93 protein-coding genes, 4 tRNA genes and 1 pseudogene (1 of these 98 running past the window's edge) are annotated in these 115343 nt (G+C 66.9%); 64 read left to right on the forward strand and 34 right to left on the reverse strand.

Annotated features, from left to right (window positions below; genetic code table 11):
• Nucleotides 1-447 precede the first annotated feature (447 nt).
• The 3 genes from IEX88_RS13155 (at nt 448) to IEX88_RS13165 (ending at nt 7034) form a co-directional block, all read left to right on the forward strand.
• Complete coding sequence (locus IEX88_RS13155) at nt 448-1068, forward strand: hypothetical protein (RefSeq protein ID WP_188851342.1); 621 nt, start codon at nt 448-450, stop codon at nt 1066-1068.
• 44 nt (nt 1069-1112) lie between these two features.
• A complete protein-coding gene (locus IEX88_RS13160; RefSeq protein ID WP_188851344.1) occupies nt 1113-3059 on the forward strand; it encodes an AAA family ATPase in 1947 nt (648 codons plus the stop codon).
• 186 nt (nt 3060-3245) lie between these two features.
• Nucleotides 3246-7034: an RNA-directed DNA polymerase gene (locus IEX88_RS13165; RefSeq protein WP_188851346.1), complete on the forward strand. Its 3789-nt coding sequence runs from the start codon at nt 3246-3248 to the stop codon at nt 7032-7034.
• A 167-nt stretch (nt 7035-7201) separates the two neighbouring features.
• Here IEX88_RS13165 and IEX88_RS13170 read toward each other — a convergent pair whose 3' ends face one another.
• Nucleotides 7202-11092 carry a vitamin B12-dependent ribonucleotide reductase gene (locus IEX88_RS13170; RefSeq protein ID WP_188851866.1) on the reverse strand — a complete coding sequence of 1297 codons (3891 nt, stop codon included), beginning with the start codon at nt 11090-11092 and terminating at the stop codon, nt 7202-7204.
• 531 nt (nt 11093-11623) lie between these two features.
• Here IEX88_RS13170 and IEX88_RS13175 point away from each other — a divergent pair.
• On the forward strand, nt 11624-12760 hold the full coding sequence (locus IEX88_RS13175; RefSeq protein WP_188851355.1) for an HWE histidine kinase domain-containing protein: 1137 nt from the start codon (nt 11624-11626) through the stop codon (nt 12758-12760).
• 155 nt (nt 12761-12915) lie between these two features.
• On the opposite strand, the gene gpt is transcribed toward IEX88_RS13175, so the two are convergent.
• A complete protein-coding gene (gene gpt, locus IEX88_RS13180) occupies nt 12916-13413 on the reverse strand; it encodes a xanthine phosphoribosyltransferase (RefSeq protein WP_188851357.1) in 498 nt (165 codons plus the stop codon).
• A 70-nt stretch (nt 13414-13483) separates the two neighbouring features.
• Nucleotides 13484-14230 carry a competence/damage-inducible protein A gene (locus tag IEX88_RS13185; protein ID WP_244640164.1) on the reverse strand — a complete coding sequence of 249 codons (747 nt, stop codon included), beginning with the start codon at nt 14228-14230 and terminating at the stop codon, nt 13484-13486.
• 244 nt (nt 14231-14474) lie between these two features.
• Between IEX88_RS13185 and wrbA the strand changes: the two genes are divergently transcribed.
• Nucleotides 14475-15074, forward strand: a complete 600-nt coding sequence (gene wrbA / locus IEX88_RS13190) for an NAD(P)H:quinone oxidoreductase (RefSeq protein ID WP_188851359.1) — start codon at nt 14475-14477, stop codon at nt 15072-15074.
• Between the two features lie 175 nt (nt 15075-15249).
• Here the strand turns inward: wrbA and IEX88_RS13195 are convergent, their stop codons facing one another.
• On the reverse strand, nt 15250-15477 hold the full coding sequence (locus tag IEX88_RS13195; protein WP_188851361.1) for a hypothetical protein: 228 nt from the start codon (nt 15475-15477) through the stop codon (nt 15250-15252).
• Between the two features lie 567 nt (nt 15478-16044).
• Nucleotides 16045-16129: transfer RNA gene (locus IEX88_RS13200), tRNA-Leu, on the reverse strand.
• A gap of 160 nt (nt 16130-16289) precedes the next feature.
• On the opposite strand from IEX88_RS13200, the gene ade reads away from it, so the two are divergent.
• From ade to ilvA, 3 genes are all read left to right on the forward strand, one after another.
• Nucleotides 16290-18092, forward strand: coding sequence for an adenine deaminase (gene ade / locus IEX88_RS13205; RefSeq protein WP_188851363.1), 1803 nt, complete (start codon nt 16290-16292; stop codon nt 18090-18092).
• Between the two features lie 81 nt (nt 18093-18173).
• Nucleotides 18174-18878, forward strand: a complete 705-nt coding sequence (locus tag IEX88_RS13210) for a hypothetical protein (protein ID WP_188851366.1) — start codon at nt 18174-18176, stop codon at nt 18876-18878.
• Nucleotides 18879-19218: 340 nt separating this feature from the next.
• Nucleotides 19219-20481: a threonine ammonia-lyase IlvA gene (ilvA, locus tag IEX88_RS13215; protein WP_188851368.1), complete on the forward strand. Its 1263-nt coding sequence runs from the start codon at nt 19219-19221 to the stop codon at nt 20479-20481.
• Between the two features lie 435 nt (nt 20482-20916).
• Here the strand turns inward: ilvA and IEX88_RS13220 are convergent, their stop codons facing one another.
• Nucleotides 20917-22332, reverse strand: a complete 1416-nt coding sequence (locus tag IEX88_RS13220) for an aminotransferase-like domain-containing protein (RefSeq protein WP_188851370.1) — start codon at nt 22330-22332, stop codon at nt 20917-20919.
• An 82-nt stretch (nt 22333-22414) separates the two neighbouring features.
• On the opposite strand from IEX88_RS13220, the gene IEX88_RS13225 reads away from it, so the two are divergent.
• Nucleotides 22415-22651, forward strand: a complete 237-nt coding sequence (locus IEX88_RS13225; RefSeq protein ID WP_188851372.1) for a YjiS-like domain-containing protein — start codon at nt 22415-22417, stop codon at nt 22649-22651.
• Between the two features lie 100 nt (nt 22652-22751).
• Here IEX88_RS13225 and IEX88_RS13230 read toward each other — a convergent pair whose 3' ends face one another.
• Nucleotides 22752-23747: an alpha/beta hydrolase gene (locus IEX88_RS13230; protein WP_244640166.1), complete on the reverse strand. Its 996-nt coding sequence runs from the start codon at nt 23745-23747 to the stop codon at nt 22752-22754.
• Between the two features lie 138 nt (nt 23748-23885).
• Between IEX88_RS13230 and ald the strand changes: the two genes are divergently transcribed.
• From ald to IEX88_RS13245, 3 genes are all read left to right on the forward strand, one after another.
• Nucleotides 23886-25001, forward strand: a complete 1116-nt coding sequence (ald, locus tag IEX88_RS13235; RefSeq protein ID WP_188851376.1) for an alanine dehydrogenase — start codon at nt 23886-23888, stop codon at nt 24999-25001.
• 82 nt (nt 25002-25083) lie between these two features.
• The gene (locus tag IEX88_RS13240) at nt 25084-26295 is read left to right on the forward strand and encodes an acyltransferase family protein (protein WP_244640168.1); all 1212 of its coding nucleotides are present in this window, start codon (nt 25084-25086) and stop codon (nt 26293-26295) included.
• 132 nt (nt 26296-26427) lie between these two features.
• A complete protein-coding gene (locus tag IEX88_RS13245) occupies nt 26428-27030 on the forward strand; it encodes a hypothetical protein (RefSeq protein WP_188851378.1) in 603 nt (200 codons plus the stop codon).
• 144 nt (nt 27031-27174) lie between these two features.
• On the opposite strand, the gene IEX88_RS13250 is transcribed toward IEX88_RS13245, so the two are convergent.
• Nucleotides 27175-27250, reverse strand: a tRNA-Asn gene (locus IEX88_RS13250).
• Between the two features lie 178 nt (nt 27251-27428).
• Here IEX88_RS13250 and IEX88_RS13255 point away from each other — a divergent pair.
• Nucleotides 27429-27770, forward strand: a complete 342-nt coding sequence (locus tag IEX88_RS13255; RefSeq protein ID WP_188851380.1) for a hypothetical protein — start codon at nt 27429-27431, stop codon at nt 27768-27770.
• A gap of 190 nt (nt 27771-27960) precedes the next feature.
• Nucleotides 27961-28326, forward strand: a complete 366-nt coding sequence (locus tag IEX88_RS13260) for an RcnB family protein (protein ID WP_188851382.1) — start codon at nt 27961-27963, stop codon at nt 28324-28326.
• A 230-nt stretch (nt 28327-28556) separates the two neighbouring features.
• Here IEX88_RS13260 and IEX88_RS13265 read toward each other — a convergent pair whose 3' ends face one another.
• A complete protein-coding gene (locus tag IEX88_RS13265; protein ID WP_188851384.1) occupies nt 28557-28736 on the reverse strand; it encodes a hypothetical protein in 180 nt (59 codons plus the stop codon).
• 231 nt (nt 28737-28967) lie between these two features.
• Between IEX88_RS13265 and IEX88_RS13270 the strand changes: the two genes are divergently transcribed.
• Nucleotides 28968-29041, forward strand: a tRNA-Cys gene (locus IEX88_RS13270).
• Nucleotides 29042-29302: 261 nt separating this feature from the next.
• Nucleotides 29303-30154: an Ntn hydrolase family protein gene (locus IEX88_RS13275; RefSeq protein ID WP_188851386.1), complete on the forward strand. Its 852-nt coding sequence runs from the start codon at nt 29303-29305 to the stop codon at nt 30152-30154.
• Nucleotides 30155-30570: 416 nt separating this feature from the next.
• Here IEX88_RS13275 and IEX88_RS13280 read toward each other — a convergent pair whose 3' ends face one another.
• The gene (locus tag IEX88_RS13280; RefSeq protein WP_188851388.1) at nt 30571-30873 is read right to left on the reverse strand and encodes a DUF982 domain-containing protein; all 303 of its coding nucleotides are present in this window, start codon (nt 30871-30873) and stop codon (nt 30571-30573) included.
• A gap of 373 nt (nt 30874-31246) precedes the next feature.
• Nucleotides 31247-31411 (reverse strand): hypothetical protein, encoded by a 165-nt coding sequence (locus IEX88_RS13285; protein WP_188851390.1) that lies wholly within the window; start codon nt 31409-31411, stop codon nt 31247-31249.
• 77 nt (nt 31412-31488) lie between these two features.
• On the opposite strand from IEX88_RS13285, the gene IEX88_RS13290 reads away from it, so the two are divergent.
• Both IEX88_RS13290 and IEX88_RS13295 read left to right on the forward strand, forming a co-directional pair.
• Complete coding sequence (locus IEX88_RS13290; protein WP_188851392.1) at nt 31489-31659, forward strand: hypothetical protein; 171 nt, start codon at nt 31489-31491, stop codon at nt 31657-31659.
• Between the two features lie 107 nt (nt 31660-31766).
• Nucleotides 31767-34007 (forward strand): putative bifunctional diguanylate cyclase/phosphodiesterase, encoded by a 2241-nt coding sequence (locus tag IEX88_RS13295; protein ID WP_210319277.1) that lies wholly within the window; start codon nt 31767-31769, stop codon nt 34005-34007.
• Between the two features lie 160 nt (nt 34008-34167).
• Here IEX88_RS13295 and IEX88_RS13300 read toward each other — a convergent pair whose 3' ends face one another.
• Nucleotides 34168-34323: a DUF1127 domain-containing protein gene (locus IEX88_RS13300; RefSeq protein WP_188851394.1), complete on the reverse strand. Its 156-nt coding sequence runs from the start codon at nt 34321-34323 to the stop codon at nt 34168-34170.
• A 243-nt stretch (nt 34324-34566) separates the two neighbouring features.
• On the opposite strand from IEX88_RS13300, the gene IEX88_RS13305 reads away from it, so the two are divergent.
• From IEX88_RS13305 to IEX88_RS13335, 7 genes are all read left to right on the forward strand, one after another.
• Nucleotides 34567-35217, forward strand: coding sequence for a protein-L-isoaspartate O-methyltransferase family protein (locus tag IEX88_RS13305; RefSeq protein WP_188851396.1), 651 nt, complete (start codon nt 34567-34569; stop codon nt 35215-35217).
• A gap of 251 nt (nt 35218-35468) precedes the next feature.
• The gene (locus tag IEX88_RS13310) at nt 35469-36818 is read left to right on the forward strand and encodes a TolC family outer membrane protein (RefSeq protein WP_188851874.1); all 1350 of its coding nucleotides are present in this window, start codon (nt 35469-35471) and stop codon (nt 36816-36818) included.
• A gap of 294 nt (nt 36819-37112) precedes the next feature.
• The gene (locus tag IEX88_RS13315) at nt 37113-38102 is read left to right on the forward strand and encodes a DUF2497 domain-containing protein (protein ID WP_188851398.1); all 990 of its coding nucleotides are present in this window, start codon (nt 37113-37115) and stop codon (nt 38100-38102) included.
• Nucleotides 38103-38265: 163 nt separating this feature from the next.
• A complete protein-coding gene (locus tag IEX88_RS13320) occupies nt 38266-41049 on the forward strand; it encodes a valine--tRNA ligase (protein WP_188851404.1) in 2784 nt (927 codons plus the stop codon).
• Between the two features lie 298 nt (nt 41050-41347).
• The gene (locus tag IEX88_RS13325; protein ID WP_188851406.1) at nt 41348-42652 is read left to right on the forward strand and encodes a long-chain fatty acid transporter; all 1305 of its coding nucleotides are present in this window, start codon (nt 41348-41350) and stop codon (nt 42650-42652) included.
• A 268-nt stretch (nt 42653-42920) separates the two neighbouring features.
• Nucleotides 42921-44636 (forward strand): dihydroxy-acid dehydratase, encoded by a 1716-nt coding sequence (gene ilvD, locus IEX88_RS13330; RefSeq protein WP_373289587.1) that lies wholly within the window; start codon nt 42921-42923, stop codon nt 44634-44636.
• Nucleotides 44623-45468 (forward strand): tetratricopeptide repeat protein, encoded by an 846-nt coding sequence (locus IEX88_RS13335; protein ID WP_188851410.1) that lies wholly within the window; start codon nt 44623-44625, stop codon nt 45466-45468. The genes ilvD and IEX88_RS13335 overlap by 14 nt, the downstream gene beginning before the upstream one ends.
• Before the next feature lie 79 nt (nt 45469-45547).
• On the opposite strand, the gene xth is transcribed toward IEX88_RS13335, so the two are convergent.
• Nucleotides 45548-46330: an exodeoxyribonuclease III gene (xth, locus tag IEX88_RS13340; RefSeq protein ID WP_188851412.1), complete on the reverse strand. Its 783-nt coding sequence runs from the start codon at nt 46328-46330 to the stop codon at nt 45548-45550.
• Nucleotides 46331-46338: 8 nt separating this feature from the next.
• A complete protein-coding gene (gene erpA / locus IEX88_RS13345; RefSeq protein WP_188851414.1) occupies nt 46339-46686 on the reverse strand; it encodes an iron-sulfur cluster insertion protein ErpA in 348 nt (115 codons plus the stop codon).
• A 166-nt stretch (nt 46687-46852) separates the two neighbouring features.
• Between erpA and IEX88_RS13350 the strand changes: the two genes are divergently transcribed.
• The 12 genes from IEX88_RS13350 (at nt 46853) to IEX88_RS13405 (ending at nt 59426) form a co-directional block, all read left to right on the forward strand.
• Nucleotides 46853-48067: a deoxyguanosinetriphosphate triphosphohydrolase gene (locus IEX88_RS13350; protein WP_188851416.1), complete on the forward strand. Its 1215-nt coding sequence runs from the start codon at nt 46853-46855 to the stop codon at nt 48065-48067.
• Nucleotides 48068-48171: 104 nt separating this feature from the next.
• On the forward strand, nt 48172-49926 hold the full coding sequence (gene argS, locus IEX88_RS13355) for an arginine--tRNA ligase (protein ID WP_188851418.1): 1755 nt from the start codon (nt 48172-48174) through the stop codon (nt 49924-49926).
• 90 nt (nt 49927-50016) lie between these two features.
• Nucleotides 50017-51720 (forward strand): SPOR domain-containing protein, encoded by a 1704-nt coding sequence (locus tag IEX88_RS13360; protein WP_188851420.1) that lies wholly within the window; start codon nt 50017-50019, stop codon nt 51718-51720.
• Nucleotides 51721-51830: 110 nt separating this feature from the next.
• Nucleotides 51831-52853, forward strand: a complete 1023-nt coding sequence (gene nagZ, locus IEX88_RS13365) for a beta-N-acetylhexosaminidase (protein WP_188851422.1) — start codon at nt 51831-51833, stop codon at nt 52851-52853.
• Nucleotides 52854-52985: 132 nt separating this feature from the next.
• Entirely contained in the window at nt 52986-53126 is a 141-nt protein-coding gene (locus tag IEX88_RS13370) for a hypothetical protein (RefSeq protein WP_188851423.1), read from the forward strand.
• A gap of 25 nt (nt 53127-53151) precedes the next feature.
• Nucleotides 53152-53391: a twin-arginine translocase TatA/TatE family subunit gene (locus tag IEX88_RS13375; protein ID WP_188851426.1), complete on the forward strand. Its 240-nt coding sequence runs from the start codon at nt 53152-53154 to the stop codon at nt 53389-53391.
• A 155-nt stretch (nt 53392-53546) separates the two neighbouring features.
• On the forward strand, nt 53547-54143 hold the full coding sequence (gene tatB, locus IEX88_RS13380; RefSeq protein WP_188851428.1) for a Sec-independent protein translocase protein TatB: 597 nt from the start codon (nt 53547-53549) through the stop codon (nt 54141-54143).
• Nucleotides 54140-54964 carry a twin-arginine translocase subunit TatC gene (gene tatC / locus IEX88_RS13385; RefSeq protein WP_188851430.1) on the forward strand — a complete coding sequence of 275 codons (825 nt, stop codon included), beginning with the start codon at nt 54140-54142 and terminating at the stop codon, nt 54962-54964. Before tatB ends, tatC begins: the two co-directional genes overlap by 4 nt.
• Nucleotides 54965-55008: 44 nt before the next feature.
• Nucleotides 55009-56292 (forward strand): serine--tRNA ligase, encoded by a 1284-nt coding sequence (gene serS, locus IEX88_RS13390; protein ID WP_188851433.1) that lies wholly within the window; start codon nt 55009-55011, stop codon nt 56290-56292.
• Complete coding sequence (gene surE, locus IEX88_RS13395; protein WP_188851435.1) at nt 56292-57047, forward strand: 5'/3'-nucleotidase SurE; 756 nt, start codon at nt 56292-56294, stop codon at nt 57045-57047. Before serS ends, surE begins: the two co-directional genes overlap by 1 nt.
• 34 nt (nt 57048-57081) lie before the next feature.
• Nucleotides 57082-57732 carry a protein-L-isoaspartate(D-aspartate) O-methyltransferase gene (locus IEX88_RS13400; protein WP_244640186.1) on the forward strand — a complete coding sequence of 217 codons (651 nt, stop codon included), beginning with the start codon at nt 57082-57084 and terminating at the stop codon, nt 57730-57732.
• 191 nt (nt 57733-57923) lie between these two features.
• A complete protein-coding gene (locus tag IEX88_RS13405; protein ID WP_188851439.1) occupies nt 57924-59426 on the forward strand; it encodes a peptidoglycan DD-metalloendopeptidase family protein in 1503 nt (500 codons plus the stop codon).
• Between the two features lie 62 nt (nt 59427-59488).
• On the opposite strand, the gene IEX88_RS13410 is transcribed toward IEX88_RS13405, so the two are convergent.
• Entirely contained in the window at nt 59489-60376 is an 888-nt protein-coding gene (locus tag IEX88_RS13410; RefSeq protein WP_188851441.1) for an ATP-binding protein, read from the reverse strand.
• A 138-nt stretch (nt 60377-60514) separates the two neighbouring features.
• Here IEX88_RS13410 and yajC point away from each other — a divergent pair, with 138 nt between their 5' ends.
• From yajC to IEX88_RS13430, 4 genes are read left to right on the forward strand one after another with little or no spacing between them, the layout of a single operon-like run.
• On the forward strand, nt 60515-60859 hold the full coding sequence (gene yajC / locus IEX88_RS13415; RefSeq protein WP_188851443.1) for a preprotein translocase subunit YajC: 345 nt from the start codon (nt 60515-60517) through the stop codon (nt 60857-60859).
• Nucleotides 60860-60914: 55 nt separating this feature from the next.
• Nucleotides 60915-61304: an Mth938-like domain-containing protein gene (locus IEX88_RS13420; RefSeq protein ID WP_188851445.1), complete on the forward strand. Its 390-nt coding sequence runs from the start codon at nt 60915-60917 to the stop codon at nt 61302-61304.
• A 25-nt stretch (nt 61305-61329) separates the two neighbouring features.
• Nucleotides 61330-62223: a phytoene/squalene synthase family protein gene (locus IEX88_RS13425; protein ID WP_188851447.1), complete on the forward strand. Its 894-nt coding sequence runs from the start codon at nt 61330-61332 to the stop codon at nt 62221-62223.
• A 48-nt stretch (nt 62224-62271) separates the two neighbouring features.
• On the forward strand, nt 62272-64083 hold the full coding sequence (locus IEX88_RS13430; RefSeq protein WP_188851449.1) for a DUF4153 domain-containing protein: 1812 nt from the start codon (nt 62272-62274) through the stop codon (nt 64081-64083).
• Here IEX88_RS13430 and trmFO read toward each other — a convergent pair.
• Together trmFO and IEX88_RS13440 are read right to left on the reverse strand one after the other, a co-directional pair.
• On the reverse strand, nt 64054-65472 hold the full coding sequence (gene trmFO, locus IEX88_RS13435; protein ID WP_188851451.1) for a methylenetetrahydrofolate--tRNA-(uracil(54)-C(5))-methyltransferase (FADH(2)-oxidizing) TrmFO: 1419 nt from the start codon (nt 65470-65472) through the stop codon (nt 64054-64056). The genes IEX88_RS13430 and trmFO overlap by 30 nt on opposite strands.
• Nucleotides 65473-65643: 171 nt before the next feature.
• A complete protein-coding gene (locus IEX88_RS13440) occupies nt 65644-65787 on the reverse strand; it encodes a DUF1127 domain-containing protein (protein WP_188851453.1) in 144 nt (47 codons plus the stop codon).
• Nucleotides 65788-66198: 411 nt separating this feature from the next.
• Between IEX88_RS13440 and IEX88_RS13445 the strand changes: the two genes are divergently transcribed.
• The 7 genes from IEX88_RS13445 to hbs all read left to right on the forward strand — a co-directional run bounded on the left by IEX88_RS13445 (nt 66199) and on the right by hbs (nt 75754).
• Nucleotides 66199-66283: transfer RNA gene (locus IEX88_RS13445), tRNA-Leu, on the forward strand.
• A gap of 81 nt (nt 66284-66364) precedes the next feature.
• Nucleotides 66365-67729, forward strand: a complete 1365-nt coding sequence (gene tig, locus IEX88_RS13450) for a trigger factor (protein WP_188851455.1) — start codon at nt 66365-66367, stop codon at nt 67727-67729.
• Between the two features lie 203 nt (nt 67730-67932).
• Nucleotides 67933-70299, forward strand: coding sequence for a mechanosensitive ion channel domain-containing protein (locus tag IEX88_RS13455; protein WP_188851457.1), 2367 nt, complete (start codon nt 67933-67935; stop codon nt 70297-70299).
• Between the two features lie 179 nt (nt 70300-70478).
• A complete protein-coding gene (locus tag IEX88_RS13460) occupies nt 70479-71111 on the forward strand; it encodes an ATP-dependent Clp protease proteolytic subunit (protein ID WP_188851459.1) in 633 nt (210 codons plus the stop codon).
• A gap of 279 nt (nt 71112-71390) precedes the next feature.
• The gene (gene clpX, locus IEX88_RS13465) at nt 71391-72659 is read left to right on the forward strand and encodes an ATP-dependent Clp protease ATP-binding subunit ClpX (protein ID WP_188851461.1); all 1269 of its coding nucleotides are present in this window, start codon (nt 71391-71393) and stop codon (nt 72657-72659) included.
• A gap of 239 nt (nt 72660-72898) precedes the next feature.
• Nucleotides 72899-75307 (forward strand): endopeptidase La, encoded by a 2409-nt coding sequence (lon, locus tag IEX88_RS13470; protein ID WP_188851463.1) that lies wholly within the window; start codon nt 72899-72901, stop codon nt 75305-75307.
• 171 nt (nt 75308-75478) lie between these two features.
• Nucleotides 75479-75754 carry a non-specific DNA-binding protein Hbs gene (gene hbs, locus IEX88_RS13475; protein ID WP_188851465.1) on the forward strand — a complete coding sequence of 92 codons (276 nt, stop codon included), beginning with the start codon at nt 75479-75481 and terminating at the stop codon, nt 75752-75754.
• Nucleotides 75755-76154: 400 nt separating this feature from the next.
• On the opposite strand, the gene IEX88_RS13480 is transcribed toward hbs, so the two are convergent.
• On the reverse strand, nt 76155-77645 hold the full coding sequence (locus IEX88_RS13480; protein ID WP_188851467.1) for an MDR family MFS transporter: 1491 nt from the start codon (nt 77643-77645) through the stop codon (nt 76155-76157).
• A 484-nt stretch (nt 77646-78129) separates the two neighbouring features.
• Between IEX88_RS13480 and IEX88_RS13485 the strand changes: the two genes are divergently transcribed.
• Genes IEX88_RS13485 through lhpI form a run of 3 tightly spaced genes read left to right on the forward strand, consistent with a single transcriptional unit; the run spans nt 78130 to nt 80125 of the window.
• On the forward strand, nt 78130-78909 hold the full coding sequence (locus tag IEX88_RS13485) for a Crp/Fnr family transcriptional regulator (protein WP_188851469.1): 780 nt from the start codon (nt 78130-78132) through the stop codon (nt 78907-78909).
• Nucleotides 78899-79159 carry a hypothetical protein gene (locus IEX88_RS13490; protein WP_188851471.1) on the forward strand — a complete coding sequence of 87 codons (261 nt, stop codon included), beginning with the start codon at nt 78899-78901 and terminating at the stop codon, nt 79157-79159. The genes IEX88_RS13485 and IEX88_RS13490 overlap by 11 nt, the downstream gene beginning before the upstream one ends.
• Nucleotides 79160-79165: 6 nt before the next feature.
• Nucleotides 79166-80125: a bifunctional Delta(1)-pyrroline-2-carboxylate/Delta(1)-piperideine-2-carboxylate reductase gene (lhpI, locus tag IEX88_RS13495; RefSeq protein ID WP_188851473.1), complete on the forward strand. Its 960-nt coding sequence runs from the start codon at nt 79166-79168 to the stop codon at nt 80123-80125.
• A 71-nt stretch (nt 80126-80196) separates the two neighbouring features.
• On the opposite strand, the gene IEX88_RS13500 is transcribed toward lhpI, so the two are convergent.
• The 7 genes and pseudogenes from IEX88_RS13500 to IEX88_RS13535 form a co-directional block, all read right to left on the reverse strand.
• Nucleotides 80197-81417, reverse strand: coding sequence for an MFS transporter (locus tag IEX88_RS13500; protein WP_188851475.1), 1221 nt, complete (start codon nt 81415-81417; stop codon nt 80197-80199).
• A 60-nt stretch (nt 81418-81477) separates the two neighbouring features.
• Nucleotides 81478-82503: a low-specificity L-threonine aldolase gene (gene ltaE / locus IEX88_RS13505; RefSeq protein ID WP_188851477.1), complete on the reverse strand. Its 1026-nt coding sequence runs from the start codon at nt 82501-82503 to the stop codon at nt 81478-81480.
• A 255-nt stretch (nt 82504-82758) separates the two neighbouring features.
• The gene (locus IEX88_RS13510) at nt 82759-84234 is read right to left on the reverse strand and encodes an ABC transporter substrate-binding protein (protein WP_373289593.1); all 1476 of its coding nucleotides are present in this window, start codon (nt 84232-84234) and stop codon (nt 82759-82761) included.
• A 164-nt stretch (nt 84235-84398) separates the two neighbouring features.
• Nucleotides 84399-86344: pseudogene (locus tag IEX88_RS27280) on the reverse strand (dipeptide ABC transporter ATP-binding protein); the annotation flags it as partial.
• Nucleotides 86341-87138 carry an ABC transporter permease gene (locus tag IEX88_RS13525; protein WP_188851876.1) on the reverse strand — a complete coding sequence of 266 codons (798 nt, stop codon included), beginning with the start codon at nt 87136-87138 and terminating at the stop codon, nt 86341-86343. The gene IEX88_RS13525 and the pseudogene IEX88_RS27280, both read right to left, overlap by 4 nt.
• Before the next feature lie 74 nt (nt 87139-87212).
• A complete protein-coding gene (locus IEX88_RS13530) occupies nt 87213-88151 on the reverse strand; it encodes an ABC transporter permease (RefSeq protein WP_188851485.1) in 939 nt (312 codons plus the stop codon).
• Nucleotides 88152-88217: 66 nt separating this feature from the next.
• Nucleotides 88218-89111, reverse strand: coding sequence for a proline iminopeptidase-family hydrolase (locus IEX88_RS13535; protein ID WP_188851487.1), 894 nt, complete (start codon nt 89109-89111; stop codon nt 88218-88220).
• A gap of 147 nt (nt 89112-89258) precedes the next feature.
• Between IEX88_RS13535 and IEX88_RS13540 the strand changes: the two genes are divergently transcribed.
• Entirely contained in the window at nt 89259-90020 is a 762-nt protein-coding gene (locus IEX88_RS13540; RefSeq protein WP_244640188.1) for a helix-turn-helix transcriptional regulator, read from the forward strand.
• Between the two features lie 82 nt (nt 90021-90102).
• On the opposite strand, the gene IEX88_RS13545 is transcribed toward IEX88_RS13540, so the two are convergent.
• The 5 genes from IEX88_RS13545 to IEX88_RS13565 are packed head-to-tail and all read right to left on the reverse strand — an operon-like array spanning nt 90103 to nt 93958.
• Nucleotides 90103-91371, reverse strand: a complete 1269-nt coding sequence (locus tag IEX88_RS13545) for an ABC transporter substrate-binding protein (protein ID WP_188851492.1) — start codon at nt 91369-91371, stop codon at nt 90103-90105.
• Nucleotides 91372-91385: 14 nt separating this feature from the next.
• A complete protein-coding gene (locus tag IEX88_RS13550; protein ID WP_188851494.1) occupies nt 91386-91862 on the reverse strand; it encodes a hypothetical protein in 477 nt (158 codons plus the stop codon).
• Nucleotides 91859-92908, reverse strand: coding sequence for an aldo/keto reductase (locus IEX88_RS13555; protein ID WP_188851496.1), 1050 nt, complete (start codon nt 92906-92908; stop codon nt 91859-91861). The genes IEX88_RS13550 and IEX88_RS13555 overlap by 4 nt, the downstream gene beginning before the upstream one ends.
• A gap of 1 nt (nt 92909) precedes the next feature.
• A complete protein-coding gene (locus IEX88_RS13560) occupies nt 92910-93269 on the reverse strand; it encodes a TIGR04076 family protein (RefSeq protein ID WP_188851498.1) in 360 nt (119 codons plus the stop codon).
• The gene (locus tag IEX88_RS13565; protein ID WP_244640171.1) at nt 93266-93958 is read right to left on the reverse strand and encodes a GntR family transcriptional regulator; all 693 of its coding nucleotides are present in this window, start codon (nt 93956-93958) and stop codon (nt 93266-93268) included. The genes IEX88_RS13560 and IEX88_RS13565 overlap by 4 nt, the downstream gene beginning before the upstream one ends.
• 439 nt (nt 93959-94397) lie before the next feature.
• On the opposite strand from IEX88_RS13565, the gene IEX88_RS13570 reads away from it, so the two are divergent.
• The 12 genes from IEX88_RS13570 to IEX88_RS13625 all read left to right on the forward strand — a co-directional run bounded on the left by IEX88_RS13570 (nt 94398) and on the right by IEX88_RS13625 (nt 105979).
• Complete coding sequence (locus tag IEX88_RS13570; protein ID WP_188851502.1) at nt 94398-95099, forward strand: ABC transporter ATP-binding protein; 702 nt, start codon at nt 94398-94400, stop codon at nt 95097-95099.
• Nucleotides 95096-95839: an ABC transporter ATP-binding protein gene (locus tag IEX88_RS13575; RefSeq protein WP_188851504.1), complete on the forward strand. Its 744-nt coding sequence runs from the start codon at nt 95096-95098 to the stop codon at nt 95837-95839. Before IEX88_RS13570 ends, IEX88_RS13575 begins: the two co-directional genes overlap by 4 nt.
• A complete protein-coding gene (locus IEX88_RS13580) occupies nt 95836-96750 on the forward strand; it encodes a branched-chain amino acid ABC transporter permease (protein WP_188851506.1) in 915 nt (304 codons plus the stop codon). The genes IEX88_RS13575 and IEX88_RS13580 overlap by 4 nt, the downstream gene beginning before the upstream one ends.
• A complete protein-coding gene (locus IEX88_RS13585) occupies nt 96747-97730 on the forward strand; it encodes a branched-chain amino acid ABC transporter permease (protein WP_188851508.1) in 984 nt (327 codons plus the stop codon). Before IEX88_RS13580 ends, IEX88_RS13585 begins: the two co-directional genes overlap by 4 nt.
• Nucleotides 97731-97732: 2 nt before the next feature.
• Complete coding sequence (gene kynU, locus IEX88_RS13590; protein WP_188851510.1) at nt 97733-98995, forward strand: kynureninase; 1263 nt, start codon at nt 97733-97735, stop codon at nt 98993-98995.
• Nucleotides 98992-99861 carry a tryptophan 2,3-dioxygenase gene (kynA, locus tag IEX88_RS13595; RefSeq protein WP_188851512.1) on the forward strand — a complete coding sequence of 290 codons (870 nt, stop codon included), beginning with the start codon at nt 98992-98994 and terminating at the stop codon, nt 99859-99861. The genes kynU and kynA overlap by 4 nt, the downstream gene beginning before the upstream one ends.
• A 68-nt stretch (nt 99862-99929) precedes the next feature.
• On the forward strand, nt 99930-101396 hold the full coding sequence (locus IEX88_RS13600) for an aldo/keto reductase (RefSeq protein ID WP_188851515.1): 1467 nt from the start codon (nt 99930-99932) through the stop codon (nt 101394-101396).
• A 160-nt stretch (nt 101397-101556) separates the two neighbouring features.
• Nucleotides 101557-102630, forward strand: coding sequence for an ABC transporter substrate-binding protein (locus IEX88_RS13605; RefSeq protein ID WP_244640172.1), 1074 nt, complete (start codon nt 101557-101559; stop codon nt 102628-102630).
• A gap of 31 nt (nt 102631-102661) precedes the next feature.
• Nucleotides 102662-103549 carry an ABC transporter permease gene (locus IEX88_RS13610; protein ID WP_188851880.1) on the forward strand — a complete coding sequence of 296 codons (888 nt, stop codon included), beginning with the start codon at nt 102662-102664 and terminating at the stop codon, nt 103547-103549.
• 9 nt (nt 103550-103558) lie between these two features.
• On the forward strand, nt 103559-104338 hold the full coding sequence (locus IEX88_RS13615) for an ABC transporter permease (protein ID WP_188851517.1): 780 nt from the start codon (nt 103559-103561) through the stop codon (nt 104336-104338).
• Complete coding sequence (locus IEX88_RS13620) at nt 104325-105386, forward strand: ABC transporter ATP-binding protein (protein ID WP_188851519.1); 1062 nt, start codon at nt 104325-104327, stop codon at nt 105384-105386. The genes IEX88_RS13615 and IEX88_RS13620 overlap by 14 nt, the downstream gene beginning before the upstream one ends.
• Nucleotides 105386-105979, forward strand: a complete 594-nt coding sequence (locus IEX88_RS13625) for a cysteine hydrolase family protein (protein ID WP_188851521.1) — start codon at nt 105386-105388, stop codon at nt 105977-105979. Before IEX88_RS13620 ends, IEX88_RS13625 begins: the two co-directional genes overlap by 1 nt.
• Nucleotides 105980-106177: 198 nt before the next feature.
• Here IEX88_RS13625 and IEX88_RS13630 read toward each other — a convergent pair whose 3' ends face one another.
• The 4 genes from IEX88_RS13630 to IEX88_RS13645 all read right to left on the reverse strand — a co-directional run.
• Nucleotides 106178-109018, reverse strand: coding sequence for a carbohydrate-binding protein (locus IEX88_RS13630; RefSeq protein ID WP_188851523.1), 2841 nt, complete (start codon nt 109016-109018; stop codon nt 106178-106180).
• Nucleotides 109015-111297 (reverse strand): MGH1-like glycoside hydrolase domain-containing protein, encoded by a 2283-nt coding sequence (locus tag IEX88_RS13635; RefSeq protein WP_188851526.1) that lies wholly within the window; start codon nt 111295-111297, stop codon nt 109015-109017. The genes IEX88_RS13630 and IEX88_RS13635 overlap by 4 nt, the downstream gene beginning before the upstream one ends.
• Before the next feature lie 123 nt (nt 111298-111420).
• Complete coding sequence (locus tag IEX88_RS13640) at nt 111421-114990, reverse strand: molybdopterin cofactor-binding domain-containing protein (RefSeq protein WP_188851528.1); 3570 nt, start codon at nt 114988-114990, stop codon at nt 111421-111423.
• Nucleotides 114990-115343, reverse strand: partial view of a (2Fe-2S)-binding protein gene (locus IEX88_RS13645; RefSeq protein ID WP_188851530.1) — the 3' portion only. It continues 141 nt past the right edge of the window; 354 of the gene's 495 nt are visible here — the last part of the coding sequence; its start codon lies beyond the right edge, outside the window; it ends in the stop codon at nt 114990-114992. The genes IEX88_RS13640 and IEX88_RS13645 overlap by 1 nt, the downstream gene beginning before the upstream one ends.

The raw sequence follows: 115343 nt of genomic DNA on the forward strand, positions 1-115343 counted from the left end.
ACAGGAAAGGGCCCGATCGGGCCCTTTCCTGTGTCGTGCCCTCTCGGACGCGTGGCCTGGTTTTACTCCGCCACACTGGCCTGGAATTGCTCCGCCGTTGACAAGGCGACGATATCGTGAGCCTCAACGTCTACCGGCTTTCCAGCGGGCACCTGCTCGTGAAGCCTTGCGAGATGTCCATTCGGAAGGTCGAGGAGTTCGTCTTGAACTTTCGATCCGATGGCACAGCTCCGGGAAACGGCGCCATCGATTGATCGTCCGCGATCGTCCTGGACATTATCGCTTGCATCGACGGCTTCGTGCCCCTTATGTTCTCATCATGTTCAAGCTTCGAATGAAAACGCCAGTAGCCGTGATGCGGCTAGAGACACGCCGGAGATAGAGGGTTCGACCCCGTCCTCCGGCGCCTGATGGCGTGCGGCCAATGTGGCCACCGGAGCGACGACGATGACGACCCCTCTCGACAACAATTCAACGCCAGATCAGCCGGGCGGCGCACACACCGCACCCGAACCCCCGCGTCGTTTTCATCCGCTCGGCACGGTCAGGTGCTATGGCCGCCCGGCCTTCCGGACTCAGCTGGCACGGGATCTCGGCCTCCTTCTGGATCTGGACGACGAGATCGAATCCTGGCGTTGCCAGGTGTCGGCAGACTTTCTCCACGACGACGGCGCGTTGCGTTCCCGCGTCGTCGACTTCCTGGTCGTCCATGAGGACGGCTCCGAGATCCTCATGGATGCGGCCGGGCCACTCGGCGTGCGTCTTGCGGACCCGGGAGCGGCCTACAGTTCAGTCGCCGAAGATGAAATCCGGATCGAGCCGGCACTGACCAATGCACGCGAGATGATGCGGTACGCTCGCTGGACAACCCCGCTCGGCGACCGCGTGCGGCTGCTCGCATGGCTCGATGATGTCGGTTCGGTACCGCTGATCGAAGCAGCTGCGGCGATGCGCGGATCGGGGGAGCCGGTCGGTATGGTGATGGCTTTGGTCCTGAAACGCTTCGTGACGATCGACTGGCGCAAGGCGCCTATCGGCCCCGAGACCCTGGTCAGCCTGAGAAGATGAGCCACGGTCGATATGAGAATCCCATACTACGGAGGCGAACCGAAATGACCGGCGCCGGATACAGAGACGAATACGCGGATACGGACGACGACGAAGAACTGGACGACGCAGCCGTCGAGGCACTGCTCCGTCTTCAGGCGAAGGCTGTGGGCAAGATCGTCGACAACCTCCGTCCGACCGCTCGCGCCCTGTTCCGGCAGCTGCTGCCGGCGTTCTCGCCACGGACCCGCAAGGCGCTTGCCGAACGTCGTCCTCAGCTGCTGATCCTCCGCCTCCCGTCAGAAAGGTGGCTCGAGGCCGCAACGAATGCGCTGGAGGCTGCACTGGCGACAATTTCCAACGGATCCGCACAGGTCGGGCAATTCGGATCGGCATCCTTTCCGAGAACTGCACGGCTCGGAGCCCTGAAGGTCGATCTGATCATGAAGGATCTCTATTCTCAGTCCGTCGTCTGTTTCGTGGACGGAACCGACCGCGTGCCGGAGCAGCTTGCCGCCTTCACGGATTTCGTGACGCAAGTTGGGCCGTTCACGGCGGAGATGCTCCAAGGCGCGCTGGCCCTGCGATATCCCGATCGGCCCGGTGAATGGCCGGCGGACGTGGACCCCGCGTCAGTTCATCCGGACACGCTGGATCTCGTCCTGCGCAAGGCCTCGGATTCCGACGAGGCTATCCGTCTGCTGCGCTCCTTCCAGGCTGGCGGGAATCTCGTTGCGGCATCCGGCGATCATCCGAGACTCGAGGATCTTCATGGCTACGGTGAAGCCGCGGAGTGGGGACTGCGGCTCGTTGCCGACCTTGAGTCCTTTCGATGCGGTCGTATCGGCTGGGCGGATGTGGACTCCGGCTGTCTGCTCGTCGGACCGCCGGGCGTCGGCAAGACGCTTTTCGCTTCGGCGCTCGCGTCGTCCGCCGGCTGTGCGTTCTTTCCGACGTCCTATGCCGCCTGGCAGTCCAGCAAGACAGGACATCTGGGAGATCTGCTGAAGAGCATGCGGGCGGTTTTCGAGGAGGCAGGCAGTCAGATGCCTTCGATCGTCTTCATCGACGAGATAGACACGCTCCAAGCTCGGGGGTCGGGTTCGCTCCATGACGACTGGTGGCGATCCGTCACGAACGGTTTGCTCGAATGCGTCGACGGCACCAGCAGGAGGGAAGGGATGGTGATCATCGCCGCCTGCAACGATGGGACGAATCTCGACCCGGCACTCGTCAGGTCGGGCCGGCTCGACCGGCGGTTCACGATACAGATGCCGGACGAGACGGCCCTGGTCGGAATGTTCCGCTCCCATCTGGGCGGGGCCATTCCCGACGATGTCGTCCAACCGATCGCCACGGCGATGGCAGGAGCGACATCGGGGGCCGACGTGGTGCGGATCTGCCGGGATGCACGACGACTGGCTCGCCAGGCCGATCGCCCGGTCACGGGTGCCGACCTGCTGTCGGTAGCTCTACCGCCTGAGACCAGGCCGCAAGCCGTCCTGCGAAGGGTCGCGATCCACGAGGCCGGCCATGCCGTCGTGCACATGTTGTACGGAGGCATGCCCGCGGCGCTCTCGATCGTCCGGAACGGGGCGTCGGGCGGCGGGGTCGTGTTCGAGATCGACGAGGATGCCGTGGAGGGCCTGCGAGGAGACATCGAGGCGCTCATCGTGCCTATTCTTGCGGGAAGGGTGGCAGAGCAGATAGTTTTGGGCTCGGTTTCCGCGGGTGCCGGTGGGGCCGATACGTCGGATCTTGCCCGTGCGACCTCCTGGCTGGTGCAGCTCGAAACCCGCTTGGGACTCGGCAGCCGTCTGTCGTTCGGCCAGCAGGCAGATGGCGACAACGTCGAGGTGCGGATAAGGCGTCTCTATGCGGAGGCCCTGATGCTGGTTTCCCGGCACCGTCAGGCGGTCGTCGCTCTGGCGGATCTCGCGCTGGAGCGTAGAGTGCTGGGAAGAGAGGCGCTCAAGCATTTCGCGATCATGCATATTGTCCAGATCGCATGACCAAATATATCAGCGCTCACAACACGCTCGACTATGCTGCGTGCTGAAGTTGGGGTGAGCATGTCGCCCAGACATGCTCACCCCTCACATTTGGCACACATTTTCCAATCGATCTGCTATGCTTTATAGGCCCTAGGTTCATTTCCGGCTGTCTGGAAATGTTTCAGAAGACGGATAATTCCACAAATGCTGCGCCTCCAGCCGATCCTTGAACACGCTACAGCAGACTATGTACTTATTCAGGCATGGAAGAAGACAGTCAATAACATCCGTGTCCATAATTGGTACTCCGATACGCTAGAACTCGACAGGGCGACAGCGAATCTTCCTGACTTCATTAAGAATTTAGCGACCGAAATGCGATCCCCACGCGAATGGCTGAGCATGCCTTTGCGCATTGTTCTGGCTCCGAAGTCTCAGCAGTGGATCGATGACAAGGGCGACTGGAAGCCGGCGCCGAAGGTCGAAGTTAAGCTGCGTCCGCTCGCACACTTGTCTCTTCGAGATCAGGTAGCTGCAACCTCGATCATGATGTGCATGGCGGATCCGGTCGAGTCTGCGCAGGGAGATCCTCGCGCCAAAGTCGATGACGAAACTTCACGGGCAAAGGTCTCCTCGTATGGAAACCGCCTGTTTTGCGATCCTGCAGCTGACGGCAAGCTTCAGCATCGGTGGGGATCCACCACTACCTATCGGGCCTACTTCCAAGATTACAGGTCATTTTTGGCGAGGCCGGAAGTTGTCGCTGCTCAAATCGACGCCACATCCCGGCAAGTCGCCATCGTTCAGACCGACCTTCGGCAGTTCTATGACCGGGTGCGTCCGAAGAGTCTTTATGCGACGATAGCGAAATTTATCGAGCCAAGCGGTCCTGACGCGGAATTCCTGCAGCTGACGCGCAACGTTCTGAACTGGAATTGGCATGGCGACGACCAAAAGCTGGCAGAAGGGTTCGCCTCGAAAGAAATGATCGAGGACTACGACAAGATCGCGTTGCCACAGGGTCTAATCTCCTCAGGCTTTTTCGCGAATGTCGCGCTACTCGATTTCGACGCCGCCATCCGCTCCAAAGTCGGACAGGACATCGGATCAGGTATCACACTTCACGACGCCATTCGCTACGTCGATGACATTCGGCTCGTCGTCACCTTCGATGCCGCTAGCGACCTGCGCACAATTGAAGATGAAATGGTGTCCCGTCTGTCGGAGTTGCTGGACGTCCATGCATCAGGGATGAAAATCTCGAGGGAAAAAACCAAAATAGCTCTCTTCCATGGAGAGAAGCGCCCCTTGATACGTCAGAGCCTACGAATGTCTCGGATCCAAGCCGCCGTATCCGGTGGCTTTGATGCATCTGGTGGAGAAGAAATAATCGATGCCGTCCAAGGCCTGATACGTACACAGCAGCGGCTTGCTGAACGTGAAGCCATCCGAGACAAAGAGTACACAAGCCCTCTGGTGGCAGTGCCGGATGTTGGCGACGGTACAGTTTCCCGTTTCGGCGCCGCTAGATTTCGGAGCACCTACAGGTCACTGCGACCGTTGTTGGCGGCAGCCAACCGGGCCCCTACCGACGAACCCGGTCAGGCCGAAGCCTATACGGGCGAAGCTGAAGAGGGTGAAGCAGATGATAACGTCGATAGCCTCGGACGTCTGGCTAGAACACAGGAAGAATTGGACGACGAGGCACGGTCTTTCGCGTTCGGCCTGATCGAAGCCTGGGTTGAAGATCCGTCCAACGTTCGTCTCCTCCGTATTGGTTTCGATATATGGCCAGCTGTCGAAATCTTGGATCACGTTCTTAGTTTGATCAAGGATTATACGGTAGGCAAGCATCGTGGTGATCGACGAATGGTCGCGCTCTATTGCCTTTCGCAGCTATTCAGCGCTGGAGCAACAGAGACTGGCTTCGTCCAAGATACTGATTGCATGCCGGCAAAAGTCGATATTGCCGCCTATCGTGAAAGACTTAAGGCTGAGGCCATACGGCTGCTTTCAACGTCGAGCAGCTTGCCGTGGTATCTAAAGCAGCAGGCGTACCTGTTCCTTGCCGTCTACGCGCCTGAGGCGGCGCCCGTTTCGATGGCCGGTAATGTTGCGGAAACCAAGGACTATCGCGAACTGATACGCTTCCTGAGGGGAGACGAGCCCCGAGGGAATTCGACTGAGTTCGCAACGCTGGCTATTGTAGCGAGACGTTCGATCCTAGACGCCGCATCTGCCTTGGCTTTGGTTGCCCCTCAATTGAACGACCTGCGGCTCGCACAGATCGCCATGCGTGATCCAGCCTTCGCAGCAGAGATCGTAATCGCCGATGTTCGTAACGATCTATCTCTTCCGTCTCATATCGCCGACGATCTATGCCTTGGAAGGCGTCTGCAAAAACCCGACTTCAAGTCGTTGTCTGACGTCGTTCTGATGGAGACAGAAAGTCCGCTGAGGAACGAAATCGGCATCGCGAGTTTCCTCTGCGCTTTGACCAAGGCCTTGTCGACGTTATCTGAACCGATCGACGTTTTGACGCCAATGAACGTCCTCCTCAAAACAAGCGTGAAAAGAGGCTTCACGGTGGTCGAAGAGGTCGAACTGGCATCTTCGGAGCGGAACCACGACGAGCAGTCCATCTATCGTCCACCCTCTTGGGCAGATTCAAAAAACAGATGGCGGTTCCAGGTTGGCTACCTCCTACGTTTTATTCTGACAGGGCGGCGAGACTTTACCGAGATCGTCCGACCTCCTTCATGGCGAGACGGGAACGCGATCTACAGGGCCACCAGGAGCCATTGGTATCAACGACTGCACGGCCTCTACAATGGCCACGAAGCCTTCGGCGACGACTGGCTGCCGGTGTCCGATGCAGTTGAACAAATCCTGTTCGAACTGCTCTTGTGGCCAGGGTGCCGCGGCACATCGACAAATAGATTCGTCGATCGGGAAGTTGACGAGGCACTGAATGTATTCGCTCGATTTTTGACTGCGGCCTGGAACGAGGTTGGTGATGCGTCGGGTTTGCTCTTTCTGGCGCTTCCTCCTCCCAAGTTATCGTCGTATTTTCCAAAAGGGGGAGATAGGCCGCTGCGCGGATGCGTCGTGCAGCTCGCGATGCCCAGCGAAAAGCAGGTTGAAGACGATCTGACCCTCTCTGGATCAAAGCTACGTCGGAAGCACCGGAATCATTTGTCCAGGGCTCTCGCCGCAGTCAGGGCGGCGATAGATCTGCGGGAAACTCATAAGCCGCAAGATGGTCGTCTCGATTGGCTTCTGCTTCCCGAGCTGTCAGTCCATCCGGACGATGTCCGAACGCATCTGATTCCCTTCTCCCGTCGATATAAGGCGATGATCTTTGCGGGCATGGCCTATGAAGAAATCGAGCCCGGGAAGCCGTTGGTCAATTCGGCCAAGTGGATCATTCCCTCGTTAAGCCCGACCGGCGGTCTGCAGATGATCGTTCGGCGCCAAGGAAAGAAAAATCTCGCCCACCTGGAGCACAAGTTCAACGATCCGGTCGAGAGGATCAGAGGATTTCGGCCCTGCCAGTGGCTAGTTCCATACCCATATAAGAAAGATAGTAATTCTGAGAAGTTGTGGTTAAGCGGTTCAATCTGCTATGATGCGACAGATATGGCCGTCCCGACAGATCTTAGGGACAAATCAGACATTTATGCAATCAGCGCGCTAAACATCGATGTCGGTACCTTTGACCACATGGCGATGGCCCTCCATTATCACATGTACCAAATGGTGGTAATAGCCAACAACGGCTTGTTTGGTGGAAGCAATGCTTACCTTCCAAAAAAGGACGGGTTTCGGAAGCAGGTTTTTCACTCGCATGGGCAGCCGCAGGCATCCGTTTCGTTCTTCGAGATAGACAGTCCCGAGGAAATGCGGTGGCGTGTGGAAATCGGCAAGGGAACCCTTAGTCCGGACGGCGGAGACAAATGGAAGTACCCTCCTGCTGGTGTGAAAGGACGATAGTAGCTCCCGCCGTCTCGATACATTGGATCAAATAAATAAAGGCCCGGTGATCAAGCACCGGGCCTTTATTCTGCCTAATCCGGTATCATTTTACCGGAAAGTTCGAGCTATGTGTCGTTTGGCGATACATTGTGTCGCGTCACAGACCAAGCGAACAACCGGAACAATCATGAGCACCCGGAAGTACTCCCGCAGGTGTCGCACTTCAGGCAGGTGCCGTTGCGCACCATGGTGAAGTTGGCGCATTCCGAGCAGCTTTCGCCGGTGTAGCCCTTCATCATCGCCTCGGCGCGGCGTTCGTTGGCGCTGGGGCGCGGGGCGGCTTCGACCTGGGCCTTGTCGCGCTCCGTGGCGGGGAAGGCGAGGGGGCTGTCGAACAGGCCCTGCGCCGGCGAGACGTCGGCGACCGGGGCGGGCTCGGCCAGGGGCTCGAAGTCGCGCTTGAAGGCCGTCGCCAGCTTGCCAGAGGCGGCCGAGCCCGCGCCGCTGCGCGCCGACAGCGCGGTGACGTTGGCCGCCGGTGCCGAAGGCGCTGGCGATGCCGCGGCCACGGCGGGCGCCGGGGATGCCGCCACTGGCGCGGCCGAAGGCCCGCGCAGGATGGTGGCGCTGGCCGGCGTCGCGCCCTTCGGCGCGGTCGTGCCGAGCGAGCCGGCCGGCTCGGCGGTGGCCACGAGACGGAATTTCGCCGTCTGGCCGCGGACCATGCCGTGGCTCACCGGCGAAGGCTTGTCGCCCTCGACGCCTCGGCCGATGCTCGAAGTGCCGAAATCTTCCGGCTGGACATGGGCGAGATCGTGCCGGCCGAGATAGGAGACGGCGAGCTCGCGGAAGACGTAGTCGAGGATCGACGTGGCGTTCTTGATCGCCTCATTGCCCTGGACGATGCCGGCGGGCTCGAAGCGCGTGAAGGTGAAGGCCTCGACATATTCCTCGAGCGGCACGCCGAACTGCAGGCCGAGCGAGATGGCGATGGCGAAATTGTTCATCATCGCGCGGAAGGCGGCGCCTTCCTTGTGCATGTCGATGAAGATCTCGCCGATGCGGCCGTCGTCGTATTCGCCGGTGCGCAGATACACCTTGTGGCCGCCGACGATCGCCTTCTGGGTATAGCCCTTGCGGCGGTTCGGCAGTTTTTCGCGGTCGCGGATGACCTTCTCGACGATGCGCTCGACGATGCGCTCGGCGACTTCCGCGGCGCGCGCCGCGGCCGGGGCGGCGATCAGCATCTCGGTCGCGGTGGCGACGAGATCCTCCTCCTCGTCGACATCGTCGGCGATGAGCGAGGAGTTGAGCGGCTGCGAGAGCTTCGAGCCGTCGCGGTAGAGCGCGTTGGCCTTCAGCGCCAGCTTCCACGACAGCATGTAGGCGGCGTTGCAATCCTCGACGGTGGCGTCGTTCGGCATGTTGATGGTCTTGGAGATCGCCCCGGAGATGAAGGGCTGGGCGGCCGCCATCATCTTGATGTGGCTGTCGACCGAGAGCGAGCGCTTGCCGATGCGGCCGCAAGGGGTGGCGCAGTCGAACACGGCCAGGTGCTTGTCCTTCAGGAAGGGCGCGCCTTCCAGCGTCATGGCGCCGCAGACATGGACGTTGGCGGCCTCGATGTCGGCCTTGGAGAAGCCGAGGAAGGGCAGGAGCTCGAAGGAGAAGTCGTTCAGCTGGGCGTCGGTCAGGCCAAGGGTTTTCTTGCAGAACTCCTCGCCGAGCGTCCACTTGTTGAAGGCGAACTTGATGTCGAAGGCGCTCTTCAAGGCGGTGTTCAGCGCCTCGATCTCGGTCGGGCCGAAGCCCTTGGCGCGCAGGGATGCGGAGTTGATCGCGGGGGCCTGGTTGAGATTGCCGTGGCCGACCGCATAGGCCTCCATCTCGCCGATCTCGGCTTCCGTGTAGCCGAGCGAGCGCAATGCCGCGGGCACGGCATTGTTGATGATCTTGAAGTAGCCGCCGCCGGCGAGCTTCTTGAATTTCACCAGCGCGAAGTCGGGCTCGATGCCGGTGGTGTCGCAGTCCATCACGAGGCCGATCGTGCCGGTCGGGGCGATGACCGAGACCTGCGCGTTGCGGAAGCCGTGCTTGACGCCGAGCTCGACGGCCTCGGTCCAGGCCGCCTTGGCGCGGGCCGAGAGGCGCTTGTCCTTCAGCGAGGAATGGTCGAGCGGCACGGGATCGACGGCGAGGCCCTCATAGCCGTTGGCGATGCCGTGTGCGGCACGGGCATGGTTTCGCATGACGCGCAGCATGTGATCGGCATTGCGCTCGTAATCGGGGAAGGTGCCGAGCTTTTCGGCCATCTCCGCCGAGGTGGCGTAGGCGACGCCCGTCATCAGCGCCGAGACGGCGCCGCAGATCGAACGGCCTTCGGCCGAGTCATAGGGGATTCCGCTCGTCATCAGGAAGCCGCCGATATTGGCAAAGCCCAGGCCGAGGGTGCGGTAGTCGTAGGAGCGCTGGGCGATCTCCTTGGACGGGAACTGCGCCATCAGGACGGAGATCTCGAGCACGACGGTCCACAGGCGCGTGGCATGTTCGAAGGCTTCCGTCTCGAAGCGGCCGCCCTCTTCGCGGAACTGAAGGAGGTTCAGCGAGGCAAGATTGCAGGCCGTGTCGTCGAGGAACATGTATTCCGAGCACGGATTGGAGGCGATGATCTCGCCCGCCGCCGGGCAGGTGTGCCAGTCGTTGATCGTGGTGTGGAACTGGATGCCGGGATCGGCCGAGGCCCAGGCGGCATAGCCGATGCGCTCCCAGAGGTCGCGGGCCTGGAGCGTCTTGACGGTGCGGCCATCCTTGCGGGCGGTCAGGTTCCAGGGGCCGTTATCCTCGACCGAGCGCAGGAACTCGTCGGTGACGCGGACGGAATTGTTCGAATTCTGGCCGGCGACGGTGAGATAGGCTTCCGAATCCCAGTCGGTGTCGAAGACGGGGAAATCGATGTCGGTGTAGCCCTGGCGGGCAAACTGGATGACGCGCTTGATGTAGTTCTCGGGCACTTGGGCCCGCTTGGCATCCTTGACGGCGCGCTTCAGGGCTCCGTTCTGCATCGGGTCGAAGCGCACTTCTTCCGCCTCGGGGCCGTCGACGCAGGCGGCCAGGATCAGCTTCAGATGCTTGGAGACGACGCGCGAGCCGGTGACGAGGGCGGCGACCTTCTCCTCCTCTTTCACCTTCCACGAGATGTAGGCCTCGATGTCGGGGTGGTCGATGTCGACGACGACCATCTTGGCCGCCCGGCGCGTGGTGCCGCCCGATTTGATGGCGCCGGCGGCCCGGTCGCCGATCTTCAGGAAGCTCATCAGGCCCGACGACTTGCCGCCGCCCGACAGACGCTCGCCTTCACCACGCAAGCGCGAAAAATTGGAGCCCGTGCCCGAGCCGTACTTGAACAGGCGCGCCTCGCGTACCCACAGGTCCATGATGCCGCCGTCGTTGACGAGATCGTCGGCGACGGACTGGATGAAGCAGGCATGCGGCTGCGGATGCTCATAGGCCGAGGTCGAGCGGGTCAGTTCGCCGGTGAGGTAGTCGACGTAGAAGTGGCCCTGGCCGGGGCCGTCGATGCCATAGGCCCAGTGCAGGCCGGTGTTGAACCACTGCGGCGAGTTCGGCGCGACCTTCTGCGTCGCCAGCATGTAGGCGAGCTCGTCCATGAAGGCGCGCGCGTCTTCCTCGGTGGCGAAATAGCCGCCCTTCCAGCCCCAATAGGTCCAGGTGCCGGCGAGCCGGTCGAAGACCTGCCGCGCATCCATTTCGGAGCCGTAGCGCTCGCCTTCCGGGAGAGCGGCCAGCGCCGCTTCGTCGGCGACGGAGCGCCAGAGCCAGGACGGCACGTCGTTCTCCTCGACGCGCTTGAGCTTGGCCGGAATGCCTGCCTTGCGGAAATATTTCTGCGCCAGGATGTCGCTTGCCACCTGGCTGAACTGCGCGGGAACATCGATGCCCTCGAGCCGGAAGACCACCGAGCCATCGGGATTGCGGATCTCGCTGGTCGCCTGACGGAAGGCGACGCCGGCATAGGCGCCTTCACCAGCTTTGGTATAGCGGCGGTCGATGTTCATGCCCATGGGACGGTCCTTGGAAAGCTGGTGGTGAAACGGTCGCGTGCTGCCAGGGCGCTGCGATACGACAGGAATCGTCGGTATCACGCACCTTAGCGACATGTTGTGTCTGCGTCTAAGTCCGACGCTAGATATAGTATGTTCGGAAGGGTTAAGCGAGTCTTTCCGCGACGCTCTTTGGTTTGCCGGCAGGACTGCGGCACGTCGGCAACGGGTGTTTCGCAGCGCCCGCGGGCTCGGCATTCGCCGCCATGACCCCGCAACACCAGGAGAATTCGACGCTAGGGCGAGTCTGTCGCGAGGGTCAAGGCGATGCGAACGGGGAGGGGGTCGGAAAGACGCTGCGGTCATGACGCTTGTGGATAGCGGGCAGAACCGACCGTGAATCGGAGACGGGGAACACAGGCAAGTCATTGGATAGACAGCCAAGCTCTTGACGGAGGAGGCGATTCAGCTTTCCTGTCCTCGACATTGCGCTAGCCCAAGAGGCTGTGAGGGCGCGCGCATCGGCATCTCGAAGGAAATCTGTCTATGAACGAGGACGGTTCGGCGCGGTACGGAGCGGCCGACCTGCTCGATTCGCCGCCGGAAAAGGCCTTCGACCGGATCAGCGAACTGGTCGCCAAACTGCTGCAGGTGCCGGTCTCGCTGGTGACGATTCTCGATGCCCAACGCCAGTTCTTCAAGAGCGCCCGTGGCCTGACCTCGCCGTGGAGCGAGGCGCGCGAGACGCCCCTCACGCATTCCCTATGCCAGCACGTCGCCCGCACCGGCGCCCCGTTGATCGTCAACGAAGCCAGGACCGATCCTCTGGTCCGCGACAACCTGGCCATCGCCGATCTCGGCGTCGAATCCTATCTCGGCTTTCCCGTGCATGCGCCCGACGGCTCGATCATCGGTGCGCTCTGCGCCATCGATCGGGTGCCCCGCTCCTGGACCGGTGCCGAGCAGGGGATCATGCACGACCTGGTCGAGATCCTCGAAACCGAACTGAACCTTCGCGAGGAAATCCGCCGCCGCCGCGAGGCCGAGGAGGCGCGCCAGATCCTGATGCGGGAGATGGAGCACCGGGTGAAGAACAGCTTTGCCAAGGTGCAGGCGATCGTCAGCCTGTCGCTGCGCGGGCGCCGCGACCTCGACGACATCCGCCAGTCGATCAGCCAGCGCATCGGCGCGCTGGCCAAGACGCAGTCGCTGCTCGTCAACACCAGCGGTCAGGCGGCTTCACTGGAGGCGGTGCTGCTGAACGAGCTCGGCTACTACGACGAGGACGGCAGCCTCAGCCTCGCGGGTCCGGTGGTGGCCCTCTGCGAGGACGATGCGATTCTCGTCGGCATGCTGGTGCACGAACTGGCGACCAATGCCGCCAAATACGGGGCGATCGCGCTCGGCGGAGATCTGGCGATCGGCTGGAACGAGGTCGACACCGAGGATCGGCGCCGGCTGCTCCTCGAATGGCGGGAGAGCGGCTGCGCGCTTTCCGGGCCGCCGGAGAAAACCGGTTTCGGCACCAGCCTTCTCGATGCGCTCGTGGTGCGGCAGAGCCGGGGTCGGATCACGCGCGACTGGCGGCCCGAGGGGCTCTTGATGGTCGCCGAGTTCGACCTGGCGCCGCCGACGGTGGCGGTGCCGGAAACGATCGACGAGTGGAGGGCGGCGCTGACCTGACGCCGTCACCGGACGCGAACCCGTGCAGCGCTCGCGAAGGCGGGCGGCCGGGCGTCTGGAACACGGCCGCGAAAGGCGGCTTTGCAGCTTTCGGGAAAATCACGCGAAAACCGAGAGTCAGTGCGCGACGGCGGTTCGACGGAGTACCGTCCGCTTCAGCCCGCGGTGCCCTTGCCGATCGGCGCCTGGAAGGTGAGGCCGAGGTCCCAGGGGAAATAGATCCAGGTATCCTGCGACACTTCGGTGATGAAGGTGTCGACGAGCGAGCGGCCTTTCGGCTTGGCATAGACGGTGGCAAAATGCGCCTTGGGCAGCATGGCGCGCACGAGGCTTGCGGTCTTGCCGGTATCGGTGAGGTCGTCGACGATGAGAATGCCCTCGCCGTCCTCCTCGACCAGCTCCGGGCTGATCTCCTTCAGCACCATCAGCTCGCCCTGCTCGGCATAGTCGTGATAGGAGGCGATGCAGACCGTCTCGATCAGCCTGATGCCGAGTTCGCGCGAGATGATCGCCGCCGGGACGAGCCCGCCGCGGGTGATGCAGACGATGGCTTTCCATTCCGGCCGGACGCCGGCCAGCCGCCAGGCGAGGGCCCGCGCGTCGCGGTGGAACTGTTCCCAGGAGACCGGGAAGGATTTTTCGGCGGCCGACATGGCAGACTCCAGCGAAGGGGCATTGGAGCCATGCCGATAGACCGGGACGGCCGTTCGGGCAAGCCGAGCGTCACCTTCCCGACATCACCGCCATCAGCGCTTCTACCGCCGCCGTCGCCGTGGCGAGCTTTTCCGCATCGCGCGAACGCAGAACGATCTGCGTCGAGTAGCGCTGGCCGTCGAAGCGGGGATAGGAGCCGATGGCGACGCCGGGATGCAGTTTCTGGATCGCCGCGAGCGGATCGCCGATGTCGCCCTCGCCGAACGGGCATTCGACGCTGACGCTGGCGATCGCCTGGCCGGCGGGGAGCTGCGACAGCGCATTGCCGAGCATCGCCTCGAAGACGGCGGGCACGCCGGCGAAGACGAAGACGTTGTCGACGCGAAAGCCCGGCGCCATCGAGACCGGGTTGTCGACGAGGCTGGCGCCTTCCGGCGTGCGCGTCATCCGGCGGCGCGCCTCGGTGAAGGGAAGGTTGCGCCCCTCGTAATAGGCCGTGAGCCGCGCCACGGCCTCCGGGTGCTCGATCAGCGGCAGCGAAAAGGCCGCCGCCACGGCCTCGGCCGTCACGTCGTCATGCGTCGGGCCGATGCCGCCCGAGGTGAAGACGAAATCATAGTTGCGGCGCAGCGTGTTCAGCGTGTCGGCGATGAGGTGCGGATCGTCGCCGATGATGCGCACCTCCTTCAGGTCGATTCCGGCCATGGTCAGGACGTCGGCGAGATGGCCGATGTTCTTGTCCTTGGTGCGTCCCGACAGGATCTCGTCGCCGATCGCGAGCATGGCGGCCGTGGTGGGGGTGGAAGGCAGTTGCATCGTCTCGACCTCGTCGCATCGACAGACCTTGCCGAAGGCGGGTCTCCGCCGGCATGGGCCGGCCGTTTGTTCGACTGACTACATCGCGCATTCCCGGGAAAAGGCAAGCGGCGAAGGGCCCGGGCCACTGTCCCGGCAGGGTGGACGGTGCGTCCGGGCCAACGGGCCTTTTCAAAGGGCCCCGGCACCTGTCTCATGACCGCATTCCCGCAGACCGGGACCCACGAGGCAAAAGGGCTCACCCATGGCAAAAGTGCTGGTACTCTACTATTCGAGCTACGGTCATATCGAGACCATGGCGAAAGCCGTGGCCGAGGGCGCGGCGAGCGCCGGCGCCGAGGTCGACATCAAGCGCGTGCCCGAAACGGCGCCGCCCGAGGTCGTCGCCGCCGCGCATTTCAAGGTAGACCACGATTTCCCCGAGGCGCAGCCCGACGATCTAAAGAATTACGACGCCATCATCGTCGGCGCGCCGACCCGCTACGGCAACATGTCCTCGCAGATGGGCGCGTTCTGGGACCGCACCGGCGGGCTCTGGTTCAACGGCGCGCTGATCGGCAAGGTGGGCGGTGCCTTCTCCTCGAGCGCGACCCAGCACGGTGGCAACGAGTCGACCCTTCATTCCATCCACAAGACGCTGCTGCACCACGGCCTCGTCATCGTCGGCCTGCCCTATTCCTTCGCCGGCCAGATGCGCAACGACGAGATCACCGGCGGTTCGCCCTATGGCGCCACCACCATCGCCAATGGCGACGGCTCGCGCCAGCCGAGCGAGAACGAGCTCGACGGCGCCCGTTTCCAAGGCAAGCACATCGCCGAGATCGCCGCCAAGCTGGCGGGCTGACCAGCTGCCTGACGCGGCTGCTTGAAACGGCCGGCCGACAGTGGCCATCGACAAGCCGCGCGGTGTCCCTGGACGCTGCGCGGCTGGTTTCCTCAGTCTGGAATGCGGCAGGCCCGCGGGTCTGGAAGGGCAGGCGGGTCGCTGCCCTGGCAGCGCCGATCGACGGCAGGCGGCTTTAGAGACAGGCGTCCTTGTGCGTCCTCGGTGCTTCGGCAAGGTTCTCGTCGAGGGCCTGTTTCAGCTGCTCCAGCGCCGAGTTCTGGCGCTTCAGGCGATGCAGCATGCCGTCGGCGACATCTTCGAGAGACGGGGCGTCTCCCAGCCAGAGATCGAACCGACCCTCTGGTGTCCGAGGGGCCTGCCGATATGACAAGCGGGTGCGATCGTCTCTGAAAGGCGTCATTCCAACCTCGCCGCAAAGATGCTTCCTCGCCAAAGATTCTACCGGATTTCCGGCCAGAATCTACTGCAAAGCGCATCGGCAGAAAGAAATAAAAAATTAGTTAATAATAGATGATCATTAAAGGATAGTCATGTTTGTAACCCATCATGGCGACTTCCCGCGGGGACAACGCCAGATGGTGGAGCCGCGGGCGTCGGCGATGGGCCGGCGGCCGGGGCGGCCGTGTTCGGTCGTCTCCCCGAGAGCATGGTCCCGAGAGATGGCTTCCGGCTTTCGGGAAAGATCGTTTGATCCGCGCTCTTACGCTCCTGCGAAACCGCGCGGACGCTGCGCCATTTGTCGCTGCGTCCGGTGCTGCGAAAGCCCGCCTTCACGTTTCGCCGCCTGCTCTCTGCACCCCTAACCATGGGGGGCGCCCAGGCGGCTGCCCGCGGGGGAACGCCAACGCGCCTCGCTGACACGGCGCGACGCGGTCGCCTCTCATCGCAATGACGGCGCGGACTTCCCGCCATGACGGCAGTTCGCTTGTTCCTGTCCATGCCGTCGGCCACCAGGGTGACCGAGGTTTGGTGCGGACGACGGGACTTGAACCCGTAATCCCGAAGGCGACAGATTTTAAGTCTGCTGCGTATACCAATTCCGCCACGTCCGCACGCCCCGCTGTCCTAAGCCAGACGCGGCAGATTGCAAGATCGGCCTGCCGCGCGGCGAGGGGCGGGCGCCGCTGCGATGGTGATTCCGGCCAGCCTTGGGGCTTGCCCTGGGGGCCGCCTTTGGACGACTGTTGCGCCATGCCCGAGCGAGAGTTTGCCATGACCCACCGACCACCGCTTTCCGCCTTTGCCGGTGCTGCCCCCGCTCTCGTCGATGCCGCGACCGGGCGGCGGCCGGCGGACCTCGTGGTGCGCAACGGGATCTGGGCGAACGTGCATTCGGGCGAGATGATCGCCGGCACCGACATCGCCGTGAAGGACGGGCGCTTCGCTTATTGCGGGCCGGACGCCCGCCACGCGATCGGGCCGGACACCATCGTCGTCGATGCCGCCGGCCGTTTTCTCGTGCCCGGCCTCTGCGACGCGCACATGCATGTCGAGAGCGGCATGGTGACGGTGACGGAATTCTGCCGCGCCGTCATCCCGCACGGCACCACCTCGATGTTCATCGATCCGCACGAGATCGCCAATGTCCTCGGCCTCGCCGGCGTCCGGCTGATGCACGACGAGGCGATGGTGCAGCCGGTCAATGTCTGGGTGCAGATGCCCTCCTGCGTGCCGTCGGCGCCGGGGCTGGAGGAGGGCGGGGCGGAACTCGGCGCCGCCGAGATCGCCGAGGCCATGGCCTGGCCGGGGATCATCGGCCTCGGCGAGGTCATGAACTTTCCCGGCGTCGTCGCCAATGATCCCGTGATGACCGGCGCCATCGAAGCGACCCGCCGAGCCGGCAAGACCGTCGGCGGCCACTACGCCTCGCCCGATCTCGGCCTTCCCTTCCACGGCTATGTCGCCGGCGGGCCGGAGGACGATCACGAGGGCACGCGCATGGAGGACGCCGCCGCGCGCGTGCGCCAGGGCATGAAGGCGATGCTGCGCCTCGGCTCGGCCTGGTATGACGTCGCCAGCCAGATCCGCGCTGTCACCGAAATGGGCCTCGACCCGCGCCACTTCATCCTGTGCACCGACGACTGTCATTCCGGCACGCTGGTGCGCGACGGCCACATGGACCGCGTCGTGCGCCACGCCATCCGGCAGGGGCTGAAGCCGATAACAGCCATCCAGATGGCGACGCTGAACACCGCCGAGCATTTTGGCCTCGCCCGCGAGATCGGCTCGATCGCCCCCGGCCGCCGCGCCGATTTCCTGCTGGTCTCGAACCTCGCCGAGCTCACCATCGACGCGGTCTATGCCCGCGGCGTGCTGATGGCCGAGGGCGGCACGCTCGTCGCCGACCTGCCGGCCTATCCCTATCCGGCCGAGGCCAAGGGGACCGTCCGTCTCGGCAAGCAGCTTTCCGCCGCCGACTTCGCGGTCGCCGCGCCCGAGGGAGCCAATGCCGCGACGGTGCGGGTCATCGGCGTCGTCGAGAACCAGGCGCCAACCAAGGCGCTGACGGCGACGCTTTCCGTCCGCGACGGGCTGGTCGAGGCCGACGAGGACCAGGGCGTCGCCCATATCGCGCTGGTCGAGCGGCACCGCGCCAGCGGCGACGTCACCAACGCCTTCGTTTCCGGCTTCGGCTATCGCGGCCGCATGGCCATGGCCTCGACCGTCGCCCATGACAGCCACCACATGATCGTCGTCGGCACCGACCGCGAAACCATGGCGCTCGCCGCCAACCGGCTGGGCGCCGTCGGCGGCGGCGTGGTGTTTTTCGCGGACGGCGAGGAGAAGGCGGTGATCGAGATGCCGATCGCCGGGCTGATGTCGGACGAGCGGGCGGAGATCGTCGCCGAGAAGGCCGACCGGCTCATCGCCGCGATGCAGGAAGCCGGCTGCCGGCTCAACAACGCCTATATGCAGCATTCGCTGCTGGCGCTGGTGGTGATCCCCTCGCTGCGGATCTCCGACAAGGGGCTCGTTGACGTCGACCGATTCGAGATCGTCGATCTTTTCGTCTGATCGTCCCTCGACTATCACTTGGCGCGCGCGGGCCGGGCGCGTGGGGTGCCGGACCGTTGCCGATCCGATCGGGAGCAAGTGATGCGTCGTTGGCTGCTGTGCACTGTCATTCTGGGCGCCGCTTTGTCCGGGGCCCGGGCGGAGTCGCCCGCCTTCATCTGCCAGCTGGCCGGCGACAAGGTGCTGCTCGGGCGCGCCATCCCCGATCCCTCCGTTTACGAGTTCGCCCTGCGCGACGCCACCGGCGATCTCGCCAAGGATTGCCGCGCCGATATGCGCGACAGCGACGTCTATGCCGGCGAGAGGTCGATGGCCTGCCGCTTTGCCGACGGACGGGCGATCCTCACGACCTCGGCGACGGACGGATCGGGCGACCGCTTCGTCATCCGTGCAGCCGAAGGCGATCCAGCGACCGACTGCGCTCTGGAAAAGCGCGAGGGCGATGTCGCGATCGGCGACGCGACGACCGCGCTGCATTTCGAGGACGTGCAGCAGGACCGCATGCTCTTGACCAACTCGACCGGGCCGACCATCGACCTTCTGCTCTACGACATCCAGACGGGCGCCGAGGTCCTCTCGGTCAAGGCCGGCGAGATCGTCGAGTTCGGCCCGGAGGGGCTCGTCTACTGGCAGCGGACAGGCGAGGCGACGGACAAGAACTGTCCGGATTATGCCTCGCTTATGGCCGACTTCGGCGCGGCGGCGATCGACACCGAGATGCGCTTCGACCCGGCGACCGGCAAGACCTCGAAGACCGGCGAAACCCGCTGCAGTCCCGTGCAGTAGCCCCGAACTCTCGCACCGGTCGAGGGAAACACGGTCTCCCGGCTTTCAGCCGCCCGGCTTTACAAAGCGGGCGGTTTGGTCGATGGCTGTGCAATCATTCAACCGGCGAGGAGAGGGGCGTATGATGGCATTTTCGACATCGATCTGCGGAGCCGCGTCCCTCATTATCGGCGCCGGCGCACGCTAGGCCTGAAGCGGCTTTATCCGCTTCATCCCTCGTGCTTCCGGTTCGCGGCGGATCGTCCGTGATGATCCCCGCATGCCGCGCCGCAGGCTTTGGCCGTGGCGCATCATCTTCCCGGGACCGGCCAAGCCGTCTCCCCAGACGACAAGACCCGATATGACCACGACAGAATTCACGTCCCGCGTCGCCCGTGCGGAAGAAGCATTGCGCCAGCTCTTCCCGGCAACGCCCTTGCAGCTGAACGAGCATCTTTCGGCGAAATACGGCGCGCGCATCTACCTGAAGCGCGAAGACCTGACGCCCGTGCGCTCCTACAAGATCCGCGGCGCCTTCACCTTCATGCGTAAGCACCTGGAATCGGGCGCCGAGACCGCGTCCTTCTGCTGCGCCTCGGCCGGCAACCACGCGCAGGGTTTTGCCTTCGCCTGCCGGCATTTCGGTCTGAAGGGCCGCATCTTCATGCCGGTGACGACGCCGCAGCAGAAAATCCAGAAGACCCGAATCTTCGGCGGCGACGCCATCGAGATCGAGCTCGTCGGCGATTTCTTCGACGACTGCTATGCCGCGGCCAAGGCCTATTCCGCGTCCTCGGGCGCCGCCATGGTGCCGCCCTTCGATCATGAGGACATCATCGAGGGCCAGGCCAGCGTCGCCCTCGAGATGATCCAGCAGCTCGGCGGCGAGGCGCCGGACATGATCATCCTGCCGGTCGGCGGCGGCGGCCTGTCCTCGGGCGTCACCCGCTATTTTGACGAGTCGCCGCACCACCGCCGCCCGGATATCCGCTATGTCGAGCCGCTCGGCGCGCCGAGCCTGCAGACCAGCCTGCTGGCCGGCAAGCTCGTCCGCCTGCCGCAGCTCGACGGTTTCGTCGACGGCGCCGCCGTCGCCGAGATCGGCCACATCCCCTTCGCCACGCTGCGCCATGCCGATCCGGGCAAGGTCGTGCTCTCGCCCGAGGGCCGCCTTTGCCAGACCATGCTGGAAATGCTGAACATCGAGGGCATCGTGCTCGAACCCGCCGGCGCCCTCGCCATCGACGCGCTGCGCTCGCTCGGCAATGAAGTGCGCGGCAAGACGGTCGTGCTCGTCGTCTCCGGCTCCAACTTCGACTTCGAGCGTCTACCCGACGTGAAGGAGCGGGCGCTGCGCTACGAGGGGCTGAAGAAATACTTCATCCTGCGCCTCGCCCAGCGCCCCGGGGCTTTGCGCGACTTCCTGGCTTTGCTCGGCCCCGACGACGACATCGCTCGCTTCGAATACCTGAAAAAATCCGCCCGCGACTTCGGCTCCATCCTTCTCGGCATCGAGACCAAGGCGCCGGAAAATTTTGCCGCGATCTTCGAGCGCTTCGAGACGAACGGCATTCGCTATCAGGACATCACCGACAATCAGATCATGGCCGATCTCCTGATCTGAGCGCGCGGTTTTCGTGCATCGCATCACAGGACGGGGCGCCATTCTTCTCCCCTTGGGGGAGAAGAATGGCGCGAAGCGCCGGATGAGGGGCCGGCGCGTCAGGACGATCACCCGCCGCGCTCCCCTCATCCCGCTGCCGCGACCTTCTCCCCGGAGGGGAGAAGAAACGCTTCCTCAGCCGCCCGGGCTAACCGTCTCTCGACCAGGACATCACCACCAACCAGATCATAGCCGATCTGTTGGTCTGAGCGCGTTTTCGCGCATCGCATCGCATCACAGGACGGGACGCCATTCTTCTCCCCTTGGGGGAGAAGGTGGCGCGAAGCGCCGGATGAGGGGTCGGCGGGTCAGGACGATCGCCGACGGCGCTCCCCTCATCCCGCTGCCGCGACCTTCTCCCCGGAGGGGAGAAGAAAGCCTTCCTCAGCCGCCCCCTCACGTCTCCGCGTCATACCCGGCGACGCCGCTGTCGAGCAGGCGGCGGAGGCGTTCCAGGCCGTCCTTTACCGTTGCCCGCTGCGAGGAGGAGAAGGCGATGCGCACGCGGTGATAGCTGCGGTCCATGCGCGCCGACTTGTACTCGTCCTCGTCGTCGATCAGGAGACCGTCGGCGAGCGCGGCGTTGCGGAAGGTGCCGGACAGCCAGACTTCCGGCAGCTTCAGCCAGAGGAAGGGCACGTTCGGATGCGAGCGGAAGTCGTGTCCGGCGAACACGGCGCGCGCGATCGCCTCGCGCGCGGTCGCCTCGGCCACCGTCCGCCGGCTGATGTCCCGCGCCGCGCCGGACAGGACGAGCCGCGCCGCCGCCTCGGTGAGGATGAAGGACAGGCCGCCCGTCGTCATCTTGTGCGTGACCTTCACGCGCTGGCTGAGATGCGGCGGGCAGGCGACCCAGCCGCCGCGCACGCCGGCCGCCACCGCCTTCGACAGGCCGCCGACGACGAAGGTGCGCTCCGGCGCGAGGCTGGCGATGAGCGGCGTCGGATCGCCCGAGACGCCGCCATAGATGTCGTCCTCGATCAGCCAGACGTCGTGCCGGCGGGCGATTTGCGCGATCGCCTGCCGCCGGCTCTCGTCCATGATGGTCAGCGTCGGATTGTGCGCCGTCGGGATGAGGAAGGCGACTTTTGGGTGCTGCTGGGCGCAGACGCGCTCGAAATCCTCCGGCACCATGCCGCCCTCGTCGGTTTCGACTGGCGCGATGCGCCGGCCGATCAGGCGCGTGCTGCGGCTGAGCTGGCTGTAGGTCAGCGTCTCGAAGGCGACGCGGTCGCCGGGCGCGGTGACGGCGGCAATGACGGCGAGCGCCGCGGCATGCGCGCCGTGCGTCGGCACGATGTCCTCGGGCGCCGACCGCCAGCCATTGCGCTCGAGCCAGGCGGCGCCAGCATCGAGCCAGTCCTGATGGTGGGTGCGCGAGTAGCTGGCGATGTGCAGGGGATGGTCGGCGGCGACCGAGGCGAAGATTTCGCCGATCACCGCGCCCTGGCCGATGTCGGGCGCCGCGGTCGAATCGAAACGCAATTTGTCGGGCGGGGCATCGTGCAGCCGCGTGCCGCCGAAATCCGGCAGGATCGGCGCCGAGGCGCGGAGCGGCCCGCCTTCGGCCCGCGCCATCACATAGGTGCCGCGCCCGATCTCGCCGCTGACGAGGCCGCGCTCGCGCAGCAGGCCATAGGCGCGGCCGACGGTGCCGATTGTCACCCCAAGATCGAAGGCCAGATGGCGCTGGGGCGGCAGTTTCGCTGCCGGCGCCAGCGTACCGTCGACCATGGCGGCTTCGATCGCGTCGGCGAGGCGCGCATAATAAGGTCCATCGCCTTCGCGCGGCTGGGGTGTCCATATTGTCATGGGAACAATGAACTATATTGCCAGGACGCGCCCGTCAATTCTAGAGATTGTCTCGCAGTCAGCCAAGTTTTAGGGGTTCAATATGAGCGTCAATGTCGATCATGGGGAGACAATATTGGCTTTGTCCTCCCGCGTCGCGCGAAGGGTGTTGGCGCTCAAGGCCTTCGCCCTTCGCTGGCAGCAGGCGCTGAGCCGTGGCTCGGCTCTTTACCGCAGCCGACGCCAGCTCTTGGAGCTGTCCGATGCGCAGCTCCGGGATATCGGCCTCACCCGCCGAGAGGCCGCTGCCGAGGCGCGTCGGGGTTTTGGTGGGGGCTGACGGCCTTGAAATTCTGGCGGATCGTGGCGAACGCGTCGCGTTTGTTTCGGTGCCGTGCCGACGGCGTCGCTGCCATCCGGCCCGATCTTTGCCGGTCGCGCTAGGGCTGGGCGGCGGCAACGCCGGGCAGGGCGGCGATCCACTCGGTGATGCGGGTGGCGATCTCCGCGCTCGTCGCCGGCGACAGGATCCGTCCGGCGAGCACGTGGTTGTTCGGATCCCCCGTCACCGGTACCTGCACCAGCGTGTGAGGCCCGCCCCAACGGGCGGCGACGTCCTCGGTGGCGGCGGGATCGACGATCGTGTCGGCTGGCGAGACGAGGAAGAGGGCGGGGAGGGTGATCGTCCCGACATCGAGGTTGCGCACCGCGCGGATCAGCGCGCCCATCGGCAGCAGCGAAACGAGCGGGTAGCGCGTCGTCCAGTGCGACGCCTGCGCGTCGTTCACCGGGTCGAAGCTACGCTCCTCGCCGAGCAGCCACGGGCCGATCTTGCGCGCGAAGGGCAGCTCGAGCGCAAAGGCATAGCGGTCGAGCAGGCGGTAATTCGGCGAGACCAGGACGAGGCCGGCGACATCGTCCATCAGGCCCGGCCGGGTCGCACCGAGCGTCGCCAGCGTTCCGCCGGTCGAGGTCGCGATCACCACGACGCGCTCGCCGATCGTGCGGCCGATGGCGATCGCCTCGGCGAGATCGTTCAGCCATTCGTTGACGTTGGTGCGGCCGAGCGCCGTGCCGTCGCGGCCATGGCCGGAGAGGCGGGTGAAGAAGAGATTGGCGCCGAGCGCGCTGGCCACTTCGTCCGGTACCGGACGCATCTCTTCCTTCGACGCCGAGAAACCGTGGACATAGACGATCGCCAGCGGCGTCTTGGCGCGCGAGGCGGGATAGGCCCAGACGATCTCCTTGGTGTCCGCGGGCCTTAGATTGGGCACGTCCGCCTCGGCCCGCGCCAGATAGGCGCCGGGATCGTCGCCGATGACGGCGGGATCGAAGGTGACGGTCAGGTCCACCGGCTCGCGCGGCGCCAGGAGCCAGACGGCGGCGCCGCCGAGGACCAGAAGAAACAGGATGACGAGGCTGATGCGCAGGATCACGGCCGGTCCGCAGGGAGAGATCGGAAGACCCTGACTTAGCCGGTTTGTCCCCGCGTTCAAACACGGATGCGCGTCCGCTCTCGATAATGCCGGGGAGGAGCGCATATTGGCGGGTGATTCTGCCAGCGGGAGACCAGCGTGCGCGTCGGATGTCCAAAGGAAATCAAGAACCACGAATACCGGGTCGGGCTGACGCCCGGCGCGGTGCGCGAATACGTCACGCACGGCCACAGCGTCCTCGTCGAGACCGGGGCCGGCCTCGGCATCGGCGCGACCGATGCCGACTACCGCGCCGCCGGCGCGACCATTGCGGCCAGCGCCGAGGCCGTCTTTTCCGGCAGCGACATGGTGGTGAAGGTGAAAGAGCCGCAGCCGCACGAATGGGTGCAGCTGCGCGAAGGACAGATCCTCTACACCTATCTCCACCTCGCGCCCGATCCGGCGCAGACGGAGGGGCTCCTGGCCTCGGGCGTCAGCGCCATCGCCTACGAGACGGTAACGGACGCGCGCGGCGGCCTGCCGCTGCTGGCGCCGATGTCGGAAGTCGCGGGACGCCTGTCGATCCAGGCGGCGGCGACGGCGCTGGAAAAGGCGCATGGCGGCCGCGGCATCCTGCTCGGCGGCGTGCCGGGCGTGGCGCCGGCCAAGGTCACCATCATCGGCGGCGGTGTCGTCGGCAAGGAGGCGGCGAAGATGGCGATCGGCCTCGGCGCCGACGTCACCATCCTCGATCGCTCGATCCAGCGCCTGCGCGATCTCGACGACCTCTTCGCCGGCCGCGTCCACACCCGCTATTCCACGCTCGCGGCGATCGAGGCGGAAGTGTTTTCGGCCGATGCGGTGATCGGTGCGGTGCTGATTCCCGGCGCTTCGGCGCCGAAACTCGTGACGCGGGCGATGCTGGCCGGCATGAAGAAGGGCGCCGTCCTCGTCGACGTCGCCATCGACCAGGGCGGGTGCTTCGAGACCTCGCACGCCACCACCCATGCCGAGCCGACCTTTGAGGTCGACGGAATCGTGCACTACTGCGTCGCGAACATGCCGGGCGCGGTGCCGGTGACCTCTACCCACGCGCTCAACAACGCCACGCTGCCCTTCGGCCTGGCACTCGCCGATCATGGCCTCGATGCGCTGAGCCGCGATCCGCATCTGATGCGCGGCCTCAACGTGCACCGCGGCCAGGTCACCAACCGCGCCGTCGCCGACTCGCTCGGCCGCGACATGGTCGAGCCGCAGGACGCACTGGCGAAGTAAACATCGGACCGAAAGTCCGGTGCGAGGCGCGGACGCTCGATCCCCGCCTCGCACCGGCGCGTCGTTCGGGAGAATGTCGGCGATGGCGCGCGGCCTTCAGGTCCCTCCGCGCTGCTGCGCCACCGGCAGCCAGCCGATCAGGCGCCGGCGCCTCTCTCCACCCTTTCATTACCAATTCGTGGAACGCTGCCCGTCAGAAACGATCGCCATCAACAGAACATCGGTGCGTTGGAGGACGGATATGGCTGAACGCTCCCGAATGGCCTGGATCGATGTGGCGAAAGGGATCTCCATCGTCCTGGTCGTCATGATGTACGCCGCCTACAACACCGGGGAATATACTGGCGGGACGGGGTTTCTGCATTACGTCATCGGCTTTGCGACGCCGTTCCGGATGCCGGAATTTTTCCTGATCGCCGGACTGTTCTTGTCGAGGGTGATCGACCGGCCATGGCGCATCTATGCTGACCGCCGCGTGATCCACTATCTGTATTTTTATGGGCTCTGGATGGTGATCGACATCGTGCTCAAGGTCGGGATCGTCCAGGGCGACGCGGCGGGCATGCTTCAGCAGATCGCCAAAGCGACGGTGCAGCCTTACGGCGTGCTTTGGTTCATCTACATGCTGGCCGTCTTCAGTCTCGTGGCGAAGCTTCTGCGGCAAATCGCTCTGCCGCCGGCGGCGATCCTCATTATGTCGGCTGTGGCGCAGATGTCCGCCCTTCAGTCCCCCAGCTACGTGGTGACCCAGTTCGCCGCCTACTTCGTGTTCTTCTACGTCGGCGCCGTCGCGGCACCGCTCGTCTTCCGGATCGTGGAAGGGGCGGAACCCCGGCCGGCTTTGGCGCTGGGCGGGCTGGTCGTCTGGTTGGGCCTCAACGGCGTGCTGGTGTTTTCGCCGGGTTTCGTCGTCGAGCCGATGCACATGACGATGGGCTACCTCGCTGCCTTCCCGCCGGTCCATCTGGCGCTCGCGCTGATCGGCGCCATCGCGCTCTGCGTGGCCGGTGCCTTGCTGGCCGAATTGCCCTCCATGGACTGGCTGCGCTGGCTGGGTGAGCATTCCCTGGTGATCTATGTCTCCTTCACGATCCCCATGTCGCTCTTTCGCGAGTTGATGCTGTCCAGTGGGATTCTGACGGAGACCGGTCCGCTCAGCATGGCGGTTCTCGTCGTTTCCCTCGTCGCCCCCGTCCTCGTGTACCTAGCGGTGCGGCGCACCGGCGTCGGAGCCTTTCTGTTCCAGCGGCCGGACTGGGCCCATATCGCGCCGCCCGCGCGACTGGCTGTCTGAAAGGCGCTTGAACGACTGTCGAAGCCTGAAGGCGGTCGGTCGTCGGATCTTTCATTTGGCACCGCGGCCCGTGTCGGACCACGGCGTGCGGACATGGCGGCCTGCTAGCGCTGCGGCTAGCGGCAGACGGCCTTGTACCGCTTTCCGTTCTCCAGCCGGGCCGGCGTGCATTCCAGGCTTTTGACGCGCTCGGTGATCGGCAACCGACGCGCCGGTGTGGTTCGGGTCGGCCGCGGAGCGGATTCCCGGCTGGCCGCGGCGAGGATGGGCTCCGGCGCGGGCGGTGCGGGCGGCGGCGGCAGCGACGTCTGCGCCGTGCCGGTGGATGTCAAACTCAACCCGGCAGGCATGCCTGTGGCGCATCCTGAAAGAAGGGCGCCGAGGAGGGTGATCTTAAGGGCCGTGGAACGCATGGCATTTCCGTTTCATCATCATGGCACCAGCTGTTTGGTACAACACCCGATAAGGCAGGAGGCTCCCTTCGGCCAGTCGCTCAGAGCATGGAGCGGCGCTGCTGCGCACTGCGGAAGCCGCGACGTGTCGACACGCGGCCGGGACCGCCCGCTGGGCGGCAACGGGCGCGACGCCTCTGGAATTCCGCAGGTCGCCGCGGCCCGCGTTTCCTCTTTCGGACACACGGATGAAGAGGCGTTCTGCATCCCGGAAGGCCGCAAAATTTCTGCGAAACCGGCTTGGCCGATGCGCTCGACCGTCGCTGCCGAAGCACGAGCCTGAAAAGAGCAGGGATAGACGGCGGGCAGGCGCGCCGCAGCGTCGGCCCTCGACGGCGACGTCGGCTCGAAGCCTGGGTGGGCCCGGTGTGACGCAGCCTCTGACGACGTCAAAAGCCGAGCGCATCCGGTGCATTGAAGGGTAGAATGGCTCCCCGAGTAGGACTCGAACCTACGACCTAGCGATTAACAGTCGCGCGCTCTACCAACTGAGCTATCGGGGAACAGGCGTCACTGACGCGCCGCTGCCTATAGCAAGCTCGATCGCCTCTTGCAAAGAGGCTTGTCGCCAAAAATGCGCTTTCTTTCGTAAACGCCTGCCGCAAAGGGCCTTTTTCTCTCCATGATGGGGGCCCATGTGCTGCGGCAGGGCAGAAACACGGCGCAGGAAAGAAGAATCGGATGGTGCAGGATGCAGCGGGTTCCGGGAAATCGCGATTCTTCAGCCTGAGGGGACGGGCCCTGGAGGTGTTCGGCCGCAAGATCGCGCTGCCGCAGTCGCGCTGGGCCCGCATCGGCATCGGTTGCGGCTTCCTGGTGGGCGGGTGCCTCGCCATCCTGCCGGTGTTCGGCGCGTGGATGCTGCCGCTGGGCTTCTTCATCCTGTCCATGGACATCGCCATCGTGCGCCGCTGGCGGCGGCGCGGCCAGGTGCGCTACAGCCGCTGGCAGGCCCGCCGCCGGGCGCTGAAGGCTTCCACGGCGCTCAGTTCACGCGAAGTGGCCCGCCGGCCCTTCCGCTGACTTTGGCGTCATCCTCCCTGGAGGCTTCGTCCGCGACCCGGCGCGTCGCGGAAGCGTCGGCCCTGCACGGGCCCCATGCCGACCTGTCCGAAATGTCATGTGGCGCTCATCCGGCATTCATCGGTGAGACGTTAAGCCTGACTGATCGAAGGGCGCCGCGACGCGCGGTGCCCAGGCAAGGAAGACGACGATGAAAAAGACCCTTCTCACGGCCGTGGCCATGCTGTTCCTGGCATCGCCCGTTCTGACGGCGGCCTCGGCCTCGGCCCAGAGCCGCCACGAGCAGCAGCGCGAACTGCGCCAGGACCGCAAGGAACTTCGCCAGGACAAGCGCGAACTGCGCCAGGATCGCAAGGAGCTTCGCCAGGATCGCCGGGCAGTACAGCGTCTGAAGCGCGGCGGCCGCTATCGGAATGGTGGGCGCAATGTCAGCAACTATCGCCAGTACGGCCTGCGCGCGCCGGGCCGCGGCCAGCGGTGGGTGCGCTATAACAACGACTATCTGCTGGTCACCATTGCCAACGGCCTGATCGCCAGCGTCATCGTCGCCCGCTAACCCGGTCGGACCCCCTCGCTCGCTTGCGGGCGAGGACTGGCACATGCGGCATGGCTGTCCTCGGACGGCCGTGCCGCTTTTCGTTTTAGCCCACCTCTCAACTGAACGCCGCAACGCGGGAGCGGTCCTCGGCAGTCCATGACGGAGTGCGGAATCGGGCAGGCAGCATCGGCGCTGGAACCAAAGGTGGAGCCGTCAGGCCGAAAGGGATCGGCCGACGGCGCCGTCCCTCAGCGCGGCGTGTCCGGCGTTTCGAAGGTCGCCGCCAGCTCGACGGCGGTGCCGCTCCAGAGGCGGCCACGGTCGGGCGCGCGAAAACACTTCCACAGGCCGGTCTTCTTGTCGCGCTTCCAGCCGCGTTCCGCGATCTTCTTCTCCGCCTCCGCCTCGCGCGGTGTCTTGAAGGCCATCGCCGTCTCCTGAGCACCGGGCACGCCGACCGCGCCCTTTCGCCCTGCTGTGACGCGGGAGGGCCGAGGACGTCAAGCGGCAGGCCCCGTCATCGCCGCCCGTTTCGAGCGCGCAAAGCACCGACGCGATCCTCCGGCGGCCAGGCCCCCAGCGATCCCCGCCAATTTCGCCGACGTCAATCCAAACCTCTTGCACTCAAACCCGCGCCACAGTAGGTACAGCCCGGTTGAGGCCTCGTGGCGGAGTGGTTACGCAGAGGACTGCAAATCCTTGCATCCCGGTTCGATTCCGGGCGAGGCCTCCAACGTTTGCCATAGCAAAATCAGGCTATTATGGGCGGGTGGCACTCTTTTGTAGAGCTTCCATGTCGTGTCCATGTCGCACTCAGTACCACTGGATTCCAAGGCTTTCCGTTGAGGGTCGGCGATTCCATGCGACATGGCAGTGACGGAGAACAGCTGCCGATATTGACGGTTGTGTGAAGCTGAGGCCATCCGCTGATACGGTTCCACCATGGATTGACTCACATGACGAATCGTCACCCTCTTGATTAAGGGAGACAACGATGACGGTATGTGTTGCAGTAGCAGTTAATGACTGCCTGGTATTCGCCGCTGATAGCGCCGCCAGTATAGTAACGGTAGATCCCCAAACCGGTGAAGACCGCATCCTAAGTGTATATCAAAATGGGGATAAGGTATACAATCTACACAAGGCCCTGCCGATCTGCGCGATGACCTGTGGGATGGGAAATATCGGCCGCGAGTCTATCGCTACGATCGCGAAACGTCTGCGAAAGCTTATTACCGAGCAAGGCGATTTCCATGTGGATCCCTCCAACTATTCTATTGAGGAAATCGCGGAGAAAGCGCGGCGGTTCATTTTTGAGGACCGTTTCGGTTCCTTGCCGAATCCGCCCCTGGGTTCATCGATGGAGTTCTGGATAGGCGGGTATTCATCCGATCTGGATATGGGGCACGAGGTCTGGAAGGTGGCAATCATCAACGGAGAGTGCCCACCGCCCGAAAGGATCGTTTCTGACGGAGAGACCAAACTGGTTTGGGGGGGCCAACCGGCGCCGATCAACAGGCTTATCTTGGGTTTCGATCCGGCTATCGAGGACTGTCTGCGCGCTGGGGGGCTTGGTGACGACGACGTGTTGACGGCGATGCAGTCTTTCAAGGATCACTTAGCTCGTCCGCTCGTTCTGACAAATATGCCCGTGAGGGACGCAATCGACCTGGCAGATTTTTTAGTCGACACGACGAAGCGTTTTTTCCGGTTCCTACCGGGCGCCGATATCGTTGGCGGTGATACTGACATTGCCGTCGTGACCCGTTACGAGGGCTTTAAATGGATTGCGCGCAAGCATTTCTACGCGACGCATCTCAACCCGTTGGAGACCGGACATGTCTAGAACCGTTAAGATCGAGCGCTCTACCGCGGGTGACGCCCAAAAAGGACCGGCTCGGGATCTGCCGATGCCCGCCTACGACTACCAACCCTCGAAGCCCGGAAGCTACGCAGTGCGAGAAGACGACGGCAAAGTTAAGCAATCGTCCCTAGGGCCACATTCGCTTCAGAACCTTCGCTTCGCTTAACGAGCCGCACGATTCTGATCGCCGCAATCATACGCGCGTGAATGCGGCCTAGACGAACAGCATCGCCGCGACCATCAGCATGCCGGTCGTCGCAGGTGTCCGTGCGCCGAGCCGCGACGCCGCGCTCGCGCGTTCCGGCACCGCAGGGACGGGGGGCGTGCTGCACAAGCCGGCCCCATCGACAGGGCCGGCCGGCAACGAGCGGGCGACAGGCAGTGCCGTCGCGGTGCCGTCAGGCGGACGCGCCGGTCGTGCGCCGGGCCATTGCGGCGGCGGCGACGAGGTCGTCGGCGTCCGGCATCAGGATGCCGTTGCGTCTGGCGTAGGCGACGAGGGCAGCGCGCGCCGTCTGGGCGTCGACTTCGCCCCTCAGGGCCGCCAGGCAGGCATTCACCGCGCCAGAATAGCCAATGCCGCGAAGCTGCCCCGGCGAATCCAGGAGAAAGGAGTGCGCCTGCGCAGCATTCTGGAGAGCGAAGGGAATGTTGAGCCCCGAATAGACCCAGACCGGCTGATCGAAGACATTGTTTTCCATGCCTTTCTCCCATGGGTTTGACGAAGGGCGCGGCGATCGCGGCCGCCGCGAAAAAAATCTTGGGAGGCACGGCGGGTCTTTCAACGGCGTCGCTGAAAAAAGTTGGATCGAGGCTGAGGCATCGCGTCGGCCGACGGACGGGAGCGGGCCAGAGAGGTTAGTTCGACGTCACCGGGGCGCCGCCCCTCGGCATCCAGTCGGAGCCCGCCGAGCCTGACCCGATCCGGCAGAGGCCTCGGCAATGCGGGAAATGGCAGCGCAGGGCGCCGAAAGTTCAGTCCCAAGGAAATAGGTCGCCCGTCCCATGGGGGTGGCACGTCGGGCGGAGCGCTCCGAACCAGTGTCGGAACGCGTCGCGTCGATGACAATGTCGTTATCGATCGAGGGTCGGGTCCGGCTGGTCGTGGATCGCTCGTTCCGGTGTCCTGCAGGGCCGACCGAGGGGACCGCTCAGGCGCTGCTGCAGCAAGCCCAGCGCGAGGAGGAGACGCGCCGTCTCGGCCGCCTCCTGATTCTGGATCTGCGCGAGGGCGCTCATCGCCCGGTTCCTGGCGCATTCCCGGATGAACGTTGTAGCGAGATCGGAAGCTTCTGGAGGCGTCGATTCCATCGTCCATGAACGGCGACTACCGGCTCGGGTTCCCGCCGGTGCGCGCGAACGGACCCATTTCGATTCCGGCCGGACGATGGGCGATCGGCTTTGGCGCGATGTCCTTGCGGCTGCGGGCGGTGGAAAGAACGGGTTGTGTTTTCATCAACTTGGTAAGTTTTGGGGTGCACCAATGAGGCGCCTGCCGGATCCGGTGGGGCGGTCCGGACCGAGACGCCTTGCTGGGAAACTGTTCCGGACTGCGACTGCAACCGATGGTGCCGCCGACCAGGGCACCGGAGCCATGCAAACCAGGCGCGGCACGATGCCCGTCGACGGCAAGGATGATGTGATGGTCGACCCGGGAAGCTATCCCATCCCCCCCGACGAACCGGAGCGGCTGGTGGCGCTTCAATCCTATGCGGTGATGGGAACCGAGGCCGAGCCGGGCTTCGATGCGATCGTCGGGCTGGCCAGACGCAGCTTCGGCGTTCCCATGGCGATGGTCTCCTTCGTCGCGGCCGACCGGCAGTTCTTCAAGGCCCGCGCCGGCCTTTCCGCCTGCGGCTCCTCGCGCGCCGGCTCCTTCTGCACGCACACGATCCTGTCCCGCGACGTCCTCGTGGTTCCCGACGCGACCCTCGACGACCGCTTCCGCCATTCCCCGCTCGTCACCGGTCCGCCGTACGCCCGCTTTTATGCAGGGGCGCCGCTGGTCTCGCCGGAGGGGCACGTGATCGGCGCCCTGTGCATCCAGGACACCGTCGCGCGCCACGACATGACGCAGGCCGACTGCCTCGCGCTCGCCGATCTCGCCGACATGGTGATGGAGCGTCTCGAAGCGCGGCGGCTGGCCCTGGCCGAGGCCGACGGGCGCAAGCGCTTCGATGCCGTCGCCGGCCTGTCGGTGGATGCGATCATCTGCGCCGACGGCGCCAACACCATCCTCTCCTGGAACGGGGCGGCCGAGCGCATGTTCGGCTACACCGCCACGGAAGCCATCGGACGGTCGCTGAGCATCATCGTCCCGCCCGCCATGCGGGCGATGCACGAGGCGGGTATCCGCCGCGTCGCGTCGGGGGGAGCCCACAAGCTCGTCGGCTCGCTGGTGCGGGTTCCGGCCTGTCGCCGGGACGGCACGGAATTTCCGATCGAGCTGTCGCTGTCGCACTGGACCGAGGCCGGCCAGCATCGTTTCGGCGCGATCGCGCGCGACATCACCGAGCGCGTCGCCGTCGAGGAACAGCTGCAGCGGGCTGCCGACTTCGACAACCTGACGGGCCTCGCCAATCGGGCTTCGCTCTTCCGGCAACTGGCCGACAGGAGCGCGTCCGGACGGTCGGTCGATCTCCTGATGCTGGATCTCGACGGCTTCAAGGACGTCAACGATAGCCTCGGCCATGCCGCGGGGGATGCGGTGCTGAAGGCCGTGGCCACCCGCATCGCCGCCATGGCCGGCCCCGACCGTCTCGTCTGCCGCCTCGGCGGGGACGAGTTCGTCGTCGTCGCCGAAAAGACGGGCGACCTCATGGCGAGCCTTGAATTCGGCCGGCGCGTCATCGCCGACATCGAGCGCCCGATCGAGATCGGCGACCGCAGCGTGTACATCGGCGCCAGTGCCGGCCTGGCAACGACCACCGGCGCCGAGTGGGCGGCCGAGGCCTTGCTGGCGGACGCCGACCTCGCCCTCTATCGCGCCAAGCAGGACGGCCGGAGCCGGGTCCGGCTTTTCACGCAGGAGCTGCGTCCCGTCGCGCAATCCAGGGCGTCGATCAGCTCGGGCTTGCGACAGGCCTGGGAGCGCGGCGAGTTCGAGCTTTACTACCAGCCGCAGGTGCGGCTGTCGGATGCCGCGATCGTGGGCGCCGAGGCGCTGATCCGCTGGAACCACCCGCAGCAGGGCGTGGTGGCGCCGGGCGCCTTCCTGTGCACGCTGGAGCAGAGCCTCCTGGCGATTCCCGTGTCCGAATGGATCCTCGGCGAGGCCTGCCGGCAGGCAGCGGAGTGGCGACGGGCCTGTCCCGGCTTCCGCATCGGGGTCAATCTGTTCGCGGTGCAGTTCAAGACCGGCGACCTGCTCGATGTCGTCGGCCTGGCGCTCGATCGGTCCGGCCTCGCGCCGGAGGGGCTGGAGCTGGAGATCACCGAGAACACCATCCTCGGCAACGAAGCAAGAATCACCTCCGTGCTGGACGGGTTGCGGTCCATGGGCGTCGGCATCGCGTTCGACGACTACGGCACCGGCTACGCCTCGCTGACCATGCTGAAGGACTTTCCCGTCTCGCGCCTGAAGATCGACCGCTCCTTTGTCAGCGGGCCGGGATGCGGGGCGCGCGACGTGGCCATCGTCGACGCGATCTCGAGACTGGCGGCGACGTTCGACCTGGAAGTGATCGCCGAGGGCATCGAGACCGCCGAGCAGCACGCTCTGATGCGGCCCTTCTGCGCCGAAGGGCAGGGCTATCTGTTCGGCAAGCCGATGCCGGCCGACGCCTTCACCGCGGCCCTGGCTGCCGGGGATGCCGGGAAGAGACGGGTCGCCTGACCCTTGCCTCGCGTCCGGACCGGTCGCGGGTCACAACCGGCCGGGGATGGCGCCATCGCCCGTGATGGCGGTCGCCGTTCAGCCACCGCGAATCCCGACAGCAAAAAGCCGCGGCGCCCGGAAGGCGTCGCGGCTTTGGCCGTCGGAATATCCGACCGTTTTAGAAATGCAGGCGACCGTTGCGCACGACCGACTCGATGTCGCCGCGCACCAGGCCGATATCCTGGAGCTGGCGATCCTCCATCTGCGACAGGAGGCTGACGGTGCGCTGGTGGGAGCGGTAGTTCTTCAGGCGGGCAGCGAGGCGGGCGAACATCGGGGGTGCTTTCTCAAAAAGCGTTGTTTGATGACGGTCATATACGTCCTTGCTCTGCCTATTAGCAGCGCAATTGCTGCACAGGAGTTATGCAGATTGAGCATGGATTGCTCAGGCATGCCGTTAGGCCTTCCGTAATGGAGTTGTGAGCGGGGCGGTGGGCTTTCCGGTTGCCGCCTTGCGCGCTGCGAAGGGGCCGACTAATGGACGTGCATCGCGACTAAGGAAGGACCGGAAGCCGCCATGGATTTCGAAGCCGCTCGTACCAAGATGGTCGACAACCAGATCCGCACGACCGACGTGACCGATCTGCGGATCCTGCGCTCCTTTCTCGCTGTGCCGCGCGAGCGTTTCGTGCCGGAAGCGCGCCGCGATCTCGCTTATATCGATGGCGATCTGCCGCTGGGCGAGGGGCGCTTTCTGATGGAGGCTTCGCCCTTTGCCAGGCTCGTGCAATTGGCTGGCATCGGGCCGGATGACAGGGTTCTCGTCGTCGGATGCGGGACGGCCTATTCGGCGGCGATCCTCAGCCGGCTGGCGGGATCGGTCGTGGCCCTGGAATCGAACCCCGATCTGGCCGTCGCGGCGCGCGACAATCTGGCCGCAGTGGCTGCCGGCAATTGCACCGTCGCCGAAGGCGCGCTCGCCGAGGGATGCGCCGACCGCGCGCCCTACGACGTCATTCTCGTCGAGGGCGCTGTCGACAGCGTGCCGAAGGCGCTCGTCGGGCAATTGGCGGATGGCGGGCGGCTGATCGTCGTCGAGGGTCACGGCAATGCCGGCTTCGCCGTCGTCTACCTCAACGAGGAGGGCGTCATCTCTCGCCGTCCGGCCTTCAATTGCAGCGTCAAATCGCTCGCCGGGTTCGCGCAAGTTCCGACATTTACCTTCTAAGGTGTTTGTTTCCGGTCACACTCACCCTGTCGTTCAAATGCTAACGTACCCCTAAGGGCGACTCTAGTGCGCATCCCCCTCGATCTCGGTCGGATGCGGGGAGCGTTGTTGCGGGGGCAACATGGAACCCTTGCCCCACGTCTCTCCCCCGGGCGAGACCCCAAGATCTGGAGTGTGTTTGAGTGACCAATAAGTTCTGGATCAGTACTGCATTGGCTGCCGCCGTTCTGTCCGGCGGCGTCGTCGACGCCATGGCCGAGTCCCTGACGGGGGCCCTGGCCCGTGCCTATCGAAACAATCAAAGCCTCAACATCGCGCGGGCCCAGCTGCGCGCGACCGATGAAAACGTGCCGCAAGCGAAGGCGGGGCTCCGGCCCACCGTCAGTGGCTCGGGCAATGCCACCTCGTCGAACTCGCGCACCACTTTCGGCGACAACATTGCGACCCAGCGCAACCGCGCCGGCCAGATCGGTTTCGGCATCACCATCAGCCAGACCATTTTTGATGGGTTTCAGACTCCCAACAATGTCCGCTCTGCGGAAGCGACGGTGAAGGCTTCCCAGCAGAACCTCGCCAACACCGAACAGAACACCCTCTACAACGCCGCCGCCGCCTACATGGATGTCCTGCGCGATCGGCAGATCTCCGGTCTGCGGCGGCAAAACCTCGCCTTCCTGCAGGAGCAGGTGAGGGCGGCGCGCGCCCGTTTCGACGTCGGCGAGGGAACCCGCACCGACGTCGCCCAGGCTGAGGCGGAGCAGGCGCTGGCGACGGCGCTCTTGAACTCGGCCCTGGCTCAGGTCGCTTCCAGCGAGGCGACCTATCTCCAGATCGTCGGCGATGCGCCGAAGGATCTGGCGCCCGGCAAGGCGCCCTCCAAGCTTCTCCCTTCGTCGATCACCCAGGCTCTGGCGATCTCGCAGAAGGAACACCCGGCGATTCTCGCCACGCTCAACGCGGTCGACGCCGCCGCATTCCAGGTCAAGTCGGCCGAGGGTCAGTTGTTGCCGTCCGTCCGCCTGTCGGGCTCGGTCGACAATACCTATGGCCTCAGCGACACCAGTCCCAACAGCACCAGCCTTCCCGGCGTGGACGTCACCACCCAGAACGAGGTTTCGGCGACCGTTGGCGCCAGCCTGAGTATTCCGATCTACACCGGCGGCCTCGTCGAGTCGCAGGTTCGCCAGTTCAAGGAAGTGCTGGGTCAGCGGCAGATCGAGGTCGACAGCCAGCGCGACGCGGTGCGCGCGGCCGTCGCCACCACCTGGGCCGAACTGCAGGCTGCGCGGGCCAATGTGACCGGCTACAATGCCCAGGTCCGGGCGGCGCGCCTGGCGCTGGAAGGCATCATCGAAGAGCGCAATGTCGGCCAGCGGACCACGCTCGACGTGCTCAACGGCCAGGCCGATCTCATCTCGGGCCAGATCCTTCTGGTCGGAGCCCAGCGCGACGAGGTCGTCGCCAGCTATGCCCTCGCTTCGGCGATCGGGCGGCTGTCGGCCACCCGCCTGCAGCTCAACGTCGCGACCTACGAGCCGAAGGAGCACTACGAGGCCGTCAAGGACAAGTGGTTCGGCCTGCGCACGCCAGACGGCCGCTGAGTGGCCCGATTCGAGGCGGCAGCGGGGGGCGAGAGGCGCCGCTCGCGGCAGCCAGTATCTCCTAGACCTTCTCTTCCAGTAGCCCGGCCCAGGCCGGGCTTTTGCCGTTGGGGGAAGGCGCGTCGCGCGAGTCCACTTCTTCTGGTGATAGCCGCCGATGGCGCCTCCCAGGGATTCATTCCGCTGATTTTTCGGTTTAGGCTCCACGCATGATTCGGCCGCTAGCGTTGCGGGTCCTCTCGAACATGCGGAAACTGACCGATGAGCAATGCCAGTCCCCTCAAAGAGCCTTCGATGGACGAGATCCTGGCGTCGATCCGTCGGATCATCGAAAGCGGGGATGAGCGTCCCACTCCCGCCGTGCGCCCGCGCGCGGTCTCGGACTCGCTGCGGGCCCGTCCCATGGCGGTGCCGACGGATGCCGCGCCGGGATCGCGGATGGCGCCCGGCGCCGGCGATTTCGCTGGAGTGCCGATGGCGGATCCGGCTCCGGGGGCGGCCTTTGGCGACGCGGCGCAGCTAGGGGCGCGCCAGGCCGCCGAGGATGAGCCGGCCGGCACCGCCCGCAGTGGTCCGGACTGGTCGGCGCCGCTGACCGGTCTCGCCGACCTTTCCGCCAATGACCGGACGCTACCGGCGACGCGCACCGGCGTTTCCGACCGCGCATCGCCGCGGGTGACACAGGCCGGAGCCGCCGAATTGGCGCGTGCGAAGCTCGAACCGCGCCCGGAGCCTGTCGCCCGGCGCCCGGTGGCCGCGGTGTCGCCGGTCGGCGGCGCTGCCATGGCCCTCGAGGGCCTGAGGCCGGCGAGCAGCGAATACCCGGCCCGCGTCGAGACCACGTCGCTTCCGGCCGCCAGTGTCGAGCAGCCCGCGCCCTACGACTTCAACCTGGAATTCGACGAGGAGAGCTTTTCTTCCGAGCTGCGCGAGGAGGTCGTCTCCGTCTTTTCGCAGGCGGAAGTCCCGTTTGCCGAGGCGGCCGATGGACCTTCTGCCGAACGCGTCGGCGAACCCCCTGTCGCCCGCCAAGCCTCTGCGCCGCCTTCGCTGATCGCCGAGACCTCCTCGCTGATGTCCGAGGCCGCCGGGGCCCAGGTCGCCTCGGCCTTCGACGAACTGGCGCGGGCGATCCGCGAGGGCCAGATGAAGTCGATGGAGGAAATGGCCGGACACATGCTGCGCCCGATGCTGCAGGAATGGCTTGACGACAACCTGCCGCGCATCGTCGAGCGCCTCGTGCGCGAGGAGATCGAGCGCGTCGCCCGGGGCGGCCGCCGCTGACCGCTTCCAGGGTTTTCTGCTGAGGCGTCGCACGGGCCGGGGCAAGCTTGTCGGTAGGGCGGGGTTTCCCGACTGCCTTGCGAGCGTCCGGTTTCGTTGACTTGGGCCAAGGCTTGGGCGAAACCCCGAGCCTGACGCTTCAAGCTTGCCATCGGACGCCATCATGATCGAAAAAACCTACGACGCCGCCAGCCTCGAGCCGCGCATCGCCGAGCGCTGGGAGGAGGCGAACGCCTTTCGCGCCGGCGCCGGCGCGAAGGAGGGCGCCGAGCCCTATTCGATCGTCATCCCGCCGCCGAACGTCACCGGCTCGCTGCACATCGGCCATGCGCTGAACAACACGCTGCAGGACGTGCTGGTGCGCTTCGAGCGGATGCGCGGCAAGAACGTTCTCTGGCAGCCCGGCATGGACCATGCGGGCATCGCCACCCAGATGGTCGTCGAGCGCCAGCTGAAGGAGCGGCGCGAGCCGGGCCGCCGCGACATGGGGCGCGAGGCCTTCGTGGAGCGGATCTGGCAGTGGAAGGAAGAATCGGGCGGCACGATCCTCGGCCAGCTCCGCCGACTCGGCGCCTCCTGCGACTGGTCGCGCGAGCGCTTCACCATGGACGAGGGCATGTCCGAGGCGGTCCGCACGCTCTTTGTCGATCTCTACCGCAAGGGCCTGATCTACAAGGACAAGCGTCTGGTCAGCTGGGATCCGAAGCTGCAGACCGCGATCTCCGACATCGAGGTCGAGCAGGTGGAGATGAAGGGCCATCTCTGGCACTTCCGCTACCCGATCGACGGCAAGGTTTTTGATCCCGAGGACGCCGCGACCTTCATCACCGTCGCGACCACGCGCCCGGAGACGATGCTGGGCGATACCGGCGTCGCGGTGAACGGCGCGGACGAGCGCTACCTCGCGCTGATCGGCCAGAACGTCCGTCTGCCGCTCGTCGGCCGCCTGATCCCGATCTTCGCCGACGACTATGCCGATCCGGAAGCGGGCTCAGGCGCGGTGAAAATCACGCCGGCGCACGACTTCAACGACTTCGAGGTCGGCAGACGCCATGACCTGCCGAAGATCAACATCATGACCGTCGAGGCGGCGATCACGCTGGCCGAGAACGAGGATTTCCTCGCCGGCGTCCCCTCGACGCCTGAACTCGCCGAGACCATCGCAGCCGTTCACGGCCTCGACCGCTTCGCCGCCCGCGCGAAAATCGTCGAGATGATGGAGGCGGGCGGCTATCTTGCCCGCATCGAGGACCACCCGCACACCGTGCCGCACGGCGATCGCGGCGGCGTGCCGATCGAGCCCTTCCTGACCGACCAGTGGTATGTCGACGCCGCGACGATGGCCAAGCCGGCCATCGCCAGCGTGCGCGAAGGACGCACGGTCTTTGTCCCCAAAAACTGGGAAAAGACCTATTACGAGTGGATGGAGAACATCCAGCCCTGGTGCATCTCGCGCCAGCTCTGGTGGGGCCACCAGATTCCGGCCTGGTACGGCCAGGACGGGGAGATCTTCGTCGCCAAGACGGAGGAGGAGGCGGTCGCTGCCGCGCTCGCCCACTACGTCACCAACGGCACGATCGACGATGCCGAGGCGCGGGCGATGGCCGAGAATCCGGAGCTGCGGGCGAACCTCATCACCCGCGACGAGGACGTCCTCGACACCTGGTTCTCCTCCGCCCTTTGGCCCTTCTCGACCTTGGGATGGCCGGAGAAGACGCCGGAGCTTGCCACCTATTATCCGACCAATGTCGTCGTTTCGGGCTTCGACATCATCTTCTTCTGGGTCGCGCGGATGATGATGATGGGCCTGCACTGCATGGGCGAGGAGCCTTTTGGCACCGTCTACATGCACGCGCTGGTCCGCGACAAGAACGGCGCGAAGATGTCGAAGTCGAAGGGCAACGTCATCGACCCGATCGAGCTCTTCGACGAGTTCGGCGCCGATCCCGTCCGCTTCACTCTGGCGATCATGGCAGCGCAGGGCCGCGACGTGAAGCTGGATCCCCAGCGGATCGCGGGCTACCGCAACTTCGGCACCAAGCTCTGGAATGCCACGCGCTTTGCCGGCATGAACGGCGCCGAGCACGGTGTCACGATCGACCCGGAGACGCTGACGCTGCAGCTGAACCGCTGGCTCCTGACCGAGCTCTCGCGCACCATTGCCGAGACCGAGAAGGCGATCGAGGGCTACCGCTTCAACGAGGCGGCGGGCGCGCTCTACCGCTTTGTCTGGAACAATTTCTGCGACTGGTATCTCGAACTCACCAAGCCGGTCTTCCTCGGCGAGGACGAGGCGGCGAAGGAAGAGACGCGGCGCGTCACCGGCTTCGCGCTCGACCGGGTCTTCGCCCTCCTGCATCCCTTCATGCCGTTCCTGACCGAAGAACTCTGGGACCTCACCGCGCCCGAAACGGCCAAGCGGGCCACGCTTCTGTGCCATGCCGACTGGCCGGCCTTCGCCTTCGACGACACGGAGGCGGCCGACGACATCAACTGGCTGATCGCTCTGGTCAACGAGGTCCGTTCGGTGCGCACCGAGATGAACGTGCCGCCCGCCGCCGAGGCAGCTTTCGTCGCCGTCCAGCCCGATCCGCTCCTGCGCGCGCGGCTGGCCCGCCACGACGCGTCGCTGAAGCGCCTCGCGCGCCTGAAGACGATCGACATGGCCGAGGCGGCGCCTCCCCAGGCAGCGCAGATCCTGGTCGGCGGCGCGGCCTTCGCCTTGCCCTTGGAGGGGATGATCGATCTGGCGGCAGAAGTGCTGCGCCTGACCCGCGCCAAGGCGAAAGCCGAAGAGGAAGTGGCGCGAATCGACAAGAAGCTCGGCAACCAGAAATTCGTCGCCAATGCGCCGGTCGAGGTCGTGGAGCAGGAGCGGGAGAAGCGCGACGCCTATCTCGCCGAGGCACAAAAGCTCGCGGCCGCGCTGGCCCTCATCGCCCCCTGACACAGATTCGTCACATTTATGCCACGCCTCCCGCCGGAAACCGCGGCCGATCTCGATCGGCCGCGGTTTCCGCCAGCCTGGCGTGGTGTCAGACCCGCCCGTTCGAAATCATACAAATCAAAGGTTTGTCCTGAACTCCTGCCGCCCTTCGTGCGTTCGCGCGAGATTTCCCGGCTGATCAGCCTGCCGCAAGCCGCAGATCGTTTGCTTGCACGGTCGGAAATCTCATTTACGTTTGCGTCAAAGGATCAGAAAAGATCCGGCCCCGAAGGGGGATGGTGAGGTGGGGGGAAAGAACATGAAGCGTTTCGCGAACTATTTTCTGGCCGGCGGCGCGCTGGCGCTGATGGCGGCGTCGTCGGCCCAGGCTGGCGGTTTTCAGCGCGGCTCCGCCGATACCGATATCCTTTTCGAGAAGGGCACCTTCTCGATGCGGTATGGCCTGACCTACGTCGATCCGCAGCGCGGCTTTACATCGATCAACGGCCAGGGCGGCGACTTCGGTGACTACACCGGCGCCTATCAGATTCCCTCCGTCACCGTCGCCTTCGGTGGCGATGATTTCAGCTGCGCCGGCTCCTATGTCGAGAGCTTCGCGGCCGAGGCCGACTATACGGGCTCGCCCGGCGGCGCCCTGCCGCAGCAGGCGAGCAGCTTTGTCGGGACCGGCGGCAACATCGACGATTCCGACCGCACGAACCTCGCCACGGCGGCCAGTGTCTCGCGCACGCGCTCGCTCTCGTTCAAGTCGAACGAGTTCGGTGCGACCTGCCGCGTCAGCTACACCAACGATTACGGGCGCTTCAGCCTCCTCGGCGGCGTGATCGCCGAAGACTTCCATTTCGAGGGTTCGAGCTTCGGGACGACCTTCGGCGTCATCCCGGGCGTGGGTAAGATCCCCGTCGCCGCGACCCAGATCGACGTCGAGAGCGACGGCGGCTACAAGGCCGGCTACCGCATCGGCGCGGCCTACGAGATGCCCGAGATCGCCCTGCGCGTGCAGGCGGTCTACCGCTCCGAGATCAAGCATGACGACGTCGAGGGCGATGGCACCGTGACCGTCCTGCAGTCCCTCGTCCCCGGTCTGCCGGCCGGTGCCGTGGTGCCGATCACCAGCTCCCTGAACGAGGCGATCAGCCCGCAGAGCCTGACCATCAACGCTCAGACCGGCATCGCCGCCGATACGCTGCTTCTGGCCTCGTTCCGCTGGACCGACTGGTCGACCAACAAGTCCGTCATCAGCTCGATCAGCAATGCGAGCCTCGGCATCAGCTCCTCCAGCTACTCCCCCTACAACTGGGACGACGGCTATACGGCCAGCCTGGGAATCGGGCGCGCCTTCAACGACAAGATCTCGGGCGTCGTCTCGCTGGGCTACGACAGCGGCGTCTCGACCGGGTCGGAAACTACCTACACCGATCTCTACACGGTCTCGGCGGGTCTTTCCGTGAAGCCGGAAAACTGGGCCGAAATTCGCCTCGGCGGCCTCATCGGCTTCTGGAGCAGCGGTTCGCAGAGCGTCGATGAAGGCGCCTATTTCAACGGCGAGGTCGGCGACGACATGGTCTACGCGGGCAGCGCCTCGCTGAAACTGTCGTTCTAAGCAGCAGCAAACGCTTTGTTCAAAGGCGCGTCCGTCAGGGCGCGCCTTTGTCGTTCGGCAACAGCGGTTTAGAGCGGGCCTCCGGCGCGCCGGAAACTTTGTGCCCATCTCGCAACACTATGGCAATCTTGCACTGAGCATACTCGCCTTTGGCGACAAAGCCGCTGTGCCGCCATAAAGGACGTCCAACCAGCTGTCACCGCGGGGGACGTGGAGACGGTCGATGCGGGGGCATCGACCGAGGCAGCAGGTGAGGGGTATTCGGCGCGTGAAATTCGACAAAGGCAGACTGCCCAGCCGCCACGTCACGGAGGGCCCATCGCGGGCGCCGCACCGGTCGTATCTCTATGCCATGGGCCTTACGCGCGAAGAGATCCACCAGCCGCTCGTCGGCGTCGCCAGCTGCTGGAACGAGGCGGCCCCCTGCAACATCTCGCTGATGCACCAGGCCCAGTTCGTGAAGAAGGGCGTCAGCGCTGCCGGCGGCACGCCGCGCGAGTTCTGCACCATCACGGTCACCGATGGCATCGCCATGGGCCATCAGGGCATGAAGGCCTCGCTGGTCTCGCGCGAGGTCATCGCCGACTCGGTCGAGCTCACCATGCGCGGTCATTGCTACGACGCGATCGTCGGCCTTGCCGGCTGCGACAAGTCCTTGCCGGGCATGATGATGGCGATGGTACGTCTCAACGTCCCCTCTGTTTTCATCTATGGCGGCTCGATCCTGCCCGGCACGTTTCGCGGCCGTCCGGTGACCGTCCAGGACGTCTTCGAGGCGGTAGGCCAGCACTCGGTCGGTGCGCTCGACGATGAAGGTCTCGACGAAATCGAGCGGGCGGCCTGTCCCGGTGCCGGTTCCTGCGGCGCCCAGTTCACCGCCAACACCATGGCGACGGTGGCCGAGGCCATCGGTCTGGCGCTGCCCTATTCCTGCGGCGCGCCGGCACCATACGAAATTCGCGACCAGTTCAACTATGCCGCTGGCGAGAAGGTGATGGAGCTCATTGCCAAGAACATTCGGCCTCGCGATATCGTGACCCGCAAGGCGCTGGAAAATGCCGCGGCCGTGGTCGCCGCCTCCGGCGGATCTACCAATGCCGCCCTGCACTTGCCCGCGATCGCGCATGAGTGCGGCATCGAATTCGATCTTTTCGACGTGGCTGAAATCTTCAAGCGCACTCCCTACATCGCGGACCTGAAGCCGGGCGGCAAATACGTCGCCAAGGACATGTTCGAGGCGGGTGGCATCCCGTTGCTGATGAAGACCTTGTTCGACAATGGGTTCCTGCATGGAGACTGCATGACGGTCACCGGCCGGACTCTGGCCGAGAACATGGACAGGATCGCCTGGAACCCGGACCAGGACGTCGTCTATCCCGCCGACCGGCCGATCACGGTCACCGGCGGCGTCGTCGGCCTCAAGGGCAATCTCGCGCCCGACGGCGCCATCGTGAAGGTCGCCGGCATGGGCCATCTGACCTTTTCGGGTCCGGCCCGCTGCTTCGATTCCGAAGAGGCGTGCTTCGAGGCGGTGTCGACCAAAGCCTATGCCGAAGGCGACGTCTTCGTCATCCGATACGAGGGGCCGCGCGGCGGACCGGGCATGCGCGAAATGCTCTCGACCACCGCCGCGCTTTACGGCCAGGGCATGGGTGACAAGGTGGCGCTGATCACCGACGGGCGCTTCTCCGGCGCGACCCGCGGCTTCTGCGTCGGCCATGTCGGCCCGGAAGCGGCCGTCGGCGGGCCGATCGCGCTCCTGCGCGACGGCGACATCATCGATCTCGACGCCGTCGCCGGCACGCTCGCCGTGCGCCTGTCCGAGGCGGAACTGGCCGAGCGGCGGGCGGCGTGGCGCCCGCGGGCCACGGACTACGCCTCCGGGGCGATCTGGAAATATGCCGAACAGGTGGGCTCCGCGCGCAAGGGCGCCGTCACCCATCCCGGCGGCGCTATGGAAAAGCATTGCTATGCTGATGTTTGACATGATTTCTCTGCGGGCCGCCAAAGCGGTCGTTCTCTCTGCCCTGACCGTTTCCACCGCGAGCTTCGCGCTGGCCGGACCGTCCTATGCGCTCGACCCGTCGACCATCGTGACGCCCGAGGCCGGGCCGATGGAGCTCTTCAGCATGGGCTTCAAGGCCTATCAGCGCGGCGAGAAGACCGAGGCGCTCGAGGCCCTGCGCTACGCCGCCGACAAGGGCCATCCGGGCGCGCGCTGGAAGCTCGGCCGCATGTATGCCGAAGGCGACGGCGTGCCGAAGAACGACTACGAGGCCTTCAAGATCTTCGGCGAGATCATCAATGCCGAGCAGGACGACACCTCGACCTCGCCCAATGCCGCCTATGTCGCGAGCTCCGTCACCGCCCTTGGCGACTACATGCGCACCGGCATTCCCGATTCGCCGGTGACCGTCGACCTCCTGCAGGCCCGCCAGCTGTATTTCCACGCCGCGTCGATCTTCGGGGATCCGCGCGCGCAGTTCCAGCTCGGCCGCATGCTGCTGAATGGCGAAGGCGGCCGGGCCAACGCCCGGCAGGCCGCGCGCTGGCTGAAGCTGTCCGCCGAAAAGGGCAATGTCGGCGCCGAGGCGCTGCTGGGGCATCTCTTGTTCGACGGGGAAAAGATCGGCCTGCGCCCGGAGCCCGCGCGGGGCCTGGCGATGCTGACCATCGCGATCAAGCGCGCCGGGGCAAGCGACCAGTCCTGGATCCGCCCGCTGCAGGAAGAGGCGTTCTCGCTCGCCTCCGAGGCCGACCGTCGCACGGCCTTGGCCTATGCCGAAAGCAAGGGCGCGGTGTTCGCCGGCAACTGACGCTGCCGCCGGCCCCTCGACCGTGGCGTGCGGCGCAGCGAAGGGCGGCGGCTGACCGGCGCCCTCGGGCCGCCGGTGGCTATGCCGCCAGCTGGATCATGATCGGAACGTGGTCCGAGGGTTTCTCCCAGGCGCGCACATGGCTGTCGATGCCGACCGAGGCGAGCCGGCCCGCCGCTTCCGGCGACAGCAGCAGGTGGTCGATGCGGATGCCGTTGTTCTTCTGCCAGGCGCCGGCCTGATAATCCCAGAAGGTGTAGATGCCGGCGTCGCTCGTGGTCGCCCGCAGCGCATCGGTCAGGCCGAGATGCTGCAGCCGCCGCCAGGCGTTGCGGCTCTCCGGCTGGAACAGCGCGTCGCCGAGCCAGGCCTGCGGAAATTTCACGTCCTCGGGCTCCGGAATGACGTTGAAGTCGCCGGCGAGGACGAGATCGCTCTCGTCGTCCAGGAGATGGCGGGCATGCGCTTCCAGCCGGGCCATCCAACGCAGCTTGTAGTCGAATTTCTCCGTGCCGAGCGGGTTGCCGTTCGGCAGGTAGATCGACGCGACGCGCAGCGTGCGCGGGCCGATCTTCCAAACGCCTTCGATGAAGCGCGACTGCTCGTCGCTGTCGTCCCCGGGCAGCCCGCGCGAGACGTCCGCCGGCGGAACCTTGCAGAGCAGGGCGACGCCGTTGAAGCCCTTCTGCCCATGCGTCTCGACGTGATAGCCGAGCGCCTCGATCGCGGCCCGCGGAAAACCCTCGTCGACGCTCTTGATCTCCTGCAGGCAGACGATGTCCGGCGAGCGTTCGGTCAGCCAGGCGACGAGCACCTCGATCCGCGCCTTGATGCCGTTGATGTTCCAGGTGGCGATGATCATGCGGGGCGTCAGACCGAAAAGCTGGTGCCGCAGCCGCAAGCGGCGACGGCGTTGGGATTGCGGATCTGGAACGACTGGCCCATCAGGTCGTCGACGAAGTCGACCACGGAACCATCGAGATAGGGCAGGGACACCTGGTCGATCAGGACGGTGGCGCCGTCCTTCTCGATGACGATGTCGTCCGTCTCGGCGCCCTCGGCGAGATCGTATTTGTAGGAGAAGCCGGAGCATCCCCCGCCTTCCACCGAAATGCGCAGGGCGTGGCTGCCCGAACTCTTGGCGACGATCGCCGCGATGCGGCGCGCGGCGGCATCCGAGACGGTGACGGCGATGGTCGGCGCGATGGTCTGGCTCATGGTCGGCTCCGCGGCTGCGGCGGGTTGGACGCCCGCGGCGACCGCCTCTGCTTGTTGAAATCCGATCCTTTAAGTATGCAGTCGCGGCAGGCCGGTCAATGCGGCGATCGTCACCCTCGGCCGTTGCGGCCGCCGGGCCGATTCCACCACCAAAAATGCAGGGCCGATGACGGAATTTTCAGGCGAGGCGATCGGCAGGGGCGGGACGGGACGGGCGGTCTTCGCCGTCGACGCCGCACACTCGCGCGGACGGTTTTCGCCGGAAGCCGACAGCCCGACGCGCACGCCCTACCAGCGCGACCGCGACCGCATCGTCCATTCCACCGCCTTTCGCCGGCTGAAGCACAAGACGCAGGTCTTCATCGCCTATGAGGGCGATCATTTCCGCACACGCCTGACGCACACGATCGAGGTCTCGCAGATCGCCCGTGCCTTCGCCCGCGCCTTCCGGCTGGACGAGGACCTCACCGAGGCCGTGGCGCTGGTCCACGATTTCGGCCACACGCCCTTCGGCCATGCCGGCGAGCGGGCGCTCGACGAGAAGATGCGCAGCTTCGGCGGCTTCGACCACAATGCCCAGGCGCTGCGCATCGTCACCGCGCTGGAGCGGCACTATGCCGAGTTCGATGGGCTGAACCTTTCCTGGGAAACGCTGGAGGGCCTCGTCAAGCACAACGGGCCGCTGCGCGGGCCGCATGCGACGCCGGGCGCCGTCCTGCCCCGGCCGATCCGCGACTTCGACGCGCTGTTTCCGCTCGACCTCCACACCTTCGCCAGCCTCGAGGCGCAGTGCGCCGCGATCGCCGACGACATCGCCTACGACACGCACGATCTGGACGACGGCTTGCGCGCCGGGTTGATCGACATCGCGGACCTCGCCGAGCTCAGTCTGGCCGGCGACATCCTGCGCGAGGTCACGGCCGCCTATCCCGGTCTCGAACGCTCCCGGCTGATCCACGAAATCATGCGCCGGCACATCACCCGCATGGTCGAGGACGTGATCCGCACCACCGCGGCCAACCTCAGTGCCTGCGCGCCCGATGATGCCGACGCCGTCCGCGCGCAGGACCGCGCGCTCGTCGCCTTCTCGCCGGCGATGCGAGCGGCGGAGGCCGAGACCAAGCGGTTCTTGTTCGCGCGCGTCTATCGCAGCCCGTCGATCATGCGGGTGATGAACCGCGCGGAGACGGTCGTTGCCGACCTGTTCGACCGCTATCTCGGCGAACCGGCCGAGATGGGCGGGGCGTGGAGCGACGCCATGGCCCAGCTCGGGACGGAAAAGCGGGCGCGCCACGTCGCCGACTATCTCTCCGGCATGACCGACAGCTACGCCCTCGGCGAGCACCGCCGCCTGTTTGACGCCACCCCGGATTTGCGTTAGGCGCGCCGATCCACCTGAAGAAGACGCGCCGCGCCCCCTGGCGCCCCGCGACCGCCGCTGCGCCGCAAGGCGCCATCCGGCCGAGAGCTTTCGGAAAGACCGCCATGAACATCTTCGCCGACTTCGAGCAGCGCGTCCGGACCGCGGTGGAATCAACGCTCGCCGCGATGGACATTTCCGGCGCCGACCTGTCGCGCATCGCCGTCGAGCCGCCGCGCGATCCGAGCCACGGGGATCTGGCGACGAACGCCGCGATGGTGCTGGCCAAGCCCCTGCAGAAGAAGCCGCGCGAACTGGCCGAGGCGATCGCCGCGCGGCTCGGCGAGGATCCCGACATCGATGCCGTCGAGATCGCCGGTCCCGGCTTCATCAACCTCCGGGTCTCGCCCGGCTTCTGGACGGGCCATCTCGCCGACCTTCTCGCCGCCGGCCCGGCCTATGGCCGGGGACCTAGCACCGGCCGCAAGGTGAACGTCGAATATGTCTCGGCCAATCCGACGGGCCCGATGCATGTCGGCCATTGCCGCGGCGCGGTGGTGGGCGATTCCATCGCCAATCTGCTCGCCTTTGCCGGGCACGACGTCGTCAAGGAATACTACGTCAACGACGCCGGCGAGCAGGTCAACGTCCTCGCCCGCTCGGCTTTTCTTCGCTACCGCGAGGCCATGGGCGAGGCGATCGGCGACATCCCCGCCGGCCTTTATCCCGGCGACTATCTGAAGCCGGTCGGTCACGCCCTGGCGATCCGGCATGGTGACAAGCTTCTCGCCATGGACGAGGCCGAGTGGCTGCCGCTGGTGAAGGATTTTGCCATCGACGCCATGATGATGATGATCCGCGACGACCTGAAGCTGCTCGGCATCACCCACGAGGTCTTCTTCTCCGAGCGCGCGCTGCATGCCGTGCCGGAAGGCGCCAAGGCCAGCCGTATTCATCTGGCGATCGAAGATCTGCGGGAAAAAGGCTTCGTTTATCAGGGCGCGCTGCCGCCGCCGAAGGGCCAGCTGCCGGAGGATTACGAGGACCGCGAGCAGACGCTGCTGCGCTCGACCGAGGTCGGCGACGACATGGACCGGCCGCTGGTCAAGTCGAACGGCAGCTTCACCTACTTCGCCGCCGACGTCGCCTATTTCGCCGACAAGTTCAGGCGTGGCTTCGACGAGATGGTCTTCGTCCTCGGCGCCGACCATGGCGGCTATGTGAAGCGGCTGGAGGCGGTGGCGCGTGCGATTTCGGGCGGGGCGGCTCACAGCGATGTCGTCCTCTGCCAGTTGGTCAAGCTGTACCGCAACGGCGAGCCCGTCAAAATGTCGAAGCGTTCGGGCGACTTCGTGACGCTCGCCGAGGTGGTCGAGGAGGTCGGGCGCGATCCCGTCCGCTTCATGATGCTGTTTCGCAAGAGCGACGCGCCGCTCGACTTCGACTTCCAGAAAGTCACCGAGCAGTCGAAGGACAATCCGGTCTTCTACGTGCAGTACGCCCATGCCCGCGCCCGTTCGGTGGTGCGGCAGGCGGAAGGCGAGGGGATCGTCGAGGCCGAGGCCGACGCCGACCTCCTGTCGCTTCTGTCCGACGAGGGCGAGATCGGCCTGATCCGCAAGCTGGCGGAGTATCCGCGGCTGGTGCTCTCGGCGGCGGAAGCCAAGGAGCCGCACCGGCTCGCCTTCTATCTCTACGACGTCGCCCAGGCTTTCCATGCCCAGTACAACCGCGGTCGCGACGTTCCCGGCTTACGCTTTGTTAACCGTGATGAGCCAAGGTTGACGCAAGCGAGATTGGGACTGGTTCGTGCCGTCGCCTCCGTCGTTGCTTCCGGATTGCAGTTGATCGGTGTCGACGCCCCGGAGGAAATGCGGTGATGGATCACGCTTTGGTCAACATCGTCCCCTAGCGAATAGGTCCGCCGCTTCGGACAGTTCGCGCCGTTGCGGGACCCCTGGGAATGCGGAGTGAGTGACACGATGGGAGAGATGAAGGCCCCGGTCCGCGGCACGGATCTTTCCCCTGGGGACGTGGATCCGTTTGCCGATCTTGCCGACCTGTTCGAAGCCGAAATGGCCCGCGACGACCACGCTCTGTCTGGCGCCGCGACGACGGCGCCCGGTGCCGCCGCGCAGCGCCCGTGGAAGGCGACGACCCGAATGGATCCCCCCAGCCTCGACCATGATTTCGACGCGGCCTTCGCCGACGCGCTGTCGGACGTCGACGAGCCCGAAGCGCCTGCGCCGGCTCCCCGCCGCCCGGCGGCCGCGAGCCTGCACACGACGCGGGGCCCGGCTGCCGACAGCGAGCTCAATCAGGCCCTGCGGGGATTGAGCGCCCCGGCCCGGCCGCGAGACGGCCTGGTGTTCGAGACTCAGTCCTTCGCGCCCGAGCGGGTCGTCGAGACCGACGACCATCGTCCGCCGCAGGCCGAACTGGACGAGTTCGACCAGCTCATCGCCAGCGAGCTGGCGATGATGCAGGAAGACCGGCGTTCGCCGAGCCGCGGCGCCTCCGCCTTCTATGCCGAGCCGTCGCAGGCCGAGGAGGTGTTCGACGAGCACAGCTACGAGGCCGGCGATCCGTCTGGCGCCTATTACGACGACGAGGCGCATCCGCCCGTCCATGCCGAAGCGCGCAGCCCGTTCCGGCGCAGCATGGTCAGCCTCGGCGGCGGCGTCGCCTCGCTGGCGATCCTTGGCGCCGTCGGCCTGTTCATGTGGAACGGCAGCTCCAGCACGAGCGGGGTTTCCGCCAGTTCCGAGCCGCTGCTGATCAAGGCCGACGCCGAACCCTACAAGATCGAGCCGAAGGATCCGGGCGGGCGGACGATCCCCAACCAGAACAAGGCCGTCTACGAACGGGTCGCGGCGGGCGAGGGTCAGGGCTTGCCGTCGACGACGCAGCAGGCCTTGCTGACCGATGCCGAAGAGCCGATCGACCTGCCGCCCGAAGAGCCCCCGGCCACCTATGACGACCTGCCGGGCGTCGATGTTGCCGGCAGCGACGCGATGAGCGAAGGCGGCGACGCGCGCCTGGCCAGCGCCATCGGCGATGCCCCGACACCCGCGGTCGAGCCGGTCGGCGTGCTGCAGCCGCGCAAGGTGCGGACCATGGTCGTGCGGCCTGACGGCACTCTGGTTCCGGCATCTGCCGAACCTGCAGCGCCTGCGGCGCCGTCGGCCGGGGCACCGACCCCCGGGCTGATCGCCGTGTCCTCTCCCGCCTTGCCGACTTCTGCCGCGCCGACACAGGAGCCCGCACCGGCGCCATTGATCGCGGCCGTCGACAGCCCCGCACCCACCATCGCCGCCGCACCGGCGCCGTCGAGCCCGCCAGTCGAGGCAGCACCGCCGCCGGCTCCGGCCGCCGACGATTCGGCGCCGCGGGAAGTCGCCTCGATCACGCCGTCGGCGCCGGCGCCTGCCGGGGCCTACTATGTGCAGATCTCCTCGCAGCCGTCCGAGGCCTTGGCGCAGCAGTCCCTGCGCAACCTCACCGGCCGCTATTCCGGCATGATCGCCGGACGCAGCGTCGGCATCCAGAGCGCCGATATTCCCGGCAAGGGCACCTTCTACCGGGTGCGCGTCGCCACGGCATCGAAGGACGAGGCATCGGCCCTGTGCAACCAGCTGAAATCCGCCGGCGGCAACTGCTTCGTGGCGCGCTGACCGGCGGCATCGGCCTGCTGCTCTCCGGCTCGCGCTCCCCGTCCGGCAATGAGGGCGGGGAGGAGCGGGCGGTCGAAGCCCGCACTTCCCGCATTTTCCCGGAGACGACGATGAGTGGATCGAAAGCCTGGATCGCCGGCTGCGCCGGACACCGGCTGAGCGCGGACGAAAAAGCGTTCTTCGCCGCGGAGCGCCCCTGGGGCTTCATCCTGTTCGGCCGCAACATCCATTCCGCCGAGCAGGTCCGCGACCTCGTCGCCGAGCTGAAGGAGGCCGGCGGCCGGTCCACGACGCCGATTTTCGTCGACCAGGAGGGGGGCAGGGTTCAGCGGCTGCGTCCGCCGCTCGCGCCGACCTATCCCGCGCCGTCCCGGCTGGGGGTGATCTTCGGCCGTGATCGGGAAGCGGGCGAGCGGGCCGCCTGGCTGCAGGGACGGCTCCTGGCGCTCGATCTGGCGGGATACGGCATCAATGCCGACTGCCTGCCCTGCCTCGACGTGCCGGTCGCCGGCGCCCATTCGGTCATCGGCGACCGGGCCTTCGCGATGCATCCGGACGATATCGCGACGCTCGGACGGGCCGCGGCCGATGGTCTCGTCGCCGGGGCGGTGATGCCGGTGATGAAGCACCTGCCCGGACACGGCCGCGGCAATGCCGACAGCCACCTCGATCTGCCTGTGGTGACGGCGATTCGCGCCGAGCTCGGCCGCACCGACTTTGCCCCCTTCGCGGCCCTCCGCACGCTGCCGGCCGCGATGACCGCGCATGTCCTCTACACAGACATCGATCCGACGCACCCGGCGACCCTGTCGCCGATCGTCATTCAACAGGTGATCCGCGACGAGATCGGTTTCGACGGCCTTCTCATGACCGACGACATCTCGATGAAGGCGCTCCAGGGCGACATCGGCGAGCTCAGTGCCAAAGCGATTACGGCCGGCTGCGACATCGTGCTCCACTGCAACGGCGACATGACCGAAATGCGCAAGGTCTCGAGTGCCGTCCAGCCACTGCGGGGCAGAGCGGAGCAGCGCGCCGCCGCGGCCGAGGCCACGGTGACGCATCGACCGGGCATCGTCGACGAGGCCGCCCTGCGCGCCGAGTTCGCCGGCCTGATGACGGAAGTCGCCTGAACCGGCGGCAGGGCCCACCGCGCGGCACGGCCGAGAGCGGCGATTCCGCCCGGTAATTTCCCCGCCGCCGACGAAAACCGCTGCCCACCATACCGTCGACGCTTTCCTGTCGTTGATCTTCAGGACGTTATCGTGTTTGAAGGTTCCGACGCGACGTCCTACCTGATGGCGGTCCTGCCGCAATCAGGCCGCCGCATCGCCGTCGACAATCCGGTGCGCGCGGCGCCGGGCGCTTCGGGGGCGGGCCGGACGAGATTTCGCTGGGGACATTGATCCTCATGGCAAAGGGAGAGTGACATTGGGTAGCTTCAGCATCTGGCATTGGCTCATCGTTCTGGCGGTCGTGCTCCTGCTCTTCGGTCGCGGCAAGATCCCCGAGCTGATGGGTGACGTCGCCAAGGGCATCAAGAATTTCAAAAAGGGCATGAGCGACGACGACGCGACGACCACGACGCAGGAGCGCCGCACGCTCGACAACCGCGATGGCGAGATCGTCACCCGCGAAACCACGACCACGACTGACAAGCCGCTCGTCTAGAGCGCGACGGGACGGCGGCGCGTTCGCGTGCCGCCGTCCCTAAGACGGTAGAGCGTCCGCCGAGGCAGGACAGCTTTGCGTGAAGCGCCGCATGATCCGGGTCTGCCGGACCATCTCCGCCCGATATGGTTCTGTTCCCGAACGGGTCACTGATTATGTTCGATATTGGCTGGTCTGAACTGCTCGTCATCGGCGTCGTGCTGATCGTCGTGGTCGGTCCCAAGGACTTGCCGCGCATGCTGCGCACCTTCGGCAAGACGATGACGCAGTTGCGCCGCATGGCCGGCGACTTCCGCAAGCAGTTCGACGAGGCGCTCACCGAGGCCGAGTTGGACGACGTGCGCAACTCCGTGCGCGATCTGAAGGCGATGGATCCGCGCAAGGATCTGCGCAAGGCGCTCGACCCGATGCGGGCCGTGGGCGACGAGATCCGCTCCTCGCTGCGCGCGGCCACCAAGGCGCCGGAGCCAACGATCCCCTCTGCGACCGCCCCGGCGGCTCCGGCGGAGCCGAGCGTCGTCGGCACAACCGACATGCAGCCCATGGCCTCCAACCCGGTCCCGCCGAAACCGGCCGAGAACACGCCGCCCCTCCAGCCGACCACCGCGCAGCCGGCGACCGCCCCGGCGGCAACCCCGCAGCCTGCAACCGCTGCGGCGGCAACGGTCCAGCCGACAGCCGTGCAGCCCGCGACGGTCGAGCCGGAGCCGGTTCACGTCAATGGCCGAGATACCAGCGGAGACGCCCAGTGAGCCGTGCCGAGCCCGACGACATCGAAGCCTCCTCGGCGCCGCTGATCGATCATCTGATCGAGTTGCGCACCCGCCTGATCTGGGCGCTCGCCGGCTTTTTCGCGGCTTTCCTCCTCTGCTTCTTCTTCGCCAAGGAGCTCTTCAATCTCCTGGTCGTGCCCTACCAGGTGGCGGTCTCCTGGGCCGGCATCACCGAGGAGCATGTCCAGCTCATCTACACCGCACCGCAGGAATTTTTCTTCACGCAAGTGAAGATCGCCGCCTTCGGCGGACTGTTCCTGGCTTTCCCGATCATCGCCATCCAGATCTACAAGTTCGTGGCGCCCGGGCTCTACAAGACCGAGCGCTCGGCCTTCCTGCCGTTCCTGGTGGCGACGCCGCTGCTCTTCCTTGCCGGCGCCGCGCTCGTCTACTTCTTCTTCACGCCGATGGTGATGTGGTTCTTCCTGTCGATGCAGCAGTCGGGCGCCGAGCCGGGCCAGGCGTCGATCCAGCTGCTGCCGAAGGTGTCGGAATACCTGTCGCTGATCATGGGGCTGATCTTCGCCTTCGGCATGGTGTTCCAGCTGCCCGTCGTCACCTCGCTGCTGGTGCGGGCGGGAATCGTCACGTCGGAAGGCCTGGCGGGCAAGCGCAAATGGGCGATCGTCCTTGCCTTCATCGCCGCGGCGATCCTGACGCCGCCCGATCCGCTGTCGCAGATCGGTCTTGCCCTGCCGACCATCCTTCTCTACGAGATTTCGATCATCACGGCGCGGCTGATCGAACGCAAGCGGGCCGAAGCGCTCAGGGAAAGCGACGCGTCCACCGACTCCGTCTAGTCTGGATTGCCCTCGTCTTCCGCTGACTGAAGACGGGAGAAAACATGCTCGACATCCGATGGATCCGCGAGAATCCGGAAGCGCTCGACTTAGCTCTCGCGAGCCGGGGCGCCGCGCCCGCCGCTGCCGAACTGGTGCGCCTCGATGAGGAGCGCCGCGGCCATGTCGCCCGTCTGCAGGACCTGCAGAGCCGCCGCAACGACGCCTCCAAGGAAATCGGCAAGGCCAAGGCTTCGGGCGACGCAGCCCGCGCCGAGGCCGTGATTGCCGAGGTCGCCGAGATCAAGACCGCGATCCAGGACGGCGAGACCGAGGAGCGCCGCATCGACGCCGTGCTCGGCGAGATCCTGGCGCGCCTGCCCAACATCCCGCTCGACGACGTTCCCGTCGGCCCGGACGAGAGCGCCAATGTCGAAATCCGCAAGCACGGCACGCTGCCGAACTTCGACTTCGCGCCGAAGCAGCATTTCGATCTCGGCGAGGCCATGGGCCTCATGGATTTCGACCAGGCGGCGAAGATCTCCGGGGCCCGCTTCACCATTCTGAAGGGCGGTCTCGCCCGGCTTGAGCGGGCGCTCGGCCAGTTCATGCTCGACCTCCACACGTCCGAACACGGCTACCAGGAGGTCGTCGCGCCGATCCTCGTGAAGCCCGAGGCGCTGTTCGGCACCAACCAGCTGCCGAAGTTCGAGGAGGACCTGTTCAAGACGACGGACGGCCGCTACCTCATCCCGACCTCGGAAGTGCCGCTGACCAATCTCGTGCGCGAGACCGTGCTCGACGAGGCCGAGCTGCCATTGCGCTACACCGCGCTGACGCCCTGTTTCCGCTCGGAAGCCGGTTCCGCCGGACGCGACACGCGGGGCATGCTGCGCCAGCACCAGTTCTATAAGGTCGAGCTGGTCTCGATCACCGCCGAGGACGCCTCGCTCGCCGAGCACGAGCGGATGACGGCCTGCGCCGAGGAAGTGCTGAAGCGGCTCGGCCTGGCCTTCCGCACCGTGGTCCTGTGTACCGGCGACATGGGTTTCGGTGCCCGCAAGACGCACGACATCGAGGTCTGGATGCCCGGCCAGAACGCCTATCGCGAAATCTCGTCCTGTTCGGTCTGCGGCGACTTCCAGGCGCGCCGCATGAGCGCGCGCTACAAGACGGCGGGCGAGAAGCAGACGCGCTTCGTCCACACGCTCAACGGTTCCGGCGTCGCCGCCGGCCGCTGCCTGATCGCGGTCATGGAAAACTACCAGAACGCCGACGGCAGCATCACCGTGCCGGAGGTGCTGAGGCCTTATATGGGTGGCCTTGAGCGGATCGGCGGGGCCGCCTGATGCGCATCCTCATCACCAATGACGACGGCATCCATGCCGAGGGTCTGGCCGTCCTGGAGCGCATTGCGGCAAAGCTGTCGGACGATGTCTGGGTCGTGGCGCCCGAGACCGACCAGAGCGGCCTGGCGCATTCGCTGACCCTGTCCTCGCCGCTGCGCCTGCGCAGGATCTCGGACCGGCGCTTCGCGCTCTCCGGCACGCCGACCGATTGCGTCATCATGGGCGTCAAGCACGTCATGCCGGGGCCGCCGGATCTGGTTCTCTCCGGCGTCAATGCCGGCCAGAACATCGGCGACGACGTCACCTATTCCGGCACCGTCGCCGGCGCGATCGAAGGCACCATGCTGGGCTTCCGGTCGATCGCGCTCAGCCAGGCGCACACGCCGGGCAAAGACCGCGAGGCGCTGTGGGATACGGCCGAGCACCATGCCCCGGCGATCATCGAAAAGCTCGCCGGCGTGGATTTCCCGCCGGGCGTCCTGTTCAACGTCAACTTTCCCGCCGTCACGGCAGACGCCGTCACCGGCATCGAGATGACGCGCCAGGGCAAGCTGGACTACAATCTCGGCCTCGAAGAACGGCGCGACGGCCGCGGCTTTCCCTATTTCTGGCTGAAGTTCGGTCGGCAGGCCGGGGCGGAAATGGCGCAGTCGGACATCGGCGCGCTGCTCCAGGGGCGGATTTCGGTGTCGCCGTTGAAGCTCGACCTGACCGATCACGGTCTGCGCGAGAAACTGCAGTCGCTGTTCGACTGAGGGGCGCGCGACGTGAAAGCGAACTGACGTGCCGATGACCCTCAACCATGCCGACCGCGAGGACCTTGCCGCCTTCCTGCTCCAGCTGCGCTCGGCGCACAGTGCCGGCGGTCGCCTGACCGAGGCCGTCGAATCCGTGCCGCGGCGCCTCTTCCTGCGTGACGGCCCGCGCAACGCCTACAGCGACTGCTTCCTGCCGATCGACTGCGGTGAGACCATGCCGGGCGCCGCCTTCGCCGTCGGCCTCGTCGCGGCGCTGCGGGTGGAGGCTTCGAGCCGCATTCTCGAGATCGGGACCGGCAGCGGCTACATCACGGCGCTGCTCGCCAAGCTTGGCGCGCGGGTGCACAGCCTCGACCGGTATCGCCGACTGTTGGAGACGGCGGGGGAGCGGCTGAAGACCTGCGGCATCGCCAATGTCTCGCTGATCCGCGAGGACGGGCAGGAGGGCTATCCCGATGCCGCCCCCTACGACCGGATTATCATCCACGCGGCCTCGGAGACGCTGCCGCGCTCCTTCCTCGAGCAATTGGCGCAGCACGGCCAGATCGTCTGCGCGCTCGGCCCGGGAGCCGGCGCCCAGACCCTGGTGCGCCTGCAGAAGGTCGGCAGCCGGCTGGAGCGGGAGGATCTGCGCACCGTTCGCTACCAGCCGCTGGCTGTCGGAGTCTCGAAGATCCTGTAGCGGCAGCGCGGGCCGTGACAAAAGCGTCACGCCCGCTCTGCTCGCACGGACGTGAATAACGAAAAATGCACTGACTCGTCCGCAGTTTAACGGGGCAGTAAGATTAACGGTGCCAAATGGCCTCCATGGTGATGCGTGGTGCGTGGGGTCATACGATGTGTATGGAAGTGCTGAAGAACAGTCGGTTTCGTTTGGCGGGCTCCGTGGGCGTGCTCGCGCTGGCGGTGCTGATGGCCGGCTGCAGTGCCGACACGGCGCGTTTTGACGACGGATTTTATACCGGCGCGGTTCCCAAGCAGCCGAGGCCGCAAGCCGATGTCGGTCAGGCCCAGGCCTATCCCGGCTCGCTCGACCAGGTGGAGACCGGTTCGGTCGCGCGCTACGGCAACAATCCCGGCGGCGGCGTGCAGCAGGCCCCGATCTCGAACCAGCCCTATCCGGCGGGCGGGGGTGGTCCGGTCCGGACAGCCGCCGTCGAGCGGACCATGCTGCCGCCACCCTCGGCTGCCGGCGCAGCTCCCGCGCAGAGCTATGAGCCGGCCCCTGTCCAGGCCGCCGCACCCGCGCCGGTTTCGACCGAGCGTGGCTGGCACCGGTCCGACAACCGCGTGACGCTGCGCAGTGGTGAGACGATCGATACGCTGGCGACGCGCTACGGCGTGCCGGCGAAGGCGATCCTGTCGACCAATGGCCTGTCCCAGCCGGGCGACGCGGTTGCCGGCCAGGAAATCTCGATCCCGACCTATTCCTACGGCGGTCCCGTTCGCACCGCCAATGCCGCCGACGGGCGGACCGCCGACGGGCGGACCCTCGGCGCGCCGCCGGCGCCGCTGCGGGTGCCGTCCGCCGCTCCCGCCCGTTCGGCCTCCGCCGGGGCGCCGGTCGGCAACGCCAGCATCGTCGTCGAATCCGGCGACTCGCTGATGGGCATTTCGCGCCGAACCGGCGTCTCGGTCGCTGATCTGAAGGCTGCCAACAACCTGACGAGCGGCGATATCCGCATCGGCCAGAAGCTCCGCCTGCCGGGCGGCGCCGCTCAGCCGCAGCGCGTCGCGGCCGTGGAGCCGAAGCGCGCGGCGCCGGCGCCTCTCGCGGCACCGAAGGCCGCCGAGGCCGCGGCTCAGCCGGTGGCCCCGGCTTCCACCCAGCCGAAACCCTATGAGGCGCCCAAGGCTGCAGAGAAGGCCGAGGCGCCTGCCAAGGCGGTTGCGGCAGCGCCTGCCGCTGCAGCGCCGGTGGCAAAGGTGGAGACGCCCTCGACCACGGTCTCGGCCGAGTCCGAGAGGGAAGTGGCGACGGCAGCCCCCAGCACGACCGGCATCGACCAGTTCCGCTGGCCCGTCCAGGGCCGCGTGGTCAAGCGCTACGGCGAGAAGAACGGCAGCCGCCGCAATGACGGTCTCGACATCTCCGTGCCGCGCGGCACGCCGGTGAAGGCCGCCGAGAACGGCGTCGTCATCTATGCCGGCGACGGCCTGAAGGAGTTCGGCAACACCGTCCTCATCAAGCACGACAACGGCCTCGTCACCGTCTACGGCCATGCCGACACGCTGAAGGTGAAGCGCGGCGCGACGGTGCGCCGCGGCGAGGAGATCGCGACCGCCGGCGTCAGCGGCGACACCGAGACGCCGATGGTGCATTTCGAGGTTCGCAAGAATTCCGCGCCGGTCGATCCTGCCAAGTACCTGCAGTAGGCTTCGACCAGGCGATGCAAACGGGCTCGGCCATTACGGCCGGGCCCGTTTGCGTTGGAGCGTCAGCCCGCGATGGCGGTCTGCGTCAGCGGAACGCCGAGGCGCCCGGCAAAATCCTGGACGAACTGGAAAGCGACGCGGCCGGACCGGCTGCCGCGCGTCGTCGACCATTCCAGCGCCTCGCGGCGCAACAGATCCGCGTCGACATCGACGCCATAAGCGGCGAGATAGCCGTCGATCATCGCGAGATAGTCGTCCTGGCTGCATTTGTGGAAGCCGAGCCAGAGGCCGAAGCGATCGGAGAGCGAGACCTTCTCCTCCACCGATTCGCCGGGATTGATCGCCGTGGACGCCTCGTTCTCGATCATGTCGCGCGGCAGCAGATGGCGGCGGTTCGAGGTCGCGTAGAACAGGACGTTGTCGGGCCGGCCCTCGACGCCGCCGTCGAGCGCCGCCTTCAGCGACTTGTACGAGGCGTCGCCCGCATCGAAGGAGAGATCGTCGCAGAAAAGCAGGAAAGGGCAGGGCGCCTCGCGCAAAAATCCCATCACCAGCGGCAGGTGCTCGATGTCCTCGCGGTGGATCTCGATCAGTTTCAGCCGCGGACGATCCGCGGCGAGGCCCGCGTTGACCGCCGCATGCGCCGACTTGACCAGCGACGACTTGCCCATGCCCCGCGCGCCCCACAACAGCGCATTGTTGGCGGGAAGGCCGTTGGCGAAGCGCTGGGTGTTTTCGGTGAGGATGTCCTTGGCCCGGTCGATTCCCTTAAGAAGATCGATCTCCACCCGGTTCACGCGCCGGACCGGCTGAAGACGTGTCGGCGGCTCGAAGACGAAGCAGTCGGCGGCATCGAAGTCCGGCCGCGAGGGAAGGGGCGGCGCCAGTCTCTCTAGGCTGGTGGCGATGCGCTCCAGCACCGATTGCAGGTCAGGGGTGTTCATATCCATCGAAGTGTCCCACAAAGCCGGCGTATCGCGGGGGCCGTCCGGCCGCCGCTTGTTGCATTCGAGGCGACCGATCGTATATTCCGCCCGATACGTAAAGGGGCGGCCGCCGCCCGCCATGTTTCCCTGTAGGAGCCCTCCATGTTCGTGACCGATGCTTTCGCCCAGGCGGCCAGTCCTTTAGGCGGAGGCACCAGCGAGCTGCTGATCAGCATTCTGCCCTTCGTCGCGGTCTTCGCGATCATGTACTTCCTGATCATCCGTCCGCAGCGCAACCAGATGAAGCGCCGCGAGGAGATGCTGAAGAACATCCGCCGCGGCGACACCGTCGTCACCGGCGGCGGCATCATCGGCAAGGTGACGAAGGTCATGGATACCGGCGAGCTCGAGGTGCAGATCGCCGAGACGGTGAAGATCCGCGTCATCCAGGGCAGCGTCTCGGAAGTCCGCGTCAAGGGCGAGCCGCTCGCCGCAAACGCCAAGTAAAACACCTCGGTCGACCGGCGCTGGCCGGTCGGCCGTCTGGAACAGCAGGATCGGCATGGCCCAGGGCATCGAGATGCGGCAGGCGCACTTTCCCGGAAGGGCGCCGATCGACGCCTATGGCAATGGCGGCTTCCGCTTTGCCTCGATGTCGCACAAGGGATCGATCCTCTGCCTGCCCTCGGGCATATACGGCTGGGAGGCGACCATCGCCCAGCCCTTCGGCGGCGAGCGCCTCCTGAAGATCTTCGAGGAAGCCGACGCCGTAAAATTCGTCCTGTTCGGCACCGGACCGGACATCCGGCGCCTGCCGCCGGCGCTGGCCGACCGTTTCCGCAAGGCCGGCATCTCCTGCGATCCGATGTCGACGGGCGCGGCCGTGCGCACCTTCAACGTCATGCTGGCCGAGGGCCGGCCCGTGGCGGCCGCGTTGGTGGCGGTGGAATGATCGGCATCTCCCGGAACGCAACGCGATGACAGCCGCCCGACTGGCAGAGGACTATGCCCTCTGCGAGCGTCTGGTGCGCGACGAGGATCCCGACCGCGCGGTGGCCGTCCAGTTCGCCCCGTCGGACAAGCGCCGCCATCTGCTGGCGCTCTATGCCTTCAACATCGAGACGGCGCGCGTCCGCGACCAGATCAGCCAGCCGCTGCCGGGCGAGATCCGGCTGCAATGGTGGCGCGATATCATCGCCGCCGGCGACGGGGCGAGCGAGGCCGCAGGCGACGGGACAGGCGTCTCGTCACCGGAGCGGGCGGGGGGCGGCCACCCCGTGGCGGCCGCGCTGCTCGACACGATCCAGCGCTTCGACCTGCCGGGCGCCGCCTTCGAGCGTTTCCTCGACGCCCGCATCTTCGATCTCTACGACGACCCGATGCCCTCGGTCACCGCCTTCGAGGGCTATGCCGGCGATACCGCCTCGTCCCTGATTGTCATGGCGGCGATGATTCTGGATCGCAGCAAAGCGCCGCAAGTCTCTGATGCGGCGGGCCATGCCGGCGTGGCCCAAGCCGCCGTCGGCGCCCTTCGGCTGTTGCCTTTGCACCGCCGCCGCCGCCAGGTGTTCATGCCGGCCGATCTTCTCGCTGCAGCCGGATGCCCGGCAGAAGCACTGATCGCGGGAGAGGCTGAGCCGACGGACCGCGCCATCGCGGCGATGACCGCTTTCGCGAAGGACCATCTCGATCGGTACCGCGCGCATCGCGCGGGGGTGCCGGCGAGCTTGCGGGCCGCCTTCCTGCCGGCCGACCTGACCGCGACCCATCTCAAGCGCATCGTCACATCAGGCCGGGCGGCGATCGAGACGCCGCGGCCGATCGGTCCGCTCCGCCGGTCGTTCTCGCTCTGGCGCGCCATGCGCGGCTGAAACCTCGACGGGTGGCGCGGCCGACGATCGCGCCGAAGGATGTGTGCGATGGCATTTTCGGGTCTTGTCGGCTTCGGTCGTTGGTCGCGCTCGCTGGCCGCGGGCGCGGGCCTTGCGACGGCGCGCTTTCCGCTGGCCGTCGCGCTCATCGTCGCCATCGCGGCGATCGCCAATCTCGAGGTGGCCGATGTCCATCTCATGGCCGACGAGGATCTCGTCTGGCTCCTCGCCGCCCTGTCCGCCGCCCTGTCGACCTCCGTCGGCCTTCGCCTCCTGGCCGAATCGCATGCTTGGAAGAGCGGGGCGACGCTCGCCGTGCCGCCACTCGGCGCTGCGGCGGCGGGTCTCTTGATCTGGAACGCGCAAGGAATCGGCGTGTTGGCGCCGCCGCTGCTCGCCGCGCTCTGCCTGTCGATCCCGCTCGTTCCCTACCTCGCGCGGCGAGACGACCGGAAGTTCTGGACCTTCACCCTGTGGACGGCAGTCGGCATCACGCTCGCCTTTATCTCCGTCCTGATCTTCGTCCTCGGCGTCTCCGCCATCCTGGAGATGATCCGTTACCTCTTCGGGATCGGCCTCTCCTCCGGTGCCTACGAGCACATCTACACAACGGCCCTGACCCTGGTCGGGCCGCTCTTCGCCCTCGGGCGCATTCCCGCGGACTTCGACGAGGCCGTTTCCGCCGGGCCGGGAGACCGGGTGACCGCGGGCGTGCGACCGCTGCTCGGCTGGGTGGCGGCGCCGCTGACGCTGGCGACCGCCGTCGTCATCCATCTCTATGCCGCCAAGATCCTGGTCACGCAGGAAGTGCCGAAAGGCGAAATCGGCTGGATCGTCAGCTTCTACGCGCTGCTCGTCCTGTCGCTGCGCCTCGCCGCCGAGCCTTTCCTGGTGGACGGCGCGGCATCGACGCGGCTGTTCGGGCGTCTCTGGGCGCCGCTGCTCGTCGTGCCCATTGGGCTTCTTGTCTATGCCCTCGGCATCCGGATTGCCGCCGAGGGCGTGACGCTCGAGCGCTATTATCTCGGCCTGGCGGCGCTGGCCTCGGTTCTCGTCCTGGTCGCCCAGCTGACGCGCTGGCGTGGCGACATCCGCCTGATGGCCGCCGTGCCGCTCGTCCTCCTGGCGCTGTCGTCCTTCGGACCCTGGGGCGTCGCGTCGGCAGTCGGCCGAAGCCAGGCGGCCCTGTTGGCCGAGAGCCTCCCAGTGGGCGCAGATGCTGATGCGGCCGGGCCGAGCGAGGCACTGCGCAGCTCGCTGCGGTCGCGGCTCACCGCGCTGCAGGCGGTGGACGAACTGGACCGCGTCCTGCCGCTGCTGTCCGAAAGCCAGCGCGCCGAAGTGGAAACGCGGATCGGCGGCCAGCCGGATCTGCTGTCCGCCACGCTGATGAGCGTGCTCGGGCTCGACTACGGCCGCAACGAGGCTCCGGCCGAGGCCCTGACGACATTCTCGACAGGACAGCCCGCAGCCCTCGATCTCGCCGGTTTCGACCGCGCGCTGATCGACCGCAATATCCAGAGAGGCGACGCCGGGCGCGGAGAGCGGCCCGGTCTGGCGCTCGACGCAGACAATCTCGTGATCGCGGTGGAGGGTGCGACGGACAGCTTCCCGCTGACAGACGCGCTGTCGGCGATGGCGGGCCTCGCCGAGGGGACTACCGGAGCGAACCCCGACCCCGGAGGGGTCGCGCCATTCGTCGTCGATCTCGCTTCCGCCGGCGGCCGTAGCGTCCGCCTCCAGATCACCGTCGCCGTGTGGAATAGCGCCAGCCGGGAACCGGTTTCGCTGAACGCGACGGTGCTCCTGCGCAGCGCCGACTGGCCGGCCTCACTCGGCGGCGGCGGAAACCCGGGATAGGCCGAGCCATTCGGCGCAATCGGCCAGCGCGCGCGCCGACATGGCGCGGCGGCGCAGGTCGGTCTTTTCCTTGCCGCGAATGCGCTTGCCCTCGACGCGCGGCACCTTCGGGACCTCGACGGGCGGGAACAGGCCGAAATTGACGTTCATCGGCTGGAAGGAGCGCTTGCCGCTTTCCTCGACTCCGGAGAGGTGGCCGCCGGTGATGTGCGAAAGGATGGCGCCCATGGCGGTGGTCGCCGGCGGCGGCGCGGCTTCCTGTCCGCGCGCCTCGGCCGCGGCGAAACGGCCCGCGAGAAGCCCGATCGCCGCCGATTCGACATAGCCCTCGCAGCCGGTGATCTGGCCGGCGAAGCGCAGGTCCGGCCGCGACTTCAGCCGCAGGGCTCTGTCGAGCAGGCGGGGCGAATCGAGATAGGTGTTGCGGTGCAGGCCGCCGAGACGGGCGAACTCGGCATTCTCCAGGCCCGGAATGGTGCGAAAGATCCCGGCCTGTTCGCCGTAGCGCAGCTTTGTCTGGAAACCGACCATGTTGTAGAGCGTGCCCAGCGCATTGTCCTGGCGCAGCTGCACCACGGCATAGGCCTTCACGTCGGGATTGTGGGCATTGGTGAGGCCCATCGGTTTCATCGGGCCGTGCCGCAGCGTCTCGGGCCCGCGCTCCGCCATCACCTCGATCGGCAGGCAGCCGTCGAAATAGGGCGTGCCCTCCCACTCCTTGAACTCGACCCGGCCACCCTCGACGAGGGCCGCGATGAAGGCGAGGTACTGCTCCTTGTCGAGCGGGCAGTTGATGTAGTCCTTGCCGGTGCCGCCGGGCCCGACCTTGTCGTAGCGCGACTGGAACCAGGCCTTGTCCATGTCGATGGTGTCGAAGTGGACGATCGGCGCGATGGCGTCGAAGAAGGCGAGGGCGTCCTCGCCGGTCTCGGCGCGGATGGCGTCGGCAAGCGCCGGCGCCGTCAGCGGTCCGGTGGCGATGATCGTCGAGCCCCAGTCGCGCGGCGGCAGGCCTTCGACCTCTTCGCGGCGGATCTCGATCAGCGGGTGGTTCTCGATTTCGGTCGTCACGCGCGCGGCGAAGCCGTCGCGGTCGACCGCCAGCGCGCCGCCGGCGGGGACCTGGTGCGCGTCGGCGCAGCGCATGATCAGCGAACCCGCCAGCCGCATCTCGGCGTGAAGGATGCCGACCGCATTGGTCTCGGCGTCGTCGGAGCGGAAGGAATTGGAGCAGACGAGCTCGGCGAGCGACTCTGTCTTGTGCGCCTCGGTGCCACGCACCGGGCGCATCTCGTGCAGCACGACGGGCACGCCGGCACTGGCGATCTGCCAGGCAGCTTCAGAACCGGCGAGGCCGCCGCCGATGATGTGAATGGGGGTGTTTTGCATCCGGCCAGTCTACCACCGGGCATTTGCCGGGGAAAGCGGAGCCGTAAAACAACAACACCCGCCGGGGGAGGAACCGGCGGGTGTCGTTTTCAAACCTGCGATGGGAGGAGGATTCGCAGGCTCTTGATCCGCAACGGCTCTGGGAGGAAAACCGTCGCGAAACTCTAAAACTTAGCGGCTGGCCTGGCGGGCGATCGACGGGATGTCGGCGCGCGAGATGCCGAGGTCGGAAAGTTCGCGCTGCGACAGCCGGTTCAGCTCGTTGCAGGTCTCGCGGAAACGGCGCCAGTTGCTGTAGGAACGAACGATGTTCATGGGTCTCACCCTGGGATCTAATCGATTGAAGCGGTTGACTGAGTGGCTGTGTCATTCGCTTCGGTGAGCAATATCTAGATGCATGGGTCTTCGGACACCAGCGCTGAAAATGCATGGCTGGTCTGCGCATTGTGCATTGCAACATCAATCGGTTCGTACCCGTGCGCTCAGGGCTTTCGGCCCGTCCGCTCGTCCGTCGCGGCGATCTCGGTGAGCGCGCCTTAACCGAATGAAAAGGATCGCCTGCGCCGTCCCCCGCGTCTCTGGCTCCGATCGTCCCGCCGCCTCGGCCCTGGATCGGCGCATCCTTGGGCGTTCGGCGACAAAAGCCGTCCCGATTTGCTCTTTAACGCCTGGGACACAGGTGATATGGAGACGCGCGCCTGCAAAGGCACCATCGTGCGGCGCCATGCGGGTGTGGCGGAATTGGTAGACGCACTAGATTTAGGTTCTAGCGCCTAACAGCGTGGGGGTTCGAGTCCCTCCACCCGCACCATTTGCCGACGGGACAGGATTCATCATCGATGTGGCGGACGAAAGAGGGTCCGCCGCTCGCAAGGTCAAAAGGTTAGAAACAATGCAGGTAACGGAAACCAAGGCCGAGGGCCTGAAGCGCGAGATCGAGATCGTCGTGCCGGCCTCGGACCTTGAGGCGCGGCTTCAGACCCGGCTCCACGAGGCCAAGGGCCAGGCGAAGCTGAAGGGTTTCCGGCCCGGCAAGGTCCCGATGGCGCATCTTCGCAAGATGTACGGCCGTTCGATGATGGCCGAGATCGTCAACCAGATCATCAACGAGACCCCGCGTTCGGTCATTGCAGAGCGCAACGAGCGTTCCGCCATGCAGCCCGAGGTCGCCATGACCGAGGACGAGAAGGACGCCGAGAAGGTCCTGAACGGCGAGAAGGATTTCGTCTTCACGCTGTCCTACGAGACGCTGCCGGCCTTCGACCTGAAGGACACCAAGGCGATCAAGATCGAGCGGCCAATGGTCGAGATCTCCGACGAGGAGGTCGAGGACCAGGTCAAGCGCATCGCCGAGAACGCCCGCACCTACGAGGTGAAGGACGGCGCCGCCGAGACCGGCGACAAGGTCAACATGGCCTTCGTCGGCAAGATCGACGACGTGCCCTTCGATGGCGGCAGCTCGGAGGAGTCGAGCCTGGTTCTGGGGTCGAACACTTTCATCCCCGGCTTCGAGGACCAGCTGATCGGCGTCTCTGCCGGCGACGAGAAGAAGGTCAACGTGACCTTCCCCGACGACTACAGCGCCCCGCACCTCGCCGGCAAGGAAGCCGTGTTCGACATCACTGTGAAGTCGGTGTCGAAGCCCGGCGAACTCGAGTTGAACGACGAACTGGCCAAGACCATGGGCCTGGAGTCGATCGATCGCCTGCGCACCCTCGTTCGCGAGCAGATCGAGAGCCAGTTCGGCAGCGCCACCCGTCAGAAGGTCAAGCGCCAGCTGCTCGACGCGCTCGATAAGGACTACGACTTCGAGCTGCCCGAGAAGCTGGTCGAAGCCGAGTTCAACAACATCTGGGGTCAGGTCACCGCCGAGCTGAAGAAGAACGACAAGAGCTTCGAGGACGAGGACACCACCGAGGAGAAGGCGACGGCCGAGTACCGCCGTCTGGCCGAGCGCCGCGTGCGCCTCGGTCTCGTTCTGTCCTCGATCGGCGAGGGCGCCGGCGTCCAGATCACCGACGAAGAGCTGCAGCGCGCCGTGTTCGAGCAGGTCCGCCAGTATCCGGGCCAGGAGCAGCAGATCTACGAGTACTTCCGCAATTCGCCGGAAGCCGTCGCCGCCCTGCGCGCGCCGCTCTACGAGGAGAAGGTCGTCGATCACCTGCTCGCCACGGTCGAGGTCACGGACAAGATCGTGACCAAGGAAGAGCTGATGAAGGACGACGAGGACGAGGCCGGCGCCACCGTCGCCGCCTGATCCGAGCTTCCCAACGTTGCGAAAGGCCGGCTCGTCTGCCGGCCTTTTGCGTTTCTGCCGGCGGCTTCGGGCCCGCACGCGCCCCATTCTCGTCAAAGCGAGTGCTATGACAGGGTCTGCGTCGGCGAATGTCGGCTCGTCGGATCGGCCGGGGGACGTCCGGCGCGACCGACCGACCACACCAGAAGCGAAGACCCTTCTTGATGCACAGACTGTTCTCTGCCGGCGCTGCCCTGCTGTTCGTGGTGATGCTGACCCTTGCCACCGGAGCCAAGGCCCAGATTCCTGGCCTCTCCCTTCCGGCCGCCGCGCAGGAGCCCGCCGCCGCCGAGAGCCAGGCGGCCCCTGCCGACCCCTCGCTCGACGACCTGATCCGCCTTCTCGAGAACGACGACACGCGGCGCAAGCTCGTGGAGTCGCTGAAGGCTGCCGCCTACAGGCCGGCGACAGCCGGCGAGGCTGCCGCAGGGCAGGAGGCGCCGGCGGAAAGGCTCTCCGTGCCCGGCGAGATCGCCCGCGCCAGCCAGGTGCTGGTGGGTCAGGGGTTTGCCCTCGCGGGCGAGGTCGGTGATTCCTTCACGGAGGCCAGAACGCTCCTGTCGGGCGCCAGTGCCCTTCACCTGCCGCGGTTGTTCGAAGCCATCCTGCCGGTCGTGCTGGTCGCGCTGGTCGTGTTCGGCATCTACGCGATCCTGAGGGTCGTCCGGCACCGCATCGCCGTCCGGCTCGAAAAGCGGGCCGTTCATGCCGGTCCGCTGGCCAAGCTGGGGCTGCTGGCCATCCTCGCCGGCGCGAGCTTTCTGGCCGTCGTGCTCAGCCTTGCCGCCGGCTATGTCACCGCCATCGTCTTCTTCGGCGGCCCGCCGAACATCAACCAGGCGCTCTTCCTCAACGCCTTCCTGTTCATCGAGGTGATCAAGGGCCTCTTTCACGTCTTCGTCGCCCCAAACCAGCCGAAACTGCGCCTGACGCCGTTCGGCGACCGCCATGCGCGCTACTGGTATTTCTGGATCTCGCGGCTGATCTCGTTGCTCGGCTACAGCTTTCTCTTCGTCGCGCCTCTGGTGGAGGGAAGTTCCAATGCCGCCGCCGGCGACGCGGTGCGGTTCATCGTCGCCTTTGCGAGCCTATGCACGGTGATCTTCCTGATCCTGCGCAACCGGACGACCGTGCGCGACCGGCTCAGCCGGCAGCGGGCGCGCGGCGATCGGAGCTTTCGCGCCCGGTTCTATGCCCTGCTCGGCCATGTCTGGTGGGTCCTGGCCATCCTGTTCGTGCTGGCGCTGTTCGCGGTCTGGCTGAGCAGCCCGGACGAAGGCCTGCGCTACATGACCGCGGCGACGCTGAAGTCGATCGGCGCCATGGCGCTCGGCGGATTCGTCGTCTCCGTCCTGACGAAGGTGATCGTGCGGGGCATTCCCGTCCCGGACCGGATCAAGGACCGCCTGCCGCTTCTCGAGCGCCGGGTGAACTCCTTCATCCCGAATGCGCTGACGATCATCCGGGTTCTCGTGGTGATCATCGTCCTGGCCTTCATCATGGAAGCCTGGAGCCTGTTCGACCTGCGCGGCTGGACCACGACGGAAGTCGGCCGAAGCATCGTCGGCGGCACGATCGGCGCCGGCACGGTCATCATCCTCGGCTTCGCGGCGTTCCTCGGCGTCTCGTCCTGGATCGAATACCGGCTGAACCCGAATTTCGGCTCGGTGCCGACGGCGCGGGAACGCACGCTCCTGTCGCTGTTTCGCAATGCCTTCACGATCACGCTTCTGGTCATCATCGCCATGCTGGTGCTCTCGCAGATCGGCATCAACATCGCGCCGCTGCTTGCGGGCGCCGGCGTCGTCGGTCTTGCCGTCGGTTTCGGCGCGCAGAAGCTGGTGCAGGACGTCATCACCGGCGCCTTCATCCAGTTCGAGAACGCCATGAACGAAGGCGACGTCGTGCTGGTCGCCGGCGTCTCGGGCGTCGTCGAGCGGCTGACGATCCGCTCCGTGGGCCTGCGCGCGCTCGACGGCACCTACCACCTGATCCCGTTCTCCTCGGTCGACCAGGTCGCCAACATGACGAAGGATTTCTCGCAGTTCGTCGCCGATCTCGGCGTCGCCTACCGCGAGAACACCGATGCCGTGAAGCGCCTGATGCAGGATGCCTACGACGAGCTGAAGGCCGGCGACCTCGGCCACGACATCATCGCCGACTTCGAGATGTTCGGCGTCAACGAACTTGGTGCCTCCGCCGTCGTCGTGCGCGGCCGGATCAAGACCCTGCCGGGCAAGCAGTGGGGCGTCGGCCGGGCCTACAACGAGATCGTCAAGCGTCTCTGCGACGAGCGCAGTGTCGAGATCCCGTTCCCGCACATGACGGTCTGGTTCGGCGAGGACAAGGGCGGCAACGCGCCCCCCGTGCATCTGGCGACGCCGCTCGCGGTAGCCGAAGAGGTGCAGGCCGAGCGTCGCGTCGCCAAAGCGAACCCCTCGCGCTTCGGCTCCGTCAATGCCGACGGCTCGCCGATTCCGCCGACGGTGCATGATATCGACGATGCCGCGGACGGAGACGAGGGGCGCTGACGCGCGAAGCGACGCCCGATGGTCACCCGTGCTGACGGTTAAGTCTGCCGCCGGCTTCGTCGGCGCACATCTTGCACAGTTGGGTCGTCAAGCCCTATCTACGGCATGGGCCAAGGCCGACTGATTCTCCGAAGGTGCGGTTTTGCCGCGCCTGCCACACCAGCACCGAAAGCACCCCAATGATGCATCCCGTGGAAAGAGCGATGAACCTCGTCCCGATGGTGGTCGAGCAGACCAACCGCGGCGAGCGCGCCTACGACATCTTTTCGCGTCTTCTCAAGGAGCGGGTGATCTTCATCACCGGCCCGATTGAGGACGGCATCGCGACGCTCGTCTGCGCGCAGCTGCTGTTCCTCGAGGCGGAGAATCCGAAGAAGGAAATCGCCCTCTACATCAATTCGCCGGGCGGCGTCGTCACCTCAGGCATGGCGATCTACGACACCATGCAGTTCATTCGTCCGCCGGTATCGACCCTGTGCATCGGTCAGGCCGCCTCGATGGGCTCGCTGCTGCTCTGCGCGGGCGAGCCCGGCATGCGCTTCGCCACGCCGAACGCCCGCATCATGGTGCACCAGCCCTCCGGCGGTTTCTCGGGCCAGGCCTCGGACATCGAGCGCCACGCCCAGGACATCATCAAGCTGAAGCGCCGCCTGAACGAGATCTACGTCAAGCACACCGGGCAGGACATCGAGACCATCGAGCGCACGCTCGACCGCGATCACTTTATGACCGCGGACGAGTCGCAGGAGTTCGGCCTGATCGACAAGGTCTATTCTTCGCGCGAGGCGCTCGAGGCACACGTTCCCGGCTGATCGTCGACCAACAAATCTCCAGGCGCGCGCTTCCCGCGCGCCTGCCTCAGCCTTGATCTGGACACTGAGCGTCCCTACGCTAGGGGCAAAGTTGTGGGTCGGGCGTTCAGTGTCGCTCAAGGTTTGTCCCGCACGATCGACCATGAGTCAAAGTGTCATACGCGTCCATGCGGCCCTTGTGGCGTCGCAGTTGCAATCGGTGCGACGTGGCATAACATCTGGGTTCGAGGCCACCGGCGCGAAGGCGGGCCTGCGGATACCGGACCGGAAGGAAGAATGATGAGCAAAGTCAGCGGCGGCGATTCCAAGAATACGCTCTATTGCTCTTTCTGCGGAAAGAGCCAGCACGAAGTTCGCAAGCTGATTGCCGGGCCGACCGTCTTCATCTGCGACGAGTGCGTCGAGCTGTGCATGGACATCATCCGCGAGGAAAACAAATCGTCGATGGTGAAGTCGCGCGAAGGCGTGCCGACTCCGCAGGAGATCATCGCCGTTCTCGACGATTACGTCATCGGCCAGTCCTTTGCGAAGAAGGTCCTGTCGGTTGCGGTGCACAACCACTACAAGCGCCTTGCGCACGCTTCCAAGCACAACGACGTCGAGCTGGCGAAGTCGAACATCCTCTTGATGGGCCCGACGGGTTGCGGCAAGACGCTGCTCGCCCAGACGCTCGCCCGAATCCTCGACGTGCCCTTCACCATGGCGGACGCGACGACCCTCACCGAGGCCGGCTATGTCGGCGAGGACGTCGAGAACATCATCCTGAAGCTGCTGCAGTCGGCCGACTACAATGTCGAGCGGGCACAGCGCGGCATCGTCTACATCGACGAGATCGACAAGATCTCCCGCAAGTCGGACAACCCGTCGATCACCCGTGACGTGTCGGGCGAGGGCGTGCAGCAGGCCCTCTTGAAGATCATGGAAGGCACCGTCGCCTCCGTGCCGCCGCAGGGTGGCCGCAAGCATCCGCAGCAGGAGTTCCTGCAGGTCGACACGGCGAACATCCTGTTCATCTGCGGCGGCGCCTTCTCCGGCCTCGACAAGATCATCTCCGACCGCGGCCGCAAGACCTCGATCGGCTTCGCCGCCAACGTCTCGTCCCCGGAAGACCGCCGCACCGGTGATCTCTTCCGCCAGGTCGAGCCGTCGGATCTCCTGAAGTTCGGCCTGATCCCGGAATTCGTCGGCCGCCTGCCGGTTCTGGCGACGCTCGAGGACCTCGACGAGCCGGCCTTGGTGCAGATCCTGGTCGAGCCGAAGAACGCGCTGGTGAAGCAGTACCAGCGCCTCTTCGAGATGGAGAATGTCGAGCTGTCCTTCCATGACGACGCGCTGAAGGCAATCGCCCGCAAGGCGATCGAGCGCAAGACCGGCGCCCGCGGCCTGCGCTCGATCATGGAATCCATGCTCCTCGATACCATGTTCGACCTGCCGACCCTCGAGGGCGTGCAGGAAGTCGTGATCTCGGAAGAGGTGATCGACGGCAAGGCACGGCCGCTCTACATCTACGCCGACCGCAAGGACGAGAAGGAAACCGTCAGCGCCTGACGTCGTCGCCAGCACGGAAGTCCGACGGACACCCATCAGCCCGTCCCGGCTTTGTCAGGACGGGCTTTTTGTTGGCGGCGGGAATGCTGCCGCGCACATTGTGCGGCAGTGCGGTGCGAATCATTGAAGCGGTGGGCAGTACTGCCCACATAGGATCGGCAATGGCGTACGCCCCGGGGGCTTGAACAAGGCCCGGTGCGCAACGGCCGCAAGCGGCGAGAGCCGAAGAAAGGAATCCCATGTCGAGTACCAATCAGGCCGACGCGATCCTGTATCCCGTCCTGCCGCTTCGTGACATCGTCGTCTTCCCGCACATGATCGTTCCGCTCTTCGTTGGGCGCGAGAAGTCGATCAAGGCGCTGGAAGAGGTGATGGGCGCGGACAAGCAGATCCTGCTCGTCACCCAGAAGAACGCCAGCGACGAAGATCCGGCGGCCGACGCCATCTACGAGCTCGGCACCATCGCCAACGTCCTGCAGCTGCTGAAGCTTCCCGACGGCACCGTGAAGGTGCTGGTCGAGGGCATGACGCGCGCTCGCATCGACCACTTCTCCCCCCGCACCGAATGGCACGAGGCCTCGGCCCGCATCGTTCCGGAAGTGGAGGAGGATGCGGTTGAAGTCGAGGGGCTGGCGCGTTCGGTCGTCTCGGAGTTCGAGAACTACGTCAAGCTGAACAAGAAGATCTCGCCGGAAGTCGTCGGTGCCGCCGGGCAGATCGACGACTATTCCAAGCTCGCCGATACCGTCGCCTCGCATCTCGCCATCAAGATTGCCGAGAAGCAGGAGATGCTGGGGCTCACCAGCGTCCGCGAGCGGCTGGAAAAGGCGCTGTCCTTCATGGAGGCGGAGATTTCCGTTCTGCAGGTGGAAAAGCGCATCCGCTCCCGCGTCAAGCGGCAGATGGAGAAGACGCAGCGCGAGTACTACCTTAACGAGCAGATGAAGGCGATCCAGAAGGAGCTGGGCGACGGCGAGGACGGCCGCGACGAGCTGGCCGAGCTGGACGACCGGATCAAGAAGACCAAGCTCTCGAAGGAAGCCCGCGAGAAGGCGACGGCCGAGTTCAAGAAGCTGAAGCAGATGAGCCCGATGTCGGCGGAAGCCACCGTCGTGCGCAACTATCTCGACTGGATCCTCGGCCTGCCCTGGGGCGTCCGTTCGAAGGTCAAGATCGATCTGAAGAAGGCCGAGCAGATCCTCGACGAGGAGCACTACGGTCTCGACAAGGTGAAGGAGCGGATCATCGAATATCTGGCGGTGCAGAGCCGGCAGACCAAGATGAAGGGTCCGATCCTGTGCCTCGTCGGACCTCCCGGCGTCGGCAAGACCTCGCTGGCGAAGTCGATCGCCCGTGCCACGGGACGTGAATATGTCCGCATGGCGCTCGGCGGCGTGCGCGACGAAGCGGAGATCCGCGGGCATCGCCGGACCTATATCGGCTCCATGCCGGGCAAGGTGATCCAGTCGATGAAGAAGGCCAAGAAGAGCAATCCGCTCTTCCTGCTCGACGAAATCGACAAGATGGGCCAGGATTTCCGCGGCGATCCATCATCGGCACTGCTGGAGGTTCTGGATCCCGAGCAGAACTCGACCTTCATGGATCACTATCTCGAGGTCGAATACGACCTGTCGGCGACCATGTTCGTGACCACGGCGAACACGATGAACATTCCAGGTCCCTTGCTGGACCGCATGGAGGTCATCCGCATCGCCGGCTACACCGAGGACGAGAAGGTCCAGATCGCCCGCCGGCATCTCCTGCCCAAGGCGATCCGCGATCACGCCCTGAAGCCGGAGGAGTTCTCCGTCAGCGAGGATGCGCTGCAGGAGATCGCGCGGCGCTACACCCGCGAGGCGGGCGTGCGCAGCTTCGAGCGTGAGCTGATGACGCTGGCCCGAAAGGCCGTGACGAAGATCCTGAAGGGCGAGACCAAGTCGGTCGAAGTCACGAAGGACAACCTGCCGGACTATCTCGGCGTTTGGCGCTACCGCTACGGCGAGGCCGAGCTGGAGAACCAGGTCGGAATCGTGACGGGCCTGGCCTGGACCGAGGTCGGCGGCGAGCTTCTGACCATCGAAGGCGTCATGATGCCCGGCAAGGGCAAGATGACGGTGACGGGCAATCTGAAGGACGTCATGAAGGAGTCGATTTCCGCCGCGGCATCCTATGTCCGGTCTCGCGCGGTGGACTTCGGCATCGAGCCGCCGCTGTTCGACAAGCGGGACATCCACGTGCACGTGCCGGAAGGCGCGACGCCCAAGGACGGTCCGTCGGCGGGCGTCGCCATGGCGACGGCGATCATCTCGGTGATGACCGGCATTCCCGTGCGGGGCGACATCGCCATGACCGGCGAGATCACGCTGCGCGGCCGGGTTCTGCCGATCGGCGGGCTGAAGGAGAAATTGCTGGCGGCTCTCAGGGGAGGGATCAAGACGGTCCTCATCCCCGAGGAGAACGCCAAGGATCTCGCCGACATCCCGGACAACGTGAAGAACAACATGGAGATCATCCCTGTTGGTCGGATCGGCGAAGTGCTGAAGCACGCGCTCGTTCGCGAGCCCGTCGCGATCGAGTGGACAGAGCCGGCGACGCCGCTGGCAGGACAGGAAAAGACGGAGGAAGGCGCGGCTTCAGTCGCTCACTGACCATCGCCTTTTGCCACCGCTGACGAAAATGCCGCCCTTCGGGGCGGCATTTTTGTGCGCAAACCCTTATTTTGCGCGGTTTGCAGGGCTTTGCGGCTTGAATGATGCGGCAGACTCGCCCATCGTCCGCAGGAGTCGATGCGACTTACAGAAAAATCAGGAGGATGTCTGATGAACAAGAACGAGCTGGTCACTGCCGTTGCAGAGAAGGCCGAATTGTCGAAGCAGCAGGCGAGCCAGGCAGTCGATGCCCTGTTCGACGTGATTGAAACCACCATGGCCAAGGGCGACGACATTCGCCTCGTCGGCTTCGGCACTTTCTCCGTGTCGCACCGCGCCGCCTCCAAGGGGCGCAACCCGTCCACGGGCGCCGAGGTCGACATTCCGGCCCGCAACGTGCCGAAGTTCGCGGCCGGCAAGGGCCTGAAGGACGCCGTCAACAAGTAGGCTCGTATCGCGCCTCGCCGCGGCATGTCCCGGCAGGCGCTGAGCCAGGCCTCGGACCCTTCCACATGGCCAGTGGGCAGCCCCGCTCTATCGGCGGGCACTGCAAGCGTCACGGCCGCAGGACCGCCTTGTCGGCCCCGCGGAAGACATGACTGGGTAAGACGGCCGCCGGTCGACAATCCCGGCAGCCGCTCCGCCGTCCGTCTCTTCAGCGCGCGGCGCGCCTAGGGCAGCGCCTGCGAGGCGGCTCAGTCCTTTTCTAGAATCCTCCGGCGGCACGCACCCCGGACAGAACTCTCCCCACCGACGATCGAGCTTTCACCGCTGTCAGCCCTTGCCGGCAATGCCGTGCGGCGAGCCTTGCCGGTGCGCGGACATGAGAGGAGCCGCAAGACGGCCCTTAGCGCTCCAGGCCGGGCCTGCTGACCGCTGACGACGCGATCGGGTGATGGACGCGCGGCACCATCAGCGCCGTGACGAAGGTCAGGACCGACACGACGAACACCCCCCAGAACGTCAGATGCAGGGAATGGCCGAGCGCCAGCCGTGCCGACGCTTCGCCGACGAGCGTCCCCGGGCGCTCCAGGAGCTGCCGGATGGTGTCGAAATCGACCGGCACGATGCCCCGCCCGCCGGTCGCCAGGCTGATGTTGAAGACGGCCCCGAGCGCCGTCGCGCCGAGCGTGCTGCCGAGATTGCGCGCGAAGATGTTGGAAGCCGTCGCGGCGCCGCGCTCTCCCCATTCGACGCTGCTCTGGATGATGACGATCGCCGCGGTGCTAAGAAAGCCCATGCCGAGACCCATCACGACCGAGCCGATCGCGGCGACCTGCGGCGAGGTCGACGGGTTCAGGAGGACGAAGCCGATGGCGCCGAGCGGCAGCAGCGTCGCGCCGAACAAGAGCGTCGGTCGCAGGCCGAAGCGGGCGAAATTGCGGGCCGCGAGCGTCGCCCCGATCGGCCAGCCCAGCACCATGGCCGTCAGCGTGAAGCCGGCGACCAGCGGCGATTGCCCGAGGACGCCCTGGACATACATCGGCAGGAAGGTCGTCAGGCCGATGATCGACATGCCGCTGAGGAGGGTGGCGATGTTGGCGGTGGCGATCGGCCGCCGGCGCCAGAGCGCCACGTCGAGCATCGGCGTGCTGGCCCGTTTCTCCTGCAGGATGAAGAGCAGCGCGGTGATGATGCAGACCACGAGGGCGCCGAGGGCGATCGCGCCGCCACCTTCGGTGCCCGCTTCCGTCAGGCTGATCATCAGCGCGGCCACCGCGACGGCGAAGAGGGCGGCGCCGGCATAGTCGACGCTCTGGCTCTTCGGCGGCACGCTCTCGTGAAGATAGGCGACGAAGCCCGCCGCCGCGGCAAGACCGATCGGCACATTGATCCAGAAGATCCAGGCCCAGCTCACCTGCTGGATGATCAGCGCCCCGGCAAAGGGGCCGACGACCGACGAAATGCCCCAGACGCTGGCGAGGTAGCCCTGGATCTTGCCGCGCTCCTCGATCGAATAGAGGTCTCCGACGACCGTCAGCGCCACCGGCTGGATGGCGCCGGCGCCGAGGCCCTGAACGAGGCGGAAGGCGATCAGCGTCGGCATCGACCAGGCGAGGCCGCACATCACCGACCCCAAGAGGAAGACCGCGATGCCGATCAGGAGAACCGGCTTGCGGCCATAGACGTCAGCCAGCTTGCCGAACACGACGGTGGTCGCGGTCTGGGCCAGCAGGAAGGCCGAGAACACCCAGGAATAGAGGTGAAGGTCGCCGAGCTGGCCGGCGATCTGCGGCATGGCGGTGGAGACGATCGTCGCCTCGATGGCGATCATCGCCATGGCGGCCATGATCGATCCGAGGATGAGCGGACGGCGGAGGGTGGGGGAGGCGAGCATCAAAACCATTCACGGGTTGATCGCGGTGGGCCTGTCCGTCACGGGAGGGCGGCAGCGCGAAACGCTGGACGGGCCATGGGGATGATCCCGGCTCGGATATTCCGGCGATGGAGACGTGGGTGGCCTTTAGGCGCAGCCCCCATCGCTGGCAAGCGCCGAACCCTCAGCCGGCACCACAGGCGTTTGGTCCGCGCCTCGACGACTTGAGCCCGCCCCGCAGGCCGTCCGCTCCGCTGTCCCGGCTGAAAGACGTCGCACGCCGGGAACGGGCTTGCCACAAGGTCAGTGACCATCACGGCGGAATGGTCGCCAAGAACCGGATTACAAAAGAGAAAATCGACATTGGCTGACGATTGATTTCGTCAGAAGTAAACACTGTGCTAATGTTCAAATTAATCGTTCGTCACCCCGCAGTGACCAAAATTGGCCCCCGGGATGCCCGATCCTCGTCTTCGAGGCGCTCGCTCCATCAGCCGGGACTACCATGACCCCCTTGATTTCCCAGCAGTCCGTTCGCAACAGGCTGCTCCGGTCGTTGTCGCCCGGCGATTTCGCTCTCCTGGCGCCCAATCTGGTGAGCGTCGAGCTTCCGCTTCGCTGGATGGTGGAGGAGCAGGGCGAGACGATCCAGTTCGTCAACTTCTTCGAGAGCGGTATCGGCTCCAGCATCGTCAGCGGCTCGAACGAGGAACGCGCCGAGGCGGGCCATATCGGCTGGGAGGGCATGTCGGGACGGGCTGTGGTCCTCGGTTCGACCAACTCCATCGGCAGTGTCATCATGCAGGTCGCCGGATCCAGCCTGCAGATCACCGCGGCGCGGCTGACCGACGTGATGCGGGAGAGCATCACGGTGCGCGAACTCTTGAACCTCTTCGTTCTGGCGAATGAGGTCCAAGTCGCCCATACGCTTCTGGCCGCGACGCGATTCAGCGTCGGCCAGCGTCTGGCGCGCTGGCTGCTGATGTATCATGACCGGATCGATGGCGAGGACCTGCCGGTCACGCACGAGCTTCTCTCGCTGATGCTCGGCGTGCGGCGCCCCGGCGTCACCGATGCGATCCACGTCATGGAGGGTGACCACGCCATCCGGACGCATCGCGGCATGGTCCAGATCCTGGACCGCCCGCTTCTGGTGGTCATGGCCGGCGGATGCTACGGAATCCCCGAACGTGAATATGAACGGCTGATTCCGCTCGCCCTGTCCCGGTCCTGCTCGCCCGACCCCGTCGAGCCCGGAAAGAAGAGATCCCTGCATGTCGTCTGATGAAACCCCCGCCGTCAAAGCCGCGCAGACCTATTTTCGCAATACCGAGATCCGGGCGGAAAAAGGCACGGCGATGACGATGATCGCCACCGCCGCCGACGCGACGCAGGCCAAGAACGAGCGGCTTCGCGCCGCCCGGCTGGCCCGTGACGAGACCGAGCGCCTGGCCTCGGAAGAAGCCGAGAAGGCCAAGCCGGCGCCCAAGCGCCGCAAGGCTGTGCCGAAGGACAAGGGCCCGGCCGGAGCGTAGACGGTCATGATCGTAATCGACGCGCCCGCGGTGGAGCGGCTTCTCTCCTGGCCCGCGCTCGTCGGCGCCATCGGCGACATGTTCGCGGCCGGATGCGTCGCACCGGCCCGCCATCACCACCCGTTCGATATCCCCGGAGAGGACGCCGGCACCCTCCTGCTGATGCCGGCCTGGGCGCCCGGCGCTTTTCTCGGGGTGAAGATCGTGACCGTGGTGCCGGCCAATGGCACCCGAGGCCTGCCGGCCATCGCCGGAACCTATCTCCTGTCTTCGGCCGGGACCGGCGAGACCCGCGCCGTCATCGACGGTGCCAGCCTGACCGCCTGGCGCACCGCCGCCGCGTCGGCGCTCGCCTCGAAACACCTGTCACGGCCGGAGAGCGAAGACCTCGTGATCGTCGGCACCGGCGCCCTGTCGGCGCGGCTGGCGGCCGCGCATGCCAGCGTCCGCCCGATCCGCCGCATCCGGGTTTGGGGGCGCAGTGCCGAAAAGGCCGCGGCCGCGGCCGATCGAATCCGGGCTGACGGCCTCGAAGCCGAGGCGATCACCGACCTCGAAGCGGCCGTGCGCTCCGCCGACATCGTCAGCTGCGCGACCCTGTCGCGGGCGCCGCTGGTTCTGGGCGACTGGCTGAAGCCGGGCGCCCATCTCGATCTCGTCGGCGCTTTCAATCCCGGCATGCGCGAGAGCGACGACGCGGCCGTTACGCGCTCCAGCCTCTTCGTCGATACCCGCGAAGGCGCGTTGCATGAGGCTGGCGACCTGATCCAGCCGATCCGTGCCGGGCTGATCGGCCCCGAGGCGATCGCTGCGGATTTGCGCGAGCTTTGCCTCGGCCTGCATCCCGGACGAAGGCGGGCCGACGAGATCACGCTGTTCAAGTCCGTCGGTGCATCGCTCGAGGATCTCGCTGCCGCTGTGCTGGTCTACGAACGTTTCAAGGCAGCCGAAAACCCGTCCGCCTGACGGCAGTCGCCGTGCGGCGGGCGAGAGCCCGGAAGAGGCCCCTCCGCGGGAGGGTGCCCCTCGGCCCGCCGTCAGGCCCGGCGCACGCGCCGGAAGGCGACGATCGCGCCGATGAACCCGCAGGCGGAAAACAGCGCGAAGGTCACGGCAAAACTGCCGATCGCACCGGCGATGAGGGCGAAGCTCGAGGGTCCGACCATGACGCCGAGAAAGGTGTAGATCAGGACGCCGCCGGTCATCGCGCCGGCCTGCCCCGCTGGGGCGTGGCGCGCCGTCTCTGCCAGCAGCACGCCGTTCCAGCCAAGCCAGATCGCCCCGCTGAGGGTGAGCAGGACGACCTGGAGGATGGTGGGAAGCCGGTCGATCTGGCCGAGGGCGAGGGCGCTGAGACCGCCGGCCACGCCAAGGCCGCACAGGGTGACGAAGCCGCCGCCCAGCCTGTCGGCGAGATAGCCCCAGCTGACGCGCCCGATCGCGCCCGACAGCTGCATGGCGGCCGCCAGCGAGCCGGCGGCGAGGATCGGCCAGCCGGCATTTTCGACGAGGGTCGTCACCGCGAAGGCGCTGAGCGAGAGCTGCACGCCGGAATAGAGGAAGCCGAGCATGGCCAGCGCCCGGAGGTTCGGATCGGCGAGAAGCTGGCGCTGATCGGCGAGAAAGCCGCGGGCGGCGATGGCGGAAGCCGGCGGCGGCTCGTTCGGATGCAGGTCGCCATGGGTGACCTGCAGGAGCACCGCCAGCGCGATCGGCACGATCGCCGAGAGCGCCAGTCCCCATTGCCAGCCCATCAGGATCGCCAGGAAAGGGAAGACGAGGCTCGCCAGCACGCCGCCGAGCGGCACGCCGCTCTGCTTGATCGAGAAGACGAGGTTGCGCAGCCGCGCCGGCGTGATGCCGATCAGGAGCTGCGAGGCCGCCGGGTTCTGGTAGCCGTAGCCGATGCCGACCAGCACCGAGCCGAGGATCAGGAGATCGAGCCGCGCCGCCGCAAAGCACAGGAGGCCGGCGGAAAAACAGGCGAGGCAGAGCTGCTCGACCCTGAGCGGCCCGAAGCGCCGCAGCGTCGCGCCGGCATAGGCCGAGGCGAAGATGCCGGCGAGGTAGATCAGGCTGATCTGGTAGCCGACGAAATGCGGGCCGATGCCGAGCGACTGGCTGACGGCCGGCGAGATCGCCGTCAGGGCGAGCGCGGCGGCCGTCGCCACCACCTGAACGGCGGTCGCGCCGACGAGGATGCTCCACAAATGCGGGCTGGCGCGCTCGTTCGTCTGAGCGTCGGAAAGGGTCGTCATGGGCCGGCTCCGGCTTGGCAGGACGGCTTCGGCCTGGCGTTCGAGTTCAAACCGTGAAGATCAGGCGGCGCGACGGGAGACTGCGGAAAAGACGTCGAGCGTCCGCTCGACCCCGTTCTGCGGAATGTCGCGATGCAGGACGAGCCGCATCTGCGGGCTGACCGCGGCGAGGATGTTCGCCCCCTGCAGCGCGCTGGCGAGCGGCTTCAGCATCGGCGCGTCGACATGCAGCATCACCATGTTCGTCGCGGCCTGGGTGACGGTGATGCCGTCGATGCCGTGCAGCCCTTCGGCCAGACGCCGGGCCATGGCATGGTCGGCGGCCAGGCTCTGGATGTTGTGGTCGAGGGCGTAGAGGCAGGCGGCGGCGAGGATGCCGGACTGGCGCATGCCGCCGCCCAGAACCTTGCGCCAACGCAGCGCCTTCGCGATCAGCTCCGGCGTGCCGACGAGGCAGGAGCCGACCGGCGCGCCGAGGCCCTTCGAGAAGCACAGCGAGATCGAATCGAAGGGCCGGCAGATCTCGGCGATGGTCAAGCCGCCGGCGACCGCCGCGTTCCAGGCGCGGGCGCCATCGAGGTGGAAGGCGAGCCCCGCGCTGCGTGCCAGGGCGCCGGCGGCCTCGACATAGGCGGGGTCGAGGACCGTGCCGCCGATGGTGTTCTCCAGAGCGAGCAGTTTCGTGCGGGCGAAATGCGGATCGATCGGCTTGATCGCCGCACGGATCTTGCCGAGCGGCAGCGAGCCGTCGGCATCGTGCTCGATCGGCTGCGGCTGGATCGAGCCGAGCACCGCGGCGCCGCCGCCCTCGAACCGGTAGGTGTGGGCGCCCTGGCCGACGATGTACTCGTCGCCGCGCTCGCAATGCGCCATCAGCGCGGCGAGATTGCTCTGCGTGCCGCTCGGAAAGAACAGTGCCGCGGCCTTGCCGGCGCGATGCGCGACGGCCGACTCCAATTCCTTGACCGACGGGTCATCGCCCCAGACGTCGTCGCCCACCGGCGCATTCGCCATGGCCGCCCGCATCTCCGGCGACGGCCGCGTCACCGTATCGCTTCTGAGATCCACGGTCTGATTGGTCGACATGCCTGGCAATCCCTGTTGGTTCGTCAGCCTGACGAAGTCCCGCGTGGTTCGGATTGTCAATCGTTTACAGGGTTATCCCGGGATCGGGGAGTGGCGCGGTGATATTCCGTGCTCCGCCGTGGCATCCAGGGCGCAGTGCGAGGGAGCCGTACCGAGCGTCGGGCCCGTCCACAGCGGCATCCGGGAGGACCGGGCGAGAAGGTCTCGCCCGGCACGGCCAGGCGGCCCGCCACGGGGAGGCGGGCCGGAAGGCGGTCAGTTCTTGACGACGTCCTCGAGCCAGAAACGACCGAGCGGGTTCTGGTAGAAGCCGTCGATGTTCGAGCGCGTCACGTTGATGTAGGGGCTGTAATAGAGGTCGATCCAGTTCACGTCCTCCTTCGCCGTCTCCTGCAGCTTCACGTACATCGCCTCGCGCTTGACCGGATCAGCCTCGGTGCGCGCCTCGGCGACCAGCGCCTTCACGTCATCGTTCTTGTAGCGGGTCATGTAGTTGAGGTTGGTGTCGTGGCCGAGGACGAAGGTGGTCTTCTGGTCCGGGTCGAGCACGTCATTCGTCCAGTAGCCGACCGAGACGTCGAAATCGCCGGCGACGAACATGTCCCACTGGCTCGACGGGTCGACCTTGTTGATCGTCACGGTCACGCCGGCCTGCTGCAGCTGCTGCTGCAGGAGCACGGCGATCTGCTCGTCGACCTCGTCGCCGGCCTTGACGTTGTAGTCGAGGGTGAGATCGGACGCGCCGGCGGCCGCCAGCATTTCCTTGGCCTTGGCCGGGTCGTAGGGGCGCGAGGGATTGGCGGCGTTGTAGTAGAGGGCGCCCTTCGGGACGTAGGAATTGGCGACCTCGCCGATGCCGAAGGTGACCGCGTCGACGATCGCCTGCTTGTCGATCGCCATGTCCAGCGCCTGGCGCACGGCCTTGTCGCCGAGCTTGCCCTTCTCGTGGTTGATGAGGAGGGCGTCTTCGCGGGTCGAGGGATCGAGCGTCACCTTGAGGTTCTTGTCCTCCTTCAGCGTCGCGACGCGCGAGAAGGGCACGAAGATCGCGGCATCGAGCTCGCCGGCCTGGACGTTCAGCATGCGCGTGTTATCGTCCGGCACCGAGATCCACTCGACGCCGTCGAGGCTCACCTTGTCGGCCTCCCAATAGTTCGGGTTCTTCTCCAGGATCACCCGGTCGCCGCGGATCCATTCCTTCACCGCAAACGCGCCCGAGCCGATCGGCGCCGAGGCGAAACCTTCCGCGTCGGCCTCGATCGCGGCCTTCGGCAGGACGGAGACGTTCGGCAGCGCCAGTGAGGCGAGGAAGGGCACCGAGGGCTCCTTCAGCGTGACCGTCAGCGTCTTCGGATCGGTCGCGACCGCCGTGTCGACGATGGTGTAGGACGAGGACCAGAGCGAGGTCTCGGCATCGCGGATGCGCAGGAGCGAGAAGGCCGCGTCCTCGGCGGTGACGGGCGAGCCGTCGGAGAATTTCGCGTCGCGCAGCTTGAACGTGTAGGTCAGGCCGTCGTCGGAGACGGTCCAGCTCTCGGCGATGCCCGGCTCCAGCTTCGTGCCCGTCTTGTCGACGCGCACCAGCACATCGAAGACGTTGGAATAGACCCAGTTGTCGACGTTCTGGGCCGAGGCGATGGGATCGAAAGTGGTCGAATCCTCGCGCCGGCCGATGGTGAGGATGCCCGCGGCCTCGGCGATCGAAGTGCCGAGGGTCAGGCCGGCAAGCATGGTGGCGGCGAGAAGGCGGAAACGCTGTCTGGTCATGCGAAATCTCCTGTGAGGGCGGGGAGGCGAGGCGGGAGGGGTGAGGGGGAAAGGCTGCCGGGCGGCAGGATGCAGGCCCAGCCATGGCCGTCGGCGCGGTTCGGCACCGGCGGCGGCCCGGTCCGGCAGACGTCCTGGGCATAGGCGCAACGAGGGTGGAAGGCGCAGCCCGGCGGCAAAGCGAGCGGGCTCGGCGGCTCGCCCGCAATCGGCGCCGCCGGCAGGGCGCGGTCCGGGTCGATCTCGGGAATCGCTGCGATGAGGGCGGCGGTATAGGGATGGCGCGGGGCGGAAAACACCGCCTCGGTCGGGCCCTCTTCGACGATGCGGCCGAGATACATCACTGCCACCCGGTCCGAGAGACGGCGCACGATGGCGAGGTCGTGCGCGATGAAGATCAGCGTCAGGCCGATTTCTTCCTTCAGGTCCAGGAAGAGGTTGATGATCTGGCCCTGGATCGACACGTCGAGCGCGGCGACGCACTCGTCGGCGATGACGAGTTTCGGTTCCACCGCCAGCGCCCGGGCGATGCCGACACGCTGGCACTGGCCGCCCGAGAGCGCCGCCGGCCGGCGGGAAGCGAGTGCCGGATCGAGCCCGACCAGGCTGAGAAGCTCCGCCACCCGCGCGGCTTCCGCGCCGCGCGGCACCTTGCGATGGACCCGCAGCACTTCGCTGAGCGTCGCGCCGACCGTCATCTTCGGGTTCAGCGCGCTGGCCGGGTCCTGAAAAACCATGGCCGTCTCGCGCCGCAGCCGCGCCAGGGCGTCACGGCGCCCGTCGGAGACGCTGATGTCGTCGAAGGTGACATGGCCGGAATGGCTGGCTTCGAGGCCGAGGAGCGCACGCCCGAGGGTCGACTTGCCCGAGCCACTCTCGCCGACGATGCCGAGCGTCTCGCCGGCTTCGACCCGCAGCGAGACGCCGTTCACGGCCTGGAGATAGCGACGCTCGAGTCCCAGCGGCCCGCCGCCGGGGGCGGCAAAGCGCACGACGAGATCGTCGACCTCGAGGATCGGCCGGGCGGTCATGCCGGCACCCCGAGGCCCGAGGGATCGCCGACCGGATGGAAGCAGGCCGCCACTTCGCCGGGATCGAACGGCACCAGGCGGGGCTGTTCGCTGCGGCAGCGCTCCGTCGCGTGGCTGCAGCGCGGGTGGAAGCGGCAGCCGGGCGGCATGGCGAAGGGCGAGGGCGGCTGGCCGTCGATGGTGCGCAGCCTTCTGAGGCCGGCATCGCCGCCCGGCTGGCAGGCGATGAGGCCGGCCGTGTAGCGATGGCGGGGATGGCGCAGCACCTGGCGCACCGGCCCCTTTTCGCAGAGGCGGCCGGCATAGAGCACGGCGATCTGGTCGCAAAGCTGGGCGACGACACCGAGATCGTGGGTGATGAAGATCAGCGACATGCCGCGCTTGTCGCGCAAGTCCTTCAACAGCCTGAGCACCTGCGCCTGCACCGTCACGTCGAGCGCCGTCGTCGGCTCGTCGGCGATGAGGATTTTCGGATCGGAGGCGAGCGCCACCGCGATCATCGCGCGCTGGCGCATGCCGCCGGAGAACTCGTGTGCATAGGCCTCGGCCCGCGCCACGGGATCGGGGATGCCGACCTGGCGCAGGATCTCAACCGCCTCCGCCTTCGCCTCGCGCCGGCTGGCGCCCTTGGCGATCCGCACCGTCTCGGCGATCTGCTCGCCGATGCGCATGACCGGGTCGAGGTGGCTCGACGGGTTCTGGAAGATCATCCCCATCTCGCGACCCCGGACCTTTGCGAAGTCCGCCTCGCCGAGTTTGGAGATGTCGCGACCGCCGGTGCGGATGGCGTCCGCCGAGATCGACAGGTTGGGCGAGGTCAACAGCCGCATCAGCGCGCGGCAGGCCATGGTCTTGCCCGAGCCGCTTTCGCCGACGAGCCCGAGGATCTCGCCCTCGCCAAGATCGAAGGACAGCCCGTCGACGATGGCCCGGCGCGTCGTGCCGTCATGGCTCTCGACCGTCAGTCTCTCGACGGACAGAATAGGCGTTCTCGCGGAGGCGGGTTTGGGGGCCAGCGGCGGGGTCAGATCCGGGGCGATCATGGCCGCGCTCCTAGCTTTTCGCCGAGACCGTCGGCGAGCAGGCTGAAGGCGAAGGCCAGCGCGACGATGGCAAGGCCGGGAAAGGCCGAGATCCAGCCCGCCTGGGTGATAAAACCCTGGCCCTCGGCGACCATGATGCCCCATTCCGCCGAGGGCGGCTGCACGCCGAGGCCGAGATAGGAGATCGAGGCCCCGGCGAGGAGCACCAGCACGCAGTCGGACATGGCGAAGACGATCGAGCCGGACAGCGCGTTCGGCAGCAAATGGCGGAACATGATGCGGGCATGGCCGTAGCCGAGGCTGCGGGCGGCGAGCGCGAAATCGCTCGACTTCAGGATCAGAATCTCCGCCCGCACCAACCTTGCGTAGGAAACCCAGCCGACCAGCGCCATCGCGACGTAGAAGCTTTTCAGACCGGGGCCGAGGACGGTGATGATCGCCAGCATCAGCACCAGGAACGGGAAGGCGAGGATGATGTCGACGAGGCGCATCAGCAGCGTGTCGACGAGGCCGCCGAAATAGCCGGCGACGGTGCCGATCGCCGTGCCTATGAGGAAAGGGAAGGCGACGCCGAGAAAGGCCAGCTGCAGGTCGATGCGGGTCGCGTAGATGACGCGCGAGAGGATGTCGCGGCCGTAATTGTCGGTGCCGAAAGGGTGGGCGAGCGAGGGCGCGACGAGCCGCGCCGTGCCGTCCTGGACGATCGGGTCGTAGGGCGCGATGACGGGCGCCAGCAGCGCGACGACGATGAAGGCGAGAAGCAGCGAGCCGCCGGCAAGAAGCGGCAGAGGCAGGCCGGCGAGGCGGGAGCGCCTGCGGGGCGGTGCGACGGCGGGAACGGGGTGCGGGACGGCACCCGGCACCGCGCTCAAAACTTCACCCTCGGGTCGAGCGCGACGGTCAGGATGTCGGCGAGGAAATTGACGATTACCGTGGCACAGGCGAACACCATGGCGACGCCCTGCACCACCATGTAGTCGCGCGAGAAGATGGCCCGCACGAGCAATTGCCCGGTGCCGGGAATGGCGAAGACCGTCTCGACCACCACCGTGCCGCCGATCAGCCAGCCGATGTTGACGGCGAGGAGGTTCAGCGTCGGGATGATGGCGTTCGGCAGGACGTGGCGGCGGAAGATCATCCTTTCCGGAATGCCGCGGGCCCGGGCCGCGAGCGCGACGTCCGAGCCGAGGCCGGCGATGAGGCTGGCGCGCAGGCTGCGCGTCAGGACGGCGGAGAGCGACAGCGCGATGGTCAGCCAGGGCAGGACCATGTGGTGCAGCTTGTCGCCAAACGTGCGGCCGTAGCCGGAGACGGGGAAGAGGCCGAGCGTCACGCTGAAGACGATGATCAGCATGATCGCCAGCCAGAAGTTCGGCAGGCCGAGCCCGGTCGTCGACAGCACCCGCACCGCCTGGTCGACGGCGCCGCCCCGGTTCTTCGCAGCGAGCGTCGCCAGCGGCACGGCGATGAGGACGGAGAGGATGACGGCGCCGACGACGAGCACCAGCGTCGGCTCCAGCCGGTCGGCGACGAGGCCGAGAACGTCGATCTTGTAGAGGATCGACTTGCCCATCTCACCGTTGGCGAGGTTTTTCAGGAAATAGAAATACTGCAGCCAGAGCGGCTCATCCAGGCCGAACTGGGCGCGGATGCGCTCCAGCGCCGCCGGCGTCGCCCGCGTGCCGAGGATCAGCCGGGCCGGGTCGCCCGGGATCGAGCGGACCAGGACGAAGGTGATCAGGCTGATCCCGAAGAGGACCGGGATCAGTTGGAAGGGGCGCGTCAGGACGAAGCGGAAGCGGTGCATGTCAGACTGTCGCCCAAGCGATCGGTGGCGGCAATATCACCTCGCGGCGCGGAGTGCGGCCTGCGATCATGCGCGGCCCCCGCGGCGGGCGAGAAAGTCGATCAGCACGGGGAAGAAGGCCGCCGGCTCTTCGAAGAAGGGCATGTGGCTGGAATTGGGAAACACCTTCAGCTCCGCGTCCGGCAGAGCGAGTTTCATCCGCATGGCGCAGGCCGGCGTCAGCTCGTCGTGCTGGCCGACGGTGATCAGCACCGGCACGGTGATGGCGTGCATGTCCGGGACGCGGTTCCAGTCCTTCAGGTTGCCGGTGTAGGTGAACTCGTTCGGCCCCTGGATCGTCTCGTAGGGTCCCATGTTCCAGTCGTCGAGGGAGCGCTTCACCGGCGCCGGCCAATCGCTGAGCCGGCAGACATGGCGGTAGTTGAGGAGCGTCACCGCCGCCTGATACTCCGGATGCGACAAAGTGCCCTCGGCCTCGTGCCGCTGCATCATCGCCACCGTCTCCGAGCCCAGCGCCTCGCGCAGCCGGTTCAGCTCGCCGACGAGATGCGGGATGTCGGCGGCGGTGTTCTCCAGCACCAGCGTCTTCAGCGCCTGCGGATAGGTCAGCGCGTATTCGATGGCGAGCCAGCCGCCCCAGGACTGGCCGACGAGATGAACCTTCCCGAGCCCGAGCGCCTGGCGCACCGCCTCCACCTCCTCGACATAGCGGGTGATCGTCCACAGCGCCGGGTCGGTCGGCCGGTCGGATTTTCCGGTGCCGAGCTGGTCGAAGGCGACGACGCGGTAGCCCTGGTCAACGAGGCAGGAATGCGAGTCGCGCAGATAGTCGCAGGGCAGGCCCGGGCCGCCGTTGAGGCAGAAGACGACGTCGTCTCCGCTGCCGAAACTGTAGGTGACGATGCTGTGCCCCTGGACCTCGATCGTCCTGGTCTCGTCGGGTGCCATCTCACGCCACATCGGTCATGTCCTTCAAATCGCTGATCGACGGAACCTAGGCGGAGTCGCACCGCGCTGCGTAGCTATCACAATCGATAGGGTCACCTTGCCAGACTTCGCCCAGAATGTAATCGTGCTGAAAATATTGGCAGAACCCCTTTGGCTCCGATGCTGCACCATGCCTGTGAGATCGACGCGGTGCTTTCCGCGGCCGAAAGTTTCGACGAGCGCATGGCGCTGGCCCATGGCGTCGCCGCCGATTTCGGGCTGACATCCCTGATCTACGACTACACGCCGGTCCGCTTCTCGCACGAGGGTGATCTCATCAACCCGTCGGTGCTGGGAATGCGCGCCGTGCCGGAGGATTTCGGCCCGCTCTGGTGCGAGGGCGGCTATTACCAGATCGACCCGGTCCAGCAGCTCGCCTTCCGCTCGCCGAAGCCTTTCGTCTGGAGCTACCGGCGGGAAGGGCGGACGGTCCTCAACCCCTTCCTCAACGCCGACCACGAACGGGTCGTGGACTATGTCCACGCGACCCGGATAACCTGTGGCATGACGGTGCCGGTGCACCTGCCGGATGGCGGCTGCGCCACGGTGACGGGGATCTGCCAGGATGCGGATGCCGATTTCGACCGGGTGGCCGACGTTCATCTCGGCGGCTTCACCGTCCTCGCCCACGCGCTCCATGCCGCGAACGAGCCGCTGTTCGGGGTGCGCGAGCGCCAGTCCGTGGCCGTACGGCTGACGCCGCGCGAGACGGAATGCGTGCGTTTTGCCGCCGAGGGCCTGTCGGCCAAGGAGATCTCGCTGAAACTCGGCCGCTCGGCCGCGACCGTCGTGATGCATCTTAACGCCGCGGCGCGAAAACTGCAGGCCCGCAACCGAGCCCAGATGATCGCCCGCGCCGCGCACTACCGGTTTCTCGGCTGAAACGGCCCTCTGAGGGTGCGGCGATCGGTCGTTCCCGCTATCGAGGCGCCCGCGACGGCAAAGCCATCGCGGGCGGTCGTGCTTACTTCTCGAGGTCGGCCTTCAGCGCCGTGACGGCGTCGGCCGACATCTCGCCGGTCGTCGTCACTTCGCCGCCGGTGATCTTCCAGAGGCGGAAGGGGCCGGTGATGTCGCCGTACTGGTCGAAATTGACCGGTCCGATGACGCCTTCGTAGCGGATCGGCTTGCCCTCCTGGATGAGGCCGAGCGCCTTCTTGAACTCCTCGGGGCCGGCGAAGATCGGCTCGCCCGCGGGATCGACCACCTGCGGAATGGCCGCCTTGATCGCCGCGGGCTCGGCCTTGCCGGCCTTGGCGATGGCGAGGCCGACGATGGCGCCGGCGTCGTAGGAGCGGTCGGCGGCCGGCGCGTCCGGCTTGATGCCGCCGGAGAAGGCCTCGTAGTTCGCGTTGAAATATTCCGTCGACTTGGTCGGGCTGGTGCCGGACGAGGTGCCGTAGGCGTTTTCGAGATATTTCGCGCCGACCGCCTCGATGAAGTCGGAGGAGTTCATGCCGTCGTTGAGGAGGAAGGTTGCCGCTCCCCCCTGCGAGACCCAGGCCCTGGCGATGGTTGCGCCGTCGACGGGATAGCTGATGAGGTAGAGGCCCTCGGGCTCGCCCGCCATCGCGGCGGTGGCCTCGGAGGTGTAGCTCGACTGCTTCTCGTTATAGGGCGTGACCGAGGTGATCGTGCCGCCGAGCTTGGTGTACGCCTTCTCGAATTCGCGCTGCATGTTCACGCCGAAATCGTTGTTGACGTGGACGACGGCGAGCTTCTTCAGGCCCTGGTCGATGGCGTATTTCGCCGCCGCGGTGCCCTGCAGCGCGTCCGACGTGATGGTGCGGAAGAAGACGCCGTTCGTCTTGCCGTCGCGGGCGAGGTCGGTGAGCGTCGGCGAGGAGGAGGCGGGCGAGACCTGCGGCACGCCGGCGGGCGCGGTGACGGAGGTCAGGATCGGGATCGACACCGAGGAGATGATGCCGCCGATGATGACCGGCACCTTGGCGACGTTGACGAGCTGCGTCGCCTGGTCGACGGCGACATTGCCCTGGCTCTGCGAGTCCCGGGTGTCGCTGGCGAGCTGACAGCCGTTGACGCCGCCGGCCTCGTTGATGTCGCGGAAAGCCATGTCGACGGACTTCGCGCCGGCCTGGCCATATTCGCCGGCGGGACCGGTCAGCTCCATTACCATGCCGACGGTGGTGGTGCAGTCGGCGGCAAGCGCCGGGACCGCGGCGGAAAGGACCCCGGCACAGAGCGCGGTCGACAGGAGAAACTTGACGTGCATGGCGCGCAGTCCTTTCACTCGGCCGAGGGGGTTTTCCCTGCGGACCCGTTGGGTTGGATCGTGGTTTCCTGGAGATGCCGCCACAGGACACCGTGGGGTGCCGTGGGGCAGGCGAGGAAGAGGGCGGTCGAGCGCCGGCGCGTCTCTAGGGCGCCGGTTTGCTGATATTCGACATAGGAGACGAGCGCCGCCCGGTCATCCTGCCAGACGGTGTGGCCGTCCTCAATGCGGATGGCGAAATTGTCCGGCTTCGCCGCCCGGCGCGCGGACAGGAAGCCGTCAAGATCGGCGAAGCGCACCTCCCGGCCATCTGGCGCTATCCGCAGAAAGTCAGGCGAGAAGGCTGTCAGGCGGTCGGTCAGCGCAGCCTCGCCCAGTCGCCCGGCATACCAATCGACGAAGAAGGCGTGGCACGCCACGACCTCGGCCAGCGCCAGGGCGCCGAGGTCGGCCGGCGCCGCAGCGCCAGGATGGGCGTCTGCCGCGGTCACGCGTCCTCGCTATTGATCGTGTAGCGCATGATCGACCCGTGCCGTCCCTCGCGGTCGCGCTCCAGCGTGTAGACGTCGCCCGGCGCCGGCAGCATTTTCGCGCGGACGGCCTCGATCTCCGCATGGTCGGCGGCGTCGAGCACGAGGTCGGCAATGGCGAGATTGGCGGGGAGGTGGCTGCGGTTGCGCGCCCCGACGATGACTGCCGCGACGCCCGGCCGGTCCAGCACCCAGCGGCTGGCGACGGTGGCGATGTCGCTGCCGTGCCGGTCGGCAACGCTGCGCAGCGTCCGCAGCAGCGCCTGGAAGACTTCCCAGCCGCCGGCCTCGTCGATTATCAGCTTGTACTTCACGAGTGACCGGTTCTCGAGCGGCTCGGCCGGCTCGGGGACGCCGAGCCAGGCGTCGCTGAGAAAGCCGCCGGCGACCGTGCCGTAGCAGAGGAGCTGCACGCTGCGCTCGGCCCCGACGGCCACCATCGACCGCTCGGGCCTGGCGTCGAGAAGCGAGTACTGCACCTGCATGGAAACCAGCGGCACGCCGGCATCCAGCATGGCGGTCAGATGCGGCGTGTCGAAATTCGTGCCGCCGACATTGCGGATCTTGCCCGCCTGCTTCAGCTCGCCGAGCCAGCCCGCCGCCTCCAGCCAACCGTCCGCGGCATAGTCCCACCAGTGGAACTGAACGAGGTCGAGCTGCTCGGCGTTCAGCCGCTTAAGCGAGGTGTCGATGGCCGCCTCGACCGAGCGCCGGTCGATCTCGGCGAGCTTGTCGAGGTCGGGCACGAATTTTGTGTGCACGCGGATGTCATCCAACGCCGCCTGACCGCGCTCGGCGAGCAGGCGCTGGCGGAAGGTGCCGATGATCTCCTCGACGCCGGTATAGATGTCGGCGCAGTCGAAGGTGGTGATGCCGGCCTCGGCGAAGGCCATGAGGTCGCCGACGGCGGCGTCGCGGTCGACCGAGCCATGGCCGCCGGCGAGCTGCCAGTTGCCGCGGATGACGCGCGAGAGGCGGTGGTCGGGCGAGAGGGTTGTGGTGAGCATGTCAGTATTCCCTGGCGAGCGGCACGGCCGTGGTCGCCGCATGGCTGAAACGGCGAAGGCCGAGGCGGGTGATCCGCAGCCGCGTCGGGCAGTTCGGATCGGGGCAGGCGACCTCGGCGTCGCTGGTCATCCAGTCGTTGCGATGCGTCGGCCGCTGCTTGGCCGCCAGCAGCGGCAGGACGGCGGCGAGCGAGTAGATCGAGAATCCCTGGCCTTCCGGCAGATGCAGCATTTCGCCGCGCAGCTCAAAATGGTCGCCGGGCTTGGCGCCGCAGTATATCGTCGCGCCGGGCGGGCAGACCACCTCGATCTTCAGATCGTAAAGCGAAAAGCCGTCGTCCGGGTCGGTGGCGAGAGTCATGCGTCTGCTTCCTCGTTGAGGTCCGTCGCCGCGGGCAGGCGCTCGCGCAGGAGGTCGAAGGCGCGGCCGATGTCACGGCGCAGCGCCTCGACGGCGCCGTCGGCATCCGCCTTCTCCAGGGCGGCGAGGATGTGCCAGTGGTGGTGTGTCGCCGACAGGCCGTCGCCGCCGTCGTAGATGTTGGCCGAGGCGCGGATGAAGGGGCCGCTCTGCAGCCACAGGCTCTCGATGATCGGCAGCAGCACCGTCGAGCCGCAGGCCCGGTAGATGCCGAAATGGAAGGCGTGGTTGTAGGCGGCGCGGTGGCCGTGGTCGCCGCCGGACGCCATGGTCGCGTCATAGGCCTCGGTGATCTCCCGAAGAAAGGCGATCTCCTCGTCCGAAAGCCGCGGCACGGCCAGCCGGATCGCCTCGCCCTCGACGAGGCTGCGCGCCGCGGCGACGTCGTCGAGACGTTCGCGCGTCGCCAGCGGCACTCGCACGGAACGGTTCGGCAGCGCCTCCAGGGCGCGTTCCGAGACGAGGCGTCCCAGCGCGTCGCGTACGGGCATGGTGCTGGTTTCCAGCCGCGCCGCCACGGTCTGGATGCGCAGCGGCTCGCCGGCCTCGAACTGGCCCTCGATCAGGAGCCGGCGGAGTTCGTCATAGACACGTTGCTGAACCGTCCGGCGTTCGACGGGTGCGATCACGGAGAGACCGGTGGACGGATAAAGGCGACGAGGGCCGGCGTCCGGAAGAGGATTGTCACGGCGGATAGAGGGGATGGGAAGGCGAGCGCTCACGCGGCGAAATCCTGGCCGGCGACGGGCGAGGGGGCGAGCGGCATGTCCGGACTGCCTCATTTTTCAGCGTGCATTATTGCTTGCCAATAAAAGGCTAGCCGAATAGCTTTCGACTGTAAAGTTTGATCAAAGATCATGATCAGCGCGGTATGGGTCTGGTAGGGGGCGCCGGGATTTGAGTGATTTCGCCAGTTCTCCAGGGCAGGGCGACGGGTCGACCGGTTCCGCATACCCAAGCACGGGTGCCGGCGGGACGCGGTCTCCAGCGCGCGCCTCCCAGGCGCCGGCTGCGCTTGCCGTCGAGAGTGTTTCCATCGCCTTCGGCGGTGTCCGCGCGGTCGACGGCATGTCGCTCGCGATCGAGCCCGGCGGCATGCTCGGCCTCATCGGCCCGAACGGCGCCGGCAAGACCACGATGTTCAACCTCATCGCCGGAACGCTCCGGCCCGACGCCGGCCGCATCGCGATTGGCGGTGTCTCCGTCGAGCGCGAGGCGGCCTCCCGGCGCGTCGGCCGGGGCCTTGCCCGCACCTTCCAGCTGCCGCGGCCGTTCCTGGCGATGAGCGTCCTCGAAAACATGCTGGCGGCGCCGCAGGGCCAGGTCGGCGAGACGCTGCTCGGCAATTTTTTCAGGCCCCGCGAGGTGGCGCGGCAGGAGCGGGCGGCGGTCGAGCGGGCGCGCGAGCTTCTCGATTTCCTGCAGCTCGCGCGGCTGCAGGACGAGGAGGCGCGGGTGCTTTCCGGCGGACAGCGCAAGCTGCTTGAATTCGGCCGCGCCCTGATGGCCGATCCGGCCATCGTTCTCCTCGACGAGCCGGCGGCCGGCGTCAATCCGGCGCTGCTCGACTTCATGATAGACCGCATCGCGACCATCAACGCCCGCGGCATGACCGTGCTCCTGATCGAGCACAACATGGACATGATCCGCCGGCTGTGCCCGCGCGTGCTGGTGATGGCACAGGGTCGGCGGCTGGCCGAGGGCAGCCCCGACGAGGTCGTGAGGAATGCCGAGGTGATCGGCGCCTATCTCGGCGGAGCAGCGGCATGAACGCCTCTCCCGTCCTGTCGACCAAAGCTCTCGTCGCCGGCTACGAGCGCGACCTGCCGATAGTCAAGGGCGTCGACTTCGCGCTGGCGCCCGGCGGCTTCACCACCATTCTCGGGCCGAACGGGGCGGGCAAGTCGACCTTCGTCAAGGCCATGGCCGGCCTGGTGCCGGTCCATTCCGGCAGCATCGCCCTGGGCGACCGCGACATCACGAAAGTGCCCGCGCATGAGCTCATCCGCGCCGGGCTCGCCTTCGTCCCGCAGAACGACAACATTTTTGCCAGCCTCGGCATCGACGAGAACCTTCGGCTGTGCGCCGGCATCCTGCCGGCGGGCCGGCGGGCGGAGCGGATCGAGGCCGTCTACGCCCTGTTTCCCGACCTCGCCCATCGCCGCTCGATGATCGCCGGCGCGCTGTCGGGCGGCCAGCGGCAGATGTTGGCGACGGCCCGTGCCCTTCTGGTCGAGCCGCAGGTGATCATTCTCGACGAGCCCTCCGCCGGCCTCTCGCCGAAACTCGTCGGCGAGGTTTTCGCCACGCTCACGCGCATCAACGCCGCGGGCGTCGCGATCCTCCTCGTCGAGCAGAACGTCCGCGCCGCGCTGGCCGTCGCCCACACCGCGCTGGTGCTGGCCGACGGCCACATCGTGCACGAGGGGCCGGCGGCGCCGCTCGCCGACGATCCGCGGCTTGGCGAGATGTTCCTCGGCCGCCACGCGGCGCAGGGAGAGCCGGCATGAACGCGCAGTTCCTCGTCGACGGCGCCATCGCCGGATCGATGATCGGCCTCGGCGCCATCGGCGTCACGCTGACCTACTCGATCCTGCGCTTTGCCAATTTCGCCCATGGCGAATTCATCGCCTGGGGTTCCTATGCCGCTTTGGCCGTGGCGACCGGCCTTGCCGGGGCACTCGGCGTCGGCCTTTCACCGCTCGGGCCCTTTTCCTTCGGCTGGATGCTGCCGGTCGCCGCCGTCCTCGCCGCGCTCCTGACCGGCGGCCTTGCGGTGGCTCTCGACGCGGCGCTGTTCGCCTCCTTCCGCCGCCGGGGCTCGGCGACGATCATCATGGTCATCGCCAGTTTCGGCGCCTCGATGGCGCTGCGCAGCCTCCTGGAATTCGTCTTCACCTCCAAGCCCGCCTATTTCACCCGCGAGCTGCAGATTGCTTTGCCGCTCGGCGGCGGCCTCCGGGCGACGCCCGACCAGCTCCTGATGCTGGGACTCACCGCCGTGCTCGTCCTCGGCGTGCATCTCCTGCTCACGCGCACGGCGACAGGCCGGCAGATGCGGGCCGTCGCCGAGAACCCGGCGCTGGCCCGCATCGTCGGCATCGACGTGCGCCGGGTGATCCGCACGGTCTGGTTCCTCGGCGGGGCGCTCGCCGCCTCCGCCGGCGTCATGGCCGGGCTGCTGGTGCAGATCCGGCCCTATATGGGCTTCGACCTGCTGCTGCCGCTGTTTGCCGCCGCCATTCTCGGCGGGATCGGCTCGGTGCCGGGCGCCATCATCGGCGGCCTAGTGGTCGGCCTCTGCGAGGCGCTGGCGGTGCAGACGGTGGGCGCGGAATGGCGCGCGGCCGTCGGCTTCGTCATCCTCACCGCCGTCCTCGTCCTGCGCCCGCAAGGGATTCTCGGAAGGCTGCGCGGATGATCGACCTTCTCGGCTACGGCGCTTTCTTCCTCACCATCGCTCTGTCCTACGCGATCATCGCCATCGGCCTGAACGTGCAATGGGGCCAGACCGGCCTGTTCAATGTCGGCGTCGCCGGCTTCGTCGCCATCGGCGCCTATGTCTCCGGCCTGTTGACGACGCCGCTGGCAGCGGGGCGCCTCGGCGGCTTCGACCTGCCGATCCCGCTCGGCTGGCTGGCGGCGATCGCCGCGGGGGCGCTCCTCTCCTACGCGCTGGGCTGGCTGACCATCCGCCTGCGCTCGGACTATCTGGCGATCACCACCTTCGGCTTCGCCGTCAGCGTCCAGCTCGTCGCGCTGAACTGGGAGAGCGTCACCGGCGGCCCCTTCGGCATGGGCTTCATCCCGCGCCCCTTCGCCTCGCTTGCCGGCGATCCCCTGCGCTTCGGCCTCGCCAATCTCGGCCTAGTCGCCGCTCTGCTTCTCGCCGTCTACCTCGTCGTCGAGCGCCTCGGCGCCTCGCCCTTCGGCCGCGTGCTCCGGGCGATCCGCGAGGACGAGGCGGCGGCGGTCTCGCTCGGCAAGGACGCCGTCCGCTTCCGACTGAAGGCCTTTGTCGTCGGTGGCGCGCTGATGGCGCTGGGCGGAGCGGTGCAGGCGCATTTCATCGGCTTCATCGCACCGGAGAACTATCTGCCGCTGATGACCTTCCAGGTCTGGGCCATGCTGATCGTCGGCGGCTCGGGCAACCATCTCGGCGCCATCCTCGGCGCCGTGCTGGTCTGGGGGCTCTGGGCCCTGTCCGGCTCGGTCATCGGCGCCCTCGTGCCGGCCGCCGAGCAGGCGCGGGCCGCCTCGCTGCAGATCGTGCTCATCGGCGTCGCCCTTTGCGTCATTCTTCTGCTGCGTCCGCGCGGCATTCTCGGCGAGCGCCGGACGGTGTCCCGCCATCTCGGACCGGGCGCGGCGCGGCCCGACGACACGAAGTCAGAGGCCTGACGATGACGATCATTCCCCTTTCCCGTCCGACGACCAGAGCCGACGCCGAGGCGCTCGACCGCGCCGACCCGCTGGCGCCGCTGCGCGCCGGCTTTCATCTGCCCGACGACATCCTCTATCTCGACGGCAACTCGCTCGGCCCGCTCGCCTATGCCGTGCGAGACCGCGTCCGCGCCGTCGTCGATGCCGAATGGGGGCAGGGGCTGATCGGCTCCTGGAACGAGGCCGGCTGGGTCGAGCTGCCGCGCCGCGTCGGCGACAAGATCGCCAAGCTGGTCGGCGCCGCCGAGGGCACCATCGTCGCCACCGACTCGACCTCCGTGAACCTCTTCAAGGTGCTCGCCGCGGCGACCACGCTGCGCCCGGAGCGCCGCGTGGTCGTCTCCGAGCGCTCGAACTTTCCGACCGATCTCTACATGGCCGAGGGCCTGGCCGCGCTTCTGGCCAGGGGGCACGAGCTGCGCCTCGCCGACAGCGCGGACGAGCTGCCGGGCCTGATCGACGACAGCGTCGCCGTGCTGATGCTGACGCACGTCAATTACCGTTCTGGGCTGGTCCACGACATGGCGGCCCTGACGCAGGCGGCCCATGACGCCGGCGCGCTGACGGTCTGGGACCTTGCCCATTCGGCCGGCGCCCTGCCGGTGGACCTTGCCGGTGCCGATGCCGACTTCGCCGTCGGCTGCGGCTACAAATATCTGAACGGCGGGCCCGGCGCGCCGGCCTTCCTCTATGTCGCGCCCCGCCACCAGGCGGAAGCGCGCCAGCCCCTGTCCGGCTGGTTCGGGCATGCCGCGCCCTTCCGCTTCGAGCCCGGTTATGCGCCGGCGCCCGGCATCGACCGCTTTCTCACCGGCACCCCCGGCGTCCTGTCGATGAGCGCGCTCGACGCGGCGCTGGATCTCTTCGGCGCCGTCGACATGGCGGCGCTCCGGCAGAAATCCGTCGCGCTCTGCGAATTCTTCCTCGCCCGCGTCGAGGCGACGTCCGGCGCGCTCGGCGTGACGCTGGCGAGCCCGCGCGACGCTGCCCGGCGCGGCAGCCAGGTGTCCTTCGCCCACCCCCACGCCTATGCAGTGATGCAGGCGCTGATCGCGCGCGGCGTGATTGGCGATTTTCGTGCGCCCGACATCCTGCGCTTCGGCTTCACGCCGCTCTACACCCGCTTCGTCGATGCCTTCGACGCGGCGAGGGAGCTGCAGGCCGTGCTGGCAGTCGAAGAGTGGAAGCGGCCGGAATTCAACGTGCAGAGGGCCGTCACATGAACGAGACCCACAAGGGTTCCGGGCCGGCGTCGCTCGCCGCGGGCGTCGCCGAGCGCGACGGCGCGCATCTCTCCCTGGCCGGCGAGATGTCCTATGGCGACTATCTCTCCCTCGACCAGCTGCTGACGGCGCAGCACCCGGTCAGCGACCACCATGACGAGCCGCTGTTCATCATCCAGCACCAGACCACCGAGCTCTGGCTCAAACTGATCCTGCACGAGCTGAAGGGCGCCCGCGAGGCGATCGACGCCGACCGGCTCGGCCAGGCGGAAAAGCGGATGTCGCGCGTCGCCCGCATTTTCCTGCAGCTGATCCAGGCCTGGGACGTGCTGGCGACGCTGACGCCCGCCGAATACATGGAATTTCGCCACCTCCTCGGCAAATCCTCGGGCTTCCAGTCGCACCAGTACCGCGCCGTCGAGTTCATCCTCGGCAACAAGAATGAAGCGATGCTTCTGCCGCACGCCCACCGCCCGGATCTGCATGCGATCCTCGATGGACTGCTGCGCGAACCCAGCCTCTACGATGCCGTCCAGCGCCTCCTGGCGCGGCGCGGCTTTGCCGTAGCGCCGGCGCATCTCGGGCGGGACCTGACAAAACCCTATGCCGCCGACGCCTCGGTGGAGGACGCCTGGCTCGCCGTCTATCGCGATGTCGACACGCACTGGGAGCTCTATCACCTGGCCGAAAAACTGGTCGACTTCGAGCAGGCGTTCCGCAACTGGCGCTTTGCCCACATGACGACGGTCGCCCGCATCATCGGCTTTCGCCGCGGCACCGGCGGCACCAGCGGCGTCAACTATCTCGAATCCATGCTGAAGGTCCGCCTGTTCCCCGAGCTCTGGGACGTGCGCACCCGCATCTGACGCCGCCAGCCCGTCGCCGCGTGGCAACGCGGACAGGGCGGCAGCACCACACTCTTCTGGAGATCTCCATGACCGACCGTCCCGAGCGCTATGCGCTGACCCCGGACCTTTCCATCAGCCGGGTGATCACCGGCCTCTGGCAGGTCGCCGACATGGAGCGCTCCGGCACGCCGCTCGACGTCGACAAGGCCGCCGATGCGCTCGCCGCCTATGCCGATGCCGGCTTCGACACTTTTGACATGGCCGACCACTACGGCAGCGCCGAGATCGTCACGGGGCGTCTCTTGTCGCGCCCCCGGACCGGACCGCGCGCGCTCGCCTTCACCAAGTGGTGCCCGCAGCCCGGCCCGATGACGCCCGAGATCGTGCGCGCCGGCGTCGAGGAGCGGCTGCAGCGCCTCGGCGTCGAGAAGGTGGATCTCCTGCAATTGCACTGGTGGTCGTTCGAGCACCCCGCCTGGCTGGACGCTCTGCACGTCTTCAAGGACCTCAAGGCCGAGGGCAAGATCGGCGCGATCGGCCTCACCAATGTCGACGCTGCCCATCTCGCGCTGGCCGTCGCGGACGGCATCCCTGTCGTCACCGACCAGGTGTCCTTTTCGCTGATCGACCGCCGTGCCGCCGGTCCGCTCTCCGCCATCTGCGCCTCCACCGGCGCGCGGCTCCTCGCCTACGGCACGCTCTGCGGCGGCTTCCTCTCCGACCGCTGGCTCGGCAAGCCCGAGCCAGCGGCGATCGGCGACTGGAGCGGCATGAAGTACAAGCGCTTCATCGACGCCGCCGGCGGCTGGGCGGCGTTCCAGACGGTGCTCGAAGCCGCCGCCGAGATCGGCCGCAAGCACGGCGCCTCGATCGCCAATGTCGCGACGCGCTGGGTGCTAGACCATCCCGCCGTTGCCGGCGTCATCGTCGGGGCCCGCATCGGCGAGCGCGAGCACCGCGCCGACAATCTGGCCCTGTTCGATCTCGCCTTCGACGCCGAAGACCGCGAGCGCCTTGCCGCGGCCCTGGCCGGCATGGCGCCGATCCCGGGCGATTGCGGCGACGAGTACCGCCGCCCGCCTTATCTCACGGCCTCCGGCGACCTCAGCCACCACCTCGACGCCATCCCTTCCGTCTTCACGGCCGAGCCAGTTCCCGGCCGGCCGGGCCGCAGCCGCGTCTCGTCGGGCAGCATCTGGGAGCCGCTCGCCGGCTACAGCCGCGCCGTGCGCGACGGCGACCGCATCTTCGTCTCCGGTACCACCGCGACGCATGGCGCCGACCGGATCGTCGCGCCGGGCGATGCGGGCGCGCAGGCGACCTACGTGCTCGACAAGATCGCCGCCAGCCTGAAGGCGCTCGGCGGTACCCTGGAGGACGTCGTGCGCACGCGCGTCTATCTCAGCGACGTCGCCGACTGGGAGGCGGTGTCGCGTGCCCATGGCCGCTTCTTCGGCGACATCCGCCCGGCCAATACGCTCCTCGCCGTCGGCGCCTTGGTCGGCGACTACGCGGTCGAGATCGACGCCGAGGCGGTGGTCCAGAGCGACTGAGGCAGCGCCTTGGCGGTGCGGGAAGGACACTTCTATTGCGCCGGCCGCCACCCTTGCTATCATCGCGGGAACACCGGTCGGACAGCATCCTAGAGCCGATTGACAGGCGAACCGAGCCTGGACATCTTGTTAGTAGACCAACAAATAGCGGGAGCGTGACATGCGGCTGACACGGCGTGACATCATGGCGATCATGGGAACCGGCGCCGTGGCGGCGACGGGTCTCGGCGGTCTCTCCCGGCCTGCCCGCGCGGCCGGCAAGATTACCGTCCTGAACTGGCAGGGCTACGGCACGGACGAGGTCTGGGCGCTCGAGATCTTCAAGCAGAAGACCGGCATCGAGGTGGTCAGCGACTATTTCAGCTCGGAAGCGGAGATGCTGACCAAGCTGCGCACCAATCCGGGCGTCTACGACGTCGTCCTCGTCAACTGCGCGCGCACCCAGCAGGCCGTCTCGGAAGGCCTGCTCGACCCGATCGACCTGTCGACCCTCCCGAACGCCGCCGGCCTGTCGCCGCAGCTGAAGGACAATCCCTTCATCACGGTCGACGGCAAGCCCTACGGCGTCGCCTGGGTCTGGGGCATGAACGCGCTCGCCTACCGCGAAGGCGGCGCGGCGCCGGAGAGCTACATGGCGCTCGCAGATCCCGCCTATGCCGGCAAGGTCGGCCTCTACGACGACGCCGTGACCGCGATCGGCGTCGCCGCGCTGATGACCGGCCAGGACATGAACGACCCGAAGGACTTGGAGGCTATCAAGACGCAGCTGAAGGCGCTGAAGCAGAACGTCAAGACGATCTGGTCGAGCGAGGACCAGTGGAACAAGGCGTTTTCCGCCGGGGAGTTCGACCTGTCGATCTACTGGTCCGGCGCCTCGGTGCGCTCCAAGCGCAATTTCAGCCTGCCCGTGGTCTTCGACGTGCCGAAGGAGGGCGCGATCGGCTGGTTCGATACCCTGGCGATCCCCGCGACGGCCGAGAACAAGGCCGAGGCGGCACAGTTCATCGACTACATGATCGATCCCGACTTCTATTTCGAATGGGCGACCAAGATCGGCGCGCCGGCCTCGGCCAACGAGGCGGCGATGCAGAAGCTGCCGGCCGACGATCTCAGCCGCCAGGTTCACGATCCGAAATTCCTGGCGTCGATGACGCTGATGGCGCCCATGGAGGACGCCAAGCGCGAGACCTTCAACAATCTCTGGCAAGAGGTGAAGGCCTTCTATGCCAGCTGAGGCCAAGGCCTCGCGGGCCGGGGCCGCCGGCATGCCCGGCGCCCCATCCTCGGCGGGGCCGCTGGGCCGGCTGCCGCCCTGGGTGGCGACGACGGCGCTGCTCCTGCCGACCTATGGCTGGCTCACCCTCGCGGTCCTCCTGCCGCTCGCCACCATGTTCGGCTTCTCCTTCCTGACGGCAACGCCGATGGGCAACAAGGAGATCGGTTTTACGCTGAAGAACTACCGCGTCTTCGTCGATCAGCCCTATCTTCTCGGCGTCGCCTGGACCTCTCTGAAGATCGGCCTGTGGACGACGGCGATCTGCGCCGTCGTCGGCTTCCTCGCCGCCCTGGCGCTGGCCAAGGCGACGGCCGGACGCGTGCGCGAGACGCTCTTGATCCTCGTCCTTCTGCCGTTCTGGACGAACGGCCTCGTGCGCGTCTTCTCCTGGACCATGGTGATCCGCGAGGGCGGGTTCCTCGACTGGATGGTGCGCGGCGTCTGGCCGGGCGCGCCCTCGCTCGGCTTCCTCTACAGCCAGCCGGCCATCGTCCTGGGCCTCGTGCACGGCTATCTCCCCTACATGGTGCTCACCTGCTACATCGCGCTCGTCAGCATCGACGATGCGGTGGTCGAGGCCGCCGCGAGCCTCGGCGCACGCTGGTGGACGATCCTGACGAGCATCCTGATCCCGATGGCGGCGCCCGGCCTCGTCTCCGGCGCGGTGCTGATCTTCGTGCCGGTCATCGGCGCCTTCATGGAGCCGCGCATCCTCGGCGGCACGGTCGGCGTGACGCTCGGCACGGTGATCGAGGACCAGTTCACCCAAGCCTTCAACTGGCCGCTCGGGGCAGCGCTCTCCTTCACCATCCTCGCCGTCGTGCTCGCCGTGTTCGCCACCTTCTCCGGCGTCCTGCGCCGCAGCGCGACGATCTGAGGGCCCCGCATGCGCCGTCTCGCCCGGGTTTATCTCGCCGTCATCCTCGTCTTCCTGTATCTGCCGATCGCGGTGATGATCGCCATGGGCTTCAACGCCTCGCCGCTCTACGCCATGCCTTTCAGCTTCACCACTGACTGGTATGCCGCGCTCGCCGGCAATGCGAGGCTTCTTTCAGCAGGGTGGAACAGCGTCTTCATCGCCTCGATCACCGCCGTCATCGCCACCGTCCTCGGCACCATGGCGGCCGTCGCCCTGTCGCGCCGCACCTTTCGCGGCGTGACGCTGTTGAAGATCCTGCTTCTGCCGCCGATCGCCATTCCCTGGCTGATCACCGGCACGGCCATGCTCGTCTTCTTCTTCTGGACCGGCATCGGCCGCGGTTTTCACGCCATCCTCATCGGCCATGTCGCGCTGGCCATTCCCTATGTCGTCCTCGTCGTCGGCACCGGTCTCGCCACCATCCGCGTCGATTTGGAAGAGGCGGCCATGAGCCTCGGCACGCCGCCGCTCGCCGCCTTCTTCAAGGTGACGCTGCCGCTGCTCTTCCCCAGCATCGTCGGCGCGGCGCTGTTTGCCTTCGCCGTCTCGCTCGACCAGTTCGTCGTCTCCTATTTCCTGGCGACGCCGGGATCGAGCACCCTGCCGGTCGAGATCTATTCGGCGATCCGCAAGGGTTTCACGCCGGAAATCAACGCCATCTCGACCATTCTCCTCCTCGGCTCCATGGCCGTCATCCTCGCCTTCGCGATCTTCGCCCGCCCAGGAGCCGCCCGTGACCGCAGTTGATGTCGAGGCCGTCGCCAAGAGCTACGGCGCGACAAATGTTCTCGAAGACATCTCGGTGCATTTCGCCGCGGGATCGTTCACCAGCCTGCTCGGGCCGTCCGGTTCCGGCAAGACGACGCTCCTGCGCATCGTCGCCGGCTTCGTCGCGCCGGATCGCGGCCGCGTGACCATCGGCGGACTGGATGTTACCGACGTGCCGGTCTGGGCGCGCAACATCGGCATGGTGTTCCAGTCCTACGCGCTCTTCCCGCACATGACCGTCGCCGACAACGTCGCCTTCGGCCTCGGCCGCCGCGGCATCAAGGGCGAGGAAGCGCGGCGTGAGGTGGCGCGGGTGCTGGAACTCGTGCGGCTGCCGGAGTTCGGCAGACGCATGCCGAAACAGCTGTCGGGCGGCCAGCAGCAGCGCGTCGCGCTCGCCCGGGCGATCGCCATCCGGCCGAGCGTCCTTCTCCTCGACGAGCCGCTGTCGGCCCTCGACCGGCGGCTGCGTCAGGAGATGCAGGTCGAGCTCCTGCGCATCCAGCGCGAGAGCGGCCTCACCACCATCTTTGTCACGCACGACCAGGAGGAGGCGCTGACCCTGTCGGACCGCCTCGCCATCCTCGACCGCGGCCGCATCGTCCAGATCGGCGCGCCGGCCGAGGTCTACGAGAACCCGAAGACGCGCTTTGCCGCCGAGTTTTTGGGCGACACCAACTTTCTCAGGGGCACCGCCACGGCGACCGGCATCACGCTCGGCGGTGGCGAAAGCCTCGCCTGCCGTGGGCCGCTGCCGGCGCCGGGAACGCCCGTCACCGCCGCGGTGCGGCCGGAAAAGATCCTGATCGAGGCCGCTGGCGCCACGCCGGAGGGCCAGAACCGTGCCGCCGCCACGATCGCCACTGTTGTCTATGCCGGCTCGGCCCTGACCTATACGGCCGAGGCGCTGGGGCAGACGTTCAAGATCTTTGCGCAGAACCGCGACGCCCGTCCGCATTCACCCGGCGCGGAGGTGACGTTGTCCTGGTCGCCAGAGCACACCGTGCTGGTCGAGGACAGGGGCTGATGCTCGCCCCGATCGGCCCGAATGCCGTTCATCTCGCCGTCGACATGCAGCGCATCTTCGCCGAGCGCACGGACTGGCACGCGCCCACCATGGCGGACGTGCTGCCGGCGATCCTGCGTCTGGCCGAGGCCAAACCCGACCGCACGCTCTACAGCCGCTTCACCGTGCCCGAGCATGCCGATGCCGCGCCGGGCCGCTGGAAGACCTATTACGAGCGCTGGTCGATGTTCACCGGCCGGACCATGGACCTCGGCCTCGTCGATCTCGTCGATCCGCTGAAGGCCATGGCGCGGCCGGACAACGTCTACGACAAGCCGACCTATTCGCTGTTCGAGACGCCAAGCTTCGTCGAGCGCCTCGCGGAGGGCGGCATCGACACGATCGTGATGACCGGCGTCGAGACCGACGTCTGCGTGCTGGCGACCCTGTTCGCCGCCGTCGACCGCGGCTTTCGCGTCGTCGCGGTGTCGGACGCGCTGACGAGTTCGGACGCGGCGTCGCATCGGGCGATCCTGGACGTGCTGCTGCCGCGCATGCCTGAGCAGGTGTGTATCGCGGATACGGACGCGGTGCTGGCGGCGTGGGGCGGGTAGGGTTTTTCGGTAACGGTGGCGCGTCTTCCGGTCAGGTTGGCGTGGCTTCAACCCCCCTCTGTCCTGCCGGACATCTCCCCCTCAAGGGGGGAGATCGGCAGCTGCGGGGTCGGCGACGATCGATCTCCCCCCTTGAGGGGGAGATGGGCGGCAGCCCAGAGGGGGGTACCTCGCGCGGGGCCGAAGACAGAGTTGGCTTTACACAACCCCTTCCACCCAGATCGCCCGCACCTCCAGACGCGGCGGCTCAATAAGGCCTGACGGTTCGTACAAACCATCCCAGAACGGCGTGCCGGGATAATACCGGTTGGCCGCCGTGTTGCGGAGGTGGAGTTCGAGCCTCACCGCCCCGCTGACGCCGCCCAGCGCGAAGGCGGCCTCGCCCGCGACGTGGCGACCGACGGAAATCCCGTCGACAAAGCACTCCGCCGTCTCGCGCACATCCGGCAGCACGAGGTGCCAGCCGAGCCCGTCCGTCAGCGGCGGCAGATCGACGGTCCGGCGATAGAGCCCCGTGCCGGCGAAGTCGGCAAAACCTTGGACCTCCCAGCCGCGCGTCACGTCGATGGCTCTCGGGGAGGCCACGCCACCGCGGGTCTGAAAGATCCAGCCATCGATGAGGTCGATCGCCGCCGGCCCATCGCCGAAGGGATCCGAGGCTTTCGGTGAGCGAGGCGCCAGTTCGCCGTCCTCGACGGTCAGGCAGAGCACCTCTTGCGCCGCCAATGTCAGGACAAAGGCGCCGCCAACCGCCGTGACGTCGAGGACGGCCGCCGTGCCATTCCCAGGGTCCCAGCGTCGGACCACCCCGATCGGCGCATTGACGATGAGCGTGACCCGGCGCGGGACGTCGGCATCGTTGAACAGCGCGATCTTCCAAGTGGCGCCCTCGCGCAGGACGGCGTTCCAGGTCGGCCCTGCGTCGAAACGGATATCGGGGCAGGGCCGCCGCAAAGCGGCGACGGCGGCTTCGATATCGGCCTTGCCAGCGGCGGGAAGAAGACGAAAGCCGGCCAGGCCGGCAAGAATGGCGGAACCGTCCTCGTCTGGCCTGCCGATGTGGAGGTGCGCGGCGCCGGACGCCAGAATCGCGCCGCCCGCGCGCGAGAAGGCGGCGAGGTGCCCGGCCGATGCGGACGTGGCGAGGGTGTCGGCGGATGGCAGGATCAGGGTCCGGTAGCCGGCAAGGGAGGGCTCTGCAAACGGATCGCTGTCGGCCGTTGCGAGTGCCGGGTTTCCGGTCAGACCCGGACCGGCCTGCTCGCCGCCGGTCATCAGCCGCGCCAGCCCGGCCTCATCGACGATGTCGTAGCCGATTCCGGCCCGCGCCAGCGCTTCCGCCCACCAGCCGAAATGCCGGCCGCAATCGGGCGAGGGCGCCCCGGCATTGATCGCCGCCAGCGGGTAGAGCAGGGCGACCGGGCGGAGCGGCTCGCCGTCTTCGAGGAAGGCGGAGATCCGGGAGAGTTCACGGAAGACGCCGGGGCAATCCTCCCACCAGGGTTGAAAATTGAAGCCCGGCGGAAAGTCGAAGCGCGGCGAGAGCAGGCGCGTGTCGCCATCGACGCCGTCGCTGGCGTTATAGGCGTGCAGGAGGATCTGCCGCGCACCGAAGAGGAGGTGCCGGATCGCCTGCGCGCGAAACTTTTCCAGCGTCAGCCCCCATTGGCCGGCGAGGCCGGGCAATCCGGTCTCGCGGCCGGTGGAATACTGTTCGATGGTGCAGCGTTTGCGGCCATGGGCGCGGGCGACGCTATCGCCGAAGCGCGCCGACAGCTGCGGCGCGTAGTCGGCAGCGTCGACGCTGGTGTGGGTACGGAAGGCGTCGATGGCGAAGTAATCGACGCCCGGCATCGAGCGGGGGTCGAAACCGCCGAGCCCGTCCTGCAGGCCCCAGGCGCCGACATGCGTCAAGAGTTCGTGGCCGGAGAAGCCGATCCCGCGCGCCGCCGTCCAGCGCGACAGCGTGCCGAAGAAGGCTTCGTGCAACTGGCTCTGATAGGTTTCGAAGAACCGCGTGCGCAGGCCGGCGGTTTCCGCGCCGATATCCCGCGTCAAGGCCAGCAGCTGCAGCGCCAGCGGGGTCGTGTCGTCGAGCAGGTCCGGTAAGCGGTCGTCCCAGAGCAGGCTGTTGCCGAGATCGCCGTGATGCTGGTCCCAGCCGTAGAAGCCGGCATAGGGATGGTCGAAGAAGAAGCCTTCCGCCGTGCCGCCCGCCGCCTCCAGCAGCGGGGCGTAGACCACCGCGGCAAAGCGCTCGGCCGCCTCCGGCATGAGGTAGTTGATCATGCGCGAGGAGCGGCAGCGGGCGGCGACGAAGACGGTGACCTCGGTGCCGGCCGCCAGGCGCTCGACCGCAATCCTGCAGCCGTCTTCGCCGGAGGACACGAGTTTTGCGAGGGGCGTGACATCGGCAACTTCGTCGAGAGTGTACTGCGCTCCCGCCGCGTCGACGCTCCCCGCCGACCCGGTTGGGGACGTCCCCGTCGAGGCCGGTCCGACCGGCGCGGTTCTCGATGGCGCCGCTGCTGCCGCCACGATCGTCCATTCGCCCCACAGCGGCATGCCGCCCTCATAGACCCAGCTTTTGCCGACATCGCCGAGAAAATCGTAGAAGGGCGAGGCGATGCCGGAGAGGGCGAGCGACAGCGTGCCCTCCGAGCCGACGATGCCGCGCGTCCAGAAAAGGTGGCGCTCGCGCAGATGGTCGGCGCCATCGACCGTGCGGCCGCCGCCATGGCCGGACATCCAGTTGTACTCGTCGTAGATCGTCACGCGCAGGCCGAGGCGCCGCGCTTCGGCGCAGGCAAAGCGAAAGGCGGCGAGGTAGGCGGGCGACAGGTAGTCCTCGATCGGCATCGCCAGGCGGGCCTGGACCATCACCGTGCCGATGCCGGTCGCCTTCATGTCCTTGAGTTGGCGGGTCATTTCGGGCTCGGACGGGATGGCGTGCCAGAACCAGAAGGTCGCGGGCTGGAAGTCAGCGGAGGGTGTGCGGAACCAGTCGGGGGCATCGAGCGCGGCAGGCATCGCGGTCATGCGGTCGCCGCGAAATGAAGATCGAGGCGGTCGCCGTCGGTGGCGCCGGCAAGGTCGACTTCCAGCCAGCCGTCGCGAACCATCGCGGCCACGGTTTTCTCGCCGAGCCGGGCCAGCACCAGCGTCCGGCCGGGGTCGACCGGAAGGCGGAGCGTCGCGCCCTGTTCCGCCCTGCCGCGCAGGCGGACGGAGAAGCGGCCGCTTTCGATCGCGAGGTGGTCGAGCCGTCCCAGAAACGACGTCGAGAAGACCGAAGCGTCGCCCTTGAGGAGGCTCAGGACGCCGTCCTCGGCGAGGACCGTCACCGCGCCGATTGGGCTTGTCACCGGCCCGAGCCGCACCGGTTCCCCGGTATGGGCGATTTCCCAGCCGTTCCACGGGCCGATCTCCATCACCTCGGCGACGTCGAGCAGCGGCAGCATCGCCCCCCAGGAATAGAAGGGATCGTTGTCCGGCCGGTCGGTGATCTCGCCCGTCACCGCCGAATAGTTTTCGCCGCATTGGCGCTCGTCGCGCCAGGACGCTTCGAACAGCGCGAGGCTCTTCTCGGCCAGCGCGCTCGCTTGCGCGTAAAAGCCGTAGCGGCGAAGGCCCTGCCAGACGAAGAAGTTGACGTTCGCCCAGATCCGCCCGCGCCAGTAGACATTGTCGGCGAAGGCCGGATCGTCGCGGGTGACGTTGGGCAGGACGAAGTCGCCGCCGAAGGTCTGGGGATTGCCGAGATGGACGAGGAGACGCTGAGCCTGTTCCGGCGTCGCGGCGCCGCAGTAGAGCGGATAGAAACTCGTCGGCCCGACGCTTCCAACGAAGCCGCCGCCGCGCTGGCGGTTGGCGAAGAGGCCGCGCGACTCGTCCCAAAGTTCCGTCCGGATTTTTTCGCGCGTGTCGGCGGCGAGTGCTGAAAACTCGGCCGCGTCGTCGCCACGGCCGAGCTCGGCCGCGATCAGCGCCAGCATCTCCGCGTCGAGCGCCAGTGAAGCGTTGAGGCCGACGTCGAGCGTCGACAGGGTGCGTGTCACCGGATCGTAGACGGCCTCGTCATGCGTCGGCGAATTGTCCATGCCGGTCTCGTTGCGGGCGCCGAAATGCGTGCCTTTGTAGAGGGTCGTCCCGACATCCGAGCTGCCGCAGGAGACGAGACCACGCCCGTCGGGATCGCGGTTCTCCCGCCACCAGCGCTGGTTGGCGGCGAGCGGCGCATAGGCGAGGCCGAGCAGCGAGCGGTCGCCGCTGCGCAGATACATCGACCAGGCGATGAAGGCGCCGTTCGGCGTCTGCGTGCGGTCGACCCAGGCATCGCGCGAGGTCAGAAGGCAGGCGAAATTGCCCTGCGGCGTCGCGCTCGCCATCGCCACGGCGAGATTGTCCCGACCAAGGACTGCGTCGAAAATGCCAGTCATCAGAGCGGCATAGCATTGGTCGTTGAACCAGACTGCGAAGTCTCCAAGGTTCCAGATGCGGCTGATGGCCGTCGTTCGGCGATGGTTGCGGCGGTCGTAGAGCGTGTTCCAGCCCATCACGTCGCGCACCGCGTCGAGCGCGCCGGCATGGCGGCCGGTCTGGGTCGGAAGCGTCTGCGACAGGGCGGCATCCGCGCCGGGAGCGGTTGCTCTGGCGCCGACCGTCCCGTCGCGATCCATGCCGGCCAGCGCCGCCTTGGCCTTACCGATCGCCAGGTCGGGCGCGTCCGCGACGGCGGCGGCGAAGGCGCCATGCGGGTGCATTTCAAGGTTGAACCGCAGCGCGATCACCTGCGCGGCGGTGGAACGGCTGGCGATGTCGAAATAGCCGTTGGCGTCGAAATCGGCGACCACCGCCTCGACGCTCGCATGGCCCGTCACCTGTACCGGCGCCTCGCGGGAGACGAGCGCGAGGCAGCGCGTGCCGATGGTGATGAGCGCCGCCCCATCCGCCTCGCGGTACTGGACGGTCTCGCCGGTCTCGGCCGAGAGGCAGAGCGTCACCCAGAAGCGCAGGCCCCATTCGGCGCGGTGGAGGTCCCGCCACCCGCCGGTGATCGTCCAGGGATCGGGCTTGGCATAGGCAAAGGCGAGGCGCGTGCCGCCGTGCTCCAGCTCGAACTCCACCGCCTCGCCGTGCAGCCCGTGCCGGCCGGGGCGAAGACCCTTCATCATCCCGGGGCTCGTCGCGGTGCCGAGGCTCGCGGCGTAGAGCACCGGCGTCACCCGCACGCCGAGCGGCAGAAACACCATCTCCGCCGGGTGCTCGCTCCAGCTGTTCCAGGCGTCGGCGAGGGGGATGGTGGGATCGACGAGCATGGGATGTCCTGCGGGATTTTCGGGGGTGATGGGTGACGGACAGGGATCAGAGGGTCGGCGGGGCCAAGCGGGGCCGAGGCATTCCTACCACGCGGTGCTCCCGGTGGAACCGTCCGCGCCCTTTCAGTCCCGCAGGCGCCGGGTGTTGGCCACGAGATCCGGCCAGGCCGGCCTGCCGAGCGCGAAGCGGCCCCGCACATAGGCGGCGAGGTCGGCGATCTGGCCGTCGCTCAGGTTGCCGGCGAGGCCCGGCATGCCCGCATGGGACCCGTCCCTGGGCGCCGCAATGCCGCCGAGGACGGTGTGCAGGAAATTGTCGGGCCGGTCGGCATGGACCTTGGTGCTGAGCGCGAGCGCCGTGCCGGCGTTGAGGAGCACGCCCTTTGCCTCCGGCCTGTGGCAGGCCGCGCAGGCGCCGTCGAAGAGCCGCGCGCCGGCACTGGTGGCAGGCCGGGCGCCGGCTTCGCTCGCCGCCACGAGGCGCGCCGCCGTCGCTCCGGCATCTTCAAAGGCGGATTGCCGGGCCGCAGGCGTCGCGGCCTCGGGCAACGAACCGGGAGGGGACGCAAGATAGGTCGCCATCGCGCGAATGTCCTCGTCCGGCAGGGCGGCGAGGCCGTCGATGACGGGCGCCATCGGCCCCGCGGCGATGCCGTGGTTCTCGCTCCGGCCGGTGCGCAGATAGGCGAAAAGTGCGTCCTCGCTCCATGGCATCGGACCGCTGGCATGGGCCCCGAGGCCTGGCGCGTTCCAGCCGTCGACCGTGCTGCCGGCGAAGCGCATTGCGCCCTGCACCTCGGCACCGAAGGCATTGCGCGGCGAATGGCAGGCCGAGCAGTGGCCAGGGCCCTCGACGAGATAGGCGCCGCGGTTCCAGGCCGCGCTCCTGTCAGGGCTGGGCTTGAAGGGCGCGGGATCGTGGAACAGGGCGTTCCACACGGCCATGGCCGGGCGGATGCTGAAGGGGAAGGCGAGCCGCGTCTCCGGCACTGCGGCGCGTACCGGCGCCTGCGCCATGAGGTAGGCGTAGAGCGCCTCGAGGTCGATGTCGGTCATCCCTGCGAAGGCGGTATAGGGGAAGGCCGGGTAGAGGTGGCGGCCGTCGCGGCTGATGCCCTCGCGCATTGCCCGGGCGAAGGCGGGATAGGGCCAGGCGCCGATGCCGGTCTCGGTGTCCGGCGTGATGTTCGTGCTCATCACCGTGCCAAAGGGCGTTTCCAGACCGCGACCGCCGGCGTTGACCGCGCCGTCCTCCGCCGTGTGGCAGACCGCGCAGTCGCCGACCTCCGCCAGCACCCGGCCGCGCTCCAGCGTCTCGGCCGAATAGAGCGAGGCGCCGCGCGGCGCGATCGGCGCGATCTCCGCGCGCCAGGGAATGGCGAGGGCGGCGGTGCCGATGGAGGCGGCGAGCGCGGCGCCGAGGGGCGCGAGCATCCGCCAGGGTCGCGCCTTCGCGGGCGTCGGCAGAGGCGGCGGGAGCGATGCCGGTGGCCGCGGCAGGGCGACGCCCTCGAGTCCCGCCTTGATGCGCTCCGGCGTGAAAGGCACCTCGCGAAAGCGCACGCCGGTGGCGTCGAAGATGGCGTTGGCGATGGCCGCCGCGGAGGGCACCGAGGCGGATTCGCCAGCGCCGAGCGGCGGCTGGTCGGGCCGGTGCAGCATCAGCGCGTCGATGGCGGGGACGTCGGGAAAGGCGATCAGGGGATAGGCGCCCCATTCTCGCGTGGTCACCCCGGTCGCGCCGAAATTTACCGTCTCCTGCATCACGCGGCTGATCGACTGGATGACGTTGCCGTGGATCTGGTGGCGGACTCCATCGGGGTTGATCATCTGGCCGGAATCCTGGCCGACGGTGATGCGCTCCAGCACGACCTCGCCGGTCGCGGGATCGACGGCGACGTCGGCAACCCAGGCGGACTGCGCCGCCGCCGTGCCGGGAAAGGTGCCGTGCACATAAGTCGCCTGGGCGAACCCCTGGCCGCGCAGGATGCCGCCGTCGCGGATCTTTTGCGGCACGGTCCGCGGCACCCAGCCGGCGCGCTCGGCCGTCGCCCGCACGAGCTCGGCGGCGCGCGGATCGCCGAGATGGCGAAGGCGGAAAGCGACCGGGTCGACGCCGGCCTCGGTCGCCAACTCGTCGATGTAGGATTCGTGCGCAAAGCAGTTCGGCATGGCCGAGACGCCGCGCATCCACGAGGCCCGCACGATCGGCGCCATGTCGTGCACGGTCACCCGCGCCGCCTCGTAGTGATAGGGCGGGATCGCCGTACGGTCGCCCATGTCGGAGGGCTGCGGCAGCGGCGGCACCACGCCGGTGAGGAGAAGCGCCAGGTTCGGTCCGCGATTGGAGGGATAGCGGCTCTGGAAATCGTAGGCGGCCAGACTCCCGCCGGGACCGAGGCCACCGTCGACCTCCATCAGCTGCGCCGCGCCTTTCGGCTCCCAGGCGTGCTCCTGCTCGCGCGTCAGCTGCACGCGCACCGGTCGCCCGACTGCGCGAGAAAGGAGCGCGGCGTCGCAGCCGACGTCGTCGGCGCAGTTGCGGCCGTAGCAGCCCGCCGCCTCGTGCCGGCGGATGTCGATCTGGCCGGCTGGCAGGTCGAGCAGGCGGGAAAGGTCAGCGCGCAGCATGTGCGGGTTCTGGGTGCCGGACCACAGCACCAGGCGATCGCCCGAATAGTCCGCGACCGAGCAGGACGGGCCGATCGAAGCGTGCATGTGGTAGGGCCAGACATAGGTCCGCTGCAGCCGCGTCTCGGCGGACGCCAGCGCCGCGTCCACATCGCCGCGGTCGAGCAGCGTCCGCGCGGTGCTCGGATGGGCGCGCAGCGCTTCGGCGATGTCCGTGAGGTCGGGCAGAGGCGGCACGGGGTGCCAGCGGACGACGATGGCGTTCATCGCCGCCTCCGCTTCCTCCTCCCGCTCGGCGACAACGCCGACGAAATCTCCCTCGCTCACCACGGCGACGATGCCCGGCAGATGCGCGATCGATTCCGCCTCGACGGCGATCAGGCTCCGGCCGATGAAGTCGCCGCTGTCGCGGCCGGCATAGGGCGGTCGGACGACGCGGCCATGCAGCATGCCGGGCACCCTGACGTCGTGAACATAGGTGAAGTCGCCGAGGGCCTTGGCGGGAATGTCGAGACGCGGCAGCGAGCGGCCGACGAGGCGGTAGGCGGAGGCCGGTTTCAGGTGCCGATCGTCGGGCACCAGCCGCAGCCGGACGGTCTCGCCGGCGACGAGTTCGCCAAAGCCGATCCGCTCGTTGCTGGCCGCATCGGTGAAGAACAGTCCGTCCTCCAGACGCAGCGTCTCGGGCGCCACGCCGAGCCGGACGGCAGCCATCTCGGCCAGATGGTGCCGGGCCTGCGCGGCGGCGCGGCGCAGCGGCACGGCCGCCACCTGGATCGTCTCGCTGGCGATCGTCGGTCCCTGGTCGGGCGTCCGCTCGGTGTCGCCGAGCACCATCGCGACCCGCTCGGGCCCCACGTCCAGCTCTTCGGCGACGATCTGGGTGAGGGCGGTGCGGATGCCCGTGCCGAGGTCGACATGGCCGTTGAAGGCGACGATCGCGCCATCCGCGCCGATCGACAGGAAGATCTCTTCATGCGTTCCGACGGTCGGCGAGACGATCGCGAGCGAGCCGGCGTCGGTCGCGGTTCCCGCCAGGTCTGCCACCGCGTCCCGATCCATCAGCGCCCGGGCTCTCGTGGGGGCGCGCCCGTCAGGTCGGCGACGGCGGCGAGGATCTCGACATGCGTGCCGCAGCGGCAGAGGTTGTAGCGCAGCGCCTCGCGGGCGTCCGCCTCGCTCGGGTGCGGGTTGCGTCGGAGGAGGGCCGTGACGGTCATGATCATGCCATTCAGGCAATAGCCGCACTGCGCCGCCTGGTGGTCGATGAAGGCCTGCTGCACCGCGCCCGGGCGACCGGCGACGGCGAGCCCTTCCAACGTGACGACGGAACGACGCTCGGCGATCCGCACCGGCAGGGCGCAGGCGCGGGCTTCCATGCCGTCGACGAGCACGGTGCAGGCGCCGCACTGGCC

It is taken from the genome of Aureimonas glaciei, assembly GCF_014643375.1.
In the GTDB taxonomy this organism is placed as follows: Bacteria; Pseudomonadota; Alphaproteobacteria; order Rhizobiales; family Rhizobiaceae; genus Plantimonas; species Plantimonas glaciei.

Bases quoted from the DNA above. Each gene is read 5' to 3' on its own strand.
- IEX88_RS13155 (WP_188851342.1), top strand. From the start codon at position 448: ATGACGACCCCTCTCGACAACAATTCAACGCCAGATCAGCCGGGCGGC.
- IEX88_RS13160 (WP_188851344.1), top strand. From the start codon at position 1,113: ATGACCGGCGCCGGATACAGAGACGAATACGCGGATACGGACGACGAC.
- IEX88_RS13165 (WP_188851346.1), top strand. From the start codon at position 3,246: ATGCTGCGCCTCCAGCCGATCCTTGAACACGCTACAGCAGACTATGTA.
- IEX88_RS13170 (WP_188851866.1), bottom strand. From the start codon at position 11,092: ATGAACATCGACCGCCGCTATACCAAAGCTGGTGAAGGCGCCTATGCC.
- IEX88_RS13175 (WP_188851355.1), top strand. From the start codon at position 11,624: ATGAACGAGGACGGTTCGGCGCGGTACGGAGCGGCCGACCTGCTCGAT.
- gpt (WP_188851357.1), bottom strand. From the start codon at position 13,413: ATGTCGGCCGCCGAAAAATCCTTCCCGGTCTCCTGGGAACAGTTCCAC.
- IEX88_RS13185 (WP_244640164.1), bottom strand. From the start codon at position 14,230: ATGCAACTGCCTTCCACCCCCACCACGGCCGCCATGCTCGCGATCGGC.
- wrbA (WP_188851359.1), top strand. From the start codon at position 14,475: ATGGCAAAAGTGCTGGTACTCTACTATTCGAGCTACGGTCATATCGAG.
- IEX88_RS13195 (WP_188851361.1), bottom strand. From the start codon at position 15,477: ATGACGCCTTTCAGAGACGATCGCACCCGCTTGTCATATCGGCAGGCC.
- ade (WP_188851363.1), top strand. From the start codon at position 16,290: ATGACCCACCGACCACCGCTTTCCGCCTTTGCCGGTGCTGCCCCCGCT.
- IEX88_RS13210 (WP_188851366.1), top strand. From the start codon at position 18,174: ATGCGTCGTTGGCTGCTGTGCACTGTCATTCTGGGCGCCGCTTTGTCC.
- ilvA (WP_188851368.1), top strand. From the start codon at position 19,219: ATGACCACGACAGAATTCACGTCCCGCGTCGCCCGTGCGGAAGAAGCA.
- IEX88_RS13220 (WP_188851370.1), bottom strand. From the start codon at position 22,332: ATGACAATATGGACACCCCAGCCGCGCGAAGGCGATGGACCTTATTAT.
- IEX88_RS13225 (WP_188851372.1), top strand. From the start codon at position 22,415: ATGAGCGTCAATGTCGATCATGGGGAGACAATATTGGCTTTGTCCTCC.
- IEX88_RS13240 (WP_244640168.1), top strand. From the start codon at position 25,084: ATGGCGCGCGGCCTTCAGGTCCCTCCGCGCTGCTGCGCCACCGGCAGC.
- IEX88_RS13255 (WP_188851380.1), top strand. From the start codon at position 27,429: ATGGTGCAGGATGCAGCGGGTTCCGGGAAATCGCGATTCTTCAGCCTG.
- IEX88_RS13260 (WP_188851382.1), top strand. From the start codon at position 27,961: ATGAAAAAGACCCTTCTCACGGCCGTGGCCATGCTGTTCCTGGCATCG.
- IEX88_RS13265 (WP_188851384.1), bottom strand. From the start codon at position 28,736: ATGGCCTTCAAGACACCGCGCGAGGCGGAGGCGGAGAAGAAGATCGCG.
- IEX88_RS13275 (WP_188851386.1), top strand. From the start codon at position 29,303: ATGACGGTATGTGTTGCAGTAGCAGTTAATGACTGCCTGGTATTCGCC.
- IEX88_RS13280 (WP_188851388.1), bottom strand. From the start codon at position 30,873: ATGGAAAACAATGTCTTCGATCAGCCGGTCTGGGTCTATTCGGGGCTC.
- IEX88_RS13285 (WP_188851390.1), bottom strand. From the start codon at position 31,411: ATGAGCGCCCTCGCGCAGATCCAGAATCAGGAGGCGGCCGAGACGGCG.
- IEX88_RS13290 (WP_188851392.1), top strand. From the start codon at position 31,489: ATGAACGGCGACTACCGGCTCGGGTTCCCGCCGGTGCGCGCGAACGGA.
- IEX88_RS13295 (WP_210319277.1), top strand. From the start codon at position 31,767: ATGCAAACCAGGCGCGGCACGATGCCCGTCGACGGCAAGGATGATGTG.
- IEX88_RS13300 (WP_188851394.1), bottom strand. From the start codon at position 34,323: ATGTTCGCCCGCCTCGCTGCCCGCCTGAAGAACTACCGCTCCCACCAG.
- IEX88_RS13305 (WP_188851396.1), top strand. From the start codon at position 34,567: ATGGATTTCGAAGCCGCTCGTACCAAGATGGTCGACAACCAGATCCGC.
- IEX88_RS13310 (WP_188851874.1), top strand. From the start codon at position 35,469: ATGGCCGAGTCCCTGACGGGGGCCCTGGCCCGTGCCTATCGAAACAAT.
- IEX88_RS13315 (WP_188851398.1), top strand. From the start codon at position 37,113: ATGGACGAGATCCTGGCGTCGATCCGTCGGATCATCGAAAGCGGGGAT.
- IEX88_RS13320 (WP_188851404.1), top strand. From the start codon at position 38,266: ATGATCGAAAAAACCTACGACGCCGCCAGCCTCGAGCCGCGCATCGCC.
- IEX88_RS13325 (WP_188851406.1), top strand. From the start codon at position 41,348: ATGAAGCGTTTCGCGAACTATTTTCTGGCCGGCGGCGCGCTGGCGCTG.
- IEX88_RS13335 (WP_188851410.1), top strand. From the start codon at position 44,623: ATGCTGATGTTTGACATGATTTCTCTGCGGGCCGCCAAAGCGGTCGTT.
- xth (WP_188851412.1), bottom strand. From the start codon at position 46,330: ATGATCATCGCCACCTGGAACATCAACGGCATCAAGGCGCGGATCGAG.
- erpA (WP_188851414.1), bottom strand. From the start codon at position 46,686: ATGAGCCAGACCATCGCGCCGACCATCGCCGTCACCGTCTCGGATGCC.
- IEX88_RS13350 (WP_188851416.1), top strand. From the start codon at position 46,853: ATGACGGAATTTTCAGGCGAGGCGATCGGCAGGGGCGGGACGGGACGG.
- argS (WP_188851418.1), top strand. From the start codon at position 48,172: ATGAACATCTTCGCCGACTTCGAGCAGCGCGTCCGGACCGCGGTGGAA.
- nagZ (WP_188851422.1), top strand. From the start codon at position 51,831: ATGAGTGGATCGAAAGCCTGGATCGCCGGCTGCGCCGGACACCGGCTG.
- tatB (WP_188851428.1), top strand. From the start codon at position 53,547: ATGTTCGATATTGGCTGGTCTGAACTGCTCGTCATCGGCGTCGTGCTG.
- serS (WP_188851433.1), top strand. From the start codon at position 55,009: ATGCTCGACATCCGATGGATCCGCGAGAATCCGGAAGCGCTCGACTTA.
- surE (WP_188851435.1), top strand. From the start codon at position 56,292: ATGCGCATCCTCATCACCAATGACGACGGCATCCATGCCGAGGGTCTG.
- IEX88_RS13400 (WP_244640186.1), top strand. From the start codon at position 57,082: ATGACCCTCAACCATGCCGACCGCGAGGACCTTGCCGCCTTCCTGCTC.
- IEX88_RS13410 (WP_188851441.1), bottom strand. From the start codon at position 60,376: ATGGATATGAACACCCCTGACCTGCAATCGGTGCTGGAGCGCATCGCC.
- yajC (WP_188851443.1), top strand. From the start codon at position 60,515: ATGTTCGTGACCGATGCTTTCGCCCAGGCGGCCAGTCCTTTAGGCGGA.
- IEX88_RS13420 (WP_188851445.1), top strand. From the start codon at position 60,915: ATGGCCCAGGGCATCGAGATGCGGCAGGCGCACTTTCCCGGAAGGGCG.
- IEX88_RS13425 (WP_188851447.1), top strand. From the start codon at position 61,330: ATGACAGCCGCCCGACTGGCAGAGGACTATGCCCTCTGCGAGCGTCTG.
- IEX88_RS13430 (WP_188851449.1), top strand. From the start codon at position 62,272: ATGGCATTTTCGGGTCTTGTCGGCTTCGGTCGTTGGTCGCGCTCGCTG.
- trmFO (WP_188851451.1), bottom strand. From the start codon at position 65,472: ATGCAAAACACCCCCATTCACATCATCGGCGGCGGCCTCGCCGGTTCT.
- IEX88_RS13440 (WP_188851453.1), bottom strand. From the start codon at position 65,787: ATGAACATCGTTCGTTCCTACAGCAACTGGCGCCGTTTCCGCGAGACC.
- tig (WP_188851455.1), top strand. From the start codon at position 66,365: ATGCAGGTAACGGAAACCAAGGCCGAGGGCCTGAAGCGCGAGATCGAG.
- IEX88_RS13455 (WP_188851457.1), top strand. From the start codon at position 67,933: ATGCACAGACTGTTCTCTGCCGGCGCTGCCCTGCTGTTCGTGGTGATG.
- IEX88_RS13460 (WP_188851459.1), top strand. From the start codon at position 70,479: ATGATGCATCCCGTGGAAAGAGCGATGAACCTCGTCCCGATGGTGGTC.
- clpX (WP_188851461.1), top strand. From the start codon at position 71,391: ATGAGCAAAGTCAGCGGCGGCGATTCCAAGAATACGCTCTATTGCTCT.
- lon (WP_188851463.1), top strand. From the start codon at position 72,899: ATGTCGAGTACCAATCAGGCCGACGCGATCCTGTATCCCGTCCTGCCG.
- hbs (WP_188851465.1), top strand. From the start codon at position 75,479: ATGAACAAGAACGAGCTGGTCACTGCCGTTGCAGAGAAGGCCGAATTG.
- IEX88_RS13480 (WP_188851467.1), bottom strand. From the start codon at position 77,645: ATGCTCGCCTCCCCCACCCTCCGCCGTCCGCTCATCCTCGGATCGATC.
- IEX88_RS13485 (WP_188851469.1), top strand. From the start codon at position 78,130: ATGACCCCCTTGATTTCCCAGCAGTCCGTTCGCAACAGGCTGCTCCGG.
- IEX88_RS13490 (WP_188851471.1), top strand. From the start codon at position 78,899: ATGTCGTCTGATGAAACCCCCGCCGTCAAAGCCGCGCAGACCTATTTT.
- lhpI (WP_188851473.1), top strand. From the start codon at position 79,166: ATGATCGTAATCGACGCGCCCGCGGTGGAGCGGCTTCTCTCCTGGCCC.
- IEX88_RS13500 (WP_188851475.1), bottom strand. From the start codon at position 81,417: ATGACGACCCTTTCCGACGCTCAGACGAACGAGCGCGCCAGCCCGCAT.
- ltaE (WP_188851477.1), bottom strand. From the start codon at position 82,503: ATGTCGACCAATCAGACCGTGGATCTCAGAAGCGATACGGTGACGCGG.
- IEX88_RS13510 (WP_373289593.1), bottom strand. From the start codon at position 84,234: ATGCTTGCCGGCCTGACCCTCGGCACTTCGATCGCCGAGGCCGCGGGC.
- IEX88_RS13530 (WP_188851485.1), bottom strand. From the start codon at position 88,151: ATGCACCGCTTCCGCTTCGTCCTGACGCGCCCCTTCCAACTGATCCCG.
- IEX88_RS13535 (WP_188851487.1), bottom strand. From the start codon at position 89,111: ATGTGGCGTGAGATGGCACCCGACGAGACCAGGACGATCGAGGTCCAG.
- IEX88_RS13540 (WP_244640188.1), top strand. From the start codon at position 89,259: ATGCTGCACCATGCCTGTGAGATCGACGCGGTGCTTTCCGCGGCCGAA.
- IEX88_RS13545 (WP_188851492.1), bottom strand. From the start codon at position 91,371: ATGCACGTCAAGTTTCTCCTGTCGACCGCGCTCTGTGCCGGGGTCCTT.
- IEX88_RS13555 (WP_188851496.1), bottom strand. From the start codon at position 92,908: ATGCTCACCACAACCCTCTCGCCCGACCACCGCCTCTCGCGCGTCATC.
- IEX88_RS13560 (WP_188851498.1), bottom strand. From the start codon at position 93,269: ATGACTCTCGCCACCGACCCGGACGACGGCTTTTCGCTTTACGATCTG.
- IEX88_RS13570 (WP_188851502.1), top strand. From the start codon at position 94,398: ATGTCGCTCGCGATCGAGCCCGGCGGCATGCTCGGCCTCATCGGCCCG.
- IEX88_RS13575 (WP_188851504.1), top strand. From the start codon at position 95,096: ATGAACGCCTCTCCCGTCCTGTCGACCAAAGCTCTCGTCGCCGGCTAC.
- IEX88_RS13580 (WP_188851506.1), top strand. From the start codon at position 95,836: ATGAACGCGCAGTTCCTCGTCGACGGCGCCATCGCCGGATCGATGATC.
- IEX88_RS13585 (WP_188851508.1), top strand. From the start codon at position 96,747: ATGATCGACCTTCTCGGCTACGGCGCTTTCTTCCTCACCATCGCTCTG.
- kynU (WP_188851510.1), top strand. From the start codon at position 97,733: ATGACGATCATTCCCCTTTCCCGTCCGACGACCAGAGCCGACGCCGAG.
- kynA (WP_188851512.1), top strand. From the start codon at position 98,992: ATGAACGAGACCCACAAGGGTTCCGGGCCGGCGTCGCTCGCCGCGGGC.
- IEX88_RS13600 (WP_188851515.1), top strand. From the start codon at position 99,930: ATGACCGACCGTCCCGAGCGCTATGCGCTGACCCCGGACCTTTCCATC.
- IEX88_RS13605 (WP_244640172.1), top strand. From the start codon at position 101,557: ATGCGGCTGACACGGCGTGACATCATGGCGATCATGGGAACCGGCGCC.
- IEX88_RS13610 (WP_188851880.1), top strand. From the start codon at position 102,662: ATGCCCGGCGCCCCATCCTCGGCGGGGCCGCTGGGCCGGCTGCCGCCC.
- IEX88_RS13615 (WP_188851517.1), top strand. From the start codon at position 103,559: ATGCGCCGTCTCGCCCGGGTTTATCTCGCCGTCATCCTCGTCTTCCTG.
- IEX88_RS13625 (WP_188851521.1), top strand. From the start codon at position 105,386: ATGCTCGCCCCGATCGGCCCGAATGCCGTTCATCTCGCCGTCGACATG.
- IEX88_RS13630 (WP_188851523.1), bottom strand. From the start codon at position 109,018: ATGACCGCGATGCCTGCCGCGCTCGATGCCCCCGACTGGTTCCGCACA.
- IEX88_RS13635 (WP_188851526.1), bottom strand. From the start codon at position 111,297: ATGCTCGTCGATCCCACCATCCCCCTCGCCGACGCCTGGAACAGCTGG.
- IEX88_RS13640 (WP_188851528.1), bottom strand. From the start codon at position 114,990: ATGGATCGGGACGCGGTGGCAGACCTGGCGGGAACCGCGACCGACGCC.